This is a genomic window from Micromonospora sp. NPDC049900, from assembly GCF_044461025.1.
Taxonomy (GTDB): domain Bacteria; phylum Actinomycetota; class Actinomycetes; order Mycobacteriales; family Micromonosporaceae; genus Micromonospora.
The window spans coordinates 1-115,343 of record NZ_JBITKM010000012.1; the positions used below are offsets into that span (position 1 = coordinate 1).

General features: G+C 69.8%; 99 protein-coding genes (1 of these 99 running past the window's edge). 64 read left to right on the plus strand and 35 right to left on the minus strand.

Annotation, left to right across the window (positions count from 1 at the left end):
• Positions 1-370: 370 nt before the first annotated feature.
• The 10 genes from ACIBMZ_RS22885 to ACIBMZ_RS22930 all read left to right on the plus strand — a co-directional run bounded on the left by ACIBMZ_RS22885 (position 371) and on the right by ACIBMZ_RS22930 (position 11,559).
• Positions 371-631, plus strand: coding sequence for a hypothetical protein (locus ACIBMZ_RS22885; RefSeq protein ID WP_396696938.1), 261 nt, complete (start codon positions 371-373; stop codon positions 629-631).
• Between the two features lie 509 nt (positions 632-1,140).
• The gene (locus ACIBMZ_RS22890; RefSeq protein ID WP_396696940.1) at positions 1,141-2,787 is read left to right on the plus strand and encodes an ABC transporter substrate-binding protein; all 1,647 of its coding nucleotides are present in this window, start codon (positions 1,141-1,143) and stop codon (positions 2,785-2,787) included.
• Between the two features lies 1 nt (position 2,788).
• Positions 2,789-3,724, plus strand: a complete 936-nt coding sequence (locus tag ACIBMZ_RS22895; protein ID WP_396696942.1) for an ABC transporter permease — start codon at positions 2,789-2,791, stop codon at positions 3,722-3,724.
• Positions 3,725-3,727: 3 nt separating this feature from the next.
• Positions 3,728-4,618 carry an ABC transporter permease gene (locus ACIBMZ_RS22900; protein ID WP_396696944.1) on the plus strand — a complete coding sequence of 297 codons (891 nt, stop codon included), beginning with the start codon at positions 3,728-3,730 and terminating at the stop codon, positions 4,616-4,618.
• Entirely contained in the window at positions 4,618-6,261 is a 1,644-nt protein-coding gene (locus ACIBMZ_RS22905) for a dipeptide ABC transporter ATP-binding protein (RefSeq protein WP_396696946.1), read from the plus strand. The genes ACIBMZ_RS22900 and ACIBMZ_RS22905 overlap by 1 nt, the downstream gene beginning before the upstream one ends.
• Positions 6,258-7,466 (plus strand): LLM class flavin-dependent oxidoreductase, encoded by a 1,209-nt coding sequence (locus ACIBMZ_RS22910; protein WP_396696948.1) that lies wholly within the window; start codon positions 6,258-6,260, stop codon positions 7,464-7,466. The genes ACIBMZ_RS22905 and ACIBMZ_RS22910 overlap by 4 nt, the downstream gene beginning before the upstream one ends.
• 15 nt (positions 7,467-7,481) lie before the next feature.
• Complete coding sequence (locus ACIBMZ_RS22915; protein ID WP_396696950.1) at positions 7,482-8,837, plus strand: NtaA/DmoA family FMN-dependent monooxygenase; 1,356 nt, start codon at positions 7,482-7,484, stop codon at positions 8,835-8,837.
• A gap of 2 nt (positions 8,838-8,839) precedes the next feature.
• Positions 8,840-9,316, plus strand: a complete 477-nt coding sequence (locus ACIBMZ_RS22920; protein ID WP_396697224.1) for a GNAT family N-acetyltransferase — start codon at positions 8,840-8,842, stop codon at positions 9,314-9,316.
• 28 nt (positions 9,317-9,344) lie between these two features.
• Positions 9,345-10,412, plus strand: a complete 1,068-nt coding sequence (locus ACIBMZ_RS22925) for an LLM class flavin-dependent oxidoreductase (protein WP_396696952.1) — start codon at positions 9,345-9,347, stop codon at positions 10,410-10,412.
• 19 nt (positions 10,413-10,431) lie between these two features.
• Entirely contained in the window at positions 10,432-11,559 is a 1,128-nt protein-coding gene (locus ACIBMZ_RS22930; RefSeq protein WP_396696954.1) for an LLM class flavin-dependent oxidoreductase, read from the plus strand.
• 323 nt (positions 11,560-11,882) lie between these two features.
• Here ACIBMZ_RS22930 and ACIBMZ_RS22935 read toward each other — a convergent pair whose 3' ends face one another.
• On the minus strand, positions 11,883-12,323 hold the full coding sequence (locus tag ACIBMZ_RS22935; protein WP_396696956.1) for a flavin reductase family protein: 441 nt from the start codon (positions 12,321-12,323) through the stop codon (positions 11,883-11,885).
• Positions 12,324-12,373: 50 nt separating this feature from the next.
• Positions 12,374-13,552, minus strand: a complete 1,179-nt coding sequence (locus tag ACIBMZ_RS22940) for a phospholipase (protein ID WP_396696958.1) — start codon at positions 13,550-13,552, stop codon at positions 12,374-12,376.
• A 109-nt stretch (positions 13,553-13,661) separates the two neighbouring features.
• Between ACIBMZ_RS22940 and ACIBMZ_RS22945 the strand changes: the two genes are divergently transcribed.
• Together ACIBMZ_RS22945 and ACIBMZ_RS22950 are read left to right on the plus strand one after the other, a co-directional pair.
• Positions 13,662-16,643, plus strand: coding sequence for an AfsR/SARP family transcriptional regulator (locus ACIBMZ_RS22945; protein WP_396696960.1), 2,982 nt, complete (start codon positions 13,662-13,664; stop codon positions 16,641-16,643).
• Between the two features lie 462 nt (positions 16,644-17,105).
• Positions 17,106-17,663: a hypothetical protein gene (locus ACIBMZ_RS22950; protein WP_396696962.1), complete on the plus strand. Its 558-nt coding sequence runs from the start codon at positions 17,106-17,108 to the stop codon at positions 17,661-17,663.
• A gap of 74 nt (positions 17,664-17,737) precedes the next feature.
• On the opposite strand, the gene ACIBMZ_RS22955 is transcribed toward ACIBMZ_RS22950, so the two are convergent.
• The 4 genes from ACIBMZ_RS22955 to ACIBMZ_RS22970 are packed head-to-tail and all read right to left on the minus strand — an operon-like array spanning position 17,738 to position 22,233.
• Complete coding sequence (locus ACIBMZ_RS22955; protein WP_396696964.1) at positions 17,738-19,102, minus strand: FAD-dependent oxidoreductase; 1,365 nt, start codon at positions 19,100-19,102, stop codon at positions 17,738-17,740.
• 2 nt (positions 19,103-19,104) lie between these two features.
• A complete protein-coding gene (locus ACIBMZ_RS22960) occupies positions 19,105-19,953 on the minus strand; it encodes a carbohydrate ABC transporter permease (protein WP_396696966.1) in 849 nt (282 codons plus the stop codon).
• Positions 19,946-20,851, minus strand: coding sequence for a carbohydrate ABC transporter permease (locus tag ACIBMZ_RS22965; protein ID WP_396696968.1), 906 nt, complete (start codon positions 20,849-20,851; stop codon positions 19,946-19,948). The genes ACIBMZ_RS22960 and ACIBMZ_RS22965 overlap by 8 nt, the downstream gene beginning before the upstream one ends.
• 17 nt (positions 20,852-20,868) lie before the next feature.
• A complete protein-coding gene (locus tag ACIBMZ_RS22970; RefSeq protein ID WP_396696970.1) occupies positions 20,869-22,233 on the minus strand; it encodes an ABC transporter substrate-binding protein in 1,365 nt (454 codons plus the stop codon).
• 228 nt (positions 22,234-22,461) lie between these two features.
• Here ACIBMZ_RS22970 and ACIBMZ_RS22975 point away from each other — a divergent pair, with 228 nt between their 5' ends.
• The 5 genes from ACIBMZ_RS22975 to ACIBMZ_RS22995 all read left to right on the plus strand — a co-directional run bounded on the left by ACIBMZ_RS22975 (position 22,462) and on the right by ACIBMZ_RS22995 (position 27,700).
• Positions 22,462-23,364, plus strand: coding sequence for a dihydrodipicolinate synthase family protein (locus ACIBMZ_RS22975; protein ID WP_396696972.1), 903 nt, complete (start codon positions 22,462-22,464; stop codon positions 23,362-23,364).
• Positions 23,365-23,431: 67 nt separating this feature from the next.
• Complete coding sequence (locus tag ACIBMZ_RS22980; protein ID WP_396696974.1) at positions 23,432-24,517, plus strand: LacI family DNA-binding transcriptional regulator; 1,086 nt, start codon at positions 23,432-23,434, stop codon at positions 24,515-24,517.
• Positions 24,518-24,528: 11 nt separating this feature from the next.
• Positions 24,529-25,521, plus strand: coding sequence for a dihydroxyacetone kinase subunit DhaK (locus tag ACIBMZ_RS22985; protein ID WP_396696976.1), 993 nt, complete (start codon positions 24,529-24,531; stop codon positions 25,519-25,521).
• Between the two features lie 8 nt (positions 25,522-25,529).
• The gene (locus tag ACIBMZ_RS22990) at positions 25,530-26,168 is read left to right on the plus strand and encodes a DAK2 domain-containing protein (RefSeq protein ID WP_396696978.1); all 639 of its coding nucleotides are present in this window, start codon (positions 25,530-25,532) and stop codon (positions 26,166-26,168) included.
• A complete protein-coding gene (locus ACIBMZ_RS22995) occupies positions 26,165-27,700 on the plus strand; it encodes an aldehyde dehydrogenase (NADP(+)) (RefSeq protein ID WP_396696981.1) in 1,536 nt (511 codons plus the stop codon). The genes ACIBMZ_RS22990 and ACIBMZ_RS22995 overlap by 4 nt, the downstream gene beginning before the upstream one ends.
• 291 nt (positions 27,701-27,991) lie before the next feature.
• Here ACIBMZ_RS22995 and ACIBMZ_RS23000 read toward each other — a convergent pair whose 3' ends face one another.
• Complete coding sequence (locus ACIBMZ_RS23000; RefSeq protein WP_396696983.1) at positions 27,992-28,522, minus strand: pyridoxamine 5'-phosphate oxidase family protein; 531 nt, start codon at positions 28,520-28,522, stop codon at positions 27,992-27,994.
• A gap of 549 nt (positions 28,523-29,071) precedes the next feature.
• Here ACIBMZ_RS23000 and ACIBMZ_RS23005 point away from each other — a divergent pair.
• The 5 genes from ACIBMZ_RS23005 (at position 29,072) to ACIBMZ_RS23025 (ending at position 33,897) form a co-directional block, all read left to right on the plus strand.
• Entirely contained in the window at positions 29,072-30,121 is a 1,050-nt protein-coding gene (locus ACIBMZ_RS23005; protein WP_396696985.1) for a dipeptidase, read from the plus strand.
• 37 nt (positions 30,122-30,158) lie between these two features.
• The gene (locus tag ACIBMZ_RS23010; protein ID WP_396696987.1) at positions 30,159-31,769 is read left to right on the plus strand and encodes an ABC transporter substrate-binding protein; all 1,611 of its coding nucleotides are present in this window, start codon (positions 30,159-30,161) and stop codon (positions 31,767-31,769) included.
• A 64-nt stretch (positions 31,770-31,833) separates the two neighbouring features.
• Complete coding sequence (locus ACIBMZ_RS23015) at positions 31,834-32,715, plus strand: tetratricopeptide repeat protein (RefSeq protein WP_396696989.1); 882 nt, start codon at positions 31,834-31,836, stop codon at positions 32,713-32,715.
• Position 32,716: 1 nt separating this feature from the next.
• Positions 32,717-32,920: a 4-oxalocrotonate tautomerase family protein gene (locus tag ACIBMZ_RS23020; RefSeq protein WP_387256669.1), complete on the plus strand. Its 204-nt coding sequence runs from the start codon at positions 32,717-32,719 to the stop codon at positions 32,918-32,920.
• Positions 32,917-33,897 carry a D-2-hydroxyacid dehydrogenase gene (locus tag ACIBMZ_RS23025; protein ID WP_396696991.1) on the plus strand — a complete coding sequence of 327 codons (981 nt, stop codon included), beginning with the start codon at positions 32,917-32,919 and terminating at the stop codon, positions 33,895-33,897. The genes ACIBMZ_RS23020 and ACIBMZ_RS23025 overlap by 4 nt, the downstream gene beginning before the upstream one ends.
• A 184-nt stretch (positions 33,898-34,081) precedes the next feature.
• On the opposite strand, the gene ACIBMZ_RS23030 is transcribed toward ACIBMZ_RS23025, so the two are convergent.
• Genes ACIBMZ_RS23030 through ACIBMZ_RS23045 form a run of 4 tightly spaced genes read right to left on the minus strand, consistent with a single transcriptional unit; the run spans position 34,082 to position 38,713 of the window.
• On the minus strand, positions 34,082-36,283 hold the full coding sequence (locus tag ACIBMZ_RS23030) for a thiamine pyrophosphate-dependent enzyme (protein ID WP_396696993.1): 2,202 nt from the start codon (positions 36,281-36,283) through the stop codon (positions 34,082-34,084).
• Positions 36,284-36,303: 20 nt separating this feature from the next.
• Complete coding sequence (locus ACIBMZ_RS23035; protein WP_396696995.1) at positions 36,304-37,227, minus strand: ABC transporter permease; 924 nt, start codon at positions 37,225-37,227, stop codon at positions 36,304-36,306.
• Entirely contained in the window at positions 37,217-38,164 is a 948-nt protein-coding gene (gene nikB / locus ACIBMZ_RS23040; protein WP_396696997.1) for a nickel ABC transporter permease, read from the minus strand. Before nikB ends, ACIBMZ_RS23035 begins: the two co-directional genes overlap by 11 nt.
• Before the next feature lie 27 nt (positions 38,165-38,191).
• Positions 38,192-38,713, minus strand: coding sequence for an Lrp/AsnC family transcriptional regulator (locus ACIBMZ_RS23045; protein ID WP_396696999.1), 522 nt, complete (start codon positions 38,711-38,713; stop codon positions 38,192-38,194).
• A 126-nt stretch (positions 38,714-38,839) separates the two neighbouring features.
• On the opposite strand from ACIBMZ_RS23045, the gene ACIBMZ_RS23050 reads away from it, so the two are divergent.
• Genes ACIBMZ_RS23050 through ACIBMZ_RS23070 form a run of 5 tightly spaced genes read left to right on the plus strand, consistent with a single transcriptional unit; the run spans position 38,840 to position 44,510 of the window.
• Positions 38,840-39,883, plus strand: coding sequence for an ABC transporter ATP-binding protein (locus ACIBMZ_RS23050; RefSeq protein ID WP_396697001.1), 1,044 nt, complete (start codon positions 38,840-38,842; stop codon positions 39,881-39,883).
• Complete coding sequence (locus tag ACIBMZ_RS23055) at positions 39,883-40,932, plus strand: ABC transporter ATP-binding protein (protein ID WP_396697003.1); 1,050 nt, start codon at positions 39,883-39,885, stop codon at positions 40,930-40,932. Before ACIBMZ_RS23050 ends, ACIBMZ_RS23055 begins: the two co-directional genes overlap by 1 nt.
• Positions 40,929-42,371, plus strand: coding sequence for an aldehyde dehydrogenase family protein (locus ACIBMZ_RS23060; protein WP_396697005.1), 1,443 nt, complete (start codon positions 40,929-40,931; stop codon positions 42,369-42,371). The genes ACIBMZ_RS23055 and ACIBMZ_RS23060 overlap by 4 nt, the downstream gene beginning before the upstream one ends.
• Before the next feature lie 10 nt (positions 42,372-42,381).
• Positions 42,382-43,335: an NAD(P)-dependent oxidoreductase gene (locus ACIBMZ_RS23065; protein ID WP_396697007.1), complete on the plus strand. Its 954-nt coding sequence runs from the start codon at positions 42,382-42,384 to the stop codon at positions 43,333-43,335.
• Positions 43,336-43,349: 14 nt separating this feature from the next.
• Positions 43,350-44,510 carry an acyl-CoA dehydrogenase family protein gene (locus ACIBMZ_RS23070; RefSeq protein ID WP_396697226.1) on the plus strand — a complete coding sequence of 387 codons (1,161 nt, stop codon included), beginning with the start codon at positions 43,350-43,352 and terminating at the stop codon, positions 44,508-44,510.
• 153 nt (positions 44,511-44,663) lie between these two features.
• On the opposite strand, the gene ACIBMZ_RS23075 is transcribed toward ACIBMZ_RS23070, so the two are convergent.
• A complete protein-coding gene (locus tag ACIBMZ_RS23075; protein ID WP_396697009.1) occupies positions 44,664-48,392 on the minus strand; it encodes an endonuclease/exonuclease/phosphatase family protein in 3,729 nt (1,242 codons plus the stop codon).
• A gap of 244 nt (positions 48,393-48,636) precedes the next feature.
• The gene (locus ACIBMZ_RS23080; RefSeq protein ID WP_396697011.1) at positions 48,637-49,056 is read right to left on the minus strand and encodes an RrF2 family transcriptional regulator; all 420 of its coding nucleotides are present in this window, start codon (positions 49,054-49,056) and stop codon (positions 48,637-48,639) included.
• 256 nt (positions 49,057-49,312) lie between these two features.
• On the opposite strand from ACIBMZ_RS23080, the gene ACIBMZ_RS23085 reads away from it, so the two are divergent.
• Entirely contained in the window at positions 49,313-50,173 is an 861-nt protein-coding gene (locus ACIBMZ_RS23085) for a zinc-binding dehydrogenase (RefSeq protein ID WP_396697013.1), read from the plus strand.
• Positions 50,174-50,588: 415 nt separating this feature from the next.
• Here ACIBMZ_RS23085 and ACIBMZ_RS23090 read toward each other — a convergent pair whose 3' ends face one another.
• Together ACIBMZ_RS23090 and ACIBMZ_RS23095 are read right to left on the minus strand one after the other, a co-directional pair.
• On the minus strand, positions 50,589-51,374 hold the full coding sequence (locus tag ACIBMZ_RS23090) for an IclR family transcriptional regulator (protein ID WP_396697015.1): 786 nt from the start codon (positions 51,372-51,374) through the stop codon (positions 50,589-50,591).
• An 81-nt stretch (positions 51,375-51,455) separates the two neighbouring features.
• Positions 51,456-52,763 carry a hypothetical protein gene (locus tag ACIBMZ_RS23095; protein ID WP_396697017.1) on the minus strand — a complete coding sequence of 436 codons (1,308 nt, stop codon included), beginning with the start codon at positions 52,761-52,763 and terminating at the stop codon, positions 51,456-51,458.
• Between the two features lie 108 nt (positions 52,764-52,871).
• On the opposite strand from ACIBMZ_RS23095, the gene fdxA reads away from it, so the two are divergent.
• The 14 genes from fdxA to ACIBMZ_RS23165 all read left to right on the plus strand — a co-directional run bounded on the left by fdxA (position 52,872) and on the right by ACIBMZ_RS23165 (position 65,349).
• Positions 52,872-53,186, plus strand: a complete 315-nt coding sequence (fdxA, locus tag ACIBMZ_RS23100) for a ferredoxin (RefSeq protein ID WP_396697019.1) — start codon at positions 52,872-52,874, stop codon at positions 53,184-53,186.
• A complete protein-coding gene (locus ACIBMZ_RS23105) occupies positions 53,183-54,169 on the plus strand; it encodes an NAD(P)/FAD-dependent oxidoreductase (RefSeq protein WP_396697021.1) in 987 nt (328 codons plus the stop codon). Before fdxA ends, ACIBMZ_RS23105 begins: the two co-directional genes overlap by 4 nt.
• 93 nt (positions 54,170-54,262) lie before the next feature.
• Positions 54,263-55,027, plus strand: coding sequence for an IclR family transcriptional regulator (locus ACIBMZ_RS23110; RefSeq protein WP_396697023.1), 765 nt, complete (start codon positions 54,263-54,265; stop codon positions 55,025-55,027).
• A 208-nt stretch (positions 55,028-55,235) separates the two neighbouring features.
• Positions 55,236-56,090 (plus strand): fumarylacetoacetate hydrolase family protein, encoded by an 855-nt coding sequence (locus tag ACIBMZ_RS23115; protein ID WP_396697025.1) that lies wholly within the window; start codon positions 55,236-55,238, stop codon positions 56,088-56,090.
• Positions 56,091-56,186: 96 nt separating this feature from the next.
• Positions 56,187-57,353 carry a hypothetical protein gene (locus ACIBMZ_RS23120; RefSeq protein WP_396697027.1) on the plus strand — a complete coding sequence of 389 codons (1,167 nt, stop codon included), beginning with the start codon at positions 56,187-56,189 and terminating at the stop codon, positions 57,351-57,353.
• Between the two features lie 7 nt (positions 57,354-57,360).
• Positions 57,361-58,200: an HpcH/HpaI aldolase/citrate lyase family protein gene (locus ACIBMZ_RS23125; RefSeq protein WP_396697029.1), complete on the plus strand. Its 840-nt coding sequence runs from the start codon at positions 57,361-57,363 to the stop codon at positions 58,198-58,200.
• A 31-nt stretch (positions 58,201-58,231) separates the two neighbouring features.
• Positions 58,232-58,603 (plus strand): cupin domain-containing protein, encoded by a 372-nt coding sequence (locus ACIBMZ_RS23130; protein WP_396697031.1) that lies wholly within the window; start codon positions 58,232-58,234, stop codon positions 58,601-58,603.
• Positions 58,600-59,601, plus strand: coding sequence for a ribokinase (locus tag ACIBMZ_RS23135; protein ID WP_396697033.1), 1,002 nt, complete (start codon positions 58,600-58,602; stop codon positions 59,599-59,601). The genes ACIBMZ_RS23130 and ACIBMZ_RS23135 overlap by 4 nt, the downstream gene beginning before the upstream one ends.
• Positions 59,602-59,719: 118 nt before the next feature.
• A complete protein-coding gene (locus tag ACIBMZ_RS23140) occupies positions 59,720-60,805 on the plus strand; it encodes a TauD/TfdA family dioxygenase (protein WP_396697035.1) in 1,086 nt (361 codons plus the stop codon).
• Between the two features lie 310 nt (positions 60,806-61,115).
• The gene (locus ACIBMZ_RS23145) at positions 61,116-62,129 is read left to right on the plus strand and encodes an ABC transporter substrate-binding protein (protein ID WP_396697037.1); all 1,014 of its coding nucleotides are present in this window, start codon (positions 61,116-61,118) and stop codon (positions 62,127-62,129) included.
• Positions 62,130-62,177: 48 nt separating this feature from the next.
• Entirely contained in the window at positions 62,178-62,939 is a 762-nt protein-coding gene (locus ACIBMZ_RS23150) for an ABC transporter permease (protein ID WP_396697039.1), read from the plus strand.
• Positions 62,932-63,837, plus strand: coding sequence for an ABC transporter permease (locus tag ACIBMZ_RS23155; protein WP_396697041.1), 906 nt, complete (start codon positions 62,932-62,934; stop codon positions 63,835-63,837). Before ACIBMZ_RS23150 ends, ACIBMZ_RS23155 begins: the two co-directional genes overlap by 8 nt.
• A 19-nt stretch (positions 63,838-63,856) precedes the next feature.
• Positions 63,857-64,711, plus strand: a complete 855-nt coding sequence (locus ACIBMZ_RS23160) for an ABC transporter ATP-binding protein (RefSeq protein WP_396697043.1) — start codon at positions 63,857-63,859, stop codon at positions 64,709-64,711.
• Complete coding sequence (locus tag ACIBMZ_RS23165) at positions 64,708-65,349, plus strand: flavin reductase family protein (RefSeq protein WP_396697045.1); 642 nt, start codon at positions 64,708-64,710, stop codon at positions 65,347-65,349. Before ACIBMZ_RS23160 ends, ACIBMZ_RS23165 begins: the two co-directional genes overlap by 4 nt.
• 48 nt (positions 65,350-65,397) lie before the next feature.
• Here ACIBMZ_RS23165 and ACIBMZ_RS23170 read toward each other — a convergent pair whose 3' ends face one another.
• Positions 65,398-66,510 (minus strand): acetamidase/formamidase family protein, encoded by a 1,113-nt coding sequence (locus ACIBMZ_RS23170; RefSeq protein ID WP_396697047.1) that lies wholly within the window; start codon positions 66,508-66,510, stop codon positions 65,398-65,400.
• Between the two features lie 251 nt (positions 66,511-66,761).
• Between ACIBMZ_RS23170 and ACIBMZ_RS23175 the strand changes: the two genes are divergently transcribed.
• From ACIBMZ_RS23175 to ACIBMZ_RS23190, 4 genes are read left to right on the plus strand one after another with little or no spacing between them, the layout of a single operon-like run.
• The gene (locus ACIBMZ_RS23175) at positions 66,762-68,090 is read left to right on the plus strand and encodes an aromatic ring-hydroxylating dioxygenase subunit alpha (RefSeq protein ID WP_396697049.1); all 1,329 of its coding nucleotides are present in this window, start codon (positions 66,762-66,764) and stop codon (positions 68,088-68,090) included.
• A 29-nt stretch (positions 68,091-68,119) separates the two neighbouring features.
• Positions 68,120-68,608 carry an aromatic-ring-hydroxylating dioxygenase subunit beta gene (locus tag ACIBMZ_RS23180; protein ID WP_396697051.1) on the plus strand — a complete coding sequence of 163 codons (489 nt, stop codon included), beginning with the start codon at positions 68,120-68,122 and terminating at the stop codon, positions 68,606-68,608.
• Between the two features lie 7 nt (positions 68,609-68,615).
• Positions 68,616-68,909: a Dabb family protein gene (locus ACIBMZ_RS23185; protein WP_396697228.1), complete on the plus strand. Its 294-nt coding sequence runs from the start codon at positions 68,616-68,618 to the stop codon at positions 68,907-68,909.
• A 34-nt stretch (positions 68,910-68,943) separates the two neighbouring features.
• The gene (locus ACIBMZ_RS23190; RefSeq protein WP_396697053.1) at positions 68,944-69,840 is read left to right on the plus strand and encodes a VOC family protein; all 897 of its coding nucleotides are present in this window, start codon (positions 68,944-68,946) and stop codon (positions 69,838-69,840) included.
• Between the two features lie 268 nt (positions 69,841-70,108).
• On the opposite strand, the gene ACIBMZ_RS23195 is transcribed toward ACIBMZ_RS23190, so the two are convergent.
• A complete protein-coding gene (locus ACIBMZ_RS23195) occupies positions 70,109-72,838 on the minus strand; it encodes a sugar-binding protein (RefSeq protein WP_396697055.1) in 2,730 nt (909 codons plus the stop codon).
• Positions 72,839-73,335: 497 nt separating this feature from the next.
• Here ACIBMZ_RS23195 and ACIBMZ_RS23200 point away from each other — a divergent pair, with 497 nt between their 5' ends.
• On the plus strand, positions 73,336-74,484 hold the full coding sequence (locus ACIBMZ_RS23200) for an ROK family transcriptional regulator (RefSeq protein WP_396697057.1): 1,149 nt from the start codon (positions 73,336-73,338) through the stop codon (positions 74,482-74,484).
• A 152-nt stretch (positions 74,485-74,636) separates the two neighbouring features.
• Here ACIBMZ_RS23200 and ACIBMZ_RS23205 read toward each other — a convergent pair whose 3' ends face one another.
• From ACIBMZ_RS23205 to ACIBMZ_RS23220, 4 genes are read right to left on the minus strand one after another with little or no spacing between them, the layout of a single operon-like run.
• The gene (locus ACIBMZ_RS23205) at positions 74,637-75,863 is read right to left on the minus strand and encodes an ABC transporter permease (RefSeq protein WP_396697059.1); all 1,227 of its coding nucleotides are present in this window, start codon (positions 75,861-75,863) and stop codon (positions 74,637-74,639) included.
• Entirely contained in the window at positions 75,860-76,549 is a 690-nt protein-coding gene (locus ACIBMZ_RS23210) for an ABC transporter ATP-binding protein (RefSeq protein ID WP_396697061.1), read from the minus strand. The genes ACIBMZ_RS23205 and ACIBMZ_RS23210 overlap by 4 nt, the downstream gene beginning before the upstream one ends.
• Positions 76,546-77,667, minus strand: a complete 1,122-nt coding sequence (locus tag ACIBMZ_RS23215; RefSeq protein WP_396697063.1) for a peptidoglycan-binding protein — start codon at positions 77,665-77,667, stop codon at positions 76,546-76,548. The genes ACIBMZ_RS23210 and ACIBMZ_RS23215 overlap by 4 nt, the downstream gene beginning before the upstream one ends.
• A 2-nt stretch (positions 77,668-77,669) precedes the next feature.
• The gene (locus ACIBMZ_RS23220; protein WP_396697065.1) at positions 77,670-78,176 is read right to left on the minus strand and encodes a hypothetical protein; all 507 of its coding nucleotides are present in this window, start codon (positions 78,174-78,176) and stop codon (positions 77,670-77,672) included.
• 154 nt (positions 78,177-78,330) lie between these two features.
• On the opposite strand from ACIBMZ_RS23220, the gene ACIBMZ_RS23225 reads away from it, so the two are divergent.
• Both ACIBMZ_RS23225 and ACIBMZ_RS23230 read left to right on the plus strand, forming a co-directional pair.
• A complete protein-coding gene (locus ACIBMZ_RS23225) occupies positions 78,331-78,990 on the plus strand; it encodes a response regulator transcription factor (protein WP_396697067.1) in 660 nt (219 codons plus the stop codon).
• A gap of 1 nt (position 78,991) precedes the next feature.
• Positions 78,992-80,179: a sensor histidine kinase gene (locus ACIBMZ_RS23230; protein ID WP_396697069.1), complete on the plus strand. Its 1,188-nt coding sequence runs from the start codon at positions 78,992-78,994 to the stop codon at positions 80,177-80,179.
• A 463-nt stretch (positions 80,180-80,642) separates the two neighbouring features.
• Here the strand turns inward: ACIBMZ_RS23230 and ACIBMZ_RS23235 are convergent, their stop codons facing one another.
• A complete protein-coding gene (locus ACIBMZ_RS23235; RefSeq protein ID WP_396697071.1) occupies positions 80,643-81,371 on the minus strand; it encodes a class I SAM-dependent methyltransferase in 729 nt (242 codons plus the stop codon).
• Between the two features lie 486 nt (positions 81,372-81,857).
• On the opposite strand from ACIBMZ_RS23235, the gene ACIBMZ_RS23240 reads away from it, so the two are divergent.
• From ACIBMZ_RS23240 to ACIBMZ_RS23260, 5 genes are all read left to right on the plus strand, one after another.
• Entirely contained in the window at positions 81,858-82,319 is a 462-nt protein-coding gene (locus ACIBMZ_RS23240; protein WP_396697230.1) for a (2Fe-2S)-binding protein, read from the plus strand.
• Positions 82,319-83,296 (plus strand): FAD binding domain-containing protein, encoded by a 978-nt coding sequence (locus ACIBMZ_RS23245; protein WP_396697072.1) that lies wholly within the window; start codon positions 82,319-82,321, stop codon positions 83,294-83,296. Before ACIBMZ_RS23240 ends, ACIBMZ_RS23245 begins: the two co-directional genes overlap by 1 nt.
• Before the next feature lie 48 nt (positions 83,297-83,344).
• Positions 83,345-84,544 carry an XdhC family protein gene (locus ACIBMZ_RS23250; protein ID WP_396697074.1) on the plus strand — a complete coding sequence of 400 codons (1,200 nt, stop codon included), beginning with the start codon at positions 83,345-83,347 and terminating at the stop codon, positions 84,542-84,544.
• Positions 84,545-84,552: 8 nt separating this feature from the next.
• The gene (locus ACIBMZ_RS23255) at positions 84,553-86,778 is read left to right on the plus strand and encodes a xanthine dehydrogenase family protein molybdopterin-binding subunit (RefSeq protein ID WP_396697076.1); all 2,226 of its coding nucleotides are present in this window, start codon (positions 84,553-84,555) and stop codon (positions 86,776-86,778) included.
• A 115-nt stretch (positions 86,779-86,893) separates the two neighbouring features.
• The gene (locus tag ACIBMZ_RS23260; RefSeq protein WP_396697078.1) at positions 86,894-87,463 is read left to right on the plus strand and encodes an NADAR family protein; all 570 of its coding nucleotides are present in this window, start codon (positions 86,894-86,896) and stop codon (positions 87,461-87,463) included.
• An 80-nt stretch (positions 87,464-87,543) separates the two neighbouring features.
• Here the strand turns inward: ACIBMZ_RS23260 and ACIBMZ_RS23265 are convergent, their stop codons facing one another.
• The 7 genes from ACIBMZ_RS23265 to sigK form a co-directional block, all read right to left on the minus strand.
• The gene (locus tag ACIBMZ_RS23265) at positions 87,544-88,515 is read right to left on the minus strand and encodes an NAD-dependent epimerase/dehydratase family protein (RefSeq protein ID WP_396697080.1); all 972 of its coding nucleotides are present in this window, start codon (positions 88,513-88,515) and stop codon (positions 87,544-87,546) included.
• A complete protein-coding gene (locus ACIBMZ_RS23270) occupies positions 88,512-90,998 on the minus strand; it encodes an alpha/beta fold hydrolase (RefSeq protein ID WP_396697082.1) in 2,487 nt (828 codons plus the stop codon). Before ACIBMZ_RS23270 ends, ACIBMZ_RS23265 begins: the two co-directional genes overlap by 4 nt.
• 86 nt (positions 90,999-91,084) lie before the next feature.
• The gene (locus tag ACIBMZ_RS23275) at positions 91,085-92,107 is read right to left on the minus strand and encodes a 3-oxoacyl-ACP synthase III (protein ID WP_396697084.1); all 1,023 of its coding nucleotides are present in this window, start codon (positions 92,105-92,107) and stop codon (positions 91,085-91,087) included.
• A gap of 446 nt (positions 92,108-92,553) precedes the next feature.
• Positions 92,554-94,140, minus strand: a complete 1,587-nt coding sequence (locus ACIBMZ_RS23280) for a molybdopterin-dependent oxidoreductase (protein WP_396697085.1) — start codon at positions 94,138-94,140, stop codon at positions 92,554-92,556.
• Between the two features lie 2 nt (positions 94,141-94,142).
• Positions 94,143-94,772 carry a fasciclin domain-containing protein gene (locus ACIBMZ_RS23285; RefSeq protein WP_396697087.1) on the minus strand — a complete coding sequence of 210 codons (630 nt, stop codon included), beginning with the start codon at positions 94,770-94,772 and terminating at the stop codon, positions 94,143-94,145.
• A 132-nt stretch (positions 94,773-94,904) separates the two neighbouring features.
• Positions 94,905-95,639, minus strand: coding sequence for an anti-sigma factor domain-containing protein (locus tag ACIBMZ_RS23290; RefSeq protein ID WP_396697089.1), 735 nt, complete (start codon positions 95,637-95,639; stop codon positions 94,905-94,907).
• Positions 95,636-96,256: an ECF RNA polymerase sigma factor SigK gene (sigK, locus tag ACIBMZ_RS23295; protein ID WP_396697091.1), complete on the minus strand. Its 621-nt coding sequence runs from the start codon at positions 96,254-96,256 to the stop codon at positions 95,636-95,638. Before sigK ends, ACIBMZ_RS23290 begins: the two co-directional genes overlap by 4 nt.
• A gap of 190 nt (positions 96,257-96,446) precedes the next feature.
• Between sigK and ACIBMZ_RS23300 the strand changes: the two genes are divergently transcribed.
• The 3 genes from ACIBMZ_RS23300 to ACIBMZ_RS23310 all read left to right on the plus strand — a co-directional run bounded on the left by ACIBMZ_RS23300 (position 96,447) and on the right by ACIBMZ_RS23310 (position 99,794).
• Positions 96,447-98,222: a serine/threonine-protein kinase gene (locus tag ACIBMZ_RS23300; RefSeq protein ID WP_396697093.1), complete on the plus strand. Its 1,776-nt coding sequence runs from the start codon at positions 96,447-96,449 to the stop codon at positions 98,220-98,222.
• A gap of 101 nt (positions 98,223-98,323) precedes the next feature.
• A complete protein-coding gene (locus ACIBMZ_RS23305) occupies positions 98,324-99,115 on the plus strand; it encodes a hypothetical protein (RefSeq protein WP_396697095.1) in 792 nt (263 codons plus the stop codon).
• A 13-nt stretch (positions 99,116-99,128) separates the two neighbouring features.
• Positions 99,129-99,794, plus strand: a complete 666-nt coding sequence (locus tag ACIBMZ_RS23310) for a class F sortase (RefSeq protein ID WP_396697097.1) — start codon at positions 99,129-99,131, stop codon at positions 99,792-99,794.
• Between the two features lie 100 nt (positions 99,795-99,894).
• Here the strand turns inward: ACIBMZ_RS23310 and ACIBMZ_RS23315 are convergent, their stop codons facing one another.
• The 3 genes from ACIBMZ_RS23315 to ACIBMZ_RS23325 all read right to left on the minus strand — a co-directional run bounded on the left by ACIBMZ_RS23315 (position 99,895) and on the right by ACIBMZ_RS23325 (position 102,934).
• Positions 99,895-101,070, minus strand: coding sequence for a zinc-dependent alcohol dehydrogenase (locus ACIBMZ_RS23315; protein ID WP_396697099.1), 1,176 nt, complete (start codon positions 101,068-101,070; stop codon positions 99,895-99,897).
• Positions 101,067-101,609 (minus strand): SRPBCC family protein, encoded by a 543-nt coding sequence (locus ACIBMZ_RS23320; RefSeq protein WP_396697101.1) that lies wholly within the window; start codon positions 101,607-101,609, stop codon positions 101,067-101,069. The genes ACIBMZ_RS23315 and ACIBMZ_RS23320 overlap by 4 nt, the downstream gene beginning before the upstream one ends.
• A gap of 743 nt (positions 101,610-102,352) precedes the next feature.
• Entirely contained in the window at positions 102,353-102,934 is a 582-nt protein-coding gene (locus ACIBMZ_RS23325; protein WP_396697103.1) for a type 1 glutamine amidotransferase domain-containing protein, read from the minus strand.
• A 231-nt stretch (positions 102,935-103,165) separates the two neighbouring features.
• On the opposite strand from ACIBMZ_RS23325, the gene ACIBMZ_RS23330 reads away from it, so the two are divergent.
• Positions 103,166-104,008: an aldo/keto reductase gene (locus tag ACIBMZ_RS23330; protein ID WP_396697105.1), complete on the plus strand. Its 843-nt coding sequence runs from the start codon at positions 103,166-103,168 to the stop codon at positions 104,006-104,008.
• Between the two features lie 175 nt (positions 104,009-104,183).
• Here ACIBMZ_RS23330 and ACIBMZ_RS23335 read toward each other — a convergent pair whose 3' ends face one another.
• Positions 104,184-105,656 (minus strand): condensation domain-containing protein, encoded by a 1,473-nt coding sequence (locus ACIBMZ_RS23335; protein WP_396697107.1) that lies wholly within the window; start codon positions 105,654-105,656, stop codon positions 104,184-104,186.
• Positions 105,657-105,858: 202 nt separating this feature from the next.
• On the opposite strand from ACIBMZ_RS23335, the gene ACIBMZ_RS23340 reads away from it, so the two are divergent.
• Positions 105,859-107,118 (plus strand): glycosyltransferase, encoded by a 1,260-nt coding sequence (locus ACIBMZ_RS23340; protein WP_396697109.1) that lies wholly within the window; start codon positions 105,859-105,861, stop codon positions 107,116-107,118.
• Positions 107,119-107,275: 157 nt separating this feature from the next.
• Here the strand turns inward: ACIBMZ_RS23340 and ACIBMZ_RS23345 are convergent, their stop codons facing one another.
• Positions 107,276-109,054, minus strand: a complete 1,779-nt coding sequence (locus ACIBMZ_RS23345; protein WP_396697110.1) for a substrate-binding domain-containing protein — start codon at positions 109,052-109,054, stop codon at positions 107,276-107,278.
• An 89-nt stretch (positions 109,055-109,143) separates the two neighbouring features.
• Complete coding sequence (locus ACIBMZ_RS23350; RefSeq protein WP_396697113.1) at positions 109,144-110,409, minus strand: serine/threonine-protein kinase; 1,266 nt, start codon at positions 110,407-110,409, stop codon at positions 109,144-109,146.
• A 447-nt stretch (positions 110,410-110,856) separates the two neighbouring features.
• Between ACIBMZ_RS23350 and ACIBMZ_RS23355 the strand changes: the two genes are divergently transcribed.
• The 5 genes from ACIBMZ_RS23355 to ACIBMZ_RS23375 form a co-directional block, all read left to right on the plus strand.
• On the plus strand, positions 110,857-111,594 hold the full coding sequence (locus tag ACIBMZ_RS23355; RefSeq protein ID WP_396697115.1) for a GntR family transcriptional regulator: 738 nt from the start codon (positions 110,857-110,859) through the stop codon (positions 111,592-111,594).
• 64 nt (positions 111,595-111,658) lie between these two features.
• Complete coding sequence (locus tag ACIBMZ_RS23360) at positions 111,659-112,480, plus strand: cyclase family protein (protein ID WP_396697117.1); 822 nt, start codon at positions 111,659-111,661, stop codon at positions 112,478-112,480.
• Entirely contained in the window at positions 112,477-113,316 is an 840-nt protein-coding gene (locus tag ACIBMZ_RS23365) for a cyclase family protein (protein WP_396697119.1), read from the plus strand. Before ACIBMZ_RS23360 ends, ACIBMZ_RS23365 begins: the two co-directional genes overlap by 4 nt.
• Positions 113,313-114,662, plus strand: coding sequence for an ABC transporter substrate-binding protein (locus tag ACIBMZ_RS23370; protein ID WP_396697121.1), 1,350 nt, complete (start codon positions 113,313-113,315; stop codon positions 114,660-114,662). The genes ACIBMZ_RS23365 and ACIBMZ_RS23370 overlap by 4 nt, the downstream gene beginning before the upstream one ends.
• 133 nt (positions 114,663-114,795) lie before the next feature.
• Positions 114,796-115,343: the 5' portion of a carbohydrate ABC transporter permease gene (locus ACIBMZ_RS23375; RefSeq protein ID WP_396697123.1), read on the plus strand. The gene runs 325 nt beyond the window's last position; 548 of the gene's 873 nt are visible here — the first part of the coding sequence; its start codon is at positions 114,796-114,798; its stop codon lies beyond the right edge, outside the window.

Below are 115,343 nucleotides of genomic sequence, written 5' to 3' on the forward strand. Positions count from 1 at the left end.
CCCTGCGGCCAGTTCATCGAACATGCCGTCAACCCCTGAACCACCACGGCTCCACGGGCTGTCCGTCCGCCATCCCGAATGGGCCGCTCACCGCCACTCATGGAAGGCCGCTACGAGGACGGTGGCCTCATAGCGGCCCGCGATCTTGTCGTATCTCGTGGCCACAGCCTGACGACAGTGGGCTGCCGGCGCTGCGCGGGGTGTGCACCGGCGGCCGGGCTCGGCGGTGGTGCTGCTCACGGGTTCGAACGACGTGGCCGTCGGGGTGGCGGCCGTCGCCGCAGGTGCGCAGGACTACCTGTTCAAGGGCCGTATCGATGGTGCCCTCCTGGGGCGGACGGTGTAGTACGCGATCCAACGTCAACACGCGGTGATCGCGGCGCGCCAGCTACGGGAGAGCCGGAATCAGGCGCGCGAGAACGTCCGCCTGCAGCGTGGCCTGCCACCTGCACCGTTGATCACCGGCCCTGCGCTGAGGGTGCTCAGCAGGTATGTGCCCGGGCGGGGGCGGTCGCTGCTCGGCGGTGACTTCTTCGACGTCGTGCAGGACGAGGACGGGACGATCCACGCGGTCATCGGTGATGGCTGTGGTAACGGCCCGGACGAGGCCGCGATCGGGGACGGCGTGTGACTGGGATGGCGGACCCTGACGATGGCCGGCATCGACACGACGTCTCGGATGCGGCTGCTCGATGTGGACTGCGCGGGCGACCGGTGACGTGCCCGGCGGGTCGATCCCCGCCCGGTACGAGTCCCGGTCGACCCACCGGACAGGATCCCTTCAAACCCTATAGCCTTAGTAGGGATTGCGTCAATGAATCGATGGCTTTGCGTGCGATAGCCGACATCCCTCAGCCGATTCGTTGACACTGCGGGGCGGGAGAGGTGGACTCGGCGCATGTCCAGCGGGCTGCGGCTGACGATCCGCGGCCACATCGACTTCGGTCGGGTGTGGTCGAGTTCCTGTCTGGCCTGACCGGCACCCGGCCACCCGGCCTGCCGTAGCGGTAAGCCGGGGTGGGGCTCACTGCCGAGCCGACCGCCGAGCCATCAGCACCGACACCGCGACCGACCCACGCCACCCGCGCCGGGCCGGGTGTCGGCGTACCCGCACCGCCTGCCTGGACGGGAGACACCGCCATGCCCGCCGACCGTCTGCGAACTCTCGCCACCCTGGCGCTCGCCCCGCTGCTCGCCGTCGCCGCCGGCTGCTCCACCAGCACCACGCCGGCCGCCGACGCCGCCGGTCAGCCGCGCTTCGGCGGCAGCCTCACCTGGGCAGTGGAGACCGAGCCGATCACCCTCAACCCGCACCAGTACGCCCAAGCCAAGGCGCGCCTGCTGGTCTGGAACACCTTCGAGTCCCTGCTCACCTACGACAAGCAGGGCAAACTGGCGCCGTGGCTGGCCACCGGCTGGCAGGTCGCCCCGGACGGGCTGTCGTACACCCTGACACTGCGCGACGACGTCACCTTCTCCGACGGCACACCCCTGGACGCGACGGCTGTGCAGGCGAACATCGACAAACTGCGCGAACCTGGGTACGCCCCCGCCGTCGCCGCCGTGCAACTGCGTAACCTCAAGGCCGTCGAGGTCGTCGACCCGCGCACCGTACGACTCACCCTCACCGCACCCGACGTGCTCATCCTCGACTTCCTCGCTTCCCCACAGGGTGCCCAGGTCTCCCCGAAGTCGTTGCGCGAGGCGAAGAACCTCAAGGCCGGCGGCGTCGACGTGGTCGGCACCGGACCGTTCGTGCTGGACCGTTACGTCGCCGGACAGGAGCTGCACTACCGGCGCAACCCCGCCTACGACTGGGCGCCGCCCACCGCGACCCACACGGGCCCGGCCTACCTCGACGAGGTCACCTACCGCTTCCTGAAGGAGTCGGCGGTGCGCGTCGGCGCCCTCACGTCGGGCCAGGTGCAGGTCATAGAGGGGGTGCCCGCGACCGACCAGCCGTTGGTCACCGGCAACCGGGCGCTGCGCCTGAGCCGGGAGCTCAACTCCGGCTCCGCCTACTCCTACTACTTCAACACCTCCCATCCACCCTTCGACGACCTGCGGGTCCGCCAGGCGTTCCGCGAGGCCGTCGATGTCGACACCGTGCTGCGCTCGGTCTACCGGGACACCGCTACCCGCGCCTGGAGTGTGATCAGCCCGTCCAGCCCGCTCTACGACAAGCGACTCGACGGCAACGAGTACAGCGGCGACGCCACCAGGGCGAACAGCCTGCTCGACCAGGCCGGCTGGACCGCCCGCGACGCCGACGGCTATCGAGTGAAGGGCGGCAAGAGACTCACCCTGCGGCTCGTGCAGTCGGCGCCCTTCGTCCGAGACCGACGCGACGTGCTGGCTCAGGCCGTGCAGGCGGCCGTCAAGCAGAGCGCCGGCATCGACCTGAAGGTGTCGCTCGTCGACCAGGGCACCGCCACCGACGCCATCCAGCGCAACGAGTACGAGGTCTTCGACAACTCGCGGGCCGACACCGACGCCGGTGCGGCGCTGAACCTGCTGCTGCACTCGAAGGGCGGCATCAACCGCACCCAGATCAACGACCCCCGGATCGACCAACTCCTGGAGGCCGGTCAGGCCACGGTGGACCCGACCAAGCGGGCAGGCATCTACGCCGACCTGCAACAACGGGTCGTCGTCGAGCAGGCCCTGCTACTGCCGCTGTACGCGCCGGCCGACCAGATCGCCGCCAGCACCCGAGTCGGCGGGGTGCGCTTCGAACCCACCGCCGGAGTGCCCGCGAGCGCGTACGACCTGTGGATCAGCGAGTGACATGAGCAGACCAACCGTGCGTGCCGTAGCCCGTCGACTCGGCGCCGGCCTGGTCGTCCTGTGGGTCGCCGCCACCGCCGCCTACCTGGCGCTGCTCGCCGCCCCCGGTGACACCGTGGACAACATCGTCGGCGACGGCGCGGACACCCCACAGATCCGCGCCGCCATCATCGCCGAGTGGGGCCTGGACCGGCCGGCCGTCCTGCAGTACCTCGACTACCTCGGGCGCTTGGGCGGCGGGGATCTCGGCCGTTCGTACCTCCTGCAACGTCCCGTCAGCGAGGTGATCGGGGAACAGATCGCCCCCACCCTGCGGCTCGCGGTCGCCGCCGCCGGGCTCGGTGTGCTGCTCGCCCTGGTCATCGCGGTCGCGACCGCCGGGAACCGGCGACCGTGGCTGCGCCGTCTCAGTTCGGGCACCGAGTTGCTGCTGGTATCCACCCCCTCGTTCCTGATCGGGCTTCTGCTGCTCAGTGTGTTGTCGTTCCGGTTCGGCCTCTTCCCCGTCTCGGGCGACCGGGGCATCGCCGCGCTGGTGCTCCCCGCCGTCACCCTCGCGCTGCCCGTCGCCGGGCTGCTCGCACAGGTGCTGCGCGACGGCATCGACAAGGCCCTCGACGAGCCGTTCGTGCTCACCGCCCGATCCCGAGGCGTACGGGAACGAACGGTGTTGGCGCGCCACGCGTTGCGGCACGCCCTCCTGCCAGCGGTCAGCCTGGCCGGCTGGATCTTCGGCATCGTCGTCAGCGGCGCCGTCATCGTCGAGCAGGTCTTCGGCCGCCCCGGCCTCGGCCAGGTCACCCTCTCCGCGGTCACCACCCGGGACATGCCGGTGGTGCTGGCCGTGGTCACCCTCTCCGCCGCCGGCTACGTCGTGGTCAACACCACCGCCGACCTGGCGTATCTCCTGGTCGACCCTCGTCTGCGAAGGAGCTGACCGATGACCGTCACCCTTGGCCCCCCGATCACCGACGCGCCCGCCCGGATCCTCGTCGACCCCACCGGGCCCGTCGTACGCCGACGGTCCCGGCCGGGACCTGGCTTGCTCGCCGCCGGGGCGTACCTCATCCTTCTGGTCGGCGCGGCGGCCTGGCCGGCGGTGCTGGCCCCCGCCGACCCGCTCGCCGCCGACCCGCTCGCGGTGCTGACTCCGCCCGGGGCCGGACACTGGTTCGGCACCGACCACCTCGGCCGGGACGTGTTGACCCGGGTGGCGCACGGCGCCGGTCACTCGCTCACCATCGGTGTCGCCGCCACCGCGATCGCGGTGACCGGTGGTGTACTGCTCGGCCTGCTCGCCGGCCTCACGCACCGGGTCGCCGACGAGGCGCTCAGCCGGACGTTCGACGCGCTGTCGGCGTTTCCCATGCTGTTGCTGGCCCTGCTGTTCATCGCCATCGCCGGCCCCGGCACCACCAGTCTGATCGTGGCCATCGGTATCGCCACGCTGCCGCACCACGCCCGGGTGGTCCGTGGTCAGACGCTCGTCGTGCGCCGCTCCGGCTACGTCGAACAAGCTGTCACCTTCGGGCAGTCCCGACTTCGGGTGGTGCTGCGGCACGTGCTGCCCAACGTCGTCGGTCCGGTGCCGGTACTCGCCGTGATCGGGCTCGGTGAGGCGATCCTGGCCGCCGCCGGCCTCAGTTTCCTCGGCATGGGTCCGCAGCCACCCTCGCCGGAGTGGGGGGCGATGCTCTCCGAGGGACGCAACTACCTCCAGGTGGCCTGGTGGATCAGCATCCTGCCCGGCCTGGCTGTCACCGCCACCGTGGTCTCGCTGACCGTGCTCGGCCGGCACTGGCAGGCCCGCTTCGACGGACGGCGCCGCTGATGGCGCCGCTGGTCACGGTCGAGGACCTGCACGTCGACTTCGAGGCGCCGACCGGTCGGGTCGCCGCAGTGCGCGGGATCAGCTTCACCGTCGAGCGTGGCGAGTGCGTGGCCGTGGTCGGGGAGTCCGGCTCCGGCAAGAGCGTCACCGCCCGTACCCTGGTCGGTCTTGCCGGCCAGGACGCACGGGTGCGCGCCGCACGGCTGGATGTGGCGGGCGAGGACGTGCGTGCGTACCGCCCACGGGACTGGCGGCGGGTCCGGGGCCGCATCGCCGGGCTGGTCCTGCAGGACGCGCTGGTCTCCCTCGATCCGCTGCGGTCGGTGGGTGCCGAGGTCGGTGAGGTGCTCACCTCACACGGCATCGTCAGCCGCCGGGAGCGGGCCGGTCGGGTCGCCCACCTGCTCGACCTGGTCCACCTGCCGGAGCCGGAGCGCCGGGCCCGGCAGTACCCGCACCAGCTCTCCGGCGGGCTGCGGCAGCGTGCGTTGATCGCCTCGGCGATCGCCGGAGAACCGGCGCTGCTCATCGCGGACGAACCGACCACCGCGCTGGACGTCACCGTGCAGGCGCAGATCCTGCGGCTGCTCGCCGAGCGGCGGGCCAGCGGTGTGGGCCTGCTGCTGATCAGCCACGACCTGGCGGTGGTTGCCCAGGTCGCCGACCGGGTCCTGGTCATGCGCGACGGCCGCATCGTCGAGCGGGGGCACACCGGCCGCCTGCTGCGGGCCCCGGAGCATCCGTACACCCGGCAGTTGCTGGCCGCCGTGCCGTCGGCGTCGTCGCGGGGTCGCCGGCTCGCCGCGCCGCCCCCGGCCGCGGGTGTCCGGGCGGCCCTGCCCGTCCGCGACGAGGTCCGCCCGGACGACCGGGTACTCGACGCGCGTGGCCTGACCAAGAGGTACGGCGAGCACACCGTCGTCGACGACGTCTCCTTCTCCGTGGCACGTGGCGAGACGCTCGGGCTGGTGGGGGAGTCGGGCTCCGGCAAGAGCACGGTGGCGCGGATCGTCGCCGGTCTACTCAATCCCGACGCCGGCACCGTCACCTTCGAGGGCACGCCGTGGTCCGCCACCCGTGAACGGACCCGTCGCCCGATGCGCCGCCGACTGCAACTGATCTCGCAGGACCCGCTGAGCTCCTTCGATCCCCGCTACACCGTGGGCCAGGTGATCGGCGAGAACGTCGATCGGGACGTCGCCCGGCGGGACCGGCCTGCTCGCGTCGTCGACCTGCTTCGCCGGGTCGGCCTCGGCCCGGATCTGCTGGACCGGCACCCGCGACAGCTCTCCGGCGGGCAACGGCAACGGGTCGCCATCGCCCGCGCGATCGCCCCGCGACCGAGTCTGATCGTCTGCGACGAGCCGGTCTCCGCTCTCGACGTATCCGTCCAGGCGCAGGTCCTCGACCTGCTGGCCGAGCTACGCGCCGCCGACGGCACCGCGCTGCTGTTCATCTCCCACGACCTGGGCGTGGTGCACCACCTCAGCGACCGGGTCCTGGTGATGAACGACGGCACGGTGGTCGAGCAGGGGCCGGTCGGCGACGTCTTCACGTACCCCCGGCACGACTACACCCGATCCCTGCTCGACGCGCTGCCCACGCTCGTCGTCGCCGGCCCACCGCAGGAGGAACGTTCATGACCGAGAAGACCCTGCACCTGGCAGTCGCCCTCGACGGCCTCGGCTGGCACCCGGCGGCCTGGCGGCTGTCCCGCGCCGGCGCGGCGGCGCCGCTGACCGCCCGCTACTGGGCCGCCCTCGCCGGCGAGGCCGAACGCGCGGCCCTGGACCTGCTCACCTTCGAGGACAGTCTGGACCTTCAGTCGACGCTTCCGGACGGCCCCGACGGCCGGGTCGACCTGCTCCGCGGACGCCTCGACGCGGTGCAGATCGCGGCCCGGTTGGCCCCGCTGACCCGGCACATCGGGCTGGTGCCGACCACCAGCACCACCCACACCGAGCCGTTCCACCTCGCCACGGCGGTGGCCACGCTCGACCACGTGAGCGGCGGTCGGGCGGGCTGGCGGCCCCGGGTCTCCGCCCGGCGCGCCGAGGCCGATCACTTCGGCCGCCGGGAGATCCCCGCGCTGGATCCGGCACGGCTCGACGATCCGGAGGTCGTCCGGCTCGTCGGTGACCTCTTCGCGGAGGCCGGCGACGCGGTGGAGGTGGTCCGCCGGCTGTGGGACAGCTGGCAGGACGACGCCGAGATCCGGGACGTCGCCAGCGGGCGCTTCGTCGACCGGGACCGGCTGCACTACATCGACTTCGTCGGCCGATGGTTCTCGGTCAAGGGTCCCTCCATCGTGCCTCGCTCCCCGCAGGGCCAGCCGGTGGTGGCTGCGCTGGCCCACTCGTCGGTGCCGTACACCTTCGCCGCACGGCACGCCGACGTCGTCTTCGTCACCCCGACCGGCGCCGCGCACGCCGCCGCGATCGTCGCCGAGATCCGGGCCGCCGAGGCGACCGTCGGTCGGACCGACCCGCCGCTGCGAGTGCTCGCCGACCTGGGGGTCCTGCTCGACGAATCGCCGACCCCGGCCCGTCGGCGCCGCGCCCGCCTCGACGATCTGCACGGCGGCGAGTCCAACTCGGACGCGGCCACCTTCACCGGGACGGCGGCCGATCTGGCCGACCTGCTGGCCGAATGGCACCGCGCGGGCGTCGACGGCTTCCGGTTGCGACCCGCCGTGCTGCCCCACGACCTGACCCTCATCACCCGCGCGTTGGTTCCGGCGCTGCGGAGTCGGGGTCTGTTCCGCGTCGGCTATCCCGGTGGAACGCTGCGTGACCTGCTCGGCCTGCCCCGACCGGCCAGCCGGTACGCCGCCGCGGCGACCGCCTGAACCCTGGAGACCGTCATGCCCAAGCAGATCATCCTGGCGGCACACTTCCCCGGCGTGAACAACACGACCGTGTGGAGCGACCCAGACTCTGGCAGCCAGATCGACTTCTCCTCGTTCGTGCACCTGGCCCACACCGCCGAGCGCGGCAAGTTCGACTTCTTCTTCCTGGCCGAAGGGCTGCGCCTGCGCGAGCAGCGCGGCCGCATCCACGACCTCGACGTGGTGGGCCGTCCGGACACGTTGACCCTGCTGGCCGCCCTCGCGAGCGTCACCAGCCATCTCGGGCTGGCCGGCACCCTCAACACCACCTTCCGCGAGCCGTACGAGTTGGCCCGCCAGTTGGCCACCCTCGACCACCTCTCCGGCGGTCGCGCCGCCTGGAACGTCGTGACCACGTCCGACGCGTTCACCGGGGAGAACTTCCGCCGGGGCGGCTACCTCGACCGCTCCCTGCGGTACGAGCGGGCCGCCGAGTTCGTCCGCACCGCCCGCGAGTTGTGGGAGTCCTGGCCGGCGGAGGCGATCGTGGGGAACCGCGACGGCGGACGGTACGTGACGGACGCGGGCCCGGGCGCGTTCGCCCACCACGGCGACCAGTTCGACATCGCCGGGCACTTCACCGTGCCGCGCAGCCCGCAGGTACACCCGGTGATCCTGCAGGCCGGCGACTCGCCCGACGGACGCGAGTTCGCCGCGTCCAGCGCCGACGCGATCTTCTCCCGGCACGGCACTTTCGAGGACGGCCAGGAGTTCTACCGCGACGTCAAGTCCCGGCTCGCCCGACACGGCCGCCACCCGGATGACCTGAAGATCATCCCCGGTGTCACCTTCGTGCTCGGCGACACCGACGCCGAGGCACAGGAACGCGCCCATCACATCCGTCGCCAGCAAGTCAGCCCGCAGACCGCGATCCTGCTGCTGGAACAACTGTGGAACCGGGACCTGTCCGCCTACGACCCAGACGGCCCGTTGCCCGCCGAGGACCCGGACGTCACTACCGACGCGATCAGCCGGGGCCGGACCGACATGTACCCGGATCCGGTCGGCACCGCCCGTCGGTGGCGCGCCCTGGCCGAGGAGAAGGGCCTCGGGATCCGTGACCTGATCATCGAGGTGACCGGCCGGCAGTCGTTCGTCGGGACGCCGCAGCAGGTCGCCGACCGGATGGACCACTTCGTCCAGTCCGACGCCGCCGACGGCTTCATCCTGGTGCCACACCTGACCCCCGGCGGTCTCGACGAGTTCGTCGACCGGGTCGTCCCGCTGCTGCAGGAGCGCGGGGTCTTCCGCACCGAGTACACGGGTACCACCCTGCGCGACCATCTCGGTCTCGGCCCCGCCTGCCCGGTCGGCCACGTCGGTGCGGCGTGAGCATGCCCGTCACGGTCTGCCGCCGGCGCTGGGACGATCCGGACGCCGTCGCCCTACGGGCGGCAATGACCACCGAGCTGCGCCACCGTTACGCCGACCGGCCCGCCGACCCGATCCACCTGCCTACCGCCCAGGTGCTCGTCGCGACCTCGGTGGCCTGGACCGGGGTGGCGTACACCGTCGGGGCCACGCCGGTCGGGCACGCCGCCATGCGGTGGCACGGTCCCGACCTGGAGCTCAAGCGGATGTACGTACCACCGGCCTACCGTGGGCACGGCATCGCCGGAATCCTGCTCGACGCGGCCCGAAAGGCCGCCGGCCAGCTCGGCGCGGTACGGATCGTGCTACAGACCGGCGACCGCCAAGCCAACGCGATCCGCCGGTACGAGCAGGCGGGTTACCGGCCGATACCGGTCTTCGCCCCCTACGACACGCTGCCGTACTCGCGCTGCTTCGCCCTGGCGGTACGCCGCCCATGACCCCTGCGCCGGAAGTGACGGTCTCCGCATGAAGTTCCTGCTGATCACGCTGATCGCCCACCTACCCGACCCGGTCACCGGTCGACGGCGCAGCACCAGCGAGCGGTTCCGGGAGGTGGTCGACACGGCGGTGCTCGCCGAGGAACTCGGCTTCGACGGATACGGCGTCGGCGAGCGGCACGAGCGGCCGTTCATCTCCTCCTCGCCCCCGGTGGTGCTGAGCCACATCGCGGCCCGCACGTCCACCATCCGCCTCTTCACCGCCGTCACCACCCTCAGCCTGCTCGACCCGGTCCGCGCGTACGAGGACTACGCCACCCTCGACCACCTCGCCGGTGGGCGGCTCGAACTGATCATCGGCAAGGGCAACGGTGCCGCGCAGGCCCAACTGTTCCACGTCACCGCCGATGACCAGTGGGACCGCAACCGGGAGGGCTACGAGCTGTTCCGCCGCCTGTGGCGCGAGGACCGGGTCACCTGGACGGGAAAGTACCGGCCGTCGCTGAACGAGGCCGAAACCTGGCCCCGCCCGCTGCAGCAACCGATCCGGGTCTGGCACGGCAGCGCCACCAGCCGGGAGTCGGTCGACCTGGCCGCCCGCTACGGCGACCCACTCTTCTCCGCGAACGTCACCAACCCCATCGAGCCATACGCCGAGCTCATCCGCCACTATCGGGACCGCTGGGCGCACTACGGACACGACCCTGCCGCCGCCCTCGTCGGCGCCGGCTCGGCCGGCTTCCACGTGACGCGCACGTCGCAGGAGGCGATCGAGCGCTACCGACCGATCTTCGACGCCCGGGTCGCCGCGTTCGCGCGGCTCGGCGTTCCCACCGTCTTTCCCACCCTGGAGGACGCCATCGAACGCAGCTCCATCCTGGTGGGCAGTCCACAGCAGATCACCGAGAAGGTGCTGCGCTACCACGAGCAGTTCGGCCACGAGGTCATGCACCTCCAAGCCGACCACGACGGGCTGACCGACAGGCAGCACCGCGAGAGCCTGGAGCTGTTCCAGGCCGAGGTGGCGCCGGTGCTGCGTCGCGAAATCCCCAGTCGCCCCTTCACCCCGGCGGTGACCGCCGCAGCCACGGTCTGAGCAGAAACGGGATCCCACCATGCCATCGACGCCACTGTCCGTCCTCGACCTGTCGCCGGTGCCCGCCGGAGGCAGCGTCGCCGACGCCCTGCGCAACACCGTCGACCTGGCCCGCCGGGTCGAACAGTCCGGTTACCACCGCTACTGGCTGGCCGAGCACCACCTCGCCGCAGGCGTCGCCAGCTCGGCCCCGGCGGTGCTCATCGGACAGGTCGCCGCCGCCACCAGCGTGCTGCGCGTCGGCTGCGGCGCCGTCCAGGTCGGTCACCGCACCGCCCTCTCGGTGGTCGAGGAGTTCGGCACCCTCGCCGCGCTGTACCCCGGGCGGATCGACCTCGGGCTGGGCCGTTCCGGACAATGGCGCGTCGAGGCGGCGCGGGCACTCACCGCTCCCACGACCGCTCCGCCCGTCGAGGCCCGGGTCGTCGACGGACTGCTGATCCCGCGGCCGTTCTCCTACGCCAGCGTGCTCGCCTCACCGCGCTTCGCGCTGGCCAGCGCGCTGCTGCACCAACCGGGCGCGCAGCCGCCGGCCTTCGCCGACCAGTTGGCCGACATCCTCGCTCTCCTGCGCGGCGACTACACCGACGAGAACGGGCTGGACGCCCACGCCGTACCGGGGGAGGGCACCGACCTCTCGGTGTGGCTGCTCGGCAGCAGCGGCGGCGAGAGCGCCCAACTCGCGGGCGCGCTCGGGCTGCCGTTCGCCGCGAACTACCACGTCAGCCCCGCCTCGGTGCTCGACGCGGTGGCCGCCTACCGGGCCGCGTTCCGGCCCTCGACCGTGCTGGCTGCGCCATACCTGGTGGTCTCCGCCGACGTGGTCGTCGCCGAGACCGACGAGGCGGCCCGCCGACTCGCCGCACCGTACGGGCCCTGGGTGCGCAGTATCCGCAGCGGCGACGGCGCGATCCCGTTCCCCCGTCCGGAGCAGGCCGCCGCGCTGCCGTGGACCGACGAAGACCGCGGGCTCGTCGCCGACCGGGTGGATACCCAGTTCGTCGGATCACCCGGAACGGTCGTCGAGCGGCTGCGCGTCCTGCGTGACGTCACCGCCGCCGACGAACTGCTGATCACCACGATCACCCATGCGCACGGCGACCGGGTCAGCTCGTACGAACTGCTCGCAAAGCAGTGGCGGGACTGACGTGTCACCAGGGGGCGCACCAGCGGTCGGTGGCGATAGCGACCGCTGACTGACCGTTCTGCTGTTGCCGCAGCGCACCAGGGGCTGGTCTACGTGAAGGTCACCAGCACCGGACCTCAGCGGCGACCCATCTCTTCCGGGCGGAACGCCATGCCCTCCACAGAAGCGTCCACATTTCCTCAGAAGAACCTCACGACTCCGTTGACGTTTCGCGTAGGGCGGCGTAGCTCCCCATGTGACAGAGCAGGGGGGCGCCTGGGCGGTGGCTGCCGGCCAGTGGCTCTGCGAGCACGATGGCGTGGTCCCCGCGAGTACGCGTTCGGTCACCCGGCACAGGGACCAGGCGACCGGCTCGCGCAGCAGCGGCACTCCGTATGGGCCGTACCGCCATTGGGGGAGGCGGCGAATCGGTCGATGCCGCTGGTGGCGAAGGTTCGTGCCGAATCCTGTTGGTTCTCGGCGAGTAGATGCACCGCCACGTGCTGCGCGACGGCGACGGTCGGCCAGCTCGATGACGACCGGGCCAGGCAATCCGCGAGCGTCGTCAGTTCGCGGATTCGGCGGGAGAGATGTTCGCGGAGCCGGTCGACCAGTTGGGCAGCAACGCGGTTCTCGTAGGAGTCCAGGTGCTCCCGGTAGCGCATGGAGGCCAGCCGGAGCGGATGGATCTGGCCGTGCTCATCGCCCGCCCAGCCCTCAGTGTGCGTGGCCAGCCTGGTGAGCCCGCCGGGAGGAACCCGACGGGCCAGGCTCGCCCGCGCCACCACTATCGATCATGAAAAGGCCGTGGGCTCCGACGTGAGAGGTCGGCCGGTCAGGTCAACGCGGTCACGTCGGATACGCCGTCCGGCAGGAGCTTCGCGGCCTCGCCGATCTGCTCGGGCGTGACCTCCTGGCGCCCGAAAATGAGAACCGCCTCGTAGTAGACCCAGGCCAGGGCATAGCATGCCGGCTGCACCGCCTCGGGGTAGTTGGCGCACACCCGTCGTAGGTCTTCATAGAAGGCGAGGTCCAACCGCTCCTTGTGCTCCGCGAACAGATTGATCGCCTTGTAGTTGCGGTAACCGAAGTCATGTCGGGCGCAGGCCGACTCGAACGTGAAGCCGAGCGGGTTGTCCGGCGCTCCCGTGCAGAGATCGTTGGACCAGTCGAACTCGTACGCCGCGTAGGTCGCCGGATAGAAACGCCCGATGTTCCAGGCGTCGTAGCTCGCGGAATCGGTCGAGGTCAGGCGCCTTAGCACGTCCAGCCGATCCCTCGGCATGCCGGTGGAGAAGACGCCGGACCCGACCGAGACAGAGACGGTGTCGGTGCCGAGGCCGTAGCAGGGGCTCAGGTAGCGCATGCCCGGCGGAAGCGCAAAGCAGCCGGCCCAGTAGCCCCCGTAGACCTGCAACGCCAGGTTGAACCCGATTTCCATGTCGAAGCCGCCGTTGTAGTAGCGGCCGTCGATGATTACCGCGCCGTGGCTGTAGCCGTAGTAGCCGTTGACGAACGAGAAGACCGGTGCCGCCGCGACAACCTGCCCGTTGTACGGCGAACCGGACGACCGCTCGATCAGGTACGCCTGCCCGGCGCCTGCGAGATAGAAGTTGCAGACGATCTCCGCCAGGTACTCGATCCGTACCCGCATGCCGCTCGTAGTGGCCCACGCACTGATGTAGGGCGTGCAGTTCAGGTTCTGCTGCTGCGCCCCGTCGACCATCCGCGGTGCCTTGCCGGCGGCCGGGGAGCCGCCCGCTGGCGGACTCAGCGTGATCACGGGACCCTTCGTGACGTCGGCCGCCGATTGTGGGCCCGCGGGTCGCCGGGCGGGGCTCGGCTTCTGCGTGGCGATGCCGGGTGCCGCGGTGACCACCTGATCGGGGAGGCTGGGAGCGTCCGTCGTCGGCGCGGCGTGTGCCGGGAGCGCGTTTCCCAGCATGCCGCCAAGCACGAGCGTGATGGCCGCCGTCAATGCCGAAACCCTGCTGATGGTGCTTCTCGATCTCATTACCACTCCGTCCGGTCGACTGGTGTGGGCAGCTTCTCAGGAACGGCTGGACGAAATCTGGTCTCATCTGGATATGCCAGGCTTGAATCCGGCGACGTGCCCCAGAACAATGAAGAACCTCGATTGTTCTCGAGGAGGCGGCCGGTTGCTCGTTATCCAGGTCCTCGGTCCCATTCGATGCTGGCGTCACGGCGACGAGGTCAGGATCGGTCCGCCTGCCCGACGCGCCGTGCTCAGCCTGCTCGTGCTCGCCGGCGGACGGCCGGTGTCAGGTGCCCGCATCGCCGATGTGCTCTGGGGCGAGCACGTGCCGCGCAGCGCGGCCAATGTGATCCAGACCCATGTCAAGCATCTGCGCCGGCTACTCGAACCCGACCGTCGTGCCTACGCGCATAGTGGAATGCTGCCGTCGGTGGGGGCCGGGTACGCGCTACGTCTGCCGGACGGCACCGTCGACCTCGACCGGTTCCGCAGCCTGCTCCACGTCGCGACAGAAGCCGATCACCGCGAACAGCCGCAGGAGGTCGCGGCCCGCCTCGCCGCCGCGCTTGACCTGTGGCACGGCGAGCCGTTCGCCGACGTGCCCGCGCTGGCCGGGCATCCGACGGTCCGTGCCCTGCTCGACGAACGTCGCGCGGCGGTGGCCCGCTACACCGACCTGATGTGTGCACCGGACTCCGCCGGACGGACCCTCCCGTTGCTACGCGAGGAGGCGGCGGCGCACCCGCTGGACGAGGCGATGCACGCCCGGCTGATCCGGGCGTACCACGCTCTCGGCCGGCGTGCCGACGCGCTCGCGGCCTACGACGTCGTCCGCCGGCACCTCGCCGACGAACTCGGTGTCGGTCCCGGACCTGACCTCGTCGCGGCCTACCTGCGGGTACTCGACAAGGCGCCCACACCGGCGGTCGACCCGCCAGCCGGCGGCCCCACCGCCGCGCCACCGGTCAACCAGCTCCCGGCCGAGGTCGCCGGCTTCACCGGGCGGGTGACCGAACTGGCCACGCTGGACGGCTGGATCACAGACGGCCGCGGCGGGGACGGCTCGATCACGGACGGCCGGGTCTCGGACGGCGGTGCGGTGCGGATCGGCGTCGTCTGCGGCACCGCCGGCGTCGGCAAGACGGCGCTGGCCCTGCGCTGGGCGCACCGCACCCGCCACCGGCACCCCGACGGGCAGCTCCACCTGGACCTACGCGGCTTCGACCCGCACCGTCCGGTCCCGGTCGGCACCGCGCTCGGGCACCTGCTGGAGTCCCTCGGCGTCCCGGTCGCCGAGATCCCCGACGACCTCGACCGCCGGGCCGCCCGGTATCGGGCCGAGACCGCTGGCCGAAGCCTGCTGATCTTCCTCGACAACGCCGCCTCCGTCGACCAGGTCCGGCCATTGATCCCGGGAACGGGTGCCACCACGGTCCTCGTCACCAGCCGCGACAGCCTCGCCGGCCTGGTGGCCCTGTACGGCGCGCACCGTCTCGTGCTGGACCTGCTGCCCGAGCCGGACGCGGTGACGCTGCTGCGTTCGCTCGTCGGCGCACGCGTCAACCAGGAGCCGGAGGCCGCCGCCGCGCTCGCCCGACAGTGCGCCCGCCTCCCGCTGGCCCTGCGGGTCGCGGCCGAGCTGGCGGCGTTCCGGCCGGAGGAAACCCTGGCGGCCTTGGTCGATGAACTCGCCGACCGGCGGCTGCGGTCGCTGGATCCGGGCGGGGACCTGCGGTCGACCGTGCGGGTGGTCTTCTCGTGGTCCTATCTGCAGCTCCCGCCGCAGGCGGCCCGGCTGTTCCGCCGCCTCGGGCTGCATCCCGGCCCCTCGTTCGCCGCCGACACCGCCGCCGCGATGGCCGACGCGCCCCTCACCGATACCGTACGGCATCTGGAACTGCTGGCCCGCAAACATCTCTTACGCGCCGACCGGCCGGGACGGTACGGCATGCACGGCCTGCTGCGTGCGTACGCCGGCGAGCTGGCCGCCGCCAACGAGGCCGGTGCCGCGCTGGACCGGCTGCACACCCACCTCCTCGCGACCGCCGCGGCGGCGATGGACCGGCTGCACCCGGCGGACCGCGCCCACCGCCCCGCCGTGACCCGCGCAGCGGGCTTCACCGACGACGCCGCCGCCCGGAACTGGCTGGACGCGGAACTGTCCGGCCTCGTCGCGACCGCCGCTGCCGCGCTGGAACACGGCCGACCCCACTACCCGGCCGACCTCGCCGCCACGCTCTACCGCCACCTGGAGGGCGGCCGGTACACCGACGCCGAAGCACTGCACGGCCACGCGCTTGAGGCGGCCCGGCACAGCGGCGACCCGGTGCGGCACGGCCGCGCGCTGACCGACATCGGTGCCGTGCACCGTCTGCGCGGTCGCTACGAGCTCGCCGAGACGCACCTGGCCGAGGCGGTCGCAATCCTGAACCGGTGCGGCGACGCGCTCGGCGTCGCCCGGGCACTGTCCAACCTCGGCATCGTGCATGAACGCCTCGGCCGCGACGCCGACGCCCTCCAGCGGGCCGCGCTCGCCGCCTACCGCCAGGCGGGTGACCGGTACGGCGAGGCGTCCGTGCTGGTCAACCTGGGTAACGCCGACAACCGCCCGGGTCACCTGGGTGAGGCGTACGACGAATTGTCCAGGGCCGCCGTGCTGTTCCGGGAGGTCGGCGCCACGGTCGGCGAGGCGATGGCCCGAACGAACCTCGGTGACGTCTGCGCCAGCCTCGAGCGGCACGACGAGGCGGCCGGGCACCTGGCGGCGGCACACGAGATTTTCCGGGCGACCGGGCACGTCTACGGCGAGGCCGTGGCGCTGAGCAACCTGGGCCGGGTGCGGGGCATCCGTGGTGACCACGCCCGCGCGGTCGATGATCTGACGGAGTCGATCCGCATCCTGAATTCGATCGGGCACGCCTACGGGGAGGCGAGCGCGCTCAACAATCTCGGCGACGTGCTGGCGGCAATGGGCCGCACCGCCGACGCCGTGGCCCGGTACGCTGCCGCGTTGTCGATCGTCACCGCGACCGGGGACCGGGACGAGCAGGATCGCGCACACGACGGCATCGCCCGCGCACAGCGGCAGACGGCACGCGCCGCGAGGTAGACGGGGACCCCTCGGTCAACCGGCTCTGCGGAGGCATGCCTCGTCGTCGCGACAGTCAGCCTGAGGCGGTGGGCCGAATCGCACCGATCGAGGGCACGGCTGAGAGGTGTGGCCGTTGCGACGATCCGTGACCCGGGAGGATGGCACACGGGTCGTGGTCGCGTCCGGAGTCGGTGGGGCGGCGACACCATTCTGACGGTGGAGCCCTGCCTGCTCGACGACATCGCAGACGTGGATACTCAGGAAGACCCGTGACAACGCCCGGGAAGGAATCAGTATCCCGCGCGGCACCAGAGTCGTCGATGCTGGCGATGGCCGCATGCACAATGCTCGGTCACGGACCGCTCATCGCAAAGTCCCCCACCTCAATCGACACTTCGCGGCTGTCACAAAGGCTGCCGGCCACGCCGAGGAAACCCTGTTTCCCGCGCCGACCGTCACCGTAGCGGCTTGAATACCGGTATGCAGGTCAACAAGGACGGGCGGCAGTGGCGGATCGGCACCGCCGCCGACGTGGAGTGGATCGCCGGTCACACCACTGCCGGCATCTCGATCACCACCGCAATCCCCCCGATCTTCGCCGCCTACTCCACCACCCACCAGCCCGACGGCGTCACCGTCGCCGCCTATGAACACGCCCTGGTCCAGGACCTCACCGCACAGACCCCCGGCCAGCACTGGTGGCTGGCCTATCTCGACACCGGACCCCACGACATCGTCTTCCCCCACGCCCCCAGGGTGTCGCTCTACTGGAACTGGTCCTACGTGCTGGTCGAGGCCGGACCCGAGCAGGCCCTCACCTGGCGGACCGGTCACATGCGCCACGGTGACGGATCACTACCCGACCTGTTCTTCCCCGCCGATCGGTCATGGCTGGTCTCCGCACTCTGGGACGACACCTGGACCTGCGTCGGTGGCCCGGAACCGCTGCTCAACACCCTCCCACAGAATCCTCTGGCCAACGCCCGCCAGGTCCGACCCGACGAAGACGCGCTACCGCCGGGACTCACCCGCGAGTGACACCCCACACCTGCGTTACCCTGGCGCGTGATCGTCCCGTCGACTCATGCATCGGGCGGACAACTCATGCCTGATCAACGGGCTCCGATCACTGCGCGCTGGCGGAGCACCGCTTGGAGTTGTGCGACGTCGAGGTGGCGGGGGTTCGTGCGGTGCCGGACGGCCAGGGCCGCCGCCGTGCCGGCTGCTTCGCCGGTGGTGAAGCAGGTGGCGGTGATCCTGGCCGAGCCGTTGGCCTCGTGGGTGCTCGACACGCATCGGCCGGCGGCGAGGAGATTGTCGTGGTCGTGGCCGACGAGGATTCCGTACGGGATGTCGTAGGCGGCGGTCAGGCCGTCGGTGTGGGAGAGCCCTGGCGAGTTGCTGTCGTGCACGTCGATGGGGAAGGCTCCCTGCCCGATGCTGTCGGGACTGCGGCGACCGCCTTTGACGTCCTCCTCGCGCAGGGTGGTGAGTCCCTTGATCCGCCGCGATTCCCGCACTCCCACCCGGTCTGATACGTCGACCAGGTATGCGTCGGACCCGCCGGGTACGTATCGACGAAACCAGTCCACCGTCTGCATGACCTGTTCGGCGAGCGTCAGGTAGGCGTCGCCGAGACGACTGCCGGCGGGGTCGATCGGAGTGCGGGTCAGGTTGAGTACCGCCTCGGCACGCCTCGGCCAGCCGGCCAGGTGGAGTTCGGTGCGCCGCCAGGAGAGCCGTCCCTCGCGGTGGCCCTGGTCGAGCAGGCGGCCGAAGCCCCAGAGGTTCACGTGTTCGTCGCTGGGCGTGCCGATGTGGCTATCGGGACGGAAGTCGTCGGCGTTGTCCCGCGCGTACGTCAGCAGCGGCGCGTACTGGACGCCGCCGAGCTTGAGCAGTAGGGACGCCGGCTGGGTGGAGCTGATGCGGTCGGTCTGGAAGCTCGCCCCGGCGAGTGCGAAGACGACGGCGTCGCCGGAGCAGTCCACGACCACCTCCGGACGGATCAGGGCGCGCCCGAGGCCGGCTGACTCCACCACGACCCCGGTGACCTGTTTACCGTGCTCGCCCTGCGCGGTCTGCGCGGCGACGACGACCGTGTTGAGCAGGAGCCGGACTCCGGCTCGGCGCAACAGGATGGCCTCGCACATGGACAGTTCGGCGTGGTTGACCGGGGTGCGGGTGGCGGTGTACTTGACGTCGTCGGGGATGTGGCCGGGTGAGCCGCCGTACTCCTGGAGCAGGGCGATGATCCGCTGGCCGATGCCGCCGGTGACCTGGTTACCGGCGGCGTCGTGGAAACCGGCGCTGTGCTCCAACAGTTGGCGTGCCAGGGTGCCTCCGACGTGGCCGGTGGCCTCGACCAGCAGGGTGTCGGCGCCGGTCTCGGCAGCGGCGATCGCGGCGGCGGTGCCGGCCGAGCCGGCACCGACCACGAGGACCTGAGGGGTGAGGACGTGATTCTCGGGTGACACGCTCAGCCTTTCACGCTGCCGGCGGTGAGGCCCTTCTCGTAGTAGCGCTGGAGTACGAGGAAGAGTCCCACGACGGGGATTGTTACCAGAGTGCTGAGGGCCATGATCGCGCCCCAGCGGATGTCGAACGAGGTGACGAAGCCGGCCATCGCGACCGGGGCGGTGACGTTGCGACCCTGGGCGATGACGCTGGCGAAGAGGTACTCGTCCCAGGAGAGGATGAACGAGAACATGGCAGTGGTGGCCAGGCCGGTGCGCAGCAGCGGCAGCGTCACCGTGAGGAAGGCGCGCAGGTACCCGAGACCGTCGACCCAGGCGGCCTCCTCCAGCTCGCGGGGGACCGCCTCGACGAACGACTTCATCAGCCAGGTGGTCAGCGGCAGTGTGATGGTCAGGTGGGCGATGGTGACGCCGACCAGGCCACCTACCAGCCCGAGTGCGGACAGCGCGAGGTACAACGGGACCAGCAGCAGGATGGCCGGGAACAGGTACGACACGCTCAGACAGACGAGTAGGACTCGGCGGCCGGGGAACTGGAAACGGCTGACGGCATAGCCGGCGGTGGTGCCGACGAGCAGGGATATGACGGTGGTGGCCACGGCGACGAGGAAGCTGTTGAGGAACCAGCGCACCGCCTCGCTGCCCTCGAAGACCTCCCGGTACCAGTCCGCGGTCAACTGGGACGGGATCAGTGACGGGTCACTCTGGAACAGTTCCGTGGCCGGCCGGACCGAACTCAGCGCCATCCAGAGCAGCGGGCCGACCGCGAAGAAGACGATCAGGGTGAGGGCCACCACCCGTCCGGCGACGGCGGCGACCCGGCCGGGAGTGGGTCTGCTGTTTCTAGGCATGGCGTCTCCTGGTGCGCATGACGAGCCAGCCCGCCAGGCCGGCAGCGGCGAGGAAGAGGCCGACGGAGGAGGCGATGGCCGCGGCGTAGCCGATCTGGAATTCGCCCATCAACACCTTGTAGATGTAGGTGGAGAGCACCTCGCTCGCCCCGGCCGGTCCGCCACGGCTGAGCAGCCAGACCAGCTCGAAGTACATCAGTGTCCAGATGCCGCGCAGCGCCAGGAGCGCGAGCGTGGCCGAGCGTAGGTTGGGCAGGGTCACGTGCACGAACTCCCGCCAGGGGCCGGCGCCGTCGACCCGCGCCGCCTCGTACTGTCCCTTGTCGATGCCCTGCATCCGGGCCCAGTAGACGAGCATCGCGAACGGGAAACCGCGCCAGATGTTGACCAGGATGACGGTGAACAGCGCCGAACCCTCCAGGCCGAGGGGAGTCGCGCCGTCGGGCAGCCACCCCCAGGACTGTAGGTTGCCGCTGACGATGCCGTAGTGACCATCGAGCATCCACTGCCAGATCAGGGCGGTGGCGATGACCGGAACCACGTACGGGATCAGCAGCAACTGGCGGATCCACCGCATGCCACGCCAGTCCGCGTCGATGAGCAGCGCCGCTATCAGTCCGAGGCCGAGCTGGCCGACGAGGGAGAGCACTGTCCACAGCAGCGTGTTGCCGATGGTGGTGAGCAGCGGCCGGTCGCTGGCGATCGCCGTGTAGTTGTCGAGGCCCACGAACTCGGCGTCGCCGGTCAGCAGGTTGATGGAGAACAGCGAGGTGCGGAAGCTCTCGAAGATCGGATAGGCCAGGATCGCCGCGAAGAGCAGTGCGGCGGGCACGGCGAAGGCCATGCCCGCGCGCTGCTGCCGTCCGGTGAGCGTCCGCGTGAGGAATACGGGAGTCATCGGGATCGGAGCACCAATCAGCTGACGTTGGCGAGACGCTTCATCTCGGCGTTGATGGCGTCGAACGCCTGTTCCGGAGTGATGGTGCCGGCGGCGGCCGACTGGAGTTGGTCGCCGACGAAGGTGGTGGCCTCGATCTGGCCGGCGAGCTGGTTGAGGCCCGCCTCCATGCCGTATCGGTACCACTCCGGCAGGATCTGCTCCCGGATCGTCTGGATCTCGGTCTGGAAGCGCAGGACGGTCTCGTTGCCGGTGTAGGTGGTCGAGGCTGCGGCGCTGTTCGTCGCGGGCAGGGCGAAGACCGGACGGGTGTTGACGCGTTCCGCTGCCAGGTCCGGCTGCATCATGCACTGCACGAGGGTCTTGGCGGCTTGTTCGCGACGGTCGTTGCTCTTGCCGACCATGTAGAAGTAGCCGCCACCGATCGAGCCCCGCGGCGCGGTCGCCTGGGTCGGGCCGGGCAGGGGGAAGACGCTCATCTTGTCGAGCATCTGCGGGTTCTGCTCGGCGGCCAGACCGACGACGGCGCCGAAGTCGAGCACCATGGCGAGCTTGCCCTGGGCGAAACTGGTCCGGAAGTCGTTCCATGACCAGGTACGCGACTCGGGCGGGGAGGCCGCGGCATAGAGGTCGAGCATGAACCTGGTGGCCTCGATGGCTTTGGCCCGGTCGCGGTCGAGCGCGTACTCACCGGTCTGCGGATCGAAGGTGTGCACACCGTTGGCGTAGAGGAACTGGTAGTAGGTCTGCGGGGCGACCAGTGCCGAGCCCATCGGTACGGCGAAGCCGCGCACGCCGGCCGCCGGGTCGTCGAGCTGCTTGGCGGCGGCGAGCAGCTCCGGCCATGACCGGGGGATCGCGATGCCCTTGGCCTGGAAGAGATCCTTGCGGTACCAGACCTCCTGGTGCAGGGCCCAGTCGGGTACCGCCCACGTCTTGTCGTCCTTGCTGACGGCACGCAGGTAGGAGGGGATGAAGTCGTCGCGGCCGTGCCTGTCCACGACGTCGTCGACGGGGACGATGAAGTCGCCGGCCTGTGCGGCGGCCACGCCTCCCTCGATGGTGTTCATGATGTCGGGGCCGTTGCCCGCTTTGAAGCCGGTGACCATCTTCGGATACATGCTGTCGAAGGGGACGGCTTCGAAGGAGACGGTGACGTCGTCCTGGTCGGTGGCGCACTTCTCGGCCTGTCGCTGCACGGCGGCGGCCTGGGTGTTGACCGTCAGGTTGGTCCAGAAGGTCAGGGTGATGGGGCCGCCGTCGTCGCCGCGGGTGTTCTGGCCACCTGCGGTGGGTGGGCTACAGGCGGCGAGCAGCGCGAGCCCTCCGGCCATCGCTGCGGCGGTGACGGCAAGCCTCGCTCGGTGGTGATTGCGGCTCATGGTCGTCCTCGGGGGTTCGGGGTGGATGAGCGGATATCCGGGGAACCGATGCGTCGGTGAGCAGGAGTGTTATCGGTTACACGATCACGTCAGGTTCCGGCGGATGTCAAGAGCAGACGCGAAAAGAGCACGTCATGAGCCCTTAACGCGGTGGTTGACATCCGCGCTCGGATGGATAAGGCTCCCATTGCTGTAACCGGTAACATCGCTCGCTGAGAGAGGTCGCACATGGCTCAGGCCGCCACCCCCCGCTTCACCGGGATCATCCCGCCGCTCGTGACACCGTTCGACGCGGACGAGAACATCGATGTCGAGGCACTGCGCGGGGAGATCCGCTTCCACCTGACCGTTGGCGTACACGGACTGTGCGTGACCGGCTCCACCGGCGACGGGCAGATGCTCTCCATCGACCAGTCGGTCACCGTCGCCCGGATCGCCGTCGAGGAGACCGCCGGTGCCGTACCGGTCATCGCGGGCATCATCCGCGACTCGACCGCCGAGGTGATCCGTTACGGTCTCGCGCTGAAAGAGGTCGGGGTCGACGCCCTGCAGGTCACCCCGGTGCACTACCTGTTCCAGCCCGACGAGGACACCACCGTCGAGTACTACCGGCGGATCAGCGAGCAGACCGGACTGCCGGTCATCATCTACAACGTGATCCCGTACGCACTGATCCCGGCCACCACGGTCTACCGGGTCATCCAGGAGGTCCCCGGGGTCGTCGGCGTCAAGCAGTCCGGTGGAGACATCCACCAGCTCGCCGACCTGCTCAAGGCGGCGCCGACCGAGGGCGTCGTCTTCACCGCCGTCGACGACCTGCTCTATCCGGCCTACCTGCTCGGTGCCGGCGGAGCGATCAGCGCGACGTTGACGGTCGTCCCGCAGCTCTGCGTCGAACAGTGGAACGCGGTGCGGGCCGGCGACCACAAGACGGCACTGGACATCCACAACAAGCTGCTGCCGATCTGGCGGGCCGTCGACGGTCCGAACATGACCGTACGCATCAAGGCCGCACTACGGATGCAGGGACGCGACGGTGGCCTGGGCGCACACCCCCTCACGCCGGTCAGCGCGGCGGAGGAGACTGCGGTCCGGGGCGCGCTGGTAGAAGCCGGTGTCCTCGCCGAGTGATTGACGGGCGTCGCCCGCACGTTGTACCTGTGGGAACTCCCCACAGACTGGAACAAGGAGCCTTCTGGTGGCAGGAATCCGGGACGTGGCCAGATTGGCCGGCGTCTCCACCGCGACCGTGACCCGCGCCCTGCGGGACGAAGTGTCGGTGACCGACGCGACGAAGGCCAAGGTCAGGGAGGCGGCGCGACGCCTGGACTACGTACCCAGCGCCGCCGCCCGTGCCCTGTCGCGCGGCCACTCCAATCTGCTCGGCCTCTTCGTCCCGGACATCACCAACCCGTTCTACGCCCAGGTCGCGCAAGGGCTTGAGGACCGTGCCGCGCAGGCGCGCTATCACTGCGTCATCGCCAGTTCGCACCTCAATCCGGAACGGGAACGCCACCTGCTCACCTCGTTCCAGGACGGGACCCTCGCCGGTCTTGCCGCCACGACCGTCGGCACCGACGAGCGGTTCACCGCAGCGCTCGGCGCCACCCAGGGGCCGCTGGTTCTCGTCGACCGGCGGCCCCGGGGCATCAAGGCCCCGCTGGTCCGCACCGACAACCGTAAGGTGACCCGGGGCGCCATCGGGGAACTCCTCGACATGGGGCACCAACGGGTCGCGATGATCTCCGGTCCGCGTGACTTCGACACCGCCTGCCAGCGCCTGTCCGGGTTCCGGTTGGCATACCGCGACGCCGGGCTGAGCCTGCCCGACGAGTACATCCGGCACGGCCACCTCGGCGAGGAGGGTGGGCTCCGGGCCATGGACGAACTGCTCGCGCTCGACCCACGGCCGACCGCCGTGTTCTGCTTCAACAACCTCGTCACCGTCGGCGCGCTCAAGGCGATCCGGCGGGCCGGACTGCGCATCCCCACCGACATCAGCCTGCTGGCGTTCGACGACATGACCCTCTTCCCTCTGGTGGACCCGCCGATCAGCGCCATCGACCAGCCCGCATACGAGATGGGCCGATACGCCGCCGACCTGTTGTTGCGGATGCTCGACGGCGAACAGGACCTCGGCGACGTCGTGTTGCCGGCCAAGATGATCATTCGCGGGTCGATGGCCCCTCCGGGCACCCCGCCGAACCCCACCCCGCCGAACGACGGCCGCGCCGTCCCGTCGTCACGACGGGCCGACACGGCGCAGCCGGCGGGCCGGAACTGAGAGACCAGGACATGGCCGAAGCCTTCTTCACCTCCAGGGCGGACTACGTCGACCGAGCGCTGCTCGGCTTCGCCCACGCCCACCGCGACATCGTCACACTCCACCCAGAGCCCGGGTACGTGGTCGCGGTCAACCGCGACCCACGCCGCCGAGTCGGCATCGTCTCCGGCGGCGGTTCCGGTCACGAACCCCTGCACGTCGGACTCGTCGGCACCGGAATGCTCGACGCCGCCGTGCCCGGCAAGGTGTTCGCCTCGCCGCACAACCGGCAGATCTACGAGGCGAGCCGAGCGGTGGCCGGTCCCGACGGTGTGTTGCACGTGGTCAAGAACTACACCGGTGACCGGATCAACTTCGGCATCGCCGCCGAGCGGCTGCGGCACGATGGCATCCGGGTCGAGCGGGTGCTCGTCGACGACGACGTGGCCACCGACAGTGACCAGACCGGTACGGGCCGGCGCGGCACCGGTGCGACGGTGCTGACCGAGAAACTACTCGGTGCCGCCGCCGACCAGGGTCTCGGCCTCGATGCGCTGACCCGGCTCGGACGCGCCGTCGTGGCCCGCTCGCGCAGCATCGCCGTCGCCTCCGCCGCGCACACCTCCCACGTCACCGGCGAACCCGGCTTCGTCCTGCCACCCGGTCAGGTCGAGTACGGCGTCGGCATCCACGGCGAACGCGCCCGACGCAGCATCGCCCGACCACCGCTGGAGGAACTGGTCGATCGCATGGTCGACGACGTGCTCGCCGGCCTCCCGGCGGGGGACCGAGCCCTCGTCCTGGTCAACGGGCTCGGCGGCACCACCGCCATCGAGCTCTACAACGTCTTCGCGCGCACCGTCGACACCCTCGCCGACCGCGGCGTCTCCACCACCGGCAGCCTCGTCGGCACCTGGTCGCCGGCGTTGGACATGCGCGGCTTCTCCATCACCGTCACGCTGCTGGACGACGACTGGGCCGAACTCTGGAACGCCCCAGCGTGGACCGCCGCCCTCCGGAAATGAGACCGACGATGCTGATGCGGACCTACCTCGACGCGGCCGAGGCCGCACACGCCGAGCTGACCCGAATCGACCAGGTCGCCGGCGACGGCGACTTCGGTGACAACCTCCGCGACGGGCTGCGCGGCGCCGTCGCCCGGATACCCGACGACGCGGACCTCGCCACCGAGGTCAGCATCGCCGCCACCTGGTTCCTCGACCACGTGGGTGGCACCAGTGGTCCACTCATCGGGCTGCTGCTACAGGCGATCGCCCCCCACCTCGCCGAACACGGCGACACCGACACCGCGCTCCGCGACGGCCTGGCCGACGGGCTCGCCGCGATCGAGCGTGTCGGTGAGGCCAAGGTCGGCGACCGCACCATGGTCGACTGCCTCGCGCCGACCCTCGCCGATATCCGCGACAAGCCCGTACCGCTGGACTGGCCCGCCGTCGCCAGGTCGGCGGCGCGGCACGCCCACGCCACCGCGGACTTGCAGCCCCGGATGGGACGCGCCAGCTACGTGGGGGACCGCGCCGTCGGCACCCCGGACGCCGGAGCCGTCGGGATCGCCCTGCTGTTCTGGGCGCTCGCCGTGCACCGCGACCCCGGAGAGCGCGAGCTGCTGCCCGACCCGGCCCGCCTCGCCGAGGGCAAGGAGCAGCCGTGACCGCACCCGGGAAGATTCAGCTGACCGGCGAGATGTTCATCGGTGCCGACCGCGTCCGGGGCCAGGCACCGCCCCGCCGCTCGCGCAACCCGCACAACGGCGAGGAACTCGACCCGCCGTACGGCATGGACGACGGCACCGCCGTGACGGAGGCATGCCGGCGGGCGGAGGCGGCCTTCGACGCCTACCGCGCCAGACCTGACCGGCACCGGGCCGCCTTCCTCACCGGCATCGCCACCAACCTGGAGGAGCACAGCGCACAGATCGTCAGCGCCGTCGTCCTGGAGACCGGCCTCGCCGAGGCACGTGCCCGCACCGAACTGGCCCGCACCGCCGGCCAGCTACGCATGTTCGCCAGCCTGCTCGGCACGCCCGAATGGCGCGACCCCCGACACGTTCCGGCCCAGCCAGACCGGACCCCGCTGCCCCGACCGGAGCTGCGGTCGCGGCTCATACCGCTCGGCCCGGTCGCGGTCTTCGGCGCCTCCAACTTCCCGCTGGCGTTCTCCGTCGCGGGCGGTGACACCGCATCGGCGTTGGCTGCCGGTTGCCCTGTGGTGGTCAAGGGACACCTCGCCCACCTACGCACCAGTGAGCTGGTCGGCGCCTGTGTCGCCGACGCCGCGCGGCAGGCCGACCTGCCCGACGGCGTGTTCTCTCTGGTGTTCGGTGACGGCAACGAGACCGGCGCGCAGTTGGTCGGCGACCCACGGATCGCCGCTGTCGGGTTCACCGGATCCCGTGCCGGTGGCACCGCCCTGACCAGCCTGGCCCAACGCCGTCCCATCCCCATCCCGGTCTACGCCGAGATGTCCGCCATCAACCCGGTCTTCCTCCTGCCGCACCGCCTCGCCGCCGCCACCGACCACATCGCCGCCGGATACGTCGCCTCGCTCACCGCCAGCGCCGGCCAGTTCTGCACCAATCCCGGCCTGGTGCTCGCCGTGGAAGGATCCGAACTCGACGCCTTCCGCGAGACGTTGGTCGAAATGCTGCGCGAGCAGCCCGCGCAGACCATGCTGACCAGCGCCATCGCCGAGGCGTACCGGGCCGGACAGACGGAACTGGCCGGAATCCCGGAAGTCAGTCTGCTCGCCCAGGGAACCGCGAACCCCACCCACGCCGCCGGCGTACCCGCCATCTATCACACCGACGCCAAGACGCTGCTCACCGAGCCGCGTCTGCAGGAAGAGGTCTTCGGCGCCACGTCCGTCCTCGTGAGCTGCGCCAACCCCGACGATCTGATCCAGGTGGCCCGGCACCTTGCCGGGCAGCTCACCGCCACCCTGCATGCCGACCCCGACGACCACGCGCTGGCCGCGAGCCTGCTGCCGGTACTCGAGCGCCGTGCCGGCCGCATCGTCTACAACGCCTGGCCGACCGGCGTCGAGGTGGGACCGGCGACGGTGCACGGCGGCCCGTACCCCGCCACCTCGGACGCGCGCTCCACCTCCGTCGGAACCATGGCGATCAACCGCTTCCTCCGCCCGGTCGCCTACCAGGACCTCCCCGAGAACCTGTTGCCGACCTGATGACAGCGGTCGGTGCCGTTGATGCCGCACCGACCGCCACCGCCGCCGTGGACGGGGCGACACGGCACCTGTCGCCCCGTCCCGGTGCCGGCTCAGACGACCGAGACCCCCAGAAGCGTGCCCGGCGGGTCATCCCGGAGCAACGGACTGAAGTGGTAGCGCCGTGGGTGGTGGCAGCAAGACGCGCCTGGCCGGCTCCTCCCGGCTCGAACGGTTCGCCCTTGGCTAGGGGGTGGCGAGACCTCTGACGAAGCGGGTCTTGGACGCGTGTCGGTCGGCTCGTGCTGTGGATCAGGGCTGGGACGCCGCGGTGAGCTTTGCGGTGTCTGGGGCGTAGACGGTCATCCAGTGCGGATGCAGCCGGTAGTAGACCACGTCGTTGTCCCAGTCGAAGAGGTCGTCGCCGTAGAAGTCCTTCAGGTACGCGAGTACGTCCGGCCAGTCCGTGGCCTGGTCGCCGTTGCGGGGGTTGAGGATCTCCACCGTGCCGTGCGTGAAGACGCCGAGGTCCTCACCGCGCATGTGTGCGGCGCTGACGGCGGGCCGCGCCGCGAGATGGCGCGCCTTGGCGGCGTCGGGCGCCGTGCCGAAGTGCCACCTGCCGCGCAGGAAGTGCCCGTCCACCCCGCTGATCCGTGGCTCGCCCTTCGCCGTCACGCTCGCCAGAGCGAGGGTGCACATGCCGGTGAGGACCTGGGTGAGCTGCTCCGCGTTCAGTGTGCGGGCGGTGTTGATGATCGAGCGGAGGTGGGCGGTGGAGGCGGCGAGGGAGGCGTCCAGGAGGGCTTGGAGCTTTTCGAGATCTTCTGGGGTTTCGCGCATGGAGGTCCTTGTCTCTCCGTATCTGTTCGGTGCCTGGTCCGCGCCTGTCACCGGCGCCGACCGATGAACCCATGCTCCACCCAAATCCTGACACCTTGTGTCATATTTCTTCTCCTGGCTCGCGCCCGCCTGCGGGTCACACGGCAGCCGACGCGACGTGAATGGCTCCCGGCCGGCGACGATCCGCCGGTGCGCCTGCGGACACGCGTCGCCTGAGGCCGGTGCCGGCGCCGGGCTCACCGCTGCGGCGGAATCCGGAGCCAAGGTTCAGTCCCTGCGCAACTGTCCGGCGGTGCGTCGTAGTCGCCGCTACACGACCTGCGTTGGTGACGCTGACGCCAACTGGCGGAAGGGCTGGGGTGATCCGGAGGAGTGTGCCCTTTCTGTTGGCTTTTGTCCCAGAGGGCGCGGCGGCGGCACGTATCGATCCATGGAAGCGACGAATCTCGTCGTTTCTGAACGGTTATCCGACGAAGGTCTTAGGTCTATAGACAGGAAGTGGCGTCACTCGTAGGGTCACAGCATCTTTTCGATGATCCTGGAGATGACGTGAACACTGCTGCCACGCACACTTCCGCAGTCTCGGCGACCGAGCTGCACGCCACTGCCACCGTGGTGGACGGCAGCACCGTCATCGAACTGAGCGACGCCCACCTCGACCGGATTCGGCGAGGCGGCGTCACCGCCGTCAACCACACCGTCACCAGGCCGTACGCCGACACGGTAACCGCGCTGCGGGAGGTGAACCGGTGTCGTCGGTGGATCGACGAACACCCCGACGACGTTCTGCTCGCACTGACCGTCGACGACATCCATCGGGCCAAGGCCGAAGGCAAGGAGGCCGTCATCTTCGGCCCGCAGGACACGGAGATGATCGGGGTCGACCTCGACCTGCTGGGCACCTTCTACGACCTGGGTGTCCGCATCCTGCAACTGACCTACCAGCGGCAGAACCTGCTCGGCGCGGGCTGTGGCGAGGAGACAGACGCGGGCCTGACGCACCGGGGTCGTCGCTTCGTCCAGGCCATGGACGAGCTGGGCATCCTGGTCGACGTCTCACACTGTGGCGAGCGCACCGGCCTGGACGCCATGGAGACGTCCAGCAAGCCGGTGGTGGTCACCCACTCCTTCTGTGACGCCATGTCGCCGCACATCCGGGCCAAGTCCGACGACTATCTGCGCACCCTCGGGCAGCAGGGCGGCGTCATGGGAATCACCACCTTGTCAGGGTTCCTGTACTACCCGGAGGCCCCGTCCCGGCGTCCGGATCTGGTCCGCTTCGTCGAGCACGTCAGCCGCGTGGTGGAGGTGGCGGGCGTGGACCACGTCGCCATCGCCACCGACTACGACGAGACGTGGACCGAGCCGATGCGGATCGCACAGTTGAAAGCCATCGCGCAGTCGAACTCCAGGGAGCAGCAGAACCTCCTCGGCGACTTCGGATGGAACGAGCGGCGTGCGATCGGCATGGACGACGCCGGTGACTTCCCGAACTTCACCACCGCGTTGCTCGACGGCGGCTTCTCGCCGGAGGACGTGACCAAGATCCTCGGCGGCAACTGGCTTCGGGTCTACGGGGAGACGTGGAAGCCGGCCTGACCTTGAGCGCTGATTGTGATACCAGCGAAGGAGACTCATGCGTACTCGAATTTTGACCAAGGTGCTGGCAGTGGGCGTCATCTCGGCGCTCGCCGCCGGCTGCGGGGGTGGTGAGCCTCCGTCCACCAACGGTGACAGCGGATCCAACGACGGTCTGACCGCCAACGTGCGCCTGGAGGATGACTCTCAGCCGTCCGGTACACCGAAGTCCGGTGGCCGGCTGCGGGTCATGATCCGGCTGGACGCCAACGAACTCGACCCGCACCGGATGTCGGAGACCTCGGCCTTCGTCATCAACGAGCAGATCTACGAGTCACTGGTGCAGTCCTACCGGGGCGAGATCAAGCCGGCTATCGCCGAGTCGTGGGAGCAGAGCGCCGACGGCCTGACGGTGACGTTCAAGCTGCGCGACAACGCGTTCTTCCACAGCGGGCGCAAGGTCACCGCGGCGGATGTGAAGTACTCGATCGAACGGATCAAGGACCCGGCGACCCGGGCGCCTCGCGCCCGAAGCTACGAGAGCATCGCCTCGGTGCAGGCGCCCGACGAGCGCACCGTCGAGATGAAGCTGTCGGCGCCGAACGCCGCCATCCTGACCCTGCTCTCCACGGCGGCGTCCTCCATCGTTGACCGCACCGTGGTCGAGGCCGGTGGCCTCAACGGCAGCGTCGACGGCGGTAGCGGGCCGTTCAAGCTCGCCTCGCGGGTCACGGGCCAGGCGATCAAGCTCGACAAGCACACCCAGTACTGGGAGCAGGGTGTTCCGTACCTCGACGGGATCGACTTCACCTTCAACCCGGACGACAACGCCCGGGCGGCGGCGGTCCGCAGCGGGACGGTCGACTTCCTCTGGCGTCCGGCGCCCGAGTTCATCGACGCGCTCAAGAGCGACGAGAAGCTCAAGTGGTACGGCGGCTCCGGCTCGCTCTCCCTGCACCTGCGGCTCAACACCTCCAAGGCGCCGTACGACAACGTGAAGGTCCGGCAGGCCATCTTCCTGGCCCTCGACCGGCAGGAGATCCTGAACGTGGCCAACTCCGGCTACGGCACCCCGCTGAACGCGGGCTACCTGCCGCCGGACCGCTTCGGCGCCGTGCAGGACCCGATCTACGGCCAGGCCGATGTGGAGAAGGCAAAGGCCCTGCTGGCCGAGGCGGGCTACCCGGACGGCTTCGAGGCCAAGCTCATGGTGATCGCCACCTCGGCGTTCCAGGTGCGCTCGGCAGAGGTCGAGCAGCAGCAACTCGCCAAGATCGGGATCAAGGTGACCATCGAGTCGGTCGAGTCGACCATCGCCGACACGAAGACGAAGTCCGCCGACTTCGACATGTACCAGTCCGGCTTCGGCCTGACCTATGACCCGGATGAGCGCTTCACCGCCAGCTTCCTGAAGGGCGGCGGCCTCAACTACGGCAACTGGAGCGACGACGAGTACGAGGCCCTGGTCGTCCAGGCCCGCTCGGAACTGGACAAGGACAAGCGCGCGGCGCTCTACCAGCAGGCCGAGAAGATCCTGGCCGAGCGTGGGCCGGTCGCGATGACCTTCCTGAACGCGGACTTCGACGTGGTGCAGGCCGACGTCATGGGCTACAAGGGCGACCCGACCCCGACGTACCGCTTCTACCGCAACATCTGGCTCGACCGCTGACGGGTCGTGGCGGGGGTGCCGGCACACCGACGCCCCCGCCACCCCCTGTGACGAAAGGCAGCTCATGACGTCCGTACCACTGACCGACCGCTACATCATCGCCGCCCGACTCAAGGGCTACCTCAACAAGCACGAGGAATCGGTGGCTCTGCTCACCGAGGCGCTCGCACAGGAGCCGGGCAGCGCACGACTGCTGCGCTTCCGGGGACACCGCCGCATCTCGATCGGCGACTACGCCGGGGCCATCGAGGACCTGCGCGCTGCGGCCGATCAGCTCCCCGGCGTCGAGGACGAGTACGAGATGTACCAGCCCGAGGTCGAGAAGGACGTCGTCAGCCTGATTCTCGGCCGACCCGAGCAGGTACGCCCGCAGCACCTCACCGACACCATGGCCGCCCGGAACCCCGACGTGCTCGACCGGTACAACACCACACTGCACGCCGGCATCTGGTATCACCTCGGCGTCGCCCAGTACCTGATCGGCGACTTCGAGGGCTGCCTGTCCAGCTTCCGGGCCGCCGAGGAGTCATCGCGCCACCAGGAGGGCATCGTCGCGTCGCAGGACTGGCAGTACATGGCCCTGCGTCGCCTCGGCCGGCCGGCCGAGGCCGAGGAGGTCCTCGACCGTTTCCGGGCGATCTCCCTGGTCCAGGAGGACCACCTCGTCGGCTACGAGGGCCGGATGCAGCTCTACACCGGGGACGTCACCCCCGACCAACTCTGGGCGATGTGCGACGGCAACGACCTGAAGACCGTGACCCAGGGTTACGGTCTCGGTAACTGGTACTACCACGAGGGCGATATCGACAAGGCCCGTGAGGTGTTCGACGGTGTCCTGCGCACCGGCGTCACGCACGCCTTCGCCTACCTGGCGGTCAAGTCCGAGTACGCCAACAACCCCGACTTCGCCAGCGCGGCGTCCGCGGCGACGACAAAGGAGAACTGAGATGGCCATCATCCGTGCCGAGATCGGCAAGCGTGACCAGGAGACCAAGGACGCGATCATCGCCGAGCTGACCGACGTGCTGGTCAAGTACGGTTCGCCGCGCGAGAACACCCACGTCCTGCTCTACGAGGTCTCGTACGACAACTGGGCCAAGGGCGGCCTGACCTACAACGAGCGGAAGAAGCGGGCGCAGGAGTCGTCATGACCGTCGCCACGCCGGGACCGCACGTCCTGATCACCCCCAACCTGGACACCTTGCTGCCGCAGCTCCGCGAGCGGTACCCGCAGTGCCGGTTCACGCCGGTGCCGGAGGACGAGCCGGTGCGCGAGGAGTACCTCGACGCCGAGGTGATCCTGCGCAGCGCGATGAACGAGGACACCTTCGACGAGTTGCTGAGCAAGTGCGACGGGCTGCGCTGGATCCAGATCACCGCCGCCGGGTTCGACTGGGTGGGCGGCGACATCATGCGCCGCCGCCTGGCGGAAGGGCTCGTCTACACCCGCTCGGGGAACTCCTACAACGTGCCGATCGCCGAGTACATCATCGGTGCGGTGCTGCTGCACCAGCGCGGATTCCCGGCGCTGCGTGAGGCGCAGGAGCGTCAGGAGTGGGTACGACTCGTTGGCCGGGACCTGATCGGCAGCACCATGCTGGTCTTCGGTACCGGCGGGATCGGGCGTGAGGTCGCCTGGCGGGCGCGGGCACTGGGTGTCACCGTGATCGGGGTCAACCGTGCCGGCACCCCGGCCGAGGGCTTCGACCGGGTGGAGCCGTACGCCGATCACCTGGCGCTGCTGCCGGGGGCCGACTCGGTGGTGCTGGCCATGCCGCTGACCGAGGAGAACCGGTACTTCTTCGACGCCGAGCGATTCGCGGCGATGAAGGAGACCGCGATCCTGGTCAACGTCGGGCGGGGCGCGCTCGTCGTCGAGGACGCGCTCGTCGACGCGATGCGGCAGGCCCGGATCGCCGGTGCGGTGCTCGACGTGTTCGAGGAGGAGCCGCTTCCCGCCGAGCACCGGTTGTGGAGCCTGCCGAACACCACGGTCACCCCGCACACGTCGTTTCGTGGTTCGGGCAATCTGCAACGGCTCTACGCCGACTTCTGCGACAACTTCGATCGGTATCTCGCCGGGGAGCCGCTGACCGGCCAGAAACGCCAGCCGGCGTTGGGGTACTGACCCGCACCATCCACGACGCGACGGCGGTCCCCCAGCACGGGCGGACCGCCGTCGCGTCGTGCTGGTGTGCCAGGGACGGCGGGTCGGATGGGGCGGCAACCAGGACGCCGGCAGTGGACGCCAAGGGTGCGGCCCACCCGTCCCGGACCGGGTGGGCCGCCGTCGTGACGGTGCGGCCGGGAGGTCAGGCCCGGCCGAGCAGTGCGCGGGCCGCCGCCAGCACGTCGTCCTCGCCGAGCAGGACCGCGTCGGCGGCCGGACCCAGCGGGACGTAGCTGTCGACGCTGTTGACCCGGGAGATCGCGCCGGTGAAGCCGCCGTCGACCAGCGCGGCCACCACGGCCTCGGACACGCCGCCACTGGTGCGGGTCTCGTCGACGACGAGGACCCGAGGGATGCCGTCGAGGGCGGCGCGCAGGCTGGCGGCCGGCAGCGGCGACAGCCACTGGAGGTCGATGACCCGTGTGCCGGCCTGCTGGTCGCGGGCGAGCCGGTCGGCGACTCGCAGGCTCATCGGCAGGCCGTTGCCGAAGGTCACCATCGCCAGGTCGGTGCCCGGGCGGACGGTGCGAACCTGACCCAGCGCGGTGTCCGTCGTCGCCCACTGCGTCGGCGTCGGATAGCCGGCGAGCCAGCCGCCGTCGCCATCGACATGCAGGTCACGCCGGTGATAGAGGGCGATCGGCTCCAGGAAGACGCAGACCCGGCCCTCCTGCTCGGCCAGAGCGAGGCACTGGCGCAGCAGATCGGGTGCGGTGGCCGGGTGCGAGGCGACCGCCAAGGCCAGACCGGGGATGTCACGCAGCACCGCCACCGAGTTGTCGTTGTGGAAGTGCCCGCCGAACCCCTTCTGGTAGGCCAGGCCGGCGATCCGGACCACCATGCCGTTGGCGTACTGCCCGTTGGAGAAGAAGCGCAGCGACGCGGCCTCGCCGCGGAGCTGGTCCTCGGCGTTGTGCAGATAGGCCAGGTACTGGATCTCCGGGATCGGCAGTGTACCGGCCAATGCTCCGCCGAGCGCCACCCCGAGGATGGCCTGCTCATCGAGGAGCGTGTCGAAGACCCGCCTGGCGCCGAAGACTTTGCGCAAGCCTCGGGTGGCACCGTAGACGCCGCCCTTGCGGGCCACGTCCTCACCGAAGACCTGGGCCTGCGGCCAGGTCAACAGGGCGTCGTGCAACGTCGCGTTGATCGTCTGAGCCAGGGTGAGTGGGCCACGCGACTCGGGAAGTCTGCCGCCGAAAGTCCGTTCGCGTTCGGTGCCGCCGCGGCAGGCGGCGGCACGGACCCGATCCACGTCGCGGGCGGTCAGCGGTGCGGTCACCGCCGCCGCGTCGGAGAGCCGCTCGATCCGGCCCGACATCAGGTTGGCCTGTTCCATCACCTGCTTGCGGGCGTGCTCGTAGCGGGTGAGGGTCTCCGTCGGACTGAGGATCTGCCGGTGCGCCAGCAAGGCGGCCGTCGCCAGGATCGGATCGCGGGCGTAGTCGGCGATGATCTCGGCCTGGGTCCGGTAGGCCAGTTCGGCGTCCGAGCCGGCGTGTCCCATGAACCGCACGGTGCCCAGGTGCAGCACTGCGGGCCGACGGTGGGTGCGTACCTGGTCCACCAGGTCGGCCGCAGTGGTCAGCAGGCCAGCAGGGTCGGTGCCGTCTGCGTATGCGTAGTCCACGCCGGGCAGGGCCGACAGCATCCGTCGTACCCAGCCGTGCGGGGAGCGGGTGCTGATTCCGATGCCATTGTCTTCGCACACGAACAGCAGAGGTACCGGAATGCGCTGGTGAGCGCTGTAGCCCACCGCATTGAGCGTGCCGGCGGCCGTGGAGTGGTTGGCCGAGGCGTCGCCGAAGCTGCAGACCACGACCGCGTCGGCAGGATAGTCGCTTGCCGCGCCAGCCCGGTCCAGTGCGAACGCCATGCCCATCGCCCGGGGAAGGTGCGAGGCGATCGTCGAGGTCTGCGGGATGATGTTCAGGGCCCGGTGACCGAAGACCTTGTGTCGACCGCCGGAGATCGGATCGTCCCGGGAGGCGGTCGCCGAGTGCAGGACGTCCGCGATCGGTGTGGAGCCGGTGACCTGACCGGCTCGTGCGGCGTAGAAGCCACCGGAGCGGTAGTGCAGCAGGGCGGGGTCGGTCGGCCGTAGCGCCAGTGCGACGGCGGCGTTGCTCTCGTGTCCACTGGAGCCGATGGTGTAGAAGCCCTCCCGCTGCGTCTGCAACCAGCGCAGCGCGAAGTCGAGGTGTCGACTCTGGATCTGAGCGTCGAGATAGTCGATCAGCAGGTCGGAGTCGACGTCGATGTCCGGAGAGGTCTGCGCGGGCGCGGGGTGTCCCTGCGACCACTCCGTGAGCCGGCGAACGACGTGGTCGTCGATGGATTCCACGCGGTTGTGCTCCTTGCGGGTCAGCGACTGGAGCGGCCCCGCAGCCGCGGGTCCAGGACGTCGCGGAGGGTGTCCCCCAGCAGGTTGAAGCCGAGTACGGCGATCACGATGCAGACCCCTGGCACCACCGAGGGCCAGATCGACAACTCCATGAACGACTTGCCGTTGGAGAGCATCGAGCCCCAGGACGGTTGTGGAGGCTGCACGCCGAGCCCGAGATAGCCCAGCGAAGCCTCGATCAGGATCGCGTAGGCGATGCTCGTGGTGAACTGCACCGCGATAGGTGCCACCGAGTTCGGCAGGATGTATTTGAGGATGAGTCTGGTGTTGCTCAGCCCGACCGCCTGACCGGACTCCACGTACGGCTCACGCCGCACCGACATCGCGGTGCCGCGCACGATCCGAGCGAAGCTGGGGATGAAGACGATGACCAGGGCGAGGATCAGGTTCTCGGTGCCCGGGCCTCGGGCGGCCACCACCGCGAGCGCCAGCAGCAGGGTGGGGAAGGAGAACATGATGTCGGTCGCCGGGGTGATGATCGCGTCGAGCACGCCCCGGTAGAAGCCGGCGAGCAGCCCGAGCAGTACGCCGATGGCACCGGCGCAGGTGACCACGATCAGGCTGACCGTCAGCGAGGTACGTGCGCCGTAGAGTGCCCGGCTGAGCAGGTCGCGACCGGCCTCGTCGGCGCCGAGTGGGAAGTCGCCGCCGGGCGGCGCGAGCCGCTGGTTGCTCATCGCGGTCGGGTCGTAGGGCGAGATCAGGGGAGCCAGCGCCGCGGCTGCCACCATCAGCACGACGATGACCAGTCCGACCAGTCCGACCTTGTCCCGCGTGATCAGCTTGAGCAGGTGACCACCGCGCCGACCCGTCGGCTTCGGCTTGGCGACGGGGGACTGCTGCTTGCTGCCCTCGGGGTGACCGTGCACGGCTTCAGTGACCACTGCGCAACCTCGGATCCAGGTAGGTGTAGAGCAGGTCGACGAGAAGGTTGACCACGACGTAGAAGAAGGCCAGGAAGAGCAGCGTGCCCTGGACGACGGGGTAGTCACGCTGGCTGATCCCGCGGATGACCATCGTGCCCAGCCCCGGCCAGGCGAAGACCTGCTCCACGATGACCGTGCCGCCGAGCAGCGCTCCGGCCTGGATGCCCAGCACGGTCACCACCGGGATCAGCGAGTTGCGCAGGGCGTGCCGCACCATGACTCCGCGTTCGCCCAGCCCTTTGGCTCGGGCGGTGCGGACGTAGTCCTGGTTCAGCACCTCCAACATGCTGGAACGGGTCATCCGCATACTGATCGCGGCGAGGCTGGCGCCGAGGGTGACCGAGGGCAGGACGAGGTATTTCAGGCTGCCCAGGAACCCCTCGCCCTCCCCGGCGCCCTGCGACGGGAGCCAGCCGAGCGCGACCGAGAAGACGTACACCAACAGGATGCCCAGCCAGAAGTTCGGCAGGGAGAGCCCGATCAGCGAGGCGACCCGGGTGCTTGCGTCGAGCAGGCCGTTGCGCTTGGTGGCGCTGAGCACCCCGAGCGGGATGGAGATGAGGATCGAGACCAGCAGCGCCGAGACCGCCAGCAGCAGTGTGGACGGGAAGCGCTGCATGATCTCCTGGAGAACCGGCTGGCCGGTACGCATCGAGGTGCCGAGGTCGCCTTGGACCAGCGCCCCCAGCCACCTCAGGAACTGTTCCCAGACGGGCATGTCGAGACCGAAGTAGCGGCGCATCTCCGCCTCGATCGCGGGGTCGCCGAAGTCCTGCCCCATGATCGAGCTGATCACGTCACCGGGGATCATGCGGATCACCAGGAACGAGATGACCGAGATCCCGAATAGGACCGGAATAACCGATATAAGGCGGATCAGCGTGATGCGCAGCATGGCGTGTCTCTCTCGGTCAGGTCAGGTTCAGGAGCCGGGTGTGTGTGGCTCCGAGTCCGCGTGGGCGGACTCGTCGTCGCCGGTGACGGCGATGTCGCGGGCCCATTCGTGGGCCCGTTTGGCGACCCGTAGCACCATCACCGAGCGACTCTCCATCACGCCGTCGAGGTGACCCAGTCGCTCGGTCCAGAACCGCCGCATGGCGTTGCTGGAGGCGAAGTAGCCGACGGCGATGACGTCGAACTGCCCGGTGACGTGATAGACGTAGGCGATCTCCGGCATGCCCGCGAGCTTGTCGATCAGTTGATCGGTGCTGCCGGGAGCGCTCTGGATCTCGAACAGGGTGTGCACCGGGCGCCCCATGAAGGCGGCGCTGGGGATCGCGGCGAACTGCAACAGGCCGCCGCTGACGAGCCGTTCCATCCGCCGTCGGACCGAACCTTCGGAGAGTCCGACCTTGACGGACAGCGCCACGTTTGTCTGCCGGGGGTCCTGGACGAGTTCCCGGATGATGCTGCGATCTTTTTCGATCGAGTCCTTGGATGCCAACGTTGCTCCAACTGGATTGGTGGCGGTATTCGTCGCAGACGGGAGCCTAGACGACGAACATCGTCTGTGCAACACTCCTGGTTGACGGATAGCGACGCTCTAGCGTCCCGAACTGCGGGGGGTCCGATGGCCTTGTTGGAGGTGCGCGACCTGCGTACCGAATTCCGTGCCGCGCGCGGCACGGTGACGGCGGTCGACGGCGTCTCGTTCACCGTCGACGCGGGCGAGACGGTGGCCCTGGTGGGGGAGTCCGGCTGCGGGAAGTCGGCCACCGCACAGTCCATCATGGGCCTGATCGTTCCCCCAGCCGGCGAGGTGACCGGGGGACAGGTGCTCTTCGAAGGGCGGGACCTGCTGCGGCTGCGCCCCCGCGAACTGCGGGCAGTCCGCGGCAAGGGCATCTCGATGATCTTTCAGGACCCGATGACCTCGCTGAACCCGGTGCTGACCGTGGGCAAGCAGCTCACCGAGACCCTGGAACTGCATCTCGATCTGAGCCGCCGCGCCGCGCGGACGCGAGCTGTGGAACTACTGGAGATGGTGCGCATTCCCGCCGCCGAGACCCGACTGAGCTCCTATCCCCACCAGCTCTCGGGTGGGATGCGGCAGCGCGTGATGATCGCGATGGCGCTCTCCTGCAACCCCCGACTGATCCTCGCCGACGAGATCACCACCGCGCTCGACGTGACCATCCAGGCGCAGGTCCTGGATCTGCTCCGCGAGCTGGCCCGGGAGACACGTACCGCAGTCCTGCTGATCACCCACGATCTCGGGGTCGTCGCGGGCATGGCCGAACGGGTCAACGTGATGTACGCCGGCCAGATCGTCGAACGGGCCGAGACGGTCGACCTGTTCCACCGTCCGCAGATGCCCTACACCTGGGGGCTGCTCGGCTCGGTGCCCCGGCTCGACCTGGTCCGCGGCGGCAAGCTCCGCCCGATCGCCGGCCGCCCGCCGGAGCTGTCGGAGATGCCGGACGGCTGCCGGTTCGCACCGCGCTGCGCACACGTGCGCGAGACCTGCCGGGGTCGCGCACCCGATCTCGTCACCACCTGGGAGACGCCCGACCGGGGTCAGTTGACCCGCTGCTGGGGAATGCGGTCCGTCGACGAGGGCGGCTGGCTCACCACCAAGGACCGGCACCCCTACCTCTCGACGAAGGAGAGCTGATGTCGCAGGCTGCTGCCACCACACCCGAACGGCCCCTGCTGCAGGTGCGTGACCTGGCGGTCGACTTCAAGGTGCCGGTGCGCGGCAAGCTGCGACCGGCCCGCCTGCGGGCGGTGTCCGGAGTGGACCTCGACGTCCGGCGAGGCGAGATCATCGGTGTGGTCGGCGAGTCCGGCTGTGGCAAATCCACCACCGGACGCGCCATCCTCCAACTCCTCAAGCCCAGCAGCGGCACGGTGACCTTCGACGACACCGAGCTGACCACCCTGAGCCGAAGCCGGATGCGGGCGATGCGCCGCCGGATGCAGATGATCTTCCAAGATCCCTACGCCTCGCTGAACCCGCGCATGACCATCGGCGAACTCATCGAGGAACCGCTCCTGGTACACACCGAGCTCTCCGCAGCCGGGCGGCGGGCCAAGGCGGTCGACACCATGCAACTGGTCGGGCTCAGTGAGCAGTGGCACGACCGCTACCCGCATGAGTTCTCCGGTGGTCAGCGCCAGCGGGTGGGCATCGCCCGGGCGCTGGTCAGCAACCCGGACTTCATCGTGGCCGACGAGCCGGTCTCCGCGCTGGACGTCTCCGTGCAGGCGCAGATCGTCAATCTGTTGGAGCAGTTGCAGGACGATCTGGGCCTCACGATGATGTTCATCGCGCACGACCTGGCCGTCGTACGGCACCTCTGTGACCGGATCGCCGTGATGTACCTCGGCACCGTCGTCGAGGTGGGCGAGTGCGAGGACATGTACCGCCGGCCGCAGCACCCGTACACCAAGGCGCTGCTCTCGGCGGTCCCGATTCCCGACCCGCTGGTCGAGACCGAGCGCAAGCGCCTCATTCTCACCGGAGACGTGCCGAGCCCACTCAGCCCGCCCAGCGGATGCCGCTTCCGGACCCGATGCTGGAAGGCACAGGAGATCTGCGCGACGCAGGAGCCCGCGCTGGCCACTGCGGTGGGCAGCGGTCACCAGGTGGCCTGCCACTTCCCCGAGGCGGCCGGCCCGACCGACCAGGCCCTCGTCACCGTGACCGGTGGCGACCAGTGACCGGGACGATGCCGCACCATCTCAACCTCGTCGACGGGGAGTGGGTCGACGGCGAACGCCGTGCCAACCACAACCCGGCGCGTCCCGGCGAGGTGGTCAGCGAGTACGCCCTGGCCGCCCGGGACACCGCGCGCGCGGCTATCGAGGCCGCCCGTCGGGCCCAGCCCGGCTGGGCCCGGCAGCCGGTCGCGGCCCGGATGGAGATCCTGGACCGGATCGGTGCCACCCTGCTGCGCCGGACCGAGGAACTCGCCGTCCTGCTCGCCCGGGAGGAGGGCAAGCTCCTCGCCGAGGCCCGGGGAGAGGTCGTCCGGGCCGGCCAGACCTTCCGGTACTACGCCCACCAACTCCTGCAACCGCAGGGCGAGGTCTACTCGTCCACCCGTCCGAACGTGCACGCCGAGGTCCGGCGTCGGCCACTCGGCGTGGTCGGGATCATCACGCCGTGGAACTACCCGCTCGCCATCCCGGCGTGGAAGGTCGCACCCGCGCTCGCCCACGGCAACACGGTGGTGCTCAAACCGGCCGAGCTGGTGACCGCCTCGGCCGGGGAACTCGCCCGGATCGTCGCCGAGGCCGGAACGCCACCCGGCGTGTTCAACCTCGTCATGGGTGCAGGCCGGGTGGTCGGCGAGGAACTGCTGACCTCGACCGCAGTCGACGGTGTCTCGTTCACCGGCGGCACCGGCACCGGCGCACACGTCGCGCGGCAGTGCATCGCCCACGGCAACAAGCGGTTCCAGCTCGAGATGGGCGGCAAGAACCCGTTGGTGGTGCTCGACGACGCCGACCTCAAGGTGGCGGTCCGCTGTGCGTTGGACGGCAGCTTCTTCAGTACCGGCCAGCGCTGCACGGCGTCGAGCCGACTGATCGTGCAGGCGAACATCCACGACCGGTTCGTGGCGGCGCTGGCCACAGCGGTCAGCGCACTACGGGTCGGCGACCCGCTCGACCCGCGCAGCGACCTCGGTCCGGTGGTGAGTCCCGAACAACTCGCCCAGAACCTCGACTACGTCCGGATCGGACGGGACGAGGGCGCCACGGTGGTGGCGGGCGGGGAGCACCACCCGGACGAGGGGCAGTTCATGCGCCCCACCCTCTTCACCGACGCTCGCAACACCATGCGCCTGGCCCGGGAGGAGATCTTCGGTCCGGTCTCCTGCGTCATCCGCGTCAACGATCTCGACGAGGCGATCGACGTGGCCGGGGACACCGACTTCGGGCTGTCCGCCGGGATCGTCACCACGTCCCTGTCTGCGGCCGAGCGGTTCAAGCGGGACGCCCGCGCCGGCATCGTCACCGTCAACCTGCCCACCGCCGGCACCGAGTTGCACCTGCCCTTCGGCGGCACCGGCGCCTCCAACCACGGCCCACGGGAGCAGGGTGGCTACGCGCGCGACTTCTACAGCGTGCCGGTGACCTGCTACACCGGCTGGTGAGGACACCTCAATGACACCGAAGATCCTGCTCACCGAGCCGATCGCCGCAGCCGGAATGGAACTGCTGCACGCCGCGGGCGAGGTGCACGTCGCCCACGCCACCGACCCGGAGACCCTCGCCGGACCCCTGGTCACGGCCGACGCCCTGATAGTGCGCTCCTCGGCCGTGACCGCCGGGATGCTCAAGGCCGCCAGGCGGCTGAAGGTCGTCGGCCGGCACGGCGCCGGCGTGGACGGCATCGACCTGGCCGCCGCCGAACGCCTCGGCATACCGGTGGTCAGCACACCGGGCGCCAACGCCGAGTCGGTGGCCGAGTTCGTCGTCCTGGCCGCCCTCACCCTGGCCCGCCAAGCACCGGCGGCGGCATCCTCGTTGGCCGGCGGTGTCTTTCCGGCCGGCCGCTCACTGCCGTCGGCGGTCGTCGCGGCCGGGCTGACCGGGACCATGCTCGCTGGCCGCACGCTGGGCCTGATCGGGCTCGGCGCGATCGGCCGGGGCGTCGCCATCCGCGCTCAGGGACTGGGCATGACCGTCATCGGCTACGACGTCGCCACCACCACCCCACCACCTGGGGTACGCCTGGTCGGGCTGGAAGACCTGCTGCGCGAAGCCGACGTGGTCAGCCTGCACGTACCGCAGACTCCGCAGACGACCGAGCTGATCGACGCCGCCGCGCTCACCCGGATGCGGCCGGACACCCTGCTGGTCAACACCGCACGGGCGGGTGTCGTGGACAGCGCAGCCGTGCTGGCCGCACTCGACGCCGGGCGGTTACGCGGCTACGCCGTCGACGTGTTCGCGCCCGAACCACCCGCTCCCGACGACCCGTTGCTGCACCATCCCAGGGTCTTCGCGACCCCGCACATGGCGGCGATGACCTACGACGCGCTCGATGCGATGGCCGTCGCCGTGGCACGTGGCGTGATCGAGCACCTGCAAGCCTCGGAAGGAACCGAACCGTGACCCTGTCTGCCCCCGTGTCCGCGCTCGCGTCCGTCGGCGTCGACACCCTCGTCGACGACGACAGTCGGGACCTCCAGGCCGCCGTCCGTGGCTTCGTCGACCGGCGGATCCGTCCGCACATCGCCACCTGGTACGAACAGGGCGGCCTGCCCGTCCAGGAACTGGCCCGCGAACTCGGCGACCTGGGCGTGCTCGGTATGCACCTGAGCGGCTACGGCTGCGCCGGCACCTCCGCCGTGGCGTACGGATTGGCCTGCTTCGAACTGGAGGCGGGTGACTCCGGGCTCCGCTCGTTGGTCTCGGTGCAGGGCTCGCTGGCCATGTTCGCCATCTGGCGATTCGGCTCCGAGGAGCAGAAGCAGCAGTGGCTGCCCCGAATGGCCGCGGGCGAGGCGATCGGCTGCTTCGGGCTGACCGAGCCGGACTTCGGCTCCGACCCGGGTGGTATGCGGACCCGGGCCCGCCGCGACGGCGACGACTGGGTGCTCAACGGCACCAAGATGTGGATCACCAACGGATCGGTGGCGGACGTCGCCGTGGTCTGGGCACACACCGACGAGGGAGTGCGGGGCTTCCTCGTGCCCGCCGGCACCCCCGGTTTCACCGCCCCGGAGATCAAGCGCAAGCTCTCCCTGCGCGCCTCGGTCACCTCGGAACTCGTCCTCGACGACGTGCGGCTTCCCGCCGACGCGATGCTGCCCCAGGCTGCCGGCCTCTCCGGGCCGTTGTCCTGCCTCAACGAGGCCCGCTTCGGCATCGTCTTCGGAGCGCTCGGCGCGGCGCACGACTGCCTGGAGACGACCATCGCGTACTCCCGTAGCCGGCAGATCTTCGACAAGCCGCTCGCCGCCTATCAGGCCACCCAGCTCAAACTCGCCGACATGGGTCTCGAACTGGGCAAGGGCATGCTCCTGGCGTTGCAGCTCGGCGCGCTCAAGGACGCCGGGACTCTCGACCACCGGCAGATCAGCCTGGGCAAACTCAACAGCGTGCGGGAGGCGATCGCGATCGCCCGGGAATGCCGGGCGATCCTCGGCGCGGCCGGAATCACCCTCGACTATCCGATCATCCGACACGCAGCGAACCTCGAATCGGTGCTCACCTACGAGGGCACCTCCGAAGTGCACCAACTGATCATCGGGCAGATGCTGACCGGACACGCCGCCTTCAAGTGAGGGCCGCCACCTGTCTGCTCGCCCCGAGCCGCACTGCTGATTCTCCCGGCGAGCGCGACCGTCACCCGGGCGTCGAGGCCCGTACGCGAGGGTGTGCGGGCGGAGTGCCCGCTGCCCGGCCGGGCCCCCCGTCGGGGCCCGGCCGGGAGGGGATCAGCTGGTGGCCGCCTCCCAGACCCAGGTCTGGATCGGTCCCGGGCCGGAGGGGTCGACGGTGAGCTGCTGGCCGTACCCGTGCTCGGTGAGGTACAGGTCGGTGGGCACTCCGTTGACCTCGGTCCGGTTGGCCAGGGTGAAGGAGGCCCCCTGCTGCCGCACGCACCACAGGTACTCGTCGGTGTCCGGGCGGAAGTCCTCCAGGGTCACCCCCGCCCCGAAGGTGGCGTTCCCGGTCGGCGAGGAGCTGAGGTACCGGCCGCCGTTGACCAGGTAGTAACAGGGGGTGTCCCCGGTGGACCCGGCGGGGATCCGGGTGAACCGCTGGTTGGGGCCGTCGGTCTCCTGGTACAGGATGATCGGGGTGCCGACGCTGGTGCTCTCCCCGGAGACGTCGGCGACCAGGTCGTGGGTGCCCTCCACCGGGTAGTGGGTGATCTCCTGCAGGTCGGTCATCTCGGGCTCGGACTGGAGGAAGAAGCGTTGCCGCGCCGACCCGTCGGGGTCCCGGCCGGCGAGCAGCCCCAGCTCCGGCACGACGGTCAGCAGTTGGTCGGTGACCCGGTTACGCAGGGTCCAGGTGCCGTCCTCCTGCGGATCGGGCCACCACAGTTGGTCCAGGGCCTCCTGGTGCCACTGGACCACCCAGCCGTCCCGGGCCCCCTCCGCCTGCCCCATCAGGCTGCCGGTCAGCAGGTTCATGATCTGGTAGTACCCGGGGTGCTCCCCGCTGCGGATCAGGGACCACTTCTGCTGGAAGCCACTGTGGTACGGGGCGTCCACCAGGAAGTGGCTGCTGCCGCCGTGGACGATGTCGACGACGTTGGTGGTGCCCGCGCTGCGCAGCAGGATCCCCTGCCCGGAGGGGGGCTCGGCCACCGGGGGTCGGGGCTCGGCTGCGGCCTGGAGCACCAGGTCGAACCGCACCGGTAGGTGGTCGGAGGTGCGGATCTCGGTCACTACCGTGCTGCCCGTGACCCGGGGCGCCCCCACCCCGCGGGGTACCACCGCGTAGTCCAGCAGTGCGGTCGGGTTCGTGCTGGGGTGGGTCGCGGCTGCGGGGGTGTGGACCGCGAAGTGGGCCGCGTCCAGCACGGCGGCGAGGGTGTCCGGGTGCCGGTTGAAGTCCCCCATGGCCACCCAGTCCCGGGGGGTGTTGTTCGGCCCGGCGGTCAGCATCCGGACCCGGATGGCCTCCAGCAGCCCCGGCACGTCGTTGCCGCCGCCGGAGAATCCGTGCAGGCTGAAGAAGACCGTCCCGCCGACGGTGACTCCCAGGGCGGGGCGTCCCCCCAGCGGGTTGGCCACCACGACGATCCCCGCCGGGTCGACCTGCTGCCGGGTGGCGATCGCCATGTTCACCCGGCCCTCGTTGACCTGGCTGGTGTCGGTGTGCAGCCAGTAGAGGTACCCCCCGGGGCGGGTGACCGTGCCGCCGTACCTGTACTCCACGACGTCGGGGGCGACGAGGCCCTGCGGGCTCTGGCGCACGAAGTCGTTCTGCGGGTGGTCGGCGAGGTGGGTCGCTCCCCCCGGTGGGGTGCCGGCCTCCTGCAACGCCACCACCTCCGCGTCGCGCAGTAGGGGCAGCAGGCCGCTGGTGTACTTGTTGTCGTACGAGCCGCCGGCGTTCGACCCGGCGCCCTGCATGTTCCAGGTGGCCGCCCGGTGGGCCTCGTCCTGCCGGGGGTCGAGCTGCCCGGCGTCGCGCAGGAACAGGGAGGGGCGGCGGGCGTCCGCCAGGCGGACCACCCCCTGGCCCCCGGAGTAGTCCAGGGTCTCCCGGCCGGACCAGTCGGGGATGACCGCACCGGACTGGGTCAGGTGCCGGAACCGGGCGGGGTGCGCCGGGTCCGAGCCGAACTGGTGCACCGCGTCGGCGGGCACTCCGGGGCTCTGCGCCGAGTAGGGGGTGTAGGGCGCGAAGGGCCCCCCGGGGGTGGCCTGCTTGGTCAGGGTGTTGCCGTGGAAGACGTTCTGCGGACCGGTGGAGCCCGACCACTTGATCGCCTTCGGCCCGGCCCCCCACCAGATCGGATACCAGGTGCCGTCGTCGAGTTCACCCCCCTCCCCGCCGCAGTTGGCGGTGCAACTGCCGGAGCGGTGCTCGTAGGGCACCCGCACGGTGTTGCCCTCGAAGAGGTTGTACCGTTCCCAGCCGCCGTGCAGGTTGAGGTCGGAGTCCAGGTCGTTGCGGAAGGCGACGTTCCGGCTGGCCGACCACTGGAAGGTGAAGTGCCGCAGGTTGCGGCTGGTGTTGTACGCGTACAGGGAGTCCCAGACCCGGCTGCCGCGCAGGTACCCGTTGCCGCCCTTGCCCTTGTTCCAGGCCCCGTCGAAGGTGTTCCCCTCGATGTGCAGGTTCCGGGCGACCTCGGTGACCAGGGGGTGGGAGCCGGTCATGGTGCCGTTGAGGCCCCGGGCCCAACTGTTGGCCGCCCACTTGAACAGGACGCCGTGCATGGCGTACTCGGGTGCCAGGTTGCCGTAGTTGTGCACCGCGTCGGCGGGGGAGAGGGCGTAGCTGCCGCCGCCGACCTTGGGCAGCCCGGTCATGTCCTGGGTGAAGGCGAAGTCCTCGAACCCGACCCCCTCGACCACCTTCAGGGGGGTCACCTTGCTCTGGAAGGGGGTCTCGGTCAGCAGCGGGGCGGAGCCGTCGGAGACCGAGTCCACCGGCAGGTCGAACTCCAGGGGCCGGTCCAGGGTGATGGTCTTCGCGCTGCCGGAGACACCGACCACCCGGAACATCTGCTGGCGCATGTGCAGGTTCTCGAACATGCTGCCGTGCTCGGCGTAGCTGAGCCCCTGCTCCTCGTAGAACTTGATGCTGTTGGCCGCTCCCACCCAGACGTGCCCGCCCAGGCTGAACTTGCCCATGTCGGCGTTGCTCACCAGTTGGATCACGCTCTGCCCGGCCCGGGCGGAGAACCCGGGGTCGGTGGAGCGGGCGGCGACCCGGATCCCGGAGACCCAGTGCTGGTTGACCGAGCCCTCGAAGAGGTCCTTGCGGTTGGCCGGGGCGGACTGCCACTCGTCGACGTACCGGGTGGCCACCTCCCGGTTCTGCACCTTGAACAGGGCCCGGCCCGGCCAGATCCAGCCGCCCCGACCGGTGTCGTTGCCGCTGCCCCAGGTCATGGTGGTCGGTTCCCAGCGGCTGCCGTCGGAGCTGAGGGTGTCGTACCGGGTGTTGGTGTCCGGGCGGAACACCACCCGGGTGCCTCCGGTGCCCGAGCCCTGCCCCTTGAGCAGCAGGAAGCTCGCGTCGACGGAGATCTGCCGGGAGACGTCGATCCGGCCGGCGGGTAGCTCGATCAGGGAGAGCCGGTAGTGGCTGGCGGTGGGGGAGCAGTCCGAGCGGATCGTGTCGATGGCCTGTTGCAGGCCGGCGCTGTCGTCCACTCCGTCGTCGGGGACCACCCCGAACTGGCTGGCCAGTCGGGCCGGTTCGATGCGGCAGGGGGCCGCCCCGGTGACGTATCCGGCGGACGGGACCTGGCCGCCCAGGTATCCGGCTCGGGACCAGTCGGGCAGCCCCTCCCCGGCGACGAACCGGTTGGCCACCCCCAGGTCCGGCTGGCCGGGTGGGTCGGCCGTCGCGGCCGAGGGCAACGTCCGGGTCGGGGTGCGGGCCTCGGCGGCGGAGGCCGGGGTCGCCACCCACGGCGGTACGAGCATCGCGACGGTCAGGACCGCGGCGAGCGTGGTGCGATCGATTGTCACCCATGAAGGATCGGGCAGTCGGGACTGATTGTGAAGGGTCGGCGACTATGGGTGATCCCACAGCCGGATCGGTGGGCTCCCGGGTGCGAAGCGCGATGGCGAACGTCGCCCCCAGTGCCCTCGCCGGGGCCGGGTCGCTCATGTGGAGCACAAGGCGGGGCCGTTGGTGCGACGTGCTTGCGATCCACGCCGGTTTCAGCGCGTCGGCGAGTGCCCTGCCCGGCAGGTCAGGCCGGAAGCACCGTTAGATCCACACTCCCGGCCGTTGTGCGGTCGTGGTTCCGAGGATGTGTTGATGACAGCTTGCGAGGGTGTGGCTGGCCAGGACCTGCAGGATCGCCTCTTCGGCCTGGTCGTGTACCTGGGTGAGGAACTCGCGGCCGTGGCCGGTGTTGAGGTAGCTCTGGCACTCGGTTCGCCGGTTGTCCCACAACGGTTTGTCGCCCACGGCGGCGAGGTAGATGTCGCGCAGCGTGATGCGGTCGGGGGGTGTGGCCAGGTGTAGGCCGCCGTTTCGGCCATGGGTCGAGGTGAGCAGTCCGGCGCGGATCAGCGGGGCGGTGAGGCGTCGGACCAGTACGGGATTGATGTCCAGTGCCTCGGCGAGTTCGGCGGAGCTGCGCACCGGGCGAGTGTCCTGATCGGCGGCGGCGAGCGCCATCATGACGTCGAGTAGTGCGGGAAACCGCAGGTCCGGCAATGTCTGGCCTCCCTCCTACCGTCCGTGCGAAGTGTAATCCATGGAGTAGCGGTTTGTGGGTTTATATGTCACTCTTGGAGTGTCATATTGGTGGTGGCTCGCTCGGCGCCACGGTGCGAGCACGGGAGGAACTATGCGAGCGGTCGGTTTCACGGACTTCGGCGGGCCCGAGGTGATGCAGATCTTAGAGTTGCCGCAGCCGCAGCCAGGTCCAGGTCAGGTGCGGATCAAGGTCGCTGCCGCCGCCGTCAACCCGGCGGATCTGAACATTCGGTCCGGCGTCGCCCGCCGGAAGTATCCGAATGCGTTCCCGCTCTCCGATGGCTACGTGGTGGGCGGCGACGCCGCTGGTGTGGTGGACGCGGTGGGCGAGGGTGTGCGGCCCGAGCTGGCTGTGGGCACGGAGGTGATCGCGGTCCTGCCCACACGCAAGACCGAAGGGGCTCAGGCCGAGTACGTCGTCGCCCCGGCGGAATCGGTGGTGCGCGCCCCGGCGGGGGCGGATCCGATCGCGGCGTCCACGCTGTTGATGAACGCGTTGACCGCCCGGATGGCCCTGGACGCGCTGCACCTCGCACCCGGCCAGACGGTCGCGGTCACCGGCGCGGCCGGTGCCGTCGGCGGCTATGCCGTGCAGCTTGCCCGGGCCGACGGTGTGACGGTGATCGCAGACGCCTCCGACCGTGACCGCGACCTGGTGGCCGGTTTCGGCGCCGACCACATCGTGGCCCGCGGCGCCGGGTTCGCCGACCACGTGCGCCGCATCCGGCCGGACGGGGCTGACGGTGTGATCGACGCGGCAGGGCTCGACGGCGCGGTCGCACCGGCCGTACGGGACGGCGGCACCATCGCCTCGGTCACCCTGCACAGTGGCACCACCGAACGGGGCCTGCGCTGGTCACCCGTCGTGGTCTCCACCCGGTTCACCGACACCGAGACTCTCACCCGGCTGCGCGATCAAGCCGAGTCGGGCGTGCTCAGCCTGCGGGTCGCCAAAACCTTCCCCGCCGAACACGCCGCCGAGGCGCACCGCTATCTCGCCGCTGGCGGCGTCCGTGGACGCCCCGTCCTCACCTTCTGATCGCTTACGGACAGTCGGGCCGGGCACGTCCCGGGTCGTGCCTGATGAGGCTCGGCGGCCGGTGGCTGTGCGGACGAGGTCGGCGAGTGCCCGGGAGCGGCTGTGTGGCGGCCAGGCGATGACGGTCGTCACGGTCGGCGCGTCGAGAACCGGTACGGCGGCCAGGCCCTCGAGCAGGTTGGGGCGACAGGACTCGGGCAGGACCACGGTGGTGCGGCCAAGCGCGATCAGATGGAAGAGCTGTGTCAAATTGCGTACCTCTGCGCCAGTGCCCTCGGGATAGGCGCCGCCGGGGCCGGGCCAGCGGGCACCTGAGGACGGCCGCTGTCCACGAGGGCCTGTCTCACCTTCGGCGGTGACGGAGGGTCCAGGCCGAGGCCGCGGGTGAAGGTGTGCAGGTGGGGCAGGTCCGTGGTCAGCCGGGTGGATCGATGTTGCCCAGTTCGGCGCTGATCGCCGCTGCGGTCCGCTTGAGCTGCTGTGCCAGCGGCGAGTCCGTGCCTTCGGGTACGGACGTGGTGGTGCCCACGATGGCGATGGCGGCCACGAGCGTGGCTCCCCGGAACACGGGGGCGGCGATGCTGCGTACGCCGTTGGTGGAGGGGGTGTTCGCGGAGATCCCCTCGTGCCGGATCTTCTTGATCTCCTGGCGCAGTTCCTCGGAGCTCTGTAGGTCGGCGTCCAGTCCCGGGATCTCCTCGGAGGGGAGGTGGGCGCAGAAGACCCGGCCCTGGGCGGACTCGGTGCGTGACAGCCGTGAGCCGGTGCGGACGCTGACCCGGATCACCCGGTCGGTGTTGTCGTCGGCGCGGACCACCACGGCGGTGTCGCCGTCCCAGACGCTGAGTACGACGGTCTCGTCAACCGCGCGAACCAGTGCCTGCATGTACGGGCCGGCGATAGTGATCACCGGCAGGCCGGCGCGGGCGGCGGCCGACAGGGTGAGAATCTGCGGCCCCAAGGAGTAGAGCCCTTCGCGGTCGTCGTAACGCAGCAAGTTGCTCTCGCGTAGCGCCTTGGTGTAACGGTGGGCCGTGGCCTTGCTGGTGCCGAGGCTGGCGGTGAGTTCGTTCAGGGTGAGTCTGGGGCGGCTGGCGGTGAACGCACTGAGGATCATCGCGGCGCGTTGTACGGTCTGGATTGCCGGCGTACCCGGCTCGGTCGGGCCGGGGCCGGGAGTGGCCACCACGTCGTCGGCCATGCAGGGCCCTTTCTCTCGTCGGACCGCAGCCTGCCGCCCCACTGTTTCGTTCTGCGAGACATCATTCTGGCATGTAATACGCTAGCGGTCGACTGCCGTGCGTCCGGCAGTCGCGTGCCGCAGCAAGATGTGAGCGTAGAGACGGGCAAAACGCACGAGATCCGACACGGCGAGCACGTCGACGCGAGGGTCTTGCGGGTCGGTTCCGGGGCGGGGACCCACCCGGGCCGTGTCGATCCCGGCCGCGCGCAGGGCCGCGCCGTCGGTGGAGCCCTTCCAGCCGGAGATCGGCGCGGGTGGGGTCTGCTGGGTGAGCCGCCAGGCGGCGTGCGCGTGCCTGACCACGGGGCGATCCGGTGCGGTGCGGCCGGCAGTCTGCACGACGTGTCCGTCAACCGTGATCGCGCAATCGGCCAGCGGCCCGTTGGCGAGCCCCCGGACGAGTCGGGTGTGGATGTCGCGGCGGATGCGATCGGGATCGTCGCCGCTTGCGGTGATCACGTAGAGGTGCAGTTCGACGATGCCGGGCAGGATGTCCGGCTTGCCGGCCAGTCCGGAGTGCACCGCGCCCACCGCCGCCTCGGCGGCCATCTGCCGGTCGCCCGGTCGCCGGGTTCGGACGTGGTCGATCCGCCACCGCTCCAGGATGCGAAGCACCGCGCCGAGGTGGGCGAGCGGACCCCCGGCGGGCGCTGCCTGGTCGCGGGCGAGCACCGGCCGCATGCGGGTGCGAAGCGTGACCCGCACGAACATGGCTCCGGGCTCCTCGTGCAGGATTCCCGCCGGGCCGCTCTTGGCCACCACCGCGGCTGCCGGGCGGTCGGTGTCGAGGTAGTGCGCCAGGCCCGACGGCGGGACATCGGATCCCTGCGGGCCGTAGGGCGAACCGTGTGTCCCGGCGCTGGCCAGCAGGAGAGTGAGCTGGTGCGGCAGGCGGGCCTGGCGGACCGCTCCGCTGGCCGCCGCGAAACCGACCAGCGCGGCGGCTGCCGGGCCGCGTGCCACGCCGAGGCCGAAGCCGGCCAACCGGTCCCCACGCCGGTCGACGACCAGGCGGGGTGGTGGGGTGTCGATGCCGGTCACTGCCCGGTCCGTCGCGCCCTCGCCGGTCAGGGACGTGTCGAGGTGGGAGTAGATCAGTAGTTCGTCGGCGACGTCGCGCACCGAGCGGCAGCGCAGGTTCGCGCCGGTACGACCGACGGGATCAACCTGCCAGTCGAGATCCGGCCACCGCAGTCGCGACCAGCGGGCCAGCCGTTCGGCCAGGGCGCGTTCCCGGCCGCGAGGGCTGGCCCGCCAGGACATGGCGCGGAGCGCGGCAACGACCGATCGGGCATCGATCGTTCGGTCGGCGCTGCGTTGGAGCGACGTCAGGTTCGGGTCCGCCACCCGACTAGCGTAACCTATGCGAGATGCCATCTCGCATGTTGACATGGTTCGGTGATCTGCGGTTGGCTACGACGAGACGGCCCACGCGTGGCTGAACAGGGAGGAACCATGGTCTACGTCGTGACCGACGCCTGTCTTGACATTCAGGACCGGTCCTGCGTCGAGGAGTGCCCGGTCGACTGCATCTACGAGGGCGACCGGATGATGTACATCAATCCGGACGAGTGCGTGGACTGTGGCCGCTGTGAGCCGGTCTGCCCGGTCACCTCGATCTTTCACGACGGGGACCTGCCGGCTACGGCCAGCCGGTTCGCCCGCGTCAACGCCGAGTTCTTCGGTGACATCGGTTCGCCCGGCGGGGCGCGGAAGATCGGCCGGATCGGCCACGACCATCCGGACGTCGTGGCCGATGGTGGCGTGTGAGCACCGCAGCCGGGCGGTACGAGGTCGACCTGGCGATCGTCGGCGCCGGCCCGACCGGTCTGTACGGCGCGTACTACGCCGGGTTCCGGGCGATGACGGTGGCGGTCATCGACTCCCTTCCACTGCCGGGTGGGCAGATCGCCGCCCTGTACCCGGAGAAGGAGATCTTCGACATCGCCGGGATTCCGGCGGTACGTGGACAGAGCCTGGTCGACGCCCTGGTGGCGCAGGCCGGCACTGCCGATCCGCACTGGGTGCTGGGCGAGAGCGTGGTCACCTTGCGGACCGGTCCGGACGGGGTGGAGTTGGGGACCGACGCGGGAACCGTGGTACGGGCCAGGGCGGTGCTGCTCACCGCTGGCATCGGTACGTTCACACCTCGCGAGTTGCCGGTCGGGTCTGACTACGCCGGTCGGGGACTGCGCTACTTCGTACCCCGGCCGGACGAACTGTCCGGCGCCGACGTCGTCGTGGTGGGCGGCGGGGACTCCGCCGTGGACTGGGCGTTGGCGCTGCACCCGATCGCCCGATCGGTGACCCTGGTGCACCGTCGTCCGTCCTTTCGCGCCCATGAGCGCAGCGTCGCCATGCTGAAAGCGTCCCCGGTGCGGGTACTCACCCCGTTCGAGGTGGTGGGACTGGCCGGCGATGATCGGGTGACCGGGGTCGCCCTCGCCGAGACGGGTGCCGGGCGACAGATCACGGTCGAGGCCCAGGAGGTGGTGGCGGCGCTCGGCTTCATCGCCGATCTAGGGCCGATGCGCGACTGGGGCCTGGAGTTGGGGCGCCGGCACATCCTGGTGGATCGGTCGATGCGCACCAACCTCGACCGGGTGTACGCGGCCGGTGACATCGCCGACTACGAGGGGAAGGTGCGGCTGATATCGGTGGGCTTCGGGGAGGCGGCGACCGCGGTGAACAACCTCGTCCCGCTGATCGACCCGACGAAGAGCACCGTCCCCGGACACTCCTCGGACGCCTGATCCGTCGGCCCGCAAGGAAGCCGCAACGGTGTCGCGGCGCCGTGGTCGGCCGGGAGTAGAGTCATGGCGACGACGATTGCGCGGAGGCGGTGCATGGCACGGCGACGAGCCGACGACCCGACTGCGGACGGGCCGGCCATCCAGACCGTGCAACGGGCCGCGCTCATCCTCGGTGCGTTCACCCCGGCCCGGCCTCGACTGAGCCTGGCCGAGATCACGGAGGCGATGGCGGTCAGCAAGGCGACCGCCCACCGGTACGCCCGCGCCCTGCGGGCCGCGAGCCTGCTGCGGTACGACCCGGCCGAGTCGCGCTACTCGCTCGGTCCGCAACTGCTCGCGCTGGAAGCTGCGGCGCGGGCGGCGTTGCCGATCGTCACCGCCGCCGAACCGCACATGCAACGGCTGCTGGCCGAGGCCGACCACACCGTCGTGCTCAGCGTCTGGAACGGGGAGAGCCCGGTGGTGGTCCGGTGCGTCGACAACACCTCCGGTGACGTGCGGCTCAGTGTGCGGACCGGCGTGCAACTGGACCTGCTCCGTTCCGCCCAGGGTCGGGTGTTCACCACCTTCCTGCCCGGTGCGGAGCTTCCGGCGTCGGTCCGACGGCTGCGGCCGTCGGCGCAGGCGCGCCAGGTGGCAGAGGAGATTCGGCGGGCCGGTGTGGCCGAGAACTCGCCGGAGGACTTCGGGGTCCGGGTCTTCGCCGCCCCCGTCTTCGAGCGGGGCCAGGTCGTCGCCGCGATGGCTGTGCTGGGCACGACGGTCAGCCTGGAGGGCGGCGCGCTCAGTGCGCCCGTCGAGGCGTTGCGGCGGGCGGCTGCGGCGCTGTCCCGCGAACTCGGCGACCTTTCCGACTGACAAGGTTCCGGCACACCGGCCGGTCCGCCGGTGTCGGCGGTCGTGCGTACCGACGATGCGGGCCAGCCGGCGAGGCTGGCTGCCCGGGTGCCCTTCCGTGCCTGCTCCGGCTGCGCCGCCCCCGGGTCTGAGCCCTGCCGGTGGCCGTCCAGCACGTTGCCATCGTTTCACTTGACAAGATGGCATCTCGAATAAAAAGATCCCTGGCATGAACCTGGTAGCGACCGGACACGGTCTCGGCCTGCTGGAAGGTGCCGAGGTGGCCCTTCTCGATCTGCCCTACCCCGACGTGGCGGCCATGCTCGCGATCGGGGAGGGGTGGGCCCCGGTACGGGCGGCCCGGGTGCGCGAGCGGTGGCCGTTCGACGGGCTCGGGTCGGCACTGAGCTGTCCGCTGGCCAGTGCTCGGGCCTTCTGGGGGGTGGGGCTCAACTACCACTCCAAGGTCGCGCAGACCGGTCGGGCCGTACCCGAGAGTCCGGTGCTCTTCCTGCGGTCCCCGGCTGCGGTGTCGGGACCGGGCGCCACCGTGACGCTGCCCGCGGCCAGTCGGCAGGTGGACTACGAGGGTGAACTGGCCGTCGTGGTCGGACGCCGGATGTCCGGTGTTCCGGCGGCTGACGTCTGGTCCTACCTCGCCGGAGTGACCGCGGCGAACGACCTGACCGCCCGCGACGTCATGGCGGTCACCGGCAACCCGAGCCTGGCCAAGAGCTTCGCCGGCTTCGGCGCGCTGGGCAGCTCCGTTCGAGAGCTGACCGGCCCGCTTCCCGGCGCGAGCACCAGCGTGTCGACGTGGGTCAACGGCGTGCTCCGGCAGCACTCCCGCATCGACGACCAGATCTTCCGGGTGCCCGAACTGCTCGCGCGGATCTCCCACTACAGCGTCCTGGAGCCGGGCGACGTGGTGCTCACCGGTACGCCGGCCGGCACCGGACAAGACCGGTCCGACTTCCTGCGCGACGGGGACGTCGTGGAGGTGTCGGTCACCGGTGTGCTACCGCTGCGCACCTTGTTCGCCGCCGGCGACGCCGACCAGGGGAGCGGTCCCGTCGTGCGGTAACCACGGCGAGGCGCATCGGGCCTTCGGCGACCGGCCGCCGGGTCCCCCATTCCGGCCGGTCCGACGGCCACTCACAGCGAAAGACGGGACTAACCCATGAAACCCGAACCCGACCTGTTCGATCTCGTTCTCGCCGGCGGCACGGTCCTCGACCCGGCGACCGGCGGCCGGCAGGTCGCCGACGTCGCGGTCTCCGGCGACCGTGTCGAACGGATCGCCGTCGGCCTGGACCGCAGCCGTGCGACGCAGGTGATCGACTGCACCGGCCACTGGGTGCTGCCCGGACTGGTCGAGGCGCACACCCACATCTTCGCCCACGTGTCGAAGGTGGGCGCGCCGCCGGACGAGGCGCACCTGCGGAGGGGCGTGGTCGCCGCAGCCGACGCCGGTACGGTCGGCGCGTCGACCTTCGCCGCGTTCTCCCGGTTCGTCGTCGCGCCCGCCGAGATGCGGCTGGTCAACTTCCTCAACGTCTCCGTGCTCGGCCTGATCGACTTCCGTTTCGGTGAGCTGCTCAATCCGGACACACTCGTGCCGGAGGACGCGCTGGACGTGGCCCGCGCGAACCCGCAGACGGTCCGCGGTTTCAAGATCAGGCTGTCCGAGGACGTCCTTGGCGGTGCGTGGCGGCGCCTGCTGAAGATGTCCCTGGAACTGGCCGCGGAGGCCGGGCTGCCGTTGATGGTGCACATCGGCGAGACCGAGGAGCCGCTGCCGGCCGTGCTCGACCTGTTGCGCGCGGGTGACATCGTGGCCCACTGCTACACCGGCAAGCCGCACGGCATCCTGCAGGACGGCCGGGTGCTGCCCGAGGTCCGGCGGGCCCGGGAGCGCGGCGTGCTCTTCGACTCCGCGCACGGCCGCAGCAACCTCAGCTTCGACGTGGCCCGGGTCGCCATAGCCGAGGGGTTCCTGCCCGACCTGCTCACTTCGGACACCAGTGCCCGCAACTGGCAGGGGCCGGTATTCGACCTCGTCACCAGCGCCGCCAAGCTGCGGGCACTGGGCATGAGCATGGAGGAGATCGCGCCGCGGATGACGCTGCGTCCCGCCCGCCTGCTCGGCCTGGACACCGAGGGGTACGGCACGCTGGTGGAGGGCGGTCCGGCACACGTGACAGTGCTGGCCGACACCGAGGAGACGGTGCTTCCGGACGCGGCCGGAAACCAGCTGTCCGCGCCACGCCTGGAGCCGGTCGTCGTGCTGCACCACGGGCGTCAGGTCGAACCGGCGCCCTGGCGTGGGTCGCGGCGGCAGGTCTGAGGCCGGGATGTCCGCCCTGGGCGTCTGGGAGTGGCGCCGCCGACTGCGTGACCGACTGGCTACCGGGGACCGGGTCGTGGGCACCTTCGTCAAGCTGCCCACCGTCGACTCCGTCGAGTTGGCCCGCCTGGCCGGCTTCGACGTGGTGGTGATCGACGCCGAACACTCGTCGCTGTCCGACCGGGACGTGCTCGGACTGGTCCGCCACGCCGCCGGCATCGGGCTGCCCGCGTTGGTGCGGGTCGCCGCCCTCGACGCCGGTGAGATCAACCGGCTGCTCGAAGCGGGTGCCGTCGGACTGCACCTGCCGATGCTGCGCACCGGGGCCGAGATGCAAGGTCTGCGGGCGGCCACCGCCTACCCGCCGGTCGGGGAGCGCAGCCTGAGCCTCGCCCATCCGGCGGCGGCGTACGGCATGGTCGGTCTGGACGAATACCTGCGCCGGGAGGCGGCGGACCCGCCGGTGCTGGTCGGTCAGATCGAGACGGCGACCACCGTCGACCCGCTGGACGAGATCGTGGCCGGACTCGACGTCGTGTTCGCCGGTACCACCGACCTCGCCGCGAGTCTGCGGGCCGGCGGGCAGGACCGGACCGCGCTGCCGGGGCGGCTGGCGGAGATCGCGTCCGCCGCCACCCGGGCGGGCGCCGCGTTCGGCGCGTGGTCGGCCACCGCCGAGCCGGACCAGTTGCGCCGGCTCGGTCCGGCCCCGGTCCGCTACCTCGTCGTCGGCTCCGACCTGCAGGCACTGGGGTCGTCGCTGCGTCATCTCGCCGAGCCGCTGTACGCCGACCGGCCGGTCACCCTCGACGGCGCCGCGCCGTCCCGGCCGGACGAACCTCGATGACTGTCGGCCCCGGCCGACTGGAAGGAGCACGATGCGCAACGACCCGCTCTATCACGTCGCGGTCAACTGGGACGACATACCGGCGACCGACCTGCGACCCGGGGTGCGACGAAAGATCTACGCCACCGACGAGGTGCTGTTGTCCTGGCATGAACTACAGGTGGGCATGCAGGCGAATCCGCACCGCCACGAGGACTTCGACCAACTCGTGTTGATCCTGCGGGGCAGGTGCAACTACCACGTCGATGGGGTCGCACATCCGTTGGGACCGGGTGGGATCCTGCTGGTCCCACGAGGGGCGCTGCACCACATCGAGCCGACCGAGGGGCCGTGCGTCAACGTCGACGTGTTCGCGCCACCCCGTGGCGACCTCGCCGACGCCGCCTGGCGGCCGGGCTCGTGACGTCGGAGTCCGCCGAGATCGTCGTGGTCGGCAGCCTGAACCTCGACGTCGTGGTGCCGGTCCGGCACCTGCCGGCGCACGGACAGACGGTCACCGGTGGTGAGTCGACCCGCGGATGTGGGGGTAAAGGCGGCAATCAGGCCGTCGCCGCGTCCCGGCTGGGCCGTTCGGTGGCGATGGTGGCGGCGGTCGGCGAAGACCCGGACGGTGACTGGTTGCGTACGGTGCTCGACCGGGAGGGAGTCGACATCTCGGCGGTGCACCGCACGGCGGAACGCCGTACAGGGCAGGCGGTGGTCCTGGTCACCGCAGACGGCGACAGCACGATCGTGGTGAGCCCCGGGGCGAACGGCTGGCTGTCGCCCGGACACGTCGCGGCGGCGTCGCGGCTGTTCGTCGGTGCTCGGTGTCTCCTGCTGCAGCACGAGGTGTCCACCGAGGTCGTCGCGGCGGCGGTCGGCCTGGCCGAGGGGCTGGTGCTGCTCAACCCGGCGCCGGCCCGGCCGGTCGACGCCGCCATCCTGCGGCGGGTGGACCTGCTCGTGCCGAACCGGGGCGAGTTGGTGCAGTTGGTCGGTGCCGGGCGGCCGGACGGGGCCGGCTGGGAGGGTGCGCCCGGATTCGACGCCCTCGCGGCGATGGCACGATCCCTCGGCGTACGCGGCCAGGTCGTGGTGACGCTCGGCGCGGACGGTGCCCTGGTCGTGAACGATTACCGGTACGAGTTGGTGCCGGCGGAACCGGTCGAGGCGGCGGACACCACAGCGGCCGGGGACGCGTTCTGTGCGGCGTTGGCCGATGCGGTACTCGACGGCGCGTCGGTGGTGGAGGCGGCGCGCTTCGCCAACCGGGTGGCCGCGCTGACGGTGACCCGACCTGGGGCGATGGACAGTCTGCCGCACCGGCGGCGGCTGTTCCCCGGCGAGCCCGACCGTCTCATTGGGCAAAACGTCATCTCTCTTGACGAGACAGATGGCCATTGTTATGGTCCGCGTTAAGCGGTACCTCCAGTCCTCGGCCGTAGCTGAACCCGCACCCGCTGCCCTGGTGGCAGCGCTGCGGTCGGCGACAACTGAAAGGGCGCCCCGTAGGGCGCCGGAAGCGAGGCGAGTAATCATGCCAACTCATGTGGACCTCCCGCCCGTGGCCGGGCCTGCCGCCTGGCGCGGTGACGAACTGGAAAACGACACGAGCTGGATCTACCAGCTCTCCGCCGCCGAGATCGCCGAACTCGAGGAGGTGGGGCGGCGCTTCGTGGCCGAGAACCCCGATCTGCGTACGGTGACCGCAGCCGAGTACCCGCTGCCGGTTTCGGCTGCCGGACTCGCCCGGGTCGGCCGGGACCTCGACGCCGGTCGGGGCTTCACGCTGGTGCGGGGCATCCCGGTGCAGGACTATCCCGACGAGTTGTCCGGAGCGATCTTCTACCTGATGGGGTTGCACCTGGGCGTGCCGATGCGGCAGAACGAACTCGGCGACGTCCTCGACCACATCCGGGCCACCTCGGACAAGACCCGTAAGGAGGACCCGACCGCGCTCGGCTCGCGGATTCGCGACGGTCTGCGGTTCCACTCCGACAGTTCCGACGTGGTCGCGCTGATGTGCCTGCGGGCGGCGAAGGAAGGTGGTGCGAGCAGTCTGGTCAGTGGTGCCACCCTCTATCGCGAGGTCGCCCGCCGCCGGCCGGATCTCGCGCCACTGCTGTTCGAGCCCTTCTATTTCGACTGGTACAAGCAGGACCACGACGCACCGGAGAAGTTCTACACGTCTCCGATCTGCAGCTACGTCGACGGGGTCTTCAGCATGTACGCCGGCAGCCCGATGATCTTCTCGGCGCAGGACTATCCCGAGGTCCCGCGTCTCACGCCCGAGCAGATCGAGTTGCTGCACCTGCTCGACGCGATCACCCTGGAGCCGGGAATCGCCCTGCACATGGACTTCCAGCCGGGCGACGTGCAGTGGCTGCTCAACTATGCCGCCCTGCACTCCCGGACGGAGTTCGTGGACCATCCCGAGCCGGAACGCCGCCGACACCTGCTGCGGCTGTGGCTGCAGCGTGACGTCGGACGCCCCCTGGCCCCGCAGTTCGGTCGGCATGTGGTGGTGTCGCGGGACGCCACGCGGGACGGCAGTGCGCTCGACGACCTCGGCCACTTTCGTATCGGCCAGGCGACCACCCCGCGACTTGACTGGGGGAACTGACCCCGGTCAACCGGGTGAAAGCGCGCGGATGATCTGTCGAACAGCAGGCCAGGCGCGGTTTCAGGTTGGTTAAACCTGCTCTGCTCCCCAGTGCGAGCGTTGACCCAGCGTTCCGCATGTCGCTACGTTGTATCGCATTACGAGAGAGGCGGCCGTGGTCAACATTCCGGATCCGCCTGCCGGCCATGTCGGCCGTGCAATCAGACACCACCACCACTGAGCACCATCCCACGCGGTTCCGGTGACGGCGGGGCGAATCCCGCCGCCGGACGTCCGCGTTTCGGCAAATGCCTATAAAGAGGAGAATTCAGTGATAAAGAATCGCATTCTGCTCGCTGGTGGTGTCGCGGCTGCGCTGCTTGCCGTCACCGCCTGCGGATCGTCCGAGCCGGACGCCGCGACGGGCGACGGGCCGGTCCCGCTGCGGCTCACCACACTGTCGCTGTGTAACGAGATCGCCCAGTACGCGCTGGACACCGGACTGTTCGCCGAGCACGGGTTGGCGGTCGAACTCATCAAGACCAACGGCGGCTCGGCCGGTCTCGCCGCCGTCCAGTCGGGCTCCGCGGACATCGCCTTCGTCAATCCCGTCACCACCCTCACCGCCATAGCCAAGGGCGTACCGGTGCAGGTCGTCTCCGGCAGCGGCCTGACCACCGCCGACACCCACGGCGTCATCGTCGCCAACGACTCGGGCATCAACGGCCCCGCTGACCTGCAGGGCAAGCGGGTCGCGGTGAACGAGTTGGGCGGCTCCGGCCAGTTCCTCACCACCAAGTGGATCGAACGGCACGCGGGCGCGAAGGTCACCGCCGAGTTCGTCGCGCTGCCCTTCCCCGAACTGGTGGCAGCCGTCGAGGGGGGACAGGTCGACGCGGCGCAGGTCTCCGCGACCCAGGTCGCGCAGATCGTCGGCAGTGGCAAGGGCCGCTCGATCGGCAACCCGATCTTCGACGGCACCGGCCCCACCCCGACCGCGGTCTACCTGGCCACCAGCGATTTCATCGGTAAGAACGAGCAGACCGTACGGTCCTTCGTCGCGGCGATGGAACAGGCCGCGGTGGCCGGCAACGATCCCGCCAACGACACCGAGAAGTTCCAGATCATGGAGAAGTACTGCAAGACCCCGGCCGGGACCCTGGCCAGCATCCCGGAGCAGGAGTACGAGGGCCTGGTCAACATGGACGCCATGGCGACCATCGCCCGGGTGTCGCACGAGGGCGGCCTGCTGGACAAGGGCATCGACGTGACGACCATCGTCCCGGAGTTCTCCCGGCGGACGGCCACCGCTGCCACACCGGCCACCTCGCCGAGCGCCGGCTGACCGATGCGGCGAGCAGGTCGCGTGGGAGGGAAGTGAATGGTGTCGACGATGGTCTACCGGATCCGGTCGATCTGGCCGGCGGTGCTCGGGGTCGGCAGCCTGGTGTTGCTCTGGGCGGTGGCGAGCTATCCCGAGCTGATCAATCCGACTGCGCTGCCCCGGCCCGAACTGGTGGTGGCCGCGATCGCCGACGTGCTCGGCGACGGTGACTACCTGAGCGGGCTGGGCGACACGCTCTGGACGTGGTTGCTCGTCCTCACCCTCACCACCGCGGTCGCCGTACCGATCGGGGTCCTGATCAGCGCGACGCCGGCGCTGTCCCGGGCGGCGATGGTCTGCGTCGACGCCGCGCGGTCGGTGCCGTCGACCGCGATGATCCCCATCGCCATCCTGATCTTCGGGCTCGGCCAGCAGATGAAGCTGGCGGTGGCGTTCTACGCGATCCTCTGGCCACTACTGATCAACACCGTCTACGGCCTGGCCAGCACCGATCCGAAACGGATCGACGCGGCCCGGTCGTTGCGCTGGGGGTGGGCGCGCCGGCAGGTCTACGTGACCGTGCCGAGCGCGCTGCCCTCCATCCTCACCGGCATCCGGGTGGCGTCCGGCATCGCCCTCGTGGTGATCGTCAGCGCCGAGTTCCTGGGCGCGAGCACCGGTGTGGGAGTGGTCATCGTCCAGTACCAGCAGGCACACCGTGCCGACATCGTGTACGCCGGCGTGCTGCTCGTCGCCGCGATCGGTGCGCTGCTGCATGCGGCCCTGATCAGGGCCGAGCGCCGGATCGTGAGGTGGATCCCCGTTGAGTAGCCTGACCGTACCGCAGCAGACCCCCACCGGCCTGCCCCTGCCGGGGCGGCCCGCCCCGGCCTCCGCGCCGCCACCGGGGGATCCGGGGAGGCGGTGGCGGTGGGTGGGCCGGGCGGCCCGCCGGATCGCCGATCTGTGGCTGTTGCTGCTCCTGCTGCTGCTCTGGGAGGTTGTCGCCCGAGCCGATCCGACGCTGTTCTTTCCCCCGCTGTCGGCCGTGCTGAGCCGGTCGGTCGAGTTGTTCCTGGTCGCCGAGCCCGGCCAACTGCTGCTTTCGGACCTCCTCTGGAGCAACGCGTCCGCAAGCCTGTCCCGGTTCCTGCGCGGCTGGGGTGCGGCGATCGTGCTGGGCGTCGCGTTCGGCGTCCTGCTGGGTCGGGTCCGGCTGGCCAACCGGATGTACGGCCCGATCGTGCGGTTCTTCATGTCGCTGCCCAAGGTCGCACTGCTGCCGATCGCGGTACAGATCTTCGGCGTGACCGACTCGATGAACATCTTCCTGATCTTCATCGGCACCATCTGGATCATCACCATCAACACCTGCGACGGCATCCGCAACGTCGACGAGGCGTGGTTGCGCAGCGCACGTAGCCTGCGGCTGCGCCGCATCGACCTGTACCGCCGAGTGTTGCTGCCCGCAGCCAGCCCGCAGATTCTGGCCGGCATCCGGGTGAGCCTCGGCACCGCACTGATCCTGATGGTCGTCTCCGAGCTGTACGCCACCACGAGCGGGGTCGGCTACCAGATCGTCTACACCGAGCGCACATTCTCCTATGTGGACATGTGGGCCTGGTTCCTCGTGGTGGGTGTCATCGGCATCATCCTCAACCGCCTGTTCGTCTTCGTCGAGGCGCGCCTGCTGCGCTGGGAGCGCCGTGCCGGGCTCGGCGAACTCTAACCCGTCATCGGGAGGTCAGATGGAACTACGACTGGAGTCGGTGACCAAGACCTACGGCAGCGGCACCGCCGCCCGCCAGGCCTTGACCGAAACCTCGCTCACGGTCGGCGGACGTGAGTTCGTGACGGTGGTCGGGCCGTCGGGCTGTGGCAAGTCCACGCTGCTGATGATGGCGACCGGGTTGCTCCCGCCGACCAGCGGACAGGTGCTGCTCGACGGTAACCGGGTCACCGGCCCACCACGGGGATTGTCGGTGGTCTTCCAGGACTACAGCCGCTCGCTGTTTCCGTGGCTGACGGTTCGCAAGAACCTGACCCTCGGGGCCGCCGCCTACAAGCTGCCCAAGGCGGAACTGTCCAAGCGGGTCGAGCACGCGCTCGCGGCGGTGGGACTGGCCGGCAGCGCCGCGCTCTATCCCTGGCAGATGTCCGGCGGCATGCAGCAACGCGTGGCTATCGCGCGGGCCCTCGTGGTCGAGCCGGAGGTGATGCTCATGGACGAGCCGTTCGCGGCGGTCGACGCGCAAACCCGGGCTGACCTGGAGGACCTGGTGTTGCGGGTCCGCGACGAGTACCGGATGACGGTGGTGTTCGTGACCCACGACATCGACGAGGCTGTCTATCTGGGGGATCGGGTAGTGGTGATGGCAGCCAACCCCGGCCGGATCATCGCCGACATCCCGGTTGTTCTGCCGGGACCCCGTGACCAGGTCGGGACCAAGATGGAGGCACGCTTCACGGAACTGCGTGGTGAGGTGTTCGGTCTCGTCATGCGCCCCAGAGCCAGCCAGGAGGACGAGCCGGCCGTCGCTGGAGCGCCACCCGCGACAGACAGTTCCACCCCGGCCCCGTCGACGGTGGGTACGAGCCGATGAGCATCATCGATCTGGCCGGACTGAGCCCGGAACGCCGGCAGGGCCTGCTCTCCCAACTGGTCGTGCCGCGGCCGATCGCCATGGTGACCACCGTCGACCGGTCGGGCGCCGTGAACGTGGCACCGTTCAGCTACTTCATGCCACTTACCGGAGAACCGCCGTTGCTCGCCATCACGATCGGTGGCGCCCGCGCGGCCGACGGTCTACCCAAGCACACCTGGCTCAACATCGAGGCCACCGGTGAGTTGGTGGTCAACCTGACCACCCGGGCGCTCGCCCCGCACATCGAGACCGTCGCCCGTGAGTATCCGCCGGGCTCCGGAGAACTCGACGCGACGGGATGGCGGTGCCGCCCGTCGCACGTGGTAGCTCCGCCGTCGCTGGTGGAGAGCCCGGCGCAGATGGAGTGCCGGGTCACCGAGGTGATCGAACGTGGTCAACGGGCCGACGGGACGGCGGTGTTCCGCATCGTGCTCGTCGAGGTGGTCTGCGTCGATGTCGACGACGCGTTGCAGACCTCACCGGGGCGGATCGATCCGACCCGGGTCGACGCGGTGGGCCGGCTGGGTTTCCCCTGGTTCGTGGTGGCCACCGCCGAGTCGATGTTTCCGCTGGAACGGGTGCCGTACCAGGCGTAGCGAGGCTGGCCGAGGCGGCGGGCGGACCCTCGGGTCCGCCCGCCGTCGTCACACCTGGGCCGCGAAGTCCGCCTTGCGGATCATGCAATGCACTCCCTTGACCGCATCGACTACCTGGCTGATCTCGAAGTCGGCCGCGGCGCTGAGATAGGCCATGGCGGCGGCCCGGTCCATGCCCTGGGTCTGCGCCAGGAACTCCACCGCCGCGCGTACCGCCCGGCGGGCCGCCTCGTTCAGGTCCTCGTGCAGCCCGATCGGCAGCCAGTGGGTGGCCGTCTCGGCGAACGGCCCGCCGAGCGTGCCGAGTACGCCGCCGGTCTGAGCCCGGGGCACCACGGTCAGCCGCAGGGTGGCGCGCAGGGGTGCCTCCAGAGCGGTCAGGGCGACTTCCCCGTCCCCCTGGGCGTAGTGCGGGTCACCGGCGTAGAAGCCGGCCCCGGGCAACTGCACCGGCAGGTACAGCGCGGACCCCACCTGGAGTTCGTTGATGTCGAGGTTGCCGCCGAAACCACCCGGTGGCACGGAGTGCACCGGCTCGTCGGTGTCGACCGCGACACCCATCAGACCGAGGAACGGGGCCAGCGGAAAGTAGGCGGCCCGCTCGCCGTTGTCGAACGGTATGGCGCCGTGGAGCCGGCCGGCCCGCTCGGTCACCCGAGTGAAGGTGAAGACGCTGTGGTAGTCGCGGGAGCCGTCGGGGCGGACGCCGCTGTCCGGCGGGGTCTGCGGGAACTCGCCGGGTAGCGCGCCGTAGCCGTGCCGGCTGCTGACGAACCCGTACGGCGCCCGGGTCAGCAAGCTGAGCACCTCGACCCGGAGTACGTCGCCCGGCTCCGCGCCGGCGACCCGGATCGGGCCGGTCACCACGTGCGGGCCGTCCCTGTCGTAGTCGTGAGCCACGCCGGACGCGGCGAGGTCCCGGGAGTCGTCGAGGACCTGGCTCCCGTCGACCCCGTACCCGGCGAGGAAGGCGAGCGGGTCACGACCCTGGTCCTCCAGGATGCCTTCGTGACTGAGCGTATCGATGGTCACCGTATCGCCGGAGGCGACCTCAAGCACCGGGGAGTGCGTCCGGTTCGGTAGGTAGCCCCACAGACAGGTCTCCGGGGTGGTCTGCAGGTAGTGCGCGCCATCGATGCGCCCCTGCTTGGGCTGCAGCATTGTGCCTCCGGTTGCGATTCGGGGGTTGGCCACGTGAGTGGTCCGCAGTCACTGGAAACAAGCCCAGCCGGCCTCGTTGCCGGACGGGCAGGCGGGACGGTGTCACGCGGCTGTTAACCACGCGTAACTGGGGCGATGGATGGTGGGGTAGCTCTTGACACCCGCGAGCGCACCGTAGCAGCATCACATGGCGAGACGCTATCTCGAATAGAGAACCAAGATCTGTGGAACAGAAGGGCCCGGCGAGATCTATGACTCTTCCCGCGCAGATGCCCGCCGCCGGCGCCCTCGGCCATCTGGTCGACGAGGACCCGGCCGCGCTGACCTTCCGGGTGCACCGCTCGGCGTACCGCTCCGCAGAGGTCTTCCAGCGCGAGCGGGAGCGGATCTGGGCACACACCTGGCTCTACCTGGGGCACGAGTCGGAACTGTCCCGCCCCGGTGACTTCAAGACGCGATCGCTCGGCGGACGCCCGCTCATCTTCTGCCGGGACTCCGCCGGGCAGATCCAGGTGTTCCTCAACGCCTGCACCCATCGCGGCACCATCCTGTGCCGGCACCCGGAGGGCAACAGCAAGTTCTTCCAGTGCTTCTACCACGCCTGGGCGTTCAGCAACTCCGGCGAACTCGCCGCCCTACCCGGCGACGACGCGTACGCCGACGTCGAGGCGTTCAAGGAGCGGATGCGCCTACGATCGGTGCCCCGGGTCCAGAGCCACGAGGGCTTCGTCTTCGTCGCCTTCGACCCGGACGTGCCGGACCTGATGACGCACCTCGGCCGCGCCGCACACTACATGTCGCTCACCGCCCAGATCGGTGCCGACGGACTGGAGACCCTGCCCGGCGTGCAGCTCTACGGAGTGAAGGGAAACTGGAAGCTGGCGGTCGAGAACGCCATGGACGGCTACCACTTCGCGCCGACGCACAACACATTCGTCGGGTACCTACGCGAGACGGGCTTCGCCGTCACCGACGACGACCAGTACGCCTACGACCTCGGCGATGGCCACGGTCTGCTCGTCCTCACCGGCCACAACGGTAGGATCGGAATGGTCTGGGAGCCGCGCTTCGGCCCCCAGGAGAAGGAGCGTACGACAGCCAAGCGGCGCGAGATGGTCGACCGGCTCGGCGCCGAGCGCGCGGCCGAGGTCGCCGACGCCAGCCGCATCCTGTTCGTCTTCCCGAACCTGCTGCTGTTCGATCTTGAGGCGCTCACCATCCGCCAGCTCGAACCCGTCGAGGCCGGCCGGACCGACGTACGGGCGTGGCAGCTCGTCGAGGTCGGCGAACCGCAGGTCACTCGGGAACTGAGAGTCCGGACGATGGTCAGTTTCGTGGGTCCGGGCGGCCTTGCCACCCCCGACGACATCGAGGCGTACGAGGCGGTGCAGCGCGGCATCGAGGCCACCGCCGGCGCGGCCGACCCCCGCCACGACTGGAGCGACATGTCTCGCGGAATGGACAACGAGCGGCTGGGAAACCAGGGCCGCTCGATCGACGAAGGCGCGATGCGCAGCTTCTGGCGGCACTGGGCCGGACTGGTCGACGAGCCGTCCCCACCGGAGACAGGGTCCTGGTGAGAGCGCAAGGCAGGGAAGGAGTGCCCACGGTGAAGGGCCGGACGGTAGGCCGGGCGGAGGTCGAGGACTTCCTCTACGGCGAGGCGCTGCTGCTGGACGAGTGGCGATTGGACGAGTGGCTGCAACTGTTCGAGGAGGGTGCCCAGTACGAGGTCCCGACCACCGACAACGCAAGCGGTGCGATCGCCTCGTCCGGCTTCTTCGTCTGTGACGACCATGCGCTGCTGCGGGCCCGGGTCAAACGCCTCAAGAGCCGGATGGCACACGCCGAGAACCCGCACTCACGGACGCACCGGATCGTCTCGAACGTCGTCATTCTCGAGCACGGCGACGAAACCGTGTGGGTGACGGCCAACTTCCTCGTCACCCGCTTCCGCGACGGTGGCACGTACACCTACGCCGGCCGCTACGAACACGTCCTCGTCGTCGACGAGGACAGTCTGCGGTTCCGGATCCGGCGTGCCGTGCCGGTGATGGAGTCGATGGCCCCCGGTGCCCGGCTGAGCTTCATCCTCTGAGGTCGTGATGATCCGCCATACCGTACTGTTCCGCTTCCGCCCCGACGTGCCGCCGGAGACGGTGACCGCGGTCCTGGCCGAACTGGAGACCTTCCCCACCCGCTACCCGGCGATGCGCAACTGGGTCAGTGGTCCCAACGTCAGCAGCCGCGACGACTCCATGTCGCACGGGTTCGCCGTCGACTTCGACACCGAGCAGGATCTACTGGACTACCTGGGCAGTCCGTCGCATGAAGAGTTCGTGCGCACCCGCTGGCGGCCGGTCATCCTGCGACAGGCCATCGCCAGCCTGCACCGCTGATCCGTCACGCACACCGACAGAGACGAGGCCCGCCATGGACCAGCAGACCGGCAGCGTACGCAGCCGAGCGCCGTACGGCATGGAGTACGCCCGAATCGTCGTCCCGGACATGGCGGCGACCATCGAGTTCCTGCAGTACCACGTCGGGCTCCAACTCGAGCAGCACACCGAGGATCACGCCTACCTGCGGGCCGACATCGAACACCACAGCATCGAGCTGATCCACGATCCCACCCGCAGCACGGCAGAGACCGTCGCGGTCGGCTTCAGCGTCGAGTCCGACGCCATCCTCGACGACCTGAGCGCGCGGGTCAGCGCGGCTGGCCACGAGATCCTCCCCTTGGACGAGCGGATGAAGGGGTTGTGCAGTCGGGGTTTTGCCGTACGCGACCCTAACGGGCTCGTCGTCGAACTCTTCACCGAGTTCCTGGAGTACGCCGAGCCGCCGCTGCTGGAACTGCGCCCACGCGACCTGGTTCATCCCTTCCTCGCCACCGACCGGTACGACGAGTGTCTGGAGTTCTACACCGCGGTGCTCGGCTTCCAGGTATCCGACCACGTCGGCGACGTGACGGTCTTCCTTCGTTCCGAGGACCGGTACCACCACAGCCTCGCCCTACAGCGCAACAAGGAGTACTACGTCGCCCACCTGTGCTTCATGATGAAGAACTTCGACCACGTGATGCGGGCCCGCGCCCGGGCCCAGTACCGCAACGTGCCCATCGCCTCGGACCTGGTCAACCACTCGGCGTCGACGTCGATCGCGTTCTACCTGTTCGATCAGCGGCACGGTCCACGATTCGAACTGTGCGACGGACATCGGGTCCTGACCCCCGAGGAGCAGGAGAACCACCGGCCGAGGCGGATGGCCGTAGACCCGCGCAACATCGACGTGTGGCGCCCGGCCGCCGACGACTGGGGCCGTTTCTGACGTTCTCGCAGGGCGAAGCCCCAGCCGCCCGACCAGCGCGTCGGTCGGACCGATACTCGCCCGGCCCCGCAGGACCCGATGGACGATGCGCCACCGCCGGCCGTCCGCCGTCGCCGTGACATCGGCCTGGATAGCCATGCCTGTTGCCGTCGTGACGAGTTCAACGATCTCCAGTTCGAAGCGCGACCGGGCTGGGACGCCGACGGGCCGGGCCCTGCGGCCCGGCCCATCGGGGTCGCGCGTCAGATCGACGCGCTGACCTGTTCGGTCAGCTCAGCCGGTGAGCGAGGCCGGTGGTGGCGCCGCCGTGCTCGTACGAGACGAGCAGCGACGTGCCGGCCGGCAGGCGCCCGGTCAGCGGCAGGACCAGGGTGTGGCTCTTGCCCAGGGTGGCCGTGGTCTGTGCCAGGACCCGCTCCCCGTCCCAGATGAAGGCCCGGGCGGTGCCGCGCTGCTTCACCTGGAGGTCCACCGAGACCTTCGAGGAGGTTCGGACGACCTTCTTGATCTTGACCGGGTTGCCCGGTAGTGCCGTGTAACCACCCGGCGCCACTCCGTCCGAGACGGACTGCAGGATCGTCTGCGGTGATTCGACGCTCAGCGCCGCGGTGTCGGGCATGACCGGAGCCTTCGGCGCCGACGGCAGCACCGGCAGACCCGGCAGGGTCGCGACGCCCCAGCGCCATGGGTCGGCCCGCACGCCGCTCCAGGTCGACCAGCCGACCCGGGTCTGCGCGGTCAGGTCCTGCGTGTCCGAGTCGTTGACCAGGATGTTCAGGCCCATCCGCGCCGGGTCGACGGTGTCCGGCAGCACGTCGAACGGCACCTTGGCCTCGATCCGGTAGCCGGTGTACGGGTTGTTGGTGACGACAGAGGCGATCTCAAGACCCGGTGCGGTTTCCGGGCCACCCTGGTGGTTGTCCCGCTCCCGGGCGAAGCACGGCGGGTTGCCGTTGGCCGGGTCGTCGGTCGCCGGGAAGAGTGCCACGTTGAACACCGTGGAGGTGTTCGCCGAGTTGCCTCGCGGGTCGATGCCGAACTCGATGTTGTCGTTGCGGCGCGGACGCTTGCAGTCCTCGGGAGGCAGCACGGTGCCGAGTACGTCGTCGGTGATGGTGAAGATGGCGTACAGGGCGTCGTCGGTGTAGGTGAGCTGCGCGGTGCCGGAGATGTCCTGCGGCGGTGCGTCGGTGCCCTCCCAGCGGGTGGAGATGTCGATGACCTCACCGGTGTACTCGCCCGGTGCGGCCGTGCCGTCGACGGACGGCGCGGTGGAGGCCCGCGGGATCGTGGTGACCGGCACCAGGTTGAACGCCCCCGGCTCGGTGGCGCTGCCACCGTTGTAGCTGGTCTCGATCCGCACCCGGTACGCGCCGTTGTCCGGCGCCCGGTTGGCGGTCGGCAGCGACGTGTCGGTGTTGGTGACCGTGAAGGTCACCGAACCGCGGGCGCCCGGCCGCAGCCCGGTGTACGGCAGTTGCTGCTCCGCCACCGAGAAGCCGGCCGGTACCTGTAGCTTGACGGTCCCGGACTGGACCTGGTCGCTGTGGTTGGTCAGGTCGACCCGGACGCTGCGGGTGGCACCACTGGGGATGTTCAGCAGGGACTCGATGAGCGCGTCGAGCTGCTGGGTCTTGTTGCGCAGGGTCCACGCCCGGAAGTCGGCGATCTCCGGCAGCGGCTCAAGGGTGCCCCGGACCGGAGCGGTCGCCTGCACCCGTGCGCTGCTGGTGCCGCTGCCGTCCTTCCGGCTGGTCATCGTGGCCTCGATGCGGAACCGCGTACCCACCTCGAGCCGCGCGGGCGGGGTGACCGTGAAGCTCTTCACGACCTGCTTGCGCGGGGTGAGCGTGCCGACGTCGCCGTTGCCGCTCACCTTCCAGCCGGCCGGAACCTTCAGGGCGACCTTGGCGCCCGGGACGGCCCGCTCGGCGTACAGGACCGTGTCCACGCGGATGGGCTGTCCGGCGAGGACCTCCCAGTTCTGCGGCCGTACGTGGACCTCGGTGCCGAGTGGCAGCCCACCGGGCGCACGCAGGGTGGCGCCCTGCAGCGCCCCGATGCCAGCACCCACGTTGGGGTCTGGATAAGGGGTGCGGCTGTCGATCAGGTTCAGCCGGTTGCAGCCGATGCTGGCCGGGTCGGTCGTCGGAAAGGAGCTGTTGCCCCAGCCCTGCGACACGTACTCCCGGCGGGCGAAGGTCTGGACCGTGTTCCACCGCTTGCCGTCGTGACGCGCCGACTCGTAGCCCTGCCAGGTGCCGAAGATGACGTCGCTGGCCTCGGTCGGCGTGAAGGTGGTCTCGCAGGCGGGGCCGCTGCTGCCGGAGCCGCTGCCGCCGGTCTGGAAGATCCGGGAGACCCGCCAGGGCTTGAGCCCTTCCTTGGTGATCTGTTCCGGGAATGCCTTCGGGTCGGCGGCGGCGTAGAAGGCCTCCACGGCCAGCATGGCGGCCTTCTGGTGGTTGCCGTGGTTGCCCTGGGTGGCCGAGGGGTTCATCGTGAGGATGACCTCGGGTTTGGTGGTGCGCAGGACGCGCACGATCCGGGACAGCGTCTCCTCGTAGCCCCAGACCTCCTCGGTCAGGGGAGCGCTGGCGGTGTACCAGAAGTCGAGCGCGTCCAGGTTGTAGATGTGGTCGATACCGGACCAGGCCACCGCCCGCCGCTCCTCAGCCTCCCGCAGGATGCCGAGTGCAGGGCCTTCCTCGAGGCCGACGGCGTTCCCGCCGCCCTCGCCGCGGGTGGTGGTGATGACGCCGGCCTTCATCCCCCGGTACTCGTTCCAGTACCCGAGCATGCCGAGCTGGCTGGCCTCGTCGTCGGGGTGCGCGCCGATGAACATGATGTCCAGGTCGACCGGCTTGTCGGACTTCTTGGACGGGCTCTTCACTGTGGACTCGGGCGATGAGCCCTCGGAATGGGCCTGAACCGGACTGGCCAGGCCCAGCGACAGCAGACCGCACATGGCGATCGTCGCTGTGGTGCGCCATCTCATGGGCATACCTCTCCCTGTGGGGACGAGTACTGCGTCTGGGGCGGGCTACCGGCGGGCCGAAGGTCGACAGACGCTTGACTCGCGCCGGGCCTCGATCGCGGACCGCTGTCCGCTGGAGACCGGAAACGGCCTCCGTGCGTCGTGGTTGCTAGACGGTGGTGGTGCGCGTGCCGTCGCGGACCGGACGGTACGCACGATGGGGATAGCGGCTGATCCACCGTAGAGGTTGATCAACCGGAAGGCCTTCGGGCGGTAACGCTAGGGATGCGTCAGATGCATAGTCAAGAGTTTCCAGCGACTTTCTTCCTTCTCTGAAGAAACGATCGCAATGGGGGCGACGCCTGCGGCGGCCCAGCCACACGAGTTGATAAGCAAGCTTTGCCGGTATTTAACCCTTTTGATGTCGAGGGTGATCCCCGATGCGCCGGTCAGGCTGGCGCGCGTCGAGACAACCCCGTTACTTGACGCCGCCTTTTCTTCTCAGTAAGAAGTAAGGCGTGTCCAAGGTAGCGCCGACCAGCCCGGTCAGCCGCGAACGCTCCCGGGAGATCAAACGCCTCTCGGTGATCGTGGCCGCCCGGCAGGCGCGGCTGCTGTCCCGAGTGGACCTGGCCGAGACGACCGGTCTCTCCGCGGCCACGGTGACCGCCCTCGTGCGGGAACTCATCGCCGAGGGTTACCTCATCGAACGGGGGCCGGGTGCTTCCACCACCGGGCGGCCCCGGGAGATGCTGGAGTTCAACCCACGCGCCGAACTCGTCGCCGCGGTCTCGCTCGAACCTCCGCGGATCAGTTGCGAGATCGCCGACAGCGAAGGCGTCCTCATCGCGCACCGCACCGCGCGGCTCGGTGGTGACGTGGTCGACACCATCTGCGCGTTCGTCCTCGAACTGGTCGGCAGCAACCTGCCGGCGCTGCGCGGGGTCGCGATCGCCGTGCCCGGAGTCTCCACGAACGGTGCGGTACGCCTCGCGCCATCGGTGGGACTGGTCGAGGCGTGGCCGATCGGCGAGTCGGTGCAGCGGCGGCTCGGCGTACCCGTCGTCGTCGACAACGACGTCAACCTCATGGCTGCCGGCGAGTGCCTTGCCGGCGCCGGGGCGGACGTCACCGACCTGCTGCTGATCCACGTGGCCGACGGCATCGGCGCGGGGCTCGTCCTCGACGGCAGGGTCCGCCGGGGCGCCAGCGGCGCGGCGGGCGAGGTCGGCTTCCTGCCCCTGGACGGCGCACCGAGACGCAGTCACCGCGGTGTCGGCGAGTTCGAAGCCCGGTGGTCGGCGAACGCCATCGCGGAACGGGTGGTCGCCCTGCATCCGGGACACCGACCAGACTCGCCGGTACGGGAACTGATCAAGCTGGCCGCCGCGTCCGAACCGGCCCGCGACTATCTCGACGAGGTCCTCGACGCCTGGGCCCGGCTCATCCTCTCCTGTGCCTGTGTGGTCGATCCGGGGCTGGTGCTGCTCAGCGGTGCCGCCGCCGAGCTTGACGACGCGCGGCTCGCACAGATGCAGAGCCTCGTCTCCGCCGGCACCCCGGCGCCCACCCAGGTACGCCGAGCCACCCTCGGCGACCAGGCCGTGCTGCATGGAGCGATCAGCTACGCGCTGTCGGCCGCGCTTCCCGTGCCCGCGCGGCCGTGACTGTGGGCCGCGAAAGCGGAGCGGCAGGTGTTCACACCGGTGCCGAGTTCGGTCTACGCCGACGTCTCGCAGTCTCGCCTGGTGGCGATCCTCAGTCGGTGTCGTGGTGCGACGAGTGTTGCCGGGCCTAGCCGTTCCCCGCGGGCACGGATCTACCTGAGCGCGGCGGTCGGTGGTGTGCGGGCTGCTCGCAGCGCGGGGTACAGGCCAGCGATGGTGCCGACCGCGAGAGTGGCCCCGATGGCGACAACGATGGCGATCGGGGGGAGAGCGAACGGCCACCCGTTGATAGTCGCCATGATGATCGTTGCGCTGGTGCCGACGGCGCTGCCGAAGATTCCGCCGAGGGCGGACAGGAGCAGCGCTTCGCCGAGGAACTGGACGAGGATGTGGCGGCGGGTGGCGCCGAGGGCTCGTCGCAGTCCGATTTCCCGACGGCGTTCCAGGACGGAGATGATCATAGTGTTGGCCACGCCGATGCCGCCCACCAGGAGTGCGATGGAGCCGATGCCGAGCAGCAGACCGGTGAAGGCCTGGTTCGCGGCGTGGCGCGCCGCGAGCGCGTCCGAAGGGCGGGAGACCTTCACTTCCTCGGGTGCCTGAGGGGAGATGGTCGGGGCGAGGAGGTCGCGGATGCGGTCGACGGACGCGTCATCGGAGCGTTCGTACACCGTCGTCGGGCTGCCGTCGAAGCCGAACAGGGAGGTCGCGACGGCTTCTCCGACAAGCGCGGCGGTGTCCAGTTCGGGCGCGAGAGCGACGGGTTCGAGGATGCCGACGACGGTGAAGTAGCTGCCGCCGAGCCAGACTTGTGTGCCGGGAGTGACGATGCCGAGCCGCTTGGCGGCGGTATCGCCGAGGGCAACGGTCGGGAAGCTCCCGGTGGCGGGATTGAGCCAGGTGCCGGACCGCACTCCTCCCGAGACGACGGTGAGGAGATTCTGCTCGGCCACCATGGCGGAGATCCCGCCGGTGGCCGCAGGGTCGGATAGTTCGCTTCGGTAGACGGACTCGGTAAGAAGAGCGGTCGAGCTCGCGTCCAGGACGTCGTCGATGAGACGGAGCTTGTCGACGGTGTCCACGGGGAGCCTCGACTGCTCTCCGGTCAAGCTCGTCCCGGCCGTGGCGGTGAGCAGGTTGGTACCGAGGCGGTTGAGTTCGTGGTTCAAGCGGGCCTGGCTCGAGGAGGAGATGCCGACCACGGCGATCATCGCTGCGATGCCGATCGCGATCCCCAGCGCGGACAGGATGGCTCGGGTCGGCCGGGCCCGGAGGCCCGTCGCGGCCAGCGAGAGGATGTCACGGCCGCGCAGGGCAGAGCGTGGCGGACCCGGGTCGCCGGGCGGGGCAGGTGGCCGCTGTGTCACGGTGGTGGTCATGAGGTGAGTTCCTTCTGTTCGTCGCGGAGAATCCGTCCGTCGCGAATGGCGATCCGGCGGGGGAACTCCGCGGCGAGTTCGCTGTCGTGGGTGATGACGACGACGGTCGTGCCTTGCTGGTTCAGTTCATGGAGGAGTTCGACGATCGCGGCGCCGGACGCGGTGTCGAGGTTTCCGGTGGGTTCGTCGGCGAGCAGCAGCGGGGGCTCTCCAACAACGGCGCGGGCGATGGCGACGCGCTGCCTTTCGCCGCCGGAGAGCTGGTGCGGACGATGATCCAGACGGTGCCCCAGTCCCACGCGTTTCAGTGCGACGACGGCGCGTCGGCGGCGTTCGGCTTTGGGGACACCGACGTAGAGAAGTCCATCTGCGACGTTGTCGACCGTGGTGGTGCCCTCCGCGAGATGGAACTGCTGGAAGACGAATCCGATACGGTGCGCACGCAGTGCCGACAGGGAACGGTCATCGAGTTCGTTGACGTCGATCCCGTCGATACGGGCGATTCCCGAGGTGGGTGTGTCGAGCGTGCCGATGAGGTTCAGCAACGTTGACTTGCCCGATCCGCTGGGACCGACGATGGCGACGAGTTCGCCGCGATGGATGTCGACGGTGACGCCGGCGCACGCCTGTACGGGCGGGCTGCCGTAGGAGCGATGGACATCAGTGAGCGACACGAGCGGGTTCATCGCCGCGGCACCACGACACGCTGACCGGCCTCGATACTGTCCCCGCTGATCTCGACCCGGCCGCCCGCGAACAGTCCCGTCGTGACCGGGGCCTTCGTCGTCGATCCGTCGGGGTCGACGATCTCGACACCGAACTGCTGCGGGGTGATCGCGATGAGAGCCTCGACCGGCACCGACAGTACAGCTTCTCGCCTCTCGCTGGGGATGCTCACCGACACGGACGCCTGCTGGAACGCTGCGGCCTTGGCCGGGTCATCCAGCGAGACCACGATCGGGATGACCGTCTGTCTCTGCCCGTTCGCCCCGTCGATCTCGGTGGGGGTACGCACGGAGGTGATCTTCCCCGTCGTGCTTCCCCCTCCGGGCAGCCGCACGGTCACGGGGGTGGCCGGCGCCGCGAGCTGCTGATCGCCAAGCTTGACGTTCGCCTCGACCACCTGGCTGGTGGCCGTGGCGTCGTACAGCGTCGTGCCCGGCCCCACGCGCGTTCCTGTGCCGCTGCTGATCTCGCCTACTCGCAGGTCACCCCTGGTGAAGACCACGGAGCCCAGCGGGAGCGTGCCCGTTCTGGGCAGTCCGTTCGCCTCCTGCCAGTTCATGATCGCCTCGGCCGTGGCCCATCTGAAATGCTTGTCCGGTTCGTCGCTGAAGTGGCCCAGGTCGCGGAGGTTCTGTTCGAGCTGTGTCACGTCGGGCCCGTCCTCCATGCCGCTGGCGAAGTCACGCCAGGCCGGTAGCGCGCCGCTCAGGAGAAAGGACGGCACGTCGTCGACGGCGTACAGGCGGTCGCCGCGTTTCAGCACCGAGCCCGGCTCGGGAAGGGCGGTCACCGTCCCGTCGGCGTTCGCCTGAATCGCACGCGAGCCGGAGAACTTCAGCGTGCCGGTGACCGTGGTGTCGCCCTGCAGGTCGCCCAGGACGATCTCGTCGGTGGTGCGGGTGGAGGCGCGACCGTTCGAACTGTCCTCGTTCGCGGTCGCGTTGGCGGAGTACATCCAGAAGACGCCTGCGGCGATCAACGCGACGATCGTGACCAGGCCGAGGGAGACGAGGACGCACCGACGTCGTGAGGGAGGCGGAGCGTGTTCGGTCGGAGTATCGGTTGCGGCGCTGCTCATCGTCAGTTGCTTCCGGTCGCGGCGCCGCCAACGCCGTTAGGCGCGCAGGTCTCGAACGCGTCCACGGGCACATCGCTCGGGATCGCGAGATCCTCGCCGGGCGCGGGGTCGGGAACGTCCACGCCGTGCTCGCGCAGGCACTTGGCGATCTTCAGGTGTTCTTCGCGCAGCCTGTCCGCCGAGTCGCCCCCGAGGCCGGGGTCGCCCTCGCGGGCCGGCGGCCGGCCGATCTCCGACTGGCAGGCCTTCGCAGCTTCCATGAACCCATCGTCGGCTTGACTGATCGACTGGCCGCCGTTGTTCGGGTCTGCCATGTCGATGCCTTTGCCACGCATGCACTTCGAGAACGCCAGCTGGTACTCCTCGAACGACTCGAACGACTGAGTCTGGTTTCCCCCTGTGGCGGGAGCCGACCCGGTGTCGGCAGTGCTGCAGGCGGTCAGCCCTGCGATCAGCGGCGCGGCCAGCAGCATGGCGGCGATGTGACGGGACTTCTTCGAGGTCAGCATGGGTGGCCCCTTGCGGTGTGGCGCCACGGACTCTCCGTGGGTGAACACCAGTGCACCGGTCCCGCCGTTGTCAGCGCGTTCAAGGTTTCTTTTACCTTTTCTCAACGCTCGGTGTGCTTCCCTGGACGGCAGGTCGGCGACGAGAGGAGCACACGTGCGCGTCCTGATCGTCGAGGACGATCCGTACATGGCCGATGCCGTCCAGACCGGTCTGCGGCGGGAGGCGATGGCCGTCGACCTCGCTTCGACGGGCGAGGAAGCACTCGAACTGATCGCCGGGAACGGGTACGATCTGGTGGTCTTGGACCGAGACCTTCCCGGCATCCACGGCGACGAAGTCTGCAGGGTCATCGCCGCAGATCATCCCCGCGTGCGGGTCCTGATGCTCACTGCGGCCCGGACCCTTGATGAACGTGTGACAGGGTTCGAGACCGGCGCAGACGACTATCTCTCCAAACCGTTCGAGTTCCCCGAACTCGTCGTGCGCATCCGGGCTCTGGAACGTCGGACCGAGCCGGCGCGCCCGCCCGTCCTCGAAGCGCACGGGGTGCGGCTCGACCCGTTTCGGCGAGAGGTCTACCGCAACGGACGCCTGGTTCGCCTCTCCCCGAAGGAGTTCGCCGTCCTGCACCTCCTGATGGCCGCCCAGGGCGGCGTGCTGAGTGCGGAGACTCTGCTGGAGAAGGCGTGGGACGCCAACGCAGATCCATTCACCAACACCATCCGCGTCACCATCTCCAACCTCCGCAAGCGGCTCGGCCGCCCCTGGATCATTCAGACCGTCCCCGGTGCCGGCTATCGATTCGGCGACTGACATGCGTGGCAGGAAGACCGTTCGCAACGGGGCCGGGCGGCGGCTCACCCTCCGAACCCGCCTCACCCTCAGCTACGCCGGACTCATCACCGGCTCCGGCGCCGTACTGATCACGCTCGTGTACCTGTACATGAGGTTCGTGCCGAGCTACCACATCGTCAACGACCGTGCCCCGACTCTTCCCGAGCAAGGGCCCACCGGTGCTTCCCAGCCGACCAGCGGGATCGCCGTCGCCACCGCCGACGACTTCCTCGACAACCTCCTCATCGCGTCGGTCCTCGCGCTCCTCGTGATGGCGGTGATCGGGGGCATCGTCGGATGGCTGATCGCCCGACGCATCGTCAAGCCGCTCAGCGAAATCGGAGACGCCGCACGACGCGCGACAGAAGGATCACTCGATCATCGTGTCGGACTCAGCGGTCCGCCGGACGAGATTCAGAATCTGGCGGACACGTTCGACCAGATGCTCGCCTCACTCGAACGTTCCTTCGCGGCCCAGCGCCGATTCACCGCCAACGCCTCCCACGAATTGCAGAGTCCGCTGGCGGCGATCAAGACGATGATCGATGTCGTTCTGTCCGGGCCGGCGCCTGACGTCGACGATCTCCGCACCGTGATCGCTCGCATCGGCGAGGTGAATCAGAGCAGTATCGAGACCGTCGATGCGCTGCTGGATCTCGCGACGGCAGAACACGCAACCGTCCTGCCAGAGGCCGTCGACCTCCGTGCGGTCGCGTCGGAGATCGTGGCCGACCTGCGCGAGGATGCCGCCCGCGCCGGAGTCGAGATCACCGGCCCGGATGGACAAGCCGTGGCGTGGGGGAGCCGCGTCCTCGTACGACAGGCCGCATCGAATCTCATACGCAACGCGATCCACCACAACCATGAAGGCGGGCGAGTGTCGTTGACTCTCTCGTCGACGGAGAAGCACGCCTCCCTGACCATCATCAACAGCGGCACCGTTCTGTCGCCGGCCGATACGCCCATGCTCACCGAGCCCTTCACCCGCGGCACGGGGCGCTCCTTGACGCGGGGTAGCGGTCACGGCCTCGGCCTCGCCATCGCTCGGGCGGCTGTCGAAGCTCACAGCGGCGACCTGGGGCTCGCACCGAACGCCGAAGGCGGACTCACCGTGCGGGTGGAGCTGCCAGCCACATCCGACCCGGACCGCGACAGACCGTCTTCGTGACCACGATTCACTGCAAGTCGGTCCGTCCGATGCCGATAGCCGGCTGCAACTCACCGGATTCGGTGGTAGCCGTCCCGACGGACACGCACCAGCCCCGCTGGCGCACGGATGAGATCGAGGCGTAGCTACGGCACGTCGCGGCTGGCGCCTACGGAAGTGACGACCCGCCACAGTCCAAGGCGCTCGTACACAAGGTGATCGTGACGGAGGACGCGGAAGCCGCCGCCGCAGGAATCCGTGCCGAACTCGGCATGACCTTGGCCGAACTACTGGCCACGCCCTTATGTTGATCGGCGCCGAGGCAGAGATCAGGTCCGCTTGCGGCTCGCGATCTCGTCAGCGAGCTGCTGCACGCGGGCGGGGTCCGCGTCCCGGGCGAGGGCGACGTAGTGGTCCATGACGGCCGGCCGGTAGCGCACGGGCAACGTCTGCCCTGGGGCGAGTCGGGTCAGCTCGGTGATCGTCAGGTCTTCGTCTGCGATCCCGCGGAACGAGACGCCGTCAGCGGTCTCCACGTCGAGCTCAGGAGCGGGTTCGGTGCGATGCCCGGGAAGTCGGGCCCGACGCCGAGCGATTCCCGACTCACCGCGATCATGGGTCGCCGGCCATTCTCGTCCGGCCCGATCGGGCGTCGGCAGTAGTAGACCATCGCCGGCGGCACGTTGGCCCAGACCGTGCGGCCGACGACGACCTCCTCGAATCGAGATCGCAGTGATCGCAGCATCCGCAGGGCCGGCGGAGCCCACCGGGCGTGGACATAGGCGAAGGTGGTGAAGACCGCACCCGGATGCATGACCGCGAGCACCTCTGACAGAACGTCGTGCTGGGACTTCTCGTCGAACGCCGCCCAGGGAAGACCACTGACGACGACGTCGACCTGGTCGACGCTACGCTGCGTGAGCACTTCCCGGAGCGAGATGGCATCCGCGATCGCGACGTCGACCGCCGGGTAGAGGGCGGCCAACTGTCGGGCGAACCGAGGGTTGACCTCGACGGCGATATGCCGGCCAGAGCCGGCCAGGCGCTGCTGGATGGTCCGGGTGAACGCGCCGGTACCAGGGCCGAGTTCGAGGACGGTGGGACAGCCGGTCAGCGGCACTGCTGCCGTGGCTGCCTTCCCCAATGCCGACCCGCTCGGTAGGACGGCGCCGACCGTCATGGGGTTACGCACGAACTCAAGGAAGAACGACACAGTTCAGATCTCCTGTCCCACCGCGCTGCACGCGGTCGCGGAAACGGCCGTCGTCGATCAGCGGATGCGGATCCGCTGGTACGGCGCGCGCTACTGAGAATCGGGCATCACCGAAAGGTCATCCAGGCTCTGCTGATCCGGGGATCGGCAGAGGCTCCGCCAACGCCGTGGTGCAGGGCGGTGACGTGGCCGCCGGGTACGACACCGACGCGCGATGAGACCCCGCGTGGCGAGACCTGTCGTCCCAGCCTGGGATCGACAGACCCTGGTTGCCATCACCTGCGGTCGTCAGGGTGAGGGAGTACGTCCCACCCGACGTCTATCCGGGGAGGTCCGATGAATTCAAGCGACGACGATGGCGAGTGCCGGTCGGGTGTGTCCCGGCGAAGTGTTCTGGGTGGCGGTGTCGTGGCGGCGGTGGCGATACCGCTGCTGGAAGGAGGGGCGCAGGCCGCGCCGGCAGCCGAGGTGGCGAACGCGGATCTCGTGACCGTCCAGGCCGAGGTCAACGGCAGGCCGGTCTCGGTACGGGTCGACCCGCGACTCACGCTGCTCGACACGTTGCGGGAGGAGTTGGGGCTCACCGGTACGAAGAAGGGGTGCGACCGTGGTCAGTGCGGGGCCTGCACTGTGCACGTCGACGGCCGGCGGGTGCTGTCCTGTCTGACGCTGGCGGCCACGGTCCATGAGCGTGAGGTCACCACGATCGAGGGTCTGGCCCGGGGCGATCTGCTGCACCCCATGCAGCAGGCGTTCATCGAGCGCGACGGCCTACAGTGCGGCTTCTGCACGCCGGGGCAGATCATGTCGGCGGTCGGCATGGTCCAGGAGGGCCATGCGCGCTCCGACGAGGAGATCCGCGAGCGCATGTCGGGCAACATCTGTCGGTGCAGTTGCTATCCGTCGATCGTGGACGCGATCCGGGACGCGCAGAGGGTGATGCGCTGATGCGGCCCTACACGTTCACCCAGCCGCGCGCTGTTCGAGAGGCCCTCGCGAACGCCGGCACGGACACGGCCTTCCTGGCTGGCGGCACGACCCTGGTGGACCTGATGAAGCTCGAGGTGATGGCGCCGACTCGGGTCGTGGACATCAACCGGTTGCCGCTGCGGGGCATCAAACTCGACCGGGACGGGCTGCACATCGGTGCGCTGGAGCGGATGAGCGATGTCGCCGCTGACCGTAACGTGCGCCGGGACTATCCGATGATCGCTCGGGCGTTGGAGTTGAGCGCCTCCGCTCAGCTCCGCAACATGGCGAGCGTCGGCGGGAACCTGTTGCAGCGCACCCGGTGCGGTTACTTCCGTGACGTGAGCACCGGCTGCAACAAGCGGAATCCCGGCAGCGGCTGCTCGGCGCTGGCCGGGATCAACCGCACGCATGCGATCCTCGGCACCAGCGACGCCTGCGTGGCGACGCATCCCAGCGATCTGGCTGTCGCGCTGGTGGCACTCGGCACCGACGTGCATCTGGCCACTGAGCAGGGCACTCGTACAGTGCCACTCGACAGGTTCTACGCCCTGCCCGGCGACACTCCTCACGTCGAGAACGTGCTGCGACCGGGTGAACTCGTCACCGGCATCACCGTTGCGCGTTCCATGTGGGCACCGAACTCGGTCTACCTGAAGATCCGAGACCGGCAGTCGTACGAGTTCGCCCTCACCTCCGCGGCCGTCGCCATCGAGTGGCGTGGCCGCACCATCAGGCAGGCCCGGATCGCCGTCGGCGGGGTCGGCACCAGACCCTGGCGGCTGCCGACGGTCGAGAGCGCCCTGGCCGGTCGGCGGGCCACCGCCGACGTCTTCGAGGCCGCGGTACGCACCGCCGCGGACGGCGCCCGACCGCTGACGCACAACGCGTTCAAGCCCGCGCTGCTGCGACGGACGCTGCTCCGAGCCCTCACCGATCTGGCGGAGCGCCGATGAACAACCAGCCCAAGGCTTCGACGGCACCGGCGTGCGGCGGTGGTGCTCATGCTTGAACTCGCCAATGAACTCCTCGAACGGTTCCGCAGCCGGACACCCTTCGTGACCGCCACCGTCACCCGTGTGGACGGCAGCGCACCCCGCCAGCCCGGCGCGTCACTGGTCGTCGACGCGGACGGAACCGTGCTGGGCAACGTCTCCGGTGGCTGCGTCGACTCCGCCGTCTACCAGGCCTGCCAGGACATGCTGCTCGGGGATCACGACCCGAAGACCCTGCGGTTCGGTTACACCGACGACGACGCCATCGGCGTCGGCCTCACCTGCGGCGGAACGATCGAGCTGTTCCTGCGCCACCACGACCCGAGCATCGAGAGCGCTCTGGAAGCGGCGTACGTCGACGCGGCCCAAGACGAGCCGGTCGCCGTCGCCACCGTAGTCTGCGGCCCGGACACCCATCTCGGACGGGTCATCGTGGTGCGCCCCGTCCGTGATCGCGAGGGAACCCTCGGCGACGAACGGCTCGACGAGATAGCCGCCGCCCACGCGACCGGTGTCCTGCACGCCGGAACGAGCCGCACCGTGGACATCGGGGTGGCCGACGGCTACTGCCAGGAGTCGATGACCCTGTTGGTCGAATGCACCACCCCCGCACCACGGATGCTCATCTTCGGAGCGATCGACCATGCGGCGGCACTGGCCCGCCTGGGCACCTTCCTCGACTACCGGGTGACCGTTTGCGACGCGCGCGCCACGTTCGCCACACCCGACCGATTCCCGTACGCCGACGAGGTCGTCGTCGACTGGCCGCACCGCTATCTACGGGCACAGCGCCTCGACGGCAACACGGTCATCTGCGTACTGACCCACGACCCGAAGGTCGACGTACCGTTGCTCACCGCGGCCCTGCGACTGCCGGTCGGCTACGTGGGGGCGATGGGATCACGGCGCACCCACGAGCAACGCCGGGCGCGGCTGCGCGAGGCCGGCCTGACCGACCAGGAACTCGACCGTCTGCACTCGCCGATCGGGCTCGACATCGGCGCCCGTACTCCACAGGAGACGGCACTGTCGATCGCGGCGGAGATCGTCGCCCACCGCCACGGCGGCACCGGCGTGCCGCTACGCACCGGGGTGCCCATCCACCGTCGCGCCGTCCGCTCACCCTCCACCGTCCCGCCGGCCTGGACGGCGGACCACCTCGGCCACAGCGCTGGCATCACCCGGCCACGGTCCTCTTCCCACAACTAGGAGTCACGATGACCGTCTCCCCACTCGGGCGCGACATCGATCGCGTCGACGGCCGGGCGAAAGTCACCGGCACCGCCCGGTACTCGGCCGACTATCCGGCCTCGGAGCCTCGCGCGAAGGTGGCGCACGCCCACCTGGTCGTCAGCACCATCGCGCGGGGTTCGATCTCCGCGATGGACACCGTCGCGGCGCAGAACGCGCCGGGCGTCATCGGCGTCTACAGTCCGTTCCACAAACTCGGGCTCCAGCCGGTGCCCGGCGCCGGGGAGAACTACGCGCCCCTGCAGGATACCCGAGTGCGGTTCCGGGGGCAGATCATCGGCATGGTCGTCGCCGAGACCTCCTGGCAGGCGCGGGAGGCCGCAGGGCTGATCACGACAACCTACGACGAGCAGCAGCCCCGTACGTCGCTCGCCGACGAGCCTCGCGTACCGGCCGCCGTGGCGCCCGGCCAACCCCCGGCGAGCGCCACCGTCCTCGCCCCGGGTGTCGCCTCGATCGAGGCGGCGTTCGCCGCCAGTGACGTCGTGGTGGAGGCGTCCTTCCATCAGCCGACGCAGCATGCCGTCCCGATGGAGCCCCATGCCGTTCTCGCCGAGTGGAACAGCGACCACACCCAGTTGACGTTGTACAGCGGCGCTCAGTTGCCTCACATCGCCGCCTTGGGGGCAGCTATCCGACTCGGCATCCCGCCGACCGGGGTGCGGGTGATCACCCCGTACGTCGGCGGTGGGTTCGGCAGCCGCGTGATTCCGTGGTACGACGTCCCCCTGGCCGCGGCCGCGGCCCGTGAGCTGAACCGTCCGGTCCGGCTGGTCCTGCCCCGGGAGCAGGTCTTCACCGTGATCGGCCACCGCAGTGCGGTCGACCAGACCGTCAAGCTGGGCGCCTCCCGGGACGGCGTGCTCAACGTGGTGAGTCACGCCAGCGACGCCGTGATGCCGTTCGTCGGCTACTGGTCGATGCGGCCGGCCATCGAGACCTCGGCCGTGCTGTACAAGACTCCGAACCTGCATTTCGACGAGCGGCAGGTCCTGCTCGACGTGCCCCCCACCTGCGCCATGCGGGCACCCAACGAGGCTCCGGGCGCCTTCGCGCTGGAGACCGCGATGGACGAACTCGCCGTCGCCACCGGCATCGACCCGGTCGAGCTACGGCTGCGCAACTACGCCACCACCGTGCCCGGCACGGGCGCACGTTGGTCGAGCAAACATCTCGACGACTGTTACCGCGTCGGCGCCCGCCGATTCGGCTGGTCGGCCCGACGCGCCAGGCCGGGCAGCCGGGTCGACGGGCAGTGGCTGGTCGGGATGGGGATGGCCACGGCCATCTACCCGGGACGCCGGATCCCGGATCCCGTCCAGGCCCGGGTCCGGCTGCTCGACGACGGCACCGCCCTGGTCTCCTCCGCAACCGCTGATCTGGGCACCGGCGCGACGACTCTGCTGGCGATCACCGGAGCCCACGAGCTGGGCATCCCGCTGCGTCGGGTCAAGCCCGAACTGGGTGACACCGCCCTGCCCCAGGGGGCACCGGCTGTGGGTTCCATGGCCACCGCCAGTACCGTGCCGGCGGTCGAAGCCGCCGTCCACGCTGCGGTCGCCGAACTCGTACAGGTCGCTGTCACGGATCCGCGGTCACCGTGGCACGGTGCGAACAGCGAGGAACTGGCGTACGAGAAGGGCCAACTGCGGGGGAGGGGCCGTTCGATGCCCTTCGAGCGTCTGCTGCGGACGGTCGGTCGTCGAAGCGTCGAGGCAACCTCGACGGTTCAGCCCGGCTCGGAAGCGACCGAGTACATGTACCACAGCTTCGGCGCGCACTTCTGTGAGGTCAGAGTCAACAGGTACACCGGGGAGCCCCGCGTCACCCGCTTCACCACGGCGGTGGACGCGGGCCGGATCGTGAACGCCCAGGCCGCCCGGAGTCAGCTCGTCGGAGGCGTCATCTTCGGCATCGGTCACGCGCTGCTGGAGGACAACCCGCTCGAACTCGACACCGGGCGGTTGGCCGGCAGCAACCTGGCGGACTACATGGTCCCCGTCAACGCCGACATCCCCGCCATCGACGTCCACTTTCTCGACCGTCCCGACCCCGTCATCAACCACCTTGGCGCTCGGGGTCTCGGCGAGCTCGGCACCGTCGGCTCCGCAGCCGCTGTGGGCAACGCGATCTACAACGCCACCGGCAAGCGGATCCGCAGTCTGCCCATCACCCTCGACAAGCTGCTGTGAGGCACTCAGGAAACCCAAAGCGAGGCGCCATTGCAGAACGATACGGATCAAGCTTTGGCCTCGCTGCGGACAAACGTGTGGTGGGCTGGGGGCCTTGTCGGGCACACTCGTGATCATGCTGGCGTCAGGTCGTAGCGTCACGGATCTGGTCACTGCGTACGCGCGGGGAGAGCGGAGCAGGCTGCTGTTCTTCTGGGGGCACCAGCCGGAGCGCGACGGCCGCGTCGGCGCTGGATGCCTGAGCCAGTGGTGGCCATCGCCTTTCACCGTCGACGGGATCGCATTCGCGACCGCTGAGCACTACATGATGTGGCGCAAGGCCACCTTGTTCGGTGATGAGGGGATAGCCGAGCGGGTACTCGCCGCGCCGCACCCGCACGCGGCCAAGTCGCTCGGCGGCCGGGTCGCCGGCTTCGATCAACGGACCTGGGACGAGCACCGCTTCGACATCGTGGTAGCCGGCAACCTGGCCAAGTTCCGGCAGCACGCAGCACTGCGCACATTCCTGCTCGCAACCGGACGACGGGTGCTCGTCGAGACCAGCCCGGTGGACCGGATCTGGGGCATCGGGCTGACTCGAGACCACCCTGCCGCCGCCGATCCTGCCCGGTGGCAGGGCCTCAACCTGCTCGGGTTCGCGCTCATGCACGTGCGCGACGCCCTCCACGAGGAGTCGCGGCGGTAATCGTCGACCGCCGTCGTCCCGGCCAGAGCGGCGACGAGATGCCGCACCCAAGGCCCGTTGGTGGCCCCGAGGGAGGAAACCTACCGGTACGCCGCAGCCAGCCGAACGAAGCCTTCATCGAGCGTCACCTGCGGTGACCAGCGCAGTGCCTCGCGGGTCCGGCGTTGGTCGAACCAGTGTGCGGTGGACAACTGCTCGGCCAGAAACCGGGTCATGGGCGGTTCGTCGGTGCGCCCAAGCGCCGACCACAGCCACTCCACTGCGGAGCCGCCGGCCTTGGCTGCCGCCACCGGCACCCGAAGTCTCGGTGGCGTCGTCCCGGCGGCGACGCAGATCCGCTCGACGAGTTCGTGCACCGTCCGTGGCTCGCCGTTGGTCACGACGAAGGCCCGCCCGTGTACGTCCGCCTCGGGCACCCGGTCGAGTGCGGCGACGAGGGCGTCGACGGCGTTGTCCACGTACGTCGTGTCGATCATTGCGGTTCCCTGACCGACCAGCGCCAGCCGGCCGGCCCGGGCCCGCTCGACGATGCGGCCCACCAACTGGGTGTCACCCGGTCCCCAGACCAGGTGGGGGCGGACCGCGACCACGGCGAAGTCGGGCGAGTCGGCGGCCAGCGCGAGCAACTCCGCCGAGGCCTTGCTGCGGGCGTAGTTTCCCCGGGCCCGCTCGGGGTCGGCTGCGCCGGCGTCGACGCCGACCAGACCGGTGCCATGATGAGCGACCGACGGCGAGGACACGTACACGAATCGCGTCACTCCGGCTGCCCGGGCGGCGGCGAGCACGGTGGCGGTACCACTGATGTTGATGTGCTCGAACTGTCGCCACGGGCCGGTCATCGACACCTTCGCGGCCAGGTGGACCACGGCGTCGACCCCCTCCGTGGCCGCCCGTACGGCCTCTGGATCGGTGATGTCGCCGCAGCGCTCGTCGACCCCGACCAGGCCGCTGGGTCGACGTTGCAGGACGCGCACCTCGTCGCCGCGCATCCGCAACGCGGTGGCAGTGGTGCCGCCGAGCATGCCGCTGGCACCGGTGACCAGGATTCTCACAGCCCGGTGACCCTTCCGCCGGCGAGCACTCGTTCCGCCCAGCCCCGTAGCCGCGTGCGGTCGATCTTCGAGTTGTGGCGGATGTCGGTGGGCAGGGACGGGACCACCAACACGGCCGCGACCGGCGGCACGGCCGCGGCACGTACCGCGTCGGTCAGTTCCCGGCTCGCCAGTCGGGCATGGCGGGTCCCGGGCAGAGTCTCGGCGATGACCACGACCTTCGCCACACCGGGCGGCCCCACACCGACCACTGCGGCCCGCGCGATCTGCGGCACCGATTCGACCTGCTGCTCGATCCCGACCGGGGCGAGCACGCCGTCGGAGGTGAGCAGGATGTGGGCCAGCCGACCCTGCACCCACAGCCGGCCTTCGGGATCCAGGTAGCCCACGTCGCCCGTGCGGTGCCAGCCGGGATTGCGGGAGCTGTCCCGCTCGGTCAGCCAGAGCCCGTCGTACCGATCCTTCACATGCCCGGCCCTGACGAGGATCTCGCCGGTCAGCCCAGGAGCGCAACCGGCGTGCTCGGAAGGCGTACCGGTCGAGTCCAGGGCCGCGATCGCCACCTGAACGCCCGGCAACGGCCGGCCGACGCACACACCGTCACCCGGCTCGGCATCGACGATCTCGTCCAGGGTGATGTCGGTGACCGGGAGGACCTCGGTCATCCCGTAGGGCGTGTGCGGCTGGGCCTTGGGCATCAAGGCCCGCATCTGTGTGAGCAGCGCGGCGGGCACCGGCGCGCCCGCGCTCAGCAGCAACGTCACCTCCTCCAACGCGGCGCGCTGGCGATCGTCCACCACGTCGCCGGTGTCGACCACGTTGCGTAGCGCGGCCGGTGAGGCGAACACCGCCGTCGCGTCGACTGCGGCCACCGCCTCGGCCAGAGCGGCGGCGGTCAACGTCCGTGGGGCGGTGACCCTCATGTCCGGAATCGCCGACGGGGCACCGAGAGCCGGCCCGAAGAGTGCGAACGGCGCGAAAGCCGCCACGATTCCGGCGTCGGCGTTCACGCCAAGGCCGAACAGCGCGTCACGCATCGCGGCAAGCTGGCGGTGGGTGTAGACCACACCCTTCGCCGGCCCGGTAGAACCGGACGTGAACAGCACGGCCGCGTCGTCGTCCGGCTCTGGCGCGGCCGGCAGGTCCCGGACATCGGCACCGAGGCGGGCGAGCTTGCCCAGGGTGAGCGCGCCCAGCACGGCGGCGCCAGGTCCGGCCCCGAGTGGCCTTCCGGGCCAGCGCAGGGCGCGGGCGAGAGCGAGTCCGGGGCCGACGGCCACGAGGTGCGAGGGGTCCGCGCTGCGCAGCGCTCGGCTCATGCCGCCCAGTCCCAGCCCCGGATCGGCCACCACGATCACCGCACCGATGCGAAGGCACGCGTAGACGGCGGCGGTCAGATCGGCGCCGGGCGGTACGAGCAGTGCCACCCGATCGCCGCGACGCACGCCGGAGGCGGACAACCCGGCCGCGATCTCCCGAATGCGTCGCCACAGCAAGGACCAGCTTATCTGCCGGCCGTTGTTCGCCAGCTCGACCAGAGCGACCGACCGGTCCTCGGCACGCTCTGCCAGTGCCGCCCACAGCGGGCGGCACGGCACCGCCGGTTCCGGCGTCGCGATCGGCTCGGCAGGCCGGCGGTCCAGGTCGCCCAGCCACTGCACGACCGCACCGGCGACATCGGCGTCCTCGGTGAGCAGGTGACCCGCGCCTTCGAATCGGTGTACCTGTGCATGCGGCAGCCGGTCGCGCAGGTCGCGCAGGTGCACCTCGCCGAAGACCGGGTCGCGTGGTCCCCACAGCAGCAGTGTCGGTATCCCCGCCAGCGTGTGCAGACGCTGCGCGACTCCTTGCAGTGCCCGCCAGCTCGGGTGCTCGGGACCGAGTGGGATGTCCGCGACGAAGCCGCCGATCGCCGCCCGTCGCTCCACCCCGCGGTACGGAGCGAGATAGCCCTCTCGGACAGGCTTCGGCAGCCACGGGTTCGCCAATGCGAGGGTGGCCTGCAGGAACGTCTGCGTCCGCACGGTCACCGCCGGCAACACGCCGGGCAGCCGGGCCAGGCGAATCAGGGCGGGCGCCGGCGACCCACTCGGCTGGTGCACCGCGGTGTTGGTCAGCACGACACCACGTAGCTGATCACGGTGACGCAGCGCCCAACCCAACGAGATGGACCCGCCCCAGTCGTGCCCGACTGTGACGACCGGCCCGGTGATGCCGAGCGCGTCGGTGACCGTGGTGAGGTCGTCGATCCGCTGCGCCAGCCCGCGTACGGTGCCAGTCCGCTCCGAGAACCCCATGTCCAGGTGGTCCACGGCGACCACCCGCCATGACGGAGCGTCAGCCCGTTGGAACCGGGCCAGCAGGTGCCGCCACAGGTATGACCAGGTGGGATTGCCGTGCACGCACAGCAGCGTGCCGATGGGCGGGATCTCGCTACCCGAGTCCGTAGCGGCGGTGTCCAGGACATGCCAGGTGCGCTGCACGCCCTGACTGTCCGTCGCAGTGACCCACCGGGACCAGGCACTGTCCAGACCGGGTAACCCGAGCGGCGGCGCTGCCCGTCGACTGCTCACCACACGACCTCCAGCGCGCACGTGTTCAGGCCGGAGCCGACCCCCATGCACAGCACCCGGTCACCGGAGTGGAGCGATCCGGCGTGGTGGGCCAGGGTCATCGGTAGCGACGCCGGGCCGACGTTTCCCCACAGCGGGAACGTCGCCGGGACCCGCCGCGGGTCAAGGCCGAGCCGCCTGACGACGCCATGCGTGTGGGCTGCCGAAACCTGATGCATGACGTAGAGGTCCATGTCCTGCCAGTCCCACGACCCGGCATGTGCCCAGGTCGCCTCCGCGAGGTCCACACCCGCGTCGAGGAGCCCCTTCGCATCGGTGCGCATCCGCGTGTTGTCCCCGACGCACAGCTCGTGATGCTGGGTGGCAGCCCTGCTCACACCGCCGATCAGCCGGTGCTCCTGTTGATGGCTGCCAGCGGCGGCCAACACCATCGCGGCCGCGCCCGAACCGAGGGTCAACGTGGCGAACTGCTCCCGGACGTCGTCGCGGGTGGAGTCGGATCTCCGTAACCGCTCGATGGTCACCTGTTGGGCCTCGCGGGAACTCTCGCCGGCCACGACCAGCGCGTACCGGATCTGCCCGGCGTCGATCATGTTGGCAGCGACCTGGATCCCGTTGACGAATCCGAGGCAGGCGTTGGCGATGTCGAAGTTCAAGGCCGACGGCGGCAGGTCCAGAGCGTGATGGATCGAGACCGCCGTCGATGGCTCCAGATGTGCGCGGGACACCGACGTGTTGATCAACAGGCCGACGTCACGCGCGTCGACACCCGCCTCGGACAGCGCCTTGGCCCCGGCTGTCGCCGCCGCCTCGGCGAATCCGTAGCCCTCCGGCCACCAGCGCCGCTCCTGCACCCCGGCGATCCGCTGAAGCATCCCTGGGCGCAGTCTCAGCCGCCGGAAGGTCTCGCTCAGCTGCTCATCGAACTGATCAGAGGTGACGATGACCGGCGCCTCCAAAGCCGTAACCGACAGTATCGCCGTGTTCGCGTAGCGATACTCAGCGTTGCCATGCGTCATCCAGCCTCCGCCCGTCGCTCACCCTGAGGGCTCGAAGCTATCCACTCGGCCCCCCGCGCACCAACGGTCAGTCGGCATCGCGGCGAACGTCACTCACCGCCGCGCACCGTCGACAGGACGCGGTCCGCCCGTTCGCCCGCGAGGGGCGACTGCGACCCGCAGGTGCACGCGCTGCGTCCGGCCATTGCGCCCGTCGTCGAGGATCTCGCGGCAGTTTGGCGCGCACCGGCCGGTGTTGTGGCGGGGGCAGCGGGTGTGGGCGTCCCCCAACAGCGGATCGACCGAGCGGCGTCCGCCGACATCGGCCCGGTGCACGCCGCCGAAGGCCCCGTGGCGGGACCTGCCGCAGCGTTACGGGCCGTGGAAGACCGCGCATGAACGACTGCGGTAGCTCGCGCCCATTCTGTTGACGGTGCCCGGGAACTCGGTAAGCGGGTCGGCGGGTTTCAGGTGATGGTGACGCTGATGCTGTGCCAGCCTGTGGCGCCGTCGGGGTATGGCGTCCTGCGTCGCTCCGGCTGGGTGGCGCCGGTGCTGTCGGATGCGCGGACGCGGATGGTGTGACTACCGGGTGTGGCTGGCCAGCGGTACGCCCATTGCCGCCACAGGTCCGGTGACGGTCCTGCGGCGAGGCGTGCGGCCTGCCACGGCCCGTCGTCGACCTGCACCTGCACGGCGGTGATGCCGCGACGTTGGGCCCAGGCGACCCCGGCGATCATGACCGGTCCGGCGGGGCGTCGGGCGAAGGGTTTGGGGGTGTCGATGCGGGAGGCGGTCTTGACCGGTGCGTCGTGTGCCCAGCCGCGTTCGACCCAGTACGTGTCGAAGGCGTCGAACGTGGTGACGGTCATCGCGGTGAGCCACTTGCAGGCGCCGACATAGCCGTAGAGGCCGGGGACGAGCATGCGTACCGGGAATCCGTTCTCCAGGGGGAGAGGTTCGCCGTTCATGGCGACGGCGAGCATGGCGTCGCGGCCGTCGAGGATCGCCACGAGTGGGGTGCCGATGGTCATGCCGTCGACGGACCGGCTGACGAGTTGGTCCTGGCCGGGTCGGATGCCGGCCTCCCGGAGCAGGGGAGCCAGCGGCACTCCGCTCCAGCGGGCGGTACCGATGTAGGGACCACCGACCTCGTTGGAGACGCAGTTGAGGGTCAAGTCACGTTCCATCAGTCCCCGGGCCAGCAGCTCGTCGAAACGCCACGTCCGAGGCCGATCGACGGCGCCGTCCAGGGTCAACCGCCAGCGGTCGACGTCGACTTGCGGGACGGCGAGGGCGGTGTCGACGCGATAGAAGTCCCGGTTCGCGGTGATGAACGGTGCCACGCCGTTCACCCCGGCGGACGTGTCGGCGGGCAGCCTCGCCGCGGGCTGGATCGGTGCGGGAAGGACGACGGTGGCGCGGGAGCGGCTGCCGGCGGCGTTGCGGGCGGCGAGCGTCGTCCCGGCGGTGGCCGCGCCGGCCGCGGTCGCGGTGGTGCCGGCGGCTGTGGCGAGGAACTGACGGCGGTTGAGCAGCCGGGGTCGTCCGACGGTGCCGGGGGAACTGGTCGTGGCGGTGCGGAGCAGCAACAGCATCGCGGCGGCGGCGACGGCCGCGCCGCCGAGTGTCGGCAGGGTGTCCAGTGCGGTGGCGGTGGGGCGGGTGAGGATCGCGGTGACGCCGATGCCGGTGAACGCGGCCAGTCCGAGCAGGCCGTAGCGGCGCCTCTGGAACGCCGCCACCCCGATCGCCGCCGCCGCGGCGGTCAGCACGGTGTAGACACCAGTCAGAAGGACGAGCTTGTCGGCGGTGCCGAAGGTGCGGATCGCCCAGGCCTTGACGGGTTGGGGGGCGGTGTCGACGGCGGTGGCGCCGACGGCCAGCACCGGATCGGAGGCCGGGCCGAGGAACGCGGCGGCCAGCCGGGCGACGCCCAGTGCGACGGCGGCGGCCAGCACGCCGACCAGGACGGCGCGGGGATGCCACCGGTGGGGTCTGGGGCGCGGCCCCGACCGGCGGTCCACCGGTCGGGGCCCGGTCTGTGTGGACATCGTCAGCTCGTCGGCATCAGGACGGTGTCGACGATGTACACGGTGGCGTTGGCGGTGGAGACGTTGCCGCAGACCACCGTCGAGGTGTCGTTGACGGTGAACGAGGTGCCGCTGCCGGTCACCGTGATCTCTCCGCCCTGCATGGTCTCGTGTGTGCCGGCGATGGTGTCCGGGGACAACTGACCTTCCACCACGTGGTACGTCAGCACGTCCTTCAGGGTCGCGTCGTCGGCGAGGACCTTGTCCAGGTCGGCCTTGGGGATCTTGCCGAACGCGTCGTTGGTCGGCGCGAACACCGTGATGCCCTGCGCACTGTTGAGCGAGTCGACCAGGTTGGCCTTGTCCACTGCGGTCACCAGCGTCGACAACAGAGGGTTACCCGAGGCGGCGGTCGCGACCGGCACCTTGGCCATGGCCTCGAAGCTGCCCGGGTTCGCCGTGTCGGTGGGCACGGCGGCGCAGCCGGGACCGAACTGCGCCGCCGCCGCCGACGGTGACGCCATGGGGGCACTGGCCGACATGCTCGGGGCGGTGCCGGTGTCGGCGGTGTCGGTACCGCTGTCGCCGTCACCGCAGGCGGACAGGGCAAGAACGGCGATCGCGCCGACGGCGACGAACGTACGCCGAGACATATGAGCTCCTCACATCCGGGGTTGGTGGTGCGTTCACCGGTGCTTCGGAGCCCGACGCCGAGCGGATGGCCGCCGAACGCCAATTTCTTCCTGCCGGCTCGTCCACGGAGTCTCAGGCCAGTGCCGCCCCGATCACCGCAGCGCCACCTGGACGACGACGTCTGTCGGTGCGGGCGAGCCGGATGCGGGCTCGTTGGACACGCCGAACGCCGCGACGTCGGTCAGCGGGCCGACGAGGGTGGTCGTGGCCGTGCTTCCGGCGGGGAGCAGGCCGACCTCACGCGGTGCTCCGGCCGACGGGATCAGCCACAGTTGATAGGCCCGGCCGGCACCCGGATCGGGTAGCTCCCGCAGCACGGCAACTGCCTGGTCTCGCTGCGCGGACGACACCACGGTGGCGCTGCCGCCGCCGTCGACGGCCTCCTGGTGGACACGCGCGTCGCCGGCAGCGACCACCTCGGCGATCTGGCGGGTACGGTCGTCGACCGGCTGTTCCTGCCGATCGCGGTCGTCGACGACCGTCCAGGTGACGATGCTCGCGCCGGTCGCTGCGACGGCGGCAATCGAGGCGGCGGCGACCCACTGCCGCCATCGCGGCGTCGACGCGGTGCGGCGGCTCTCGACGGCGGTGACGCGTTCCTGCGGAGTCCGGGCCACCTGCGCCAGGGTCCGCTCTCTGAGTCCTGCGGGCAGCGCCGTGCCGTCGGGTGTGTCGTCGGCGAGTCGGGCGGCGGTCTCCCGCAGTTCGGCCACCTCCAGGCGGCAGGTGTCGCATTCGCTGAGGTGCCGCTCGAACCCGGCCCGTTCCACCTCGTCGACGGCATCGAGGGCGTACGCGCCGGCGAGGGTGTGGATGTCGCTGTTCATGCCCGCTCTCCCATCGTGACGCCGAGGCAGTCGCGCATCCGGATCAGTCCGTCCCGCATGCGTGTCTTCACCGTGGGTAGTGGTGTGTCCAGCCGCTCCGCGACCTCCCGGTAGGTGTAGCCGCCGTAGTAGGCCAGCGTCACCGCCTCGCGCTGCAGGTCGGTCAACCGCCCCAGGCACCGGCGGACCTGTTCCCGGTCCAGCCGGGCGCTGACCGCCTCGGCCACCTGGTCGTGTGGCACCTCCACGTCGGTCGCCGCGACGCGCTGCGTCCGGTCGGCCAGCGCCTGCTCCGAACGGACCCGGTCCACCGCCCGCCGGTGCGTCAGCGTCAACACCCAGGCCAGCCCGGATCCCCGTTCGGCGTCGAAGCGGGCTGCGGTACGCCACACCTGCACCATGACCTCCTGCGCGACCTCCTCGGCGAGCTGCGGGTCGCGCAGGATGCGGCGGGCCAGGCCGAGAACTCTGCCCGCCACCGCGTCGAACAAGTGGGCGAAGGCCGTCTCGTCGCCTCGCCCGACCTGTCGCAGCAGGTCTTCCACGCTCGGGGCTTGTGGCGGAGTCACCGACACCGGTCGCCATCGCCGAACCCGTTCAGGGCCCGATTCCGCCATCGTCTGTCCCCTCTCCGTGCGCGCATACCGCTCCCGTCTTGTTCGAGGCGGCATGCCCGATCGGATGGGTCGCCACCACATGCCGCACCATCGGTCGCGGCAGGGTCACTCTCCGCCACATTCTTCCTGATGGGCTCGACGTGACCTCGACACCCATCCGGCTGGCCACCGGCTACGAAGACGTCTCGTGATGGAGGATGCGCAGCTTATCGGGCGGTACCGGCTGATCCGATGCATCAGCCGGGGTGTCGCGGGCCGGTTGTGGCTGGCCCGGGACGAGTTGTTGGACCGCGACGTCGCGGTCAAGGAGGTGCTGTTCCGCGTCGGGCTGACCGAGCGGGAGGGTGCGGAGCTGCGGGAGCGGACCCTGCGGGAGGCGCAGGCGGCGGCCCAGTTGGTGCACCCGAACGTGGTGTGGGTCTACGACGTGATCACGGTCGAGGACCGGCCGTGGATCGTGATGCAGCACGTACCCTCACGATCCCTGCATCGGGTGCTCACCGACGACGGGCCGCTGCCGGTCGACGCCGTGGCGCGGATCGGCATCGAGTTGGTGGGGGCGTTGGGCGCCGCGCATCGGGCGGGGGTGCTGCACCGCGACGTCACCCCCCGCAACGTGCTCATCGCCCGCGACGGGCGGGCCCTGCTGGGAGGCTTCGGGTCCGCGGTGATCGAGGGCGAGGCGGCGGTCAGCCAGTCGTGGGGGATCACCACCTCGCCGCAGTACGTGGCACCGGAGCGGGTCCGCGACGGCGTCTCCTCGCCGGGGGCGGACCTGTGGGCGCTCGGAGCGACCCTGTACGCCGCCGTGGAGGGCCGCCCGCCCTACCGCCGATCCGGGCTGGTGCAGACGCTGATGGCGCTGGCCACCGATCCGCCGGACCGGATGCAGCGGGCCGGACCGCTCGCGCGGGTCATCGAGGGACTACTCGAACGGGACGTACGCCAGCGGATGGGTGCCGCCGAGGTGACCCGCAGGTTGCGGAAGATCACTGGGCCGATGGTGGCGCCGTCGTACCCGCACGCGAGAGGCGTCGCACCCGCCGGTGACCCTGGCCGCCAGCGGGGGCTGCCGGACGCCGCCCACGACGCGACCCGCACCCTGCCCACCACGTGGCCGGCCGACCGCACCCGGGTACTTGGTGCCGACACCGGGTCCGGCGACACGACGCAGGTGCCACCCGCGAGCGACACTCCGGCCGACCGAAGGACACCGGCGGCGCGGCTGCGAGCACTCGCCACGGCCGACGGTCGGACGGGCCTGCGCAGCGCGATGACCCTCGTGGCCGCGGTCGCGGCCCTGGCGGCGGGTAGCGGCCTGGCCGTGGTCGGTGCGCAGCGCACCCTCGACGGCTTCCACGGTGCCGTCACCGGAACCGGCGGCGGCACACCCGTCGGCGGCGGGCAGCCACCGGTCGGCACCTCGGCGAGCACGATCCCGGCGGCAGCGTGTCTGGCCCCACCTCAGCAACCACCTCGCGTGGTGTCCGAGGATGCGTCCGCACGCGGCGACCGTTCCGTGCCGCCGGACTGGTCGTGGCACGCCGACGAGGAGGGCTTCGGCATCGCGGTGCCACCAGGGTGGCTCCGCTTCACCGACGGTGACGTCGTCTGCCTCCAGGATCCACACCAGGACCGACTGCTGGCCGTGGACCTCACGGTGCGGAGACGGACGATCCCGAGCGATCACTGGAGCGCCGAGGCCGACCGCCTGACCGAGGCCGGCGCGCTGCCCGGCTACCTGAAGATCAGCATCGGCCCGCTGATCCGGCCCGGCGGCGCCGCCGAGTGGGAATACACCTGGGACAGCCCCGACGGCCAGCGGCAACACGCCCGCCGGCTGCTCGTCAACGGCACCGACCCAGGACAGGCGTACGCACTGACCTGGACAACCCCCGACGCCACCTGGACCGACAGCGAATCCGTCTACCGCGTCCTGTCCGGCAGCTTCCGCCGCTCCGCGTGAATGCCGGGCGGGATCGGACCCATCCGACCCTCGCGTCGCATCGAATACCCGCCGACGACATCCCGGTGCCGCCTCCGGGACCACCTGATAGGAGATCTGCCGTGAGACTGTCCCGTAGCCTGCTCGCCCTGCCCACGGTGGCACTGATCCTCGCCTTCCCCGGGACGGCGTATGCCGACGAAAGCGTCCAGGTGAAGCTGCTGGACCTCAACGAAACCGGCGCCACCGGCACCGCGACGCTGACCGCCACCAGCGGCGGCGACCTGAAGGTCCAGATCAGATCGCAGGGCATGACACCGAACTCGCCACACGCGCAGCACATCCACGGCGCGGCCAACGGCATGGACTTCCACTGCCCCGACAAGTCCGCCGACGCCGACGGCAACGGGTACGTCAGCACCGAGGAGGGCCTGAAGATGTACGGAGACATCTTCATCTCCCTCACCACCACCGGAGACACGACCAAGGCCAGCGGCCTGGCCGTGGACCGCATGCCCACCGCCGACGCCGACGGCAACCTGACCTACGAACGCACCATCCCGGCGGCGGAACTGCCCGCCGGGACCATCGAGCACCTCAAGGACCTGCACATCGTGCAGCACGGCATCGACGCCAACGGCAACGGCAAGTACGACATGGAGGCCCTCGGCGAGTCGACCTTCGCCAAATCGGTCGGAGTCGACGGCATCCCGGCCGAGGCCACCGACCCGGCCACCTGCGGCATGGTCAGCGGGGCCGCCGCCGGTTCCGTGCCCGCCGGCGGCGTCGCCACCGGCGACGGCAGCACCGGCCTCAGCACCGGAGCCCTCGGCCTGTACACGGCCGGCGGTATGGCGCTACTCGGCCTGACCGGCGTGGCCGTGACGCGTCGCCGCCTGGCCCGGCAGCGCTGACCCGGCAGACACGATGACCATCACCCGACCCGCGACACGTGGCAGTGGCCGCCGGAAACGCACGTCTCCGGCGGTCGCCGCCATCGTCACCGCGATCGCCGCCCTCGGCGCCGGCGCCTGCGCGTCCGGCGGTCAATCCACCGATGTCCCGCCGCCGACCGCCGACACCCCCGCCTCATCCGGCGGTCAGCGCGACGAACTCACCACCGGTCCACTGATGCCCAGCTCACCACCAACCCGGGTGTCCATCCCGTCGCTGAAGGTCAGCGCCCCGACCGTGCCGCTCGGCCTGCAAGCTGACGGCACCATGCAGGTGCCCGACAGCGCCACCGACGTCGGCTGGTACACCCGGGCACCCACTCCCGGCGCCCTCGGGCCCGCCGTACTCGCCGGCCACGTCGACTGGAGAGGCCACGACGGCAGCTTCCACGACCTCGCAGACCTCGTGCCGGGCGCCACCCTCACCGTCGACCGCGAAGACGGCAGCCGAGCCACGTTCACCGTCACCAAGAACCAACGGCACCCCAAGGACGACTTCCCCACCGAAGCCGTCTACGGACCCGTGGACCACGCCGCACTGCGGCTGATCACCTGCGGCGGCCCGTTCGACACCGAACGCGACAGTTACCGCGACAACATCATCGTCTACGCCACACTCACCCGCGCACACCCCGCATAGCCACCCCCGACCCTGACGCGCGCCGTGCTCCGGCCGCCTCCGCGCAGACGCGCGTCTGGGCACCACGGGACAGGCCGTGGTGCCCGGACGCGGCTCGTGGTCAGGGTTTGAGGACGACCTTCTCGCAGTTGTCCTGCTTGTTCTTGAAGATCTCGAAGCCGCGTTCCGCCTCGTCGAGCGGCAGGGTGTGGGTGATGACCCGGGCCGGATCGAGCTGGCCGCGTTCGATGCGCTCCAGCAGCGGCTTCATGTAGCGCTGCACGTGGCACTGACCGGTGCGCAGGGTCAGCGCCCGATTCATCCAGGCGCCGGCGGGGAACTTGTCGAGGAAGCCGCCGTACACGCCGATCACCGACACGATGCCGCCGCTGCGGCACGACGTGATCGCCTGCCGCAGCGCGTGCGGGCGCTCGGTCTCCGCACGGACTGCCTGCTTGACCCGGTCGTAGGCGTGGACGTGCGCGGCACCGTGGCTGGCCTCCATGCCGACCGCGTCGATGCACTTGTCCGGTCCCCGCCCGCCGGTCAGTTCCAACAGCCGCGACCGCACGTCGACCTCGTCGAAATTGATCGTCGTGTGGCCCGCCCGCTCGGCCATCTGTAGCCGGTACGGCTCCTTGTCGATGGCGATGACCTTCGCGGCGCCGAGCACCCGGGCGCTGTCCATGGCGAACTGGCCGACCGGGCCGGCACCCCACACCGCCACCACGTCGGTGGGCTGGATGTCACACATCTCGGCACCCATGTAGCCGGTGGGCAGGATGTCCGAGAGGAACAGCACCTGCTCGTCGGTCAGATCGGACTCGATCTTCAGTGGACCGACGTCGGCGAACGGCACCCGCGCGTACTGTGCCTGACCGCCGGCGAATCCGCCGGTCAGATGCGAGTAGCCGAAGATCCCGGCGACGGGGTGACCGAACATCTTCTCCGCGATCCCGGCATTCGGGTTGGAATTCTCGCAGCAGGAGTACAGCTCGGCGGCGCAGGCGCCGCACGCGCCGCAGGCGATCGGGAAGGGAACGACGACCCGGTCCCCGACGCGCAGCCGAGCGGGGTCGACGCCCCGGCCGACCTCGATCACTTCGCCCATGAACTCGTGCCCCATGACGTCGCCGTTCTGCATCGTGGGCACGTAACCATCGACCAGATGCAGGTCGGAGCCACAGATCGCGGTGGAGGTGATCCGTACGATGGCGTCGCGCTCGTTCAGGAGCCTGGGATCCGGTACGTCACGGACCTTCACCTTGTTTCGGCCCACCCAGGTGTTCGCCCTCACGCGTCCGCTCCCTTCGCGAGGTCGGAATCCGACGGCGGTTGCGCCGGACGCTGCGGGAACTCCTTGCGGGCCCGCTTGCCCCACGGGGCGCCCTCGGATCGGACCACCTGGCCGGTCTCCAGGGCCTGCTTGAGTCGGCGCAGGTCGTCGTCGAGCTGCTGGTGTGGCTCCTCGCCGAAGTACCTGGCCACCGCCTTGCCGACCGCGCCGCCCGGGATGTCGTACGACATGACGATGTGCACCTCGGTGCTGACACCGTCCGGGGCGGGCATGAACCGGACCGTGCCGGAGTTCGGCACGTCGGCGTCGCCGGTCGACCGCCACGCGATCTTCTCACCGGCCACCTCGTCGACGATCTCCGCGTCCCACTGGACGTTCTTGCCGAACGGCGCACTGGCGGACCAATGGCTCGTACGGTCACCGGTGGTGCGGATCTCCTCCAGGTGGGCCATGAACGTCGGGAGGTTGTCGAGGTCGCGCCAGTACGCGTAGACCTCCGGCGGAGGTTTGCGGATGGTCGTCGTGGCTGTCAGCTCCATGAATCCTCCTTCGCGCGAGCCCCGTGCCGGCCGCCCTGACGACCGGGTCGCCTGCGCGGCTGTCAGCAGGTCGACCACCGTGATTCCGACTATCGCGCCCGTGACACCGATGAGGCGGCGCCGGCGGCGCCCGTCGCGGTGAGCGATGGCAATTCCGAGCGCGGCCAGGTCCATCGCATCGCCCATGACCCGCGTCCACGCCCAGATTCCCTTTCGCCGGCTCGTCAGGAGCCCGGCCGCGTGTACCAGCTCCCGCGCCCCGACCAGCCGCACCACCGCCCGGGACGTCGAGGAGTCGTCCACGCCGCTGATCCGGCGCACCGTCTCCGGCGCCGCCAGCTGAGCCACGCCCAAACCCAGACTCACCCAGCCGAGCCCGCGTCCCCGCCGTTGGACCTCGTCCTGCCTGGTCTTGATTGCCTCTCCGGTTGCTGGTCGCGTCACCGGTAGCCTCCGCATCCGGTCGTACCCCGGCCGAGCATTCGACGACGGTCCGGGGCACGACCCGTAGGGGCGGGGGATACCCCTCGGAAACCACCTCACGCCGCTCATCGGCCGCTGCGTGGTACGGCGGCGATCCGGTGCCGCTGCTCGACACGATGCCGTGGCCGCGATGGCCATGATGGGTGTGGGGATCTGCGTCGACCAGCCGCGCCCCGGCCAAGCGGTGGCACACCGGCCGGCGGGTGACCGCCGCAGGGCTCAGGTCCGGCCTGGCTCTCTCGACCCTGAGCCCCACCGGGTCAGGCCGTCGCCATGTGGCGGACGTCTTCGCCTTGGGCGAACTGCTCGACCATCGTGGCGCAGAAGGCCGGAAGGTCGCTGGGATTGCGGCTGGTGACCAGTCCGCTGTCGACCTGGACCTGCTTATCCACCCAGGTCCCGCCGGCGTTGCGGATGTCGGTGCGCAGGCTGGGAAACGAGGTGACGGTCCGGCCGTTGACCATTCCGGTCTCGACCAACGACCAGGGTCCGTGGCAGATCGCTGCCACCGGCTTCTGTTGCTGGAAGAACGCCCGGACGAAGTCCATCGCCGGTGGGCTCATCCGGAGCCGGTCGGGGTTGACCGTCCCGCCCGGCAGCAACAGGGCGTCGTAGTCGGCCGGATCGGCCTCGTCCACGGTCCGGTCCACCCGATAGCGGTTGGCCGGATCGATGTCCTGGTTCATCGACTGGATCTCGCCGGACTGCAACGAGATCAGGTGGACCTCGGCCCCGGCCTGCTCCGCGGCGGCCCGGGACTGGGCGTACTCCACATCCTCCACCCCATCGGCGGCGAGGCACGCGACCCGCTTGCCAGCCAGTGGCTGCTGACCCTGCGCCATCTCTGCGGCCCTCCCTTCGCGGCACCGCCCCTCGGCGGCGCATCGATCGAACGTCGTCGCCTTCCCGGTGCGGGCATGGGCAAACGGACCAGCGAACGTCAGTCGAGGCCGCAAGTGCGTCCCCCTGCGCCCTCTGCACAGCGGAGAAGGTCCGCGCCACGAGGTGTGCTGCCTGCCGCAGCGGGTAACGCAGGCAACCCACTGGTACCCATGCTCCGGGAAGGTCACGACATGACCCTCGCTGCCGACGCGATCGAGTTGCCGTCCGGCCAGACGATGCCCGTGCTCGGCCAGGGCACCTGGTACCTGGGCGAGCACCCCGAGAGGCGACAGGACGAGATAGCCGCCCTACGCACCGGGCTCGACCTGGGCATGACAATGATCGACACTGCCGAGATGTACGGTGACGGCGCCGCCGAGGAACTCGTCGGCGAGGCGATCGTCGGACGACGCGCCGACGTCTTCCTGGTCGACAAGGTGCTTCCGTCCCACGCCAGCCGACGGGGTACCGTGCAGGCCTGCCGCCGTAGCATGCAACGACTCGGCGTCGACCACATCGACCTCTACCTGCTGCACTGGCGTGGCACGAATCCACTCGCGGAGACGATCGAGGCGTTCGCCGAACTCGTCGACGCCGGCGACATCGGGCAGTGGGGCGTGAGCAACTTCGATCTCTCCGACATGACGGAGCTCTTCGAAGCAGGTGGCAGCGCCTGCGCGACCAACCAGATCCTGTACAACCTCACCCGGCGCGGTCCCGAGTACGACCTGCTGCCGTGGCTACGTGAGCACCACATCCCGGTGATGGCGTACTCGCCGATCGAGCAGGGCCGACTACTCGGCCACCCTCAAGTCGCCGAGACCGCCGCCCGGCACGGGGTCACCCCCGCTCAGGTGGCGCTGGCCTGGCTGTTGCGGCAGGCGAGGGTCGCGGCCATCCCTCGGTCGTCCAAGCCCGCACACACCCGGGAGAACGCGGAAGCGCGCGACCTGCGACTGAGCGAGGAGGACGTGGCGGCACTCGACACGGCGTTCCCGCCGCCGGCCGAACCGCAGCCGCTGGAGATGTTGTAGCGTCGCCGACCGTTTCGGTGGACGGCGCTGGTCGAGGTCGGCGGCCCGCTGTCCTTCTCCACCACCACGGGTGTCGAGGCCACCCGGCGGTGACGGGGGAGGGGTCGGAGATGGCGAGGTCAGCAGATGTCCGCGATGAGAGTCATCCGGTCGACCGCCGTTGCCCGGTGGGCGGTCAGGCCGTTTCCGTCAGTTCCGCGAGCGTGTCGGCGATGGCATGCTGATAGTCGGACATGGCCTGTCGGCACTGTGGCGTATCCGCGATGATCCGGTTCAGATGGATGCCGGAGGAGTTTCGATAGAACCACATGTTGCCGGTGTTGGTGTGGGACGCCTGTGGGATCGTGGTGGGTCGCCAGACGTCGTACTCGGACGCGTTCGGCATCTTCCGGTAGTCGATGAAAGAGAAGAAGTTGACCGGAAACGGCCATGTGCGCAGATGGTAGTACTGCGGTGCGAGTAACTCCCACGCCTTGACGAATGGCACGTCCACATGCCTGATCAAGGAGTGGAAACCGGTGCGTACGGAGTCGAGTATCTCCGGGAAGGAGAGCGATTCTGAGATCGGGAAGGTGATCGGCATGGTGTTGACGAACCAGCCGAAAGACTCGCGCCACCGGGGGTCGCGCCGTTCGCTGATCGGCAGAAAACCGTGGTACGTCGTCGCGCCGGACACCCGTCGTAATGCGATTCCCACCGCCGCCAGAAGTCCCATGAAGAGCTTTCCGCCGTGTTGTGCGCACAGGTGCTCGAACGCCGTCGCATCCTCGTCGTCCAGCAGACGGACCGTGAGGTTTCGGGCCGGATACATGCGACCAGGCTCGACGCCTAGGTCAAGGGGGATCGGGGGAAACAGTCCGCCGGACTCGTCGATGAAGGATCTCCAGTACGCCAACTCCGGACCATCCGCTGCTATCCCGGAATATCGCCCTCGTTGTGACTCGGCGAAATCCAGATAGCTGCCTGCGGGCTCGGTAGGGAGCTGTTCACCTGCGGCGAGGGCAGCGTACGACCGCTGAATGTCGTCGACCGCGACCGTGAGGGATATCCCGTCACACACGATGTGATCGAACGCCAGGAAGACGGTGGAGTGATCACCGCCGACCACGACACCCATGCGGAAGAGCGGCCACGTCAGGGTGTTGATCGTCTCGTTGAACGTCGTCTCCAGGTGGCTGAGCGCGGCAGCCGCTGTCCTCTCGCCCACGTCGGTGTGCTCCAACACGATGTCAGCCGGTGACATGACGTCGCACCGCAGGCCGCCGACCAGGTGCTCGAAGCCGCACCGCAGAACCTCGTGGCGTTCGACGAAGCGGTGCAGGGCAGCCTCCAGCGTGGTCAGGTCGACCTGACCGGGAATCTGGAAGGTCATCGCTACCCAGTAGTCCTCGGAAGCGTGCTCCCGGCGGGCGGAGACCGCTGCCATGAAGTGCTTCTCTTGATTGAAGGAGGCAGCTTTCGTGCCAAGGGTGACGGGGTCGAGCGTTTCCGGTGCACGCAACCGCCACTCATGAATGTGTCCGGGCGTCAAGTCGAGATCCGAGAGTGGGATTTGCCGCACCTCAGTCCACCAATCTGGGTCGAAGAAACAGGTAGGAAACATCCGACCGGAGATTGCCCTTGCAGCGTCCGACTGACTTTCAGTCACTAGCGCCGAGTGTATCCGCGAGCCGTCCGTATGCCTCCTTCCTCGCCGCCGGTTTCGGACGATAAGACCGGGTTCGCACAATTGGCGGGTGACGGGCTGTGGAAATTCCATCAAAAGAAGAGTGGTGGGCCGGTTGTTGCCGGATGAGAGGGTGGAAGTCGTAACGTGGAAACCGGTTGCGAGTCAAGCAGAGAGCCGGACGATGATATTGGTATTGGTGACACTCGGGTCACGGGGAGATGTGGCTCCCTTCGTCGCACTCGGGCAGGCGCTCGTCGAAGCAGGACACGAAGTCCGGCTGGTCACCCAGAGCGAGTTCGGCAGCCTCGGCCGGAACACGGGTGTCGGCCTGCGGCTGATCGACATGGACGACAGCCGAGAGCTCCTCGGCCTGCCCGCAGCTCGCGCGGCCCTACGAAGAAACTACGACCCACTGGCGATAGCACGACTGATGTCGGCGCTGGCACCGCAGTTCGAGCGCGTCTACCGAGTCACGCTCGCCGCCGCAAGAGACGCGGACGCGGTGCTCTGCCACCCGATGACGTTCCCCGCCCTCGACGTGGCCGACCGGCTGCGGCTGCCCGTCATCCAAGTGCACCATGTGCCCGCAGTTCCGACCCGCGCGTTCCCCTGCGCCCTCGGGCATCGTATCGGCCACACGCTGGGGCCCGTCGCCAACCGGCTTTCGTACTCCGCCGACGGCTGGCTCGCGTGGGGTCTGACCGGAAGGATCATGAACCGGCTCGGCGGCGACATCCTCAACCGTCCGCCGATCTCCACCCGGCAGGCCCTGACCCTCCGGCGCCGACGAGCTGGAGTGGTCGTCGGCGTGAGCCCGCAGGTCCTGCCGCGCCCCGCAGACTGGCCGGCCGACGTGGTGACCACCGGCTACCTACGGACCGCCGCCCGAGAAGGCGTCCCGCTGGACTCCGCAACCCGTCGGTTCCTGGCAGACGGTGCTCCGCCGGTGCTGGTCACACTCGGCTCGACGCCGGTGCCGAACCCGGAAAGGACCAGTCGGATCATGGTTTCTGCCGCTCGCGCTGCGGGACTACGGATCATCCTGCAGCGCGGCGTCGCAGGGCTCGACCACACCGATGATCCCCATTCCCTTCACGTGGTCGACCAACTCGACTACGACCAGATCCTCCGTCAGGTCGCGGCAGTCGTGCATCACGGTGGGGCAGGCACCCTCGCCCAGGTCCTGACCCATGGCAAACCGTCACTCGTCCTGCCCAGCTTCGCCGACCAGTTCTTCTGGGCACACCGCGTGCCCGCCATCGGCGCCGGCCCCCGGCCGCTGCCCCTGAAGTCGCTCACCGAGGTCACACTGACGCGACGACTCCGGGAACTGGCTGACGATCCCCGCTACGCATCCCGCGCTCAAGCGATCGGCGCAAGGATCAGCGAAGAGGACGGTCCGCGCAACGCCACCACGGCGATCAACGGCTTCCTGGCGTGACGCCGACACCGCGCCCACGACGACGGCGCAAACGTCCACCACGGCGAGCTGCTCACGACCCACGGCCGCAAAGGCAAAGGCGAGGTCGGCGTGTCGGCCTTGGCGAGGCCCGATCCGCGTCACGGTCGCACCGGCCCGGTGCGGGCCAGGGAGTACGTCAGAAGCTGCTGACCAGCTTCACGAACGCCTCGTCGATCGTGGCGGGATCGGTGGCGTCGTAGGCCTTGCCCGACGATGCCTTGGCGATCTTGTCCAGGGTGGCGAAGTCCGACTCCCGGTCGAAGGCGATGCAGAACACCTTCACCGGACGCTGCGGATCCAGGGCGACCTCGTCGAGCAGGCGGGCCAGGTCGTTGTCCTTGGTGTACTCGTTCTTGCCGTCGGTCAGCACGACGATCGCGTTGATCCGCTGCGGGTCGTACCGGTCGAGCAGCTCCCGGTGGGCGGCCCGGACCGTCGCGTAGAGCGCGGTGCCGCCCTCGACGTGCAAGTCGTCGATCTTGCGGGTGAGCCGCTTCTGGTCGAACGCGCCGAGCGGAACCTCCTCGCGGTAGGGGCTCTGCGGCCGTTTCGAGGTCTCCGAGGAGAAAGACCAGAGCCCCACCCGGTCTTCGCTGTTGAGCAACGCGAGGCCCTTGCCCGCCGCCGCCGAGGCGACCTGGAAACGGGTACGCGTGCCGATCATGGCCTGCATCGACCCCGACGTGTCCAGGGCGATCAGGATGTTGGCCTTCTTGCGGAGGGTGCGCCAACCGTCCAACATCGCACCGACCACCTGCGGGTCCGGGGGCTCGAAGTACGTCAGCCCGCCGGTCGGCTCGTCGCCGACGCTGGCAAGCAGCTCCGCCGAGGCGCGGCGTTCGTGGTCCCGGAAACCGAGGCGGGTGAAGCTCTCCTGCTGGGCGTCCTCGGTCAGAAAGGCATGGAAGTCGGCTGCTGCCGCGCGCTGCCGCTCATCGGCGGAGGGCAGCACCACGAATGGATGGTCCAGGTTGAACGTGCCCTCCTTGGGGTGGACGGCGACCAGTGGGACGTTCGGACGGCGGCCCCGCTCCTGCCCGTCCTGCCGAGGGCTCAACGCACCCGTGTTGTAGAGGTCCACCAGTTCCTCCTGCAGGACGATGGCACTCATGTCGTCCGTACGGCCTGCCAGGTCCGCCTCGGCGAGGCTGCGCAGCAGGTCCACCGAGTCGTCGCTGTAGTGCGCCACGTTGGCCTCGATCCGCCGCACGAACTGGGTGACAGCGGGTTTGGCCAGGTCGGATCGGGTCAGGTCGCTGGACCGTTGCACCGCCGCGTAGTAGGTGGCGATGGTCGCCGCCAGCCCGGAGGTGGACAGGTTCGGGTTGTCCTTGCCGAACGTGAACCGGCCCCATTCCGGCTTGCCGAAGCCCGCCCACCCGTCCCGCCCGGACAGGCCCAGGATCTCTCCCCAACCCAGCGGCCCGCGCTGGCGTACCAGCTCGGCCTTGGGCTGCGGCATCGCGATCACCAGCGGGCTGTTGGCGATCGACGGGTAGCGGTCCGGTGTCTGCGGTGCCCGCCCGGCGGCCTGGTCGAGCAGCCGGAGCTGACCGGTCCACAGACTCGACGTCGGCAGCCAGACCTGCGGTTGCGGCAGGCCGGTGTCAGCCCATCCGGTGGCCAGCGCCTCGGTGGCCTTCCCCGAGTTCAACGCGCTGACGTGCACCTGGGCGCAACCGCCGTCGACCGACCGGGTGCTGCGGTTGTAGCGCTCGGCCAGGTCGACCAGCAGCGCCGCCTTCTCCGTGGAGGAGTTGACCTGGAGGGCAATGTCGCAGTCGGTACGGGGTCCGTCGTCGCCCGCCTCGCGCTGTTGCACGAACACGAACGCCCCGACGATGACCACCAGCCCGGCAGTGAAGGCGGCGGTGTAGGGCAACCACTGCCGCGTACGCGTAGCGGATGGGGTCATCGGGACGTCCTCCTCAGCATGCGGCTGGTGGCAGTCAACCTATCGATCCGGCGCCAGCCGGCCTCCCAGGCACCCCACACCGTAGCGAGTCACCCGTGGTCGGACCGTCCCCCGACCGCCACGGCGACGAGTAGCCGCACCAGGTAGACCACGACGAAGGTGACCGCCCCGGCCGCGGCGGCCGGACCGATCGCGCTCGACGCGATGTAGCCGGCGGCGGCGCCCACCGCACCGAGGAAGAGTGCGGTCGAGATGCCCCAGGCGTCCGAAGCCTCGTGACGCAGCCGCCGTAACGCGCCCTCAGGCTCGGCACCGACGCCGGGCTCCCGCACCGGAAGGTGTGCCGGCTGCGACGGCCGGGCCTGGGCCGGCACCGTCGGCTGGGTCGGAGTCTGCGGCAACGTCGGGCGTGGCTGCGGTGTCGTCGGCGTGATGTGGGGGAGCGGGTGGTTCGGTGTCGGCGCGCCCGCTGTCTCGTTGCCGACCTCGAGCAGGTTCTCCCGACGTAGTGGTGTGGTGATTGTGGCGTCCTGTCGGAGCAGCCGCACCAGCACACGTTCGGCATCCGGCCGATCCGCCGGATCCTTGGCCAGGCACTCCCGAATCAGCTCCTCCAGCGCGGCCGGAAACGTGGGCAGCTCGGGTGGGTCGTGCAGCACTCGGTGCATCACCGCGAAGAGCGAATCGTTGCCGAACGGCGGCTGACCGCCGGCAGCGAAGGCGATCGTGGCCGCCCAGGCGAAGACGTCGCAGGGCGGACCGACCGCGTCGTTGCGGAACCGCTCCGGCGCCATGTACGCGGTGGTCCCCATGACTCGGCTGGACGCGGTCTCGGTGACTCCCAACGCGCGTGCGATGCCGAAGTCGATCACCCGAGGACCGTCCTTGCCGAGCACGACATTGTCCGGCTTCAGATCGCAGTGCACCACGCCGGCACCGTGGATCGCGGCGAGCGCGGTGACCGTGCCGACCGCGAGCCGGTGCAGGGCGTTACCGGTCACCGGGCCGTGCTCTCGGACGTGTCGGTGCAGGGTGGGACCCTCGATGAACTCACTGACCACATAGGGCTGCTCGCCGTCCAGTTCGGCGAAGAGAACCTGCGCGGTGCAGAACGGAGCGACCCGGCGTGCGGCGGCGATCTCCTTCACGAACTGCGACCGCGCCCGTGGATCGCTCAGATCGACGTTGATCATCTTGACCGCGACCCGGTCACCGGCGTCGTCCTCACCGAGATAGACGACCCCCTGTCCACCCGCGCCCAGCCGGCCGACCAGGCGATACGGGCCGGCGGTGACCGGATCGTGGGTCCACAGCTTCGTCAAGCCCGGCACCGGGGTGCCGGCCAGTTCTGACATCCCGACTCCATCAGCGTCGTGCCCGGCCACTGGCGGCGCAGGACACGGGTATCGTGCCATGCCCGCCGTCGGTGACCGAGAACGTCGGACCACGGGCTTCGGTTGATCGGCAGACTCCGGTTCGGTGTCGGCGTCGCGAAGTGCGACCAGCGCCATCGACCGGAATGAGCAGCGCCCGCTCGGCTGTCGACCCCGCACACTTGACGCCGCCGAGTGTCTGCGGGATGGCGGCTCGTGCGCGTCGCGGCGGCGTGCCGGACTTGGGCGTGGCTCGGTGTCGCTCACCCGCTCACACTGCGTCTACCAGGGGATTCGCGTCCAGAAACAGCCTGCGCCGGGCCTCTTGACGGGTCATTCATGTTACGGCTACGTTTCCGTCTACCGTACACCGTCGACGATAAGTCGCCGGACTTCATCGAGTCCGGGCCCCCTCCGGAAGGTTGTCGCATGGTCAACTCGGCCGAATCCGCATCGTCCGTCGCCGCGCTGCGCGTGCCCCAGAAGGTCGTGCTCAGCGAGTCGACCTACGACGTGCTGCGGACGGCGATTCTGGACGGCACACTGCCGCCGGGCACCCGGATCGTGGAAGAGTCACTGGCCCGGCGACTCGGCGTCAGCCGTGCACCACTGCGCGAGGCCATCTGGCTGCTCAAGCGGGACGGCCTGCTCGTCGAGGAGTCCGCGCGTACCACCCGCGTCGTCCAGTTGACCGAGGACGACGTTCATGAACTGCACATGGTCCGTACCGTGCTGGAGACCCTGGCCTACCAGCAGGCGTCACCACGGCTGCAACCGTCCGACGTCTCCGACCTCGAGGATCTGATCTCTCAGATGCACGAGGCATCCGCGGCCGGTGACACCCGCCGGATCGCCGACCTGGACTACCGGTTCCACCGCACCCTCTGCGCGCCGTGCGGCCTGCCCCGGATCATGAAGGCCTGGGACGAGCAGCACGTGCTTTTCCGACTGTGGCTCAACATGGTCGGTCCGACGCTGGGCGTGCAGGACATCGCGGAGTCGCACCGGATCCTGCTCGACGTGGTGCGCGGCGGTGACGCCGAAGCCATCTCCGAGCAGGTGATCCACCACGTCTACCTGGTCGGCGGCGTGATGGCCGACCAGCGCAGCCGCTGGGCGGCCGCCCAGCCCCGTCTCTACTTCCCCCAGGGCGTCCCGGGCGCCTGAGCCCTGCGCCGGACCCCGGCCGCCGGACCGACGCCCGGACCGCACCGAGAGATAGCGAGGCCCGATGAAGACTGTCAACCTGACGCTGCCGCTCTATCCGTTCATGCCGGTCGGAAACGTCTGGGCCTGGGACTCCCCCTTCCAGCTCACGCCGGTGACGACGCACGGACGGCAGGGTGTCGCGACGCACCACATGAGCTTCCACAGCGAGGCCGGGACCCGGCTCATGCTCGGTGCCTGCTACGACGACGACGCGCCCAGGATCCACGAACTCGACTACGGCACGCTGGTCGACCGCGAGACGGTCGTCATCGACATCCCGAAACAGGCCGGCGAGGAGATCGAGGCCGACGACATCGAGCGCGCCGTCGTGGGCGATCCCGACTACCGCGACGGTGACGCCGTGTTGCTGCGCACCGGATGGGGCGACGACGAACGCTACCGCACGCTCGGTGACGAGTACGCGACCACCACTCCGCACTTCTCGCTGGACGGCGCGAAACGACTGGCGGAGGTGATGACCGAACGCGGCAGCGACCTGATGCTGACCGACTGCGCGTACATCGGCAATCTCGGTGAGGGCTTCATGTTTCCGGAATGGGCCTCCCGCAAGCCGTGGGATCGCCCGCCGTTCCCCTCCCCGCAGGCCCGCACCTACATGCGGCACTACACACCGGAACGCGGCGCCGGTGGCGGCGCTCCGGACTGGGGGTCGTCGGTCGTCCTGCATCTCGCGATGTCACCGGTCGCCGCGGTGGCCAACTGCGGCGCGCTGCGCAGCAAGCGTGTCCGGGTCACCGTCCTGCCCCTGTTCCTCGCGGGAGCCGAAGGAGCCCCGTGCACCGTGCTGGCTGTGGACGGCGACGAGGCGGGAGAGGCCCGATGACCCTGCGCACCATCAACCTGACCCGCCCGATCACCACCGAGTCACCGGCCGGCAGCTTCTTTCCCTGGGAGGCGCCGTACCGGACCGAGGAGATCGCGACGCTGACCCACAACGGCGCGAACCTCTTCCACATCACCATGGGCAGCGGTTCCGCGACCCGATTGCTGGGTCCCGCGCTCGGTTCACCCACCGGAGCCACCGTCGACCAGTTGCCGCCGCAGCGGCTGCTCGGTCGGTCGGCGGTCGTGCTGTCGTGCCAGGCCGGACCGGGCGGCGAGATCGCCGCCGACACCGTCCGTGCCGCGCTTGACGACGCCGACCTGCGTACCGGTGACGCGGTGGTCCTGGCGACGGGCTGGGGTGACGAGCCGGATCGCTTCGGAGAAGCGGCGTACTACCTCGACGGGCCCTACCTGAGTGTCGCGGCGGCACAGCTCTTGGTCGAGCGGCTCGGCGCCAACTCGTCGGATCTGCTGCTCACCGACTGCCTCTACCTCGACCGGCCGGGTGGCGACCACGCCCGGACCGAGTGGACCGCACTACAGCCCTGGCTTCGCCCGTCGTACCCGTCGGACGCCGCCACGATCTATCTCACGCACTACCGGCCGGAGAAGGTGCGGCACGACTGGGCCGCCACCCTGACTCTGACCGAGTCCATCTGGACCGTGGCCGGACTGGTCGGATGTGGTGCCCTCGCCGGGCACCGGATCCGGCTCACCCTCGCCCCGCTCAATGTGCAGGGCGTCGGCGAGGTGCCCTGCACCGTGGTCGCTCAGATGTCCGGCGACGACGGTGCGCCCGACACACCGGTCTTCTCGTCAGGAGAACCGACATGAAGCAATCCTTTCGATCGATAACACGGACCCTCGCGATAGCCCTGACCGCGACGCTGGCCGTCACCGCCTGCGGCGGGGGCGGCGCCGGGAACCAGGGCCCGGAATACACCGGCGACACCTTCGACTGGAAGCGCTACGACGGCCAGTCGATCAAGGTCTACGTGGCCGACACCGGTCAGGTGGAGAGCTTGCGGGCCGGGCTCGCCGAGTTCACCGACCTCACCGGCATCACCGTCGAGATCGAGGGGTCCGACGTCACCAGCTACCGGCAGAACCTGCCGGTACGGCTCACCTCGCGGGCCTCGGACTTCGACGTCATGGCGACCTTTCCCGAGGTCGACGGCCTGCAGTTCGCCAAGAACGGCTGGTACACCGACCTCGGCCCGTACCTGACCAACCCGGGGACCACCAACCCGGAGTACGACTTCGAGGACTTCGGGGCCGGCATCCGCAAGGCGATGACCGTGGAGGAACAGACCGTCACCGTCCTCTGGGAGATGCAGACCGATCTGGTCTACTACCGCAAGGACCTGCTGGAGAAGGCCGGTCTGGAGGTGCCGACCACGTTCGCCGAGTGGGACGCCGCCGCAGCGGCCGTACACGACCCCGGCAACCGGGTGTTCGGTTTCGCACTGCGCGGGATCCCGTACCAGACCACCACACCGTTCTCGTCCTTCCTCTACGCACACTGCGGCGAGTGGGTGACCGACGGCAAGGCGGCGATCAACACGCCGGAGGCGCTCAAGGCGTACGAGGCGTACGGACGACTCGGCACGAAGTACGGTCCGCCGGGCATCGCCGGATTCGACTGGCCGGTGCCCTCCCAGCAGTTCGCGCAGGGCAACGTCTTCGCCTTCCTGGACGTGAACCTGTTCGTCAAGGACCTGGAGGATCCGACGAAGTCCCGGGTGGCCGGCAACGTCGGATACACCACCGTCCCCCGCGCCGACTGCGACGCCGCGCCGTTCATCGGCGGCTGGGGCTACGGGATCAACCCCTTCTCCGAGAAGGGTGACGCCGCCTGGTACTTCATCCAGTGGGCCACCAGCAAGCAGATGAACCTCGACCTGAAACTCACCGGCTGGCCCAGCCCGCGCGCGTCGGCCTGGGAGTCGCCGGAGTTCAAGCAGGCCGACAAGACGCCCGAGTTCACCCAGGTGGTGCTGAGCAGCACCCAGACGGCACGGGCCCGGATGAACCCGCCGGTGACCCCGGGCGTCGAGGCCCGCGAGATCGCCGGACTGGTCGCCAACAAGGGTCTGGAGGGTCAGACCGGCGACGCCCTGAAGCGGACGGCCGACCAGCAGAACGACAAGCTGCAGGGCCTGCTCGACGCGATGCGCTAGTGATCGGCCGCGGCCGGAGGCCACTCCTCCGGCCGCGGACCTCGCAAGGGAGGACCTGGTCCCGATGGCTCCGCTCACCCAAAGCCCCCCACGGGCTGCGCGCAAGCCCCCGCAGCCCGCACCACGCCGCACCTTGCTCGACGTTCTCGACCGATACGACCGGTACATCCTGCCGGCCCCGGCACTGATCGTCGTCGTCGCGATGTTGGCGTTCCCGATCGGATACACCGTCTATCTCAGCTTCCACGAGTGGTCCGGCGGGCTACGGCCACCGGAGTTCGTCGGTCTGGACAACCTGACCCGCTCGCTGACTGACGGCCAGTTCTGGGGCAGCATCTGGCGCACCATCTACTTCGTCACCCTGTCGGTGGGGCTGCAGGTCGTCCTCGGCGTCGGGGCGGCCCTGCTGTTCCACCAGCGCTTCCCCGGCCGAGGCGTGGCCCGCACCCTGTTCATGTTCCCCATGATCGCGACACCGGCCGCAGTCGCCCTGGTATGGAAGATGATGTTCGACCCGACCATCGGCATCCTCAACTACCTCGTGCAATCCGTCGGTGGACCGACCCTGCTCTGGATCAGTGACGCCAACCTCGTCATCCCGGCGCTGGCGATCGTGGACACCTGGATGTGGACGCCGTTGGTGATGCTGATCGTGCTGGCCGGGCTGGCCGCGCTTCCGCA

Bases quoted from the DNA above. Each gene is read 5' to 3' on its own strand.
- ACIBMZ_RS22890 (WP_396696940.1), top strand. From the start codon at position 1,141: ATGCCCGCCGACCGTCTGCGAACTCTCGCCACCCTGGCGCTCGCCCCG.
- ACIBMZ_RS22895 (WP_396696942.1), top strand. From the start codon at position 2,789: ATGAGCAGACCAACCGTGCGTGCCGTAGCCCGTCGACTCGGCGCCGGC.
- ACIBMZ_RS22900 (WP_396696944.1), top strand. From the start codon at position 3,728: ATGACCGTCACCCTTGGCCCCCCGATCACCGACGCGCCCGCCCGGATC.
- ACIBMZ_RS22905 (WP_396696946.1), top strand. From the start codon at position 4,618: ATGGCGCCGCTGGTCACGGTCGAGGACCTGCACGTCGACTTCGAGGCG.
- ACIBMZ_RS22910 (WP_396696948.1), top strand. From the start codon at position 6,258: ATGACCGAGAAGACCCTGCACCTGGCAGTCGCCCTCGACGGCCTCGGC.
- ACIBMZ_RS22915 (WP_396696950.1), top strand. From the start codon at position 7,482: ATGCCCAAGCAGATCATCCTGGCGGCACACTTCCCCGGCGTGAACAAC.
- ACIBMZ_RS22920 (WP_396697224.1), top strand. From the start codon at position 8,840: ATGCCCGTCACGGTCTGCCGCCGGCGCTGGGACGATCCGGACGCCGTC.
- ACIBMZ_RS22925 (WP_396696952.1), top strand. From the start codon at position 9,345: ATGAAGTTCCTGCTGATCACGCTGATCGCCCACCTACCCGACCCGGTC.
- ACIBMZ_RS22930 (WP_396696954.1), top strand. From the start codon at position 10,432: ATGCCATCGACGCCACTGTCCGTCCTCGACCTGTCGCCGGTGCCCGCC.
- ACIBMZ_RS22940 (WP_396696958.1), bottom strand. From the start codon at position 13,552: ATGAGATCGAGAAGCACCATCAGCAGGGTTTCGGCATTGACGGCGGCC.
- ACIBMZ_RS22945 (WP_396696960.1), top strand. From the start codon at position 13,662: ATGAAGAACCTCGATTGTTCTCGAGGAGGCGGCCGGTTGCTCGTTATC.
- ACIBMZ_RS22950 (WP_396696962.1), top strand. From the start codon at position 17,106: ATGCAGGTCAACAAGGACGGGCGGCAGTGGCGGATCGGCACCGCCGCC.
- ACIBMZ_RS22960 (WP_396696966.1), bottom strand. From the start codon at position 19,953: ATGCCTAGAAACAGCAGACCCACTCCCGGCCGGGTCGCCGCCGTCGCC.
- ACIBMZ_RS22965 (WP_396696968.1), bottom strand. From the start codon at position 20,851: ATGACTCCCGTATTCCTCACGCGGACGCTCACCGGACGGCAGCAGCGC.
- ACIBMZ_RS22970 (WP_396696970.1), bottom strand. From the start codon at position 22,233: ATGAGCCGCAATCACCACCGAGCGAGGCTTGCCGTCACCGCCGCAGCG.
- ACIBMZ_RS22975 (WP_396696972.1), top strand. From the start codon at position 22,462: ATGGCTCAGGCCGCCACCCCCCGCTTCACCGGGATCATCCCGCCGCTC.
- ACIBMZ_RS22985 (WP_396696976.1), top strand. From the start codon at position 24,529: ATGGCCGAAGCCTTCTTCACCTCCAGGGCGGACTACGTCGACCGAGCG.
- ACIBMZ_RS22990 (WP_396696978.1), top strand. From the start codon at position 25,530: ATGCTGATGCGGACCTACCTCGACGCGGCCGAGGCCGCACACGCCGAG.
- ACIBMZ_RS23000 (WP_396696983.1), bottom strand. From the start codon at position 28,522: ATGCGCGAAACCCCAGAAGATCTCGAAAAGCTCCAAGCCCTCCTGGAC.
- ACIBMZ_RS23010 (WP_396696987.1), top strand. From the start codon at position 30,159: ATGCGTACTCGAATTTTGACCAAGGTGCTGGCAGTGGGCGTCATCTCG.
- ACIBMZ_RS23015 (WP_396696989.1), top strand. From the start codon at position 31,834: ATGACGTCCGTACCACTGACCGACCGCTACATCATCGCCGCCCGACTC.
- ACIBMZ_RS23020 (WP_387256669.1), top strand. From the start codon at position 32,717: ATGGCCATCATCCGTGCCGAGATCGGCAAGCGTGACCAGGAGACCAAG.
- ACIBMZ_RS23025 (WP_396696991.1), top strand. From the start codon at position 32,917: ATGACCGTCGCCACGCCGGGACCGCACGTCCTGATCACCCCCAACCTG.
- nikB (WP_396696997.1), bottom strand. From the start codon at position 38,164: ATGCTGCGCATCACGCTGATCCGCCTTATATCGGTTATTCCGGTCCTA.
- ACIBMZ_RS23050 (WP_396697001.1), top strand. From the start codon at position 38,840: ATGGCCTTGTTGGAGGTGCGCGACCTGCGTACCGAATTCCGTGCCGCG.
- ACIBMZ_RS23055 (WP_396697003.1), top strand. From the start codon at position 39,883: ATGTCGCAGGCTGCTGCCACCACACCCGAACGGCCCCTGCTGCAGGTG.
- ACIBMZ_RS23065 (WP_396697007.1), top strand. From the start codon at position 42,382: ATGACACCGAAGATCCTGCTCACCGAGCCGATCGCCGCAGCCGGAATG.
- ACIBMZ_RS23080 (WP_396697011.1), bottom strand. From the start codon at position 49,056: ATGATGGCGCTCGCCGCCGCCGATCAGGACACTCGCCCGGTGCGCAGC.
- ACIBMZ_RS23090 (WP_396697015.1), bottom strand. From the start codon at position 51,374: ATGGCCGACGACGTGGTGGCCACTCCCGGCCCCGGCCCGACCGAGCCG.
- fdxA (WP_396697019.1), top strand. From the start codon at position 52,872: ATGGTCTACGTCGTGACCGACGCCTGTCTTGACATTCAGGACCGGTCC.
- ACIBMZ_RS23110 (WP_396697023.1), top strand. From the start codon at position 54,263: ATGGCACGGCGACGAGCCGACGACCCGACTGCGGACGGGCCGGCCATC.
- ACIBMZ_RS23115 (WP_396697025.1), top strand. From the start codon at position 55,236: ATGAACCTGGTAGCGACCGGACACGGTCTCGGCCTGCTGGAAGGTGCC.
- ACIBMZ_RS23120 (WP_396697027.1), top strand. From the start codon at position 56,187: ATGAAACCCGAACCCGACCTGTTCGATCTCGTTCTCGCCGGCGGCACG.
- ACIBMZ_RS23125 (WP_396697029.1), top strand. From the start codon at position 57,361: ATGTCCGCCCTGGGCGTCTGGGAGTGGCGCCGCCGACTGCGTGACCGA.
- ACIBMZ_RS23130 (WP_396697031.1), top strand. From the start codon at position 58,232: ATGCGCAACGACCCGCTCTATCACGTCGCGGTCAACTGGGACGACATA.
- ACIBMZ_RS23140 (WP_396697035.1), top strand. From the start codon at position 59,720: ATGCCAACTCATGTGGACCTCCCGCCCGTGGCCGGGCCTGCCGCCTGG.
- ACIBMZ_RS23150 (WP_396697039.1), top strand. From the start codon at position 62,178: ATGGTCTACCGGATCCGGTCGATCTGGCCGGCGGTGCTCGGGGTCGGC.
- ACIBMZ_RS23160 (WP_396697043.1), top strand. From the start codon at position 63,857: ATGGAACTACGACTGGAGTCGGTGACCAAGACCTACGGCAGCGGCACC.
- ACIBMZ_RS23165 (WP_396697045.1), top strand. From the start codon at position 64,708: ATGAGCATCATCGATCTGGCCGGACTGAGCCCGGAACGCCGGCAGGGC.
- ACIBMZ_RS23170 (WP_396697047.1), bottom strand. From the start codon at position 66,510: ATGCTGCAGCCCAAGCAGGGGCGCATCGATGGCGCGCACTACCTGCAG.
- ACIBMZ_RS23175 (WP_396697049.1), top strand. From the start codon at position 66,762: ATGACTCTTCCCGCGCAGATGCCCGCCGCCGGCGCCCTCGGCCATCTG.
- ACIBMZ_RS23185 (WP_396697228.1), top strand. From the start codon at position 68,616: ATGATCCGCCATACCGTACTGTTCCGCTTCCGCCCCGACGTGCCGCCG.
- ACIBMZ_RS23190 (WP_396697053.1), top strand. From the start codon at position 68,944: ATGGACCAGCAGACCGGCAGCGTACGCAGCCGAGCGCCGTACGGCATG.
- ACIBMZ_RS23195 (WP_396697055.1), bottom strand. From the start codon at position 72,838: ATGAGATGGCGCACCACAGCGACGATCGCCATGTGCGGTCTGCTGTCG.
- ACIBMZ_RS23205 (WP_396697059.1), bottom strand. From the start codon at position 75,863: ATGACCACCACCGTGACACAGCGGCCACCTGCCCCGCCCGGCGACCCG.
- ACIBMZ_RS23210 (WP_396697061.1), bottom strand. From the start codon at position 76,549: ATGAACCCGCTCGTGTCGCTCACTGATGTCCATCGCTCCTACGGCAGC.
- ACIBMZ_RS23215 (WP_396697063.1), bottom strand. From the start codon at position 77,667: ATGAGCAGCGCCGCAACCGATACTCCGACCGAACACGCTCCGCCTCCC.
- ACIBMZ_RS23220 (WP_396697065.1), bottom strand. From the start codon at position 78,176: ATGCTGACCTCGAAGAAGTCCCGTCACATCGCCGCCATGCTGCTGGCC.
- ACIBMZ_RS23230 (WP_396697069.1), top strand. From the start codon at position 78,992: ATGCGTGGCAGGAAGACCGTTCGCAACGGGGCCGGGCGGCGGCTCACC.
- ACIBMZ_RS23245 (WP_396697072.1), top strand. From the start codon at position 82,319: ATGCGGCCCTACACGTTCACCCAGCCGCGCGCTGTTCGAGAGGCCCTC.
- ACIBMZ_RS23250 (WP_396697074.1), top strand. From the start codon at position 83,345: ATGCTTGAACTCGCCAATGAACTCCTCGAACGGTTCCGCAGCCGGACA.
- ACIBMZ_RS23255 (WP_396697076.1), top strand. From the start codon at position 84,553: ATGACCGTCTCCCCACTCGGGCGCGACATCGATCGCGTCGACGGCCGG.
- ACIBMZ_RS23260 (WP_396697078.1), top strand. From the start codon at position 86,894: ATGCTGGCGTCAGGTCGTAGCGTCACGGATCTGGTCACTGCGTACGCG.
- ACIBMZ_RS23275 (WP_396697084.1), bottom strand. From the start codon at position 92,107: ATGACGCATGGCAACGCTGAGTATCGCTACGCGAACACGGCGATACTG.
- ACIBMZ_RS23280 (WP_396697085.1), bottom strand. From the start codon at position 94,140: ATGTCCACACAGACCGGGCCCCGACCGGTGGACCGCCGGTCGGGGCCG.
- ACIBMZ_RS23285 (WP_396697087.1), bottom strand. From the start codon at position 94,772: ATGTCTCGGCGTACGTTCGTCGCCGTCGGCGCGATCGCCGTTCTTGCC.
- ACIBMZ_RS23290 (WP_396697089.1), bottom strand. From the start codon at position 95,639: ATGAACAGCGACATCCACACCCTCGCCGGCGCGTACGCCCTCGATGCC.
- sigK (WP_396697091.1), bottom strand. From the start codon at position 96,256: ATGGCGGAATCGGGCCCTGAACGGGTTCGGCGATGGCGACCGGTGTCG.
- ACIBMZ_RS23300 (WP_396697093.1), top strand. From the start codon at position 96,447: ATGGAGGATGCGCAGCTTATCGGGCGGTACCGGCTGATCCGATGCATC.
- ACIBMZ_RS23310 (WP_396697097.1), top strand. From the start codon at position 99,129: ATGACCATCACCCGACCCGCGACACGTGGCAGTGGCCGCCGGAAACGC.
- ACIBMZ_RS23320 (WP_396697101.1), bottom strand. From the start codon at position 101,609: ATGGAGCTGACAGCCACGACGACCATCCGCAAACCTCCGCCGGAGGTC.
- ACIBMZ_RS23325 (WP_396697103.1), bottom strand. From the start codon at position 102,934: ATGGCGCAGGGTCAGCAGCCACTGGCTGGCAAGCGGGTCGCGTGCCTC.
- ACIBMZ_RS23330 (WP_396697105.1), top strand. From the start codon at position 103,166: ATGACCCTCGCTGCCGACGCGATCGAGTTGCCGTCCGGCCAGACGATG.
- ACIBMZ_RS23340 (WP_396697109.1), top strand. From the start codon at position 105,859: ATGATATTGGTATTGGTGACACTCGGGTCACGGGGAGATGTGGCTCCC.
- ACIBMZ_RS23345 (WP_396697110.1), bottom strand. From the start codon at position 109,054: ATGACCCCATCCGCTACGCGTACGCGGCAGTGGTTGCCCTACACCGCC.
- ACIBMZ_RS23350 (WP_396697113.1), bottom strand. From the start codon at position 110,409: ATGTCAGAACTGGCCGGCACCCCGGTGCCGGGCTTGACGAAGCTGTGG.
- ACIBMZ_RS23355 (WP_396697115.1), top strand. From the start codon at position 110,857: ATGGTCAACTCGGCCGAATCCGCATCGTCCGTCGCCGCGCTGCGCGTG.
- ACIBMZ_RS23360 (WP_396697117.1), top strand. From the start codon at position 111,659: ATGAAGACTGTCAACCTGACGCTGCCGCTCTATCCGTTCATGCCGGTC.
- ACIBMZ_RS23365 (WP_396697119.1), top strand. From the start codon at position 112,477: ATGACCCTGCGCACCATCAACCTGACCCGCCCGATCACCACCGAGTCA.
- ACIBMZ_RS23370 (WP_396697121.1), top strand. From the start codon at position 113,313: ATGAAGCAATCCTTTCGATCGATAACACGGACCCTCGCGATAGCCCTG.